The sequence below is a fragment of the Pantoea sp. BJ2 genome (genome assembly GCF_040255075.1).
In the GTDB taxonomy this organism is placed as follows: domain Bacteria; phylum Pseudomonadota; class Gammaproteobacteria; order Enterobacterales; family Enterobacteriaceae; genus Pantoea; species Pantoea leporis.
In genome coordinates this window covers 1555443-1670785 of the sequence record NZ_CP158292.1, presented here as the reverse complement: position 1 = coordinate 1670785, position 115343 = coordinate 1555443, and the positions used below count along the sequence as shown (strand labels likewise).

Below are 115343 nucleotides of genomic sequence, written 5' to 3'. Positions count from 1 at the left end.
TGGCGATCTCACTTCGCAGGTGCGCGAGCTGGAAACCGGTCAGCGCGAGAATCTTGATGACAATCCGCCGCAAGAGTTACGCAGTCTGGTGCGCAATCTTAACCTGCTGCTGACCAACGAACGTCAACGCTACACGCGCTATCGCACCACCTTGTCGGATGTCACCCATAGCCTGAAAACCCCGCTGGCAGTGCTGCAAAGTACGCTGCGATCGTTACGCAATGGTAAAGAGTTAACCATTGAACAGGCCGAACCGGTGATGCTGGAGCAGATCAGCCGCATCTCGCAGCAGATTGGTTATTACCTGCATCGCGCCAGCATGCAGGCCGATCACAATCCTCTGCAGCGCGATTTGCATTCGGTTTCGGCGCTGCTCGATAGCCTGTGCTCGGCACTGAATAAAGTCTATCAACGCAAGGGCGTGGCGATCACGTTGGATATCTCGCCGGAGCTGACCTTTATCGGCGATAAGAATGACTTTATGGAAGTGCTTGGCAACGTGCTGGATAACGCCTGCAAATATTGCCTCGAATTTATTGAAGTCACCGCACGACAAACCGACAACACCTTGCATCTGTTTATTGATGATGACGGCCCCGGCATTCCGGAAAGCAAACGCGATCTGATCTTCGTGCGCGGTCAACGTGCCGACACCTTGCGTCCCGGCCAGGGATTAGGTTTAGCCGTGGTGCGCGACATCCTCGAACAGTACGCCGGCCAGGTGATCGCCACCACCAGCCCGCTCGGCGGCGCGCGCATGGAAGTAATTTTCCAGCGCCAGGAAGTCGAGCATCACCGCGAGTAGAAAGGGACGCGGGCTGTTATACTTGCCATCATTCTTTGCAGCAAACGGACTCCTCATATGGACTATCAGCTCGATATCAACTGGCCCGACTTTATTCAACGCTACTGGCAGAAACGCCCGGTGGTGCTTAAACGTGGATTTAAAAACTTCGTCGATCCTATTTCTCCTGACGAGCTGGCCGGTCTGGCGATGGAAAATGAGGTCGATAGCCGTCTTGTCAGCCATAACGAGGGCAAATGGCAAGTCAGCCACGGCCCGTTTGAAAGCTACGATCATCTCGGTGAGAGCAACTGGTCGCTGCTGGTGCAGGCGGTCAACCATTGGCATGAACCTTCTGCCGCACTGATGCGTCCGTTCCGTTTTCTGCCCGACTGGCGTGTTGATGACCTGATGATCTCGTTTGCCGTGCCGGGCGGCGGCGTCGGTCCGCATTTCGATCAGTACGATGTGTTTATCATTCAGGGCACTGGCCGCCGTCGCTGGCGCGTGGGTGAAAAAGTGCCGTTGAAACAGCACTGCCCGCATCCGGACCTGCTGCAGGTTGAGCCTTTCGACGCCATCATCGATGAAGAGATGGAGCCCGGCGATATTCTCTATATTCCGCCAGGATTCCCGCACGAAGGCTATTCGCTGGAAAACGCCATCAACTATTCGGTCGGCTTCCGCGCACCGAACGGTCGCGAGCTGATCAGCGGTTTTGCCGATCACATGCTGGCCAACGAATTGGGCAGCTACCGCTACAGCGATCCCGATGTGCCATCGCGCGATTGCCCATCGCAAATTCTGCCGTCAGAACTGGAAGGCATCCGCAAAGTCATGATGGATGTGATTAACCAGCCGGAGCAGTTTAATCAGTGGTTTGGCGAGTTTATTTCTCAGTCGCGTCATGAGCTGGACGTCGCACCGCCAGAGCCGCCGTATCAACCGGACGAAATCTACGATGCATTGCAGCAAGGCGATGCGCTGACGCGGCTCGGCGGCCTGCGCGTATTGACCATTGGCGATGTGGTGTTTGTGAACGGTGAATCGATCACCAGCAGCCATCCGCATGTGCTGGCAGCATTGGCGCACAATCACGTGCTGACGCTGGAAGATTTCGGCGATGCGCTGGATGACCCTTCACTGCTGGCGCAGCTGGCGGCGTTGGTGAATAGCGGTTATTGGTTCTTCGGCGAGTAAGTTTCAATCTGTCTCGGGGTTTCTAAAACTCGGTGGGTGCTCGGTAGGTGCTCGCTGTCCCCCTCCTCAGTCCTCCCCCATAAATGGGGGAGGAAGATGCTGCAATATGTGAGTAGGGAGTTGGGAGTTGCATGTGGCAGCGTCTCCTTCCCCCATTTATGGGGGAAGGCCGGGATGGGGGACAACCCGCGCTAAGCAATCATCATCAGCCCTTCTTCTGCCCCGCCAGCTCAGCCAAACGCACAATCACATCCACCGACTGCGCCATCACATTGAGTGAGGCGAACTCGTGCTTGCCGTGATAGTTGTAGCCGCCTGTGAACAGGTTCGGGCATGGCAATCCTTTCCACGACAGCGCAGAGCCGTCGGTGCCGCCGCGAATCGGTTTGACGTTCGGTTCGATGCCGCAATCGCGCATCGCCTGCAGCGCCAACTCAATAATGTGCGGATGCGGTTCGACTTTCTCGCGCATGTTGCGATAGCTGTCGCTGATCTCCACTTTCACCGAACATTCGCTTTGCAGCCCTTTGCTGACGCGCTGACCAATCTCTTCCAGCAGCTGTTTACGCTGTTCATAGCTGTCGGCATCAAAATCGCGGATCAAATACATCAGCTCGGCATGTTCAACCGTGCCTTTGATGGTGTGCAGATGGAAGAAGCCTTCATAGCCGTCGGTATACTGCGGCTTCTCTTTGGCTGGCAGTTCCGCGTGGAAGCGCATCGCCAGATCCAACGCATTGACCATCACATTTTTAGCGCTGCCTGGATGCACGTTGTTGCCGGTGATTTTAACCATCGCGGTAGCGGCATTGAAGTTCTCGAACTCGAACTCGCCGAGATCGCTGCCATCAACGGTATACGCCCAATCGGCGGCAAAGCCTTCGACGTCGAAGTGCGACGCGCCGCGACCAATCTCTTCATCCGGTGTAAAGGCCACGCGAATCGCACCGTGTGGCGTATCCCCTTTTGCCAGACGCGCCATCGCGGTCATGATCTCGGCGATACCGGCTTTATCATCCGCGCCGAGCAGCGTTTTGCCATCGGTGGTGATCAGCGTATGACCGATCAGCTTATGCAGTACCGGGAACATCACCGGTGACAGAATTTCATCACCGTTGCCGAGCGCGATATCGCCACCGCGATAGTTTTCAATAATCTGCGGATTGACGTTTTTGGCGGTAAAATCCGGCGAGGTGTCCATATGCGAAATAAAGCCGATTACCGGCGTGGCCCAATCAACGTTAGCCGGTAAGGTGCCCATCACACAGCAGTGATCGCTCAGAGAGACATCAACAAAGCCCAGCGCGATAAGTTCTTCCTGTAATTGACGCGCCAGCGTCCACTGCCCTTCGCTGCTTGGCACCTGTCGTGCCTGAGGTTTTGACTGAGTTTCTACTGCAACATAACTGAGAAAACGCTCAAGTAATTGATCCATCTGTCATCCCTCTAAAGAACCTGCGTCATTATCATGGTGGCCAAATGGCACCATGTTGCGTCAAATCATTATCCTTCAGGTTAGCTCTCTCAACGTGACTTGCGTTGAAAATTCGCTCACTCGCGCCTGTCCGACTTATCCGTTACGCATACTCCGGCATTTTTCAGAGTTTTCAAGGTAAATCCGTGGCAAAACATGGCATTGACACATTTTTGCGGTATCATCGCGCCCTTCATCACAGCAAGCGGCCACCAGCGGCTATGCTGTAACCTGATTCACCATCAGACTGAGTGACTAAAATGACGCAAACACGCGCGCCTGCGCTGGTTACGCTTTCTGGCATCAGTAAAGCTTTTGATGGCAAAACCATCATCTCTGACTTTGACCTGACCATCCGTCACGGCGAGTTCATCACGCTGCTTGGCCCTTCCGGCTGCGGAAAAACCACCATTTTACGCCTGATTGCCGGGCTGGAAGCGGCCGATCGCGGTCATATCACTCTTGATGACAATGACATCACCGATCTGCCCGCCGAGCATCGCCACATTAACACCGTGTTTCAGAGCTACGCGCTGTTCCCGCACATGTCGGTGTTTGAGAACGTCGCCTTTGGCCTGCGCATGCAGAAAACCCCGGCGGCGGAGATCACCACGCGCGTTAACGATGCGCTGGCGATGGTGCAGCTGGAGAGTTTTGCCGATCGCCGTCCGCATCAGCTTTCGGGCGGTCAGCAGCAGCGCGTGGCGATTGCGCGCGCGGTGGTCAATCGCCCGAAAGTGCTGCTGCTGGACGAGTCGCTGTCGGCGCTGGATTACAAGCTGCGGCGCCAGATGCAAAACGAGCTCAAAGCGCTACAGCGTAAGCTTGGCATCACCTTTGTGTTTGTGACGCACGATCAGGAAGAGGCGCTGACCATGTCCGATCGTATCGTGGTAATGCGCGATGGCCGCATCGAACAGGACGGCACGCCACGCGAGATTTACGAAGAGCCCGCCAACCTGTTTGTGGCGCGCTTTATTGGCGAGATTAACGTGTTCGATGCCGAGGTGCTGAACAGCGAACATGCGCCTACAATCCGCGCGCGTGTGGAAGGCCTTGAATGCACGCTGCAATGTGATTTCCCGGTCAGCGTCGGCGATAAACTGCACGTGCTGCTGCGCCCGGAAGATCTGCGCGTTGAAGAGATCGATCACGACAGCCGCAGCGACAATCTGATCGGCTTCGTGCGCGAGCGCAACTATAAAGGCATGACGCTGGAGTCTACTGTTGAGCTGGAGAACGGCAAGCTGCTGACGGTGAGCGAGTTCTTCAACGAAGACGATCCCGATTTTGATCACTCGCTGAACCAGAAAATGGCCGTCAGCTGGGTCGCCAACTGGGAGGTGGTGTTGCCGTATGAAGTTGATGCGTAACCGCCTGCAGAAAGTCATTGTTGCCCTGATCGTCAGCTGGCTCACGCTGTTTGTGCTGCTGCCTAACCTGATGATTTTCGCCACCAGCTTCCTGACGCGCGATGATGCGCATTTTGTCAGTATGGCCTTCACCCTAAATAACTACACGCGGCTGCTCGATCCGCTCTACGCTGATGTGCTGCTGCACTCGCTGAATATGGCGTTGATCGCCACGCTGTGCTGCCTGCTGCTCGGTTATCCGTTTGCCTGGTGTCTGACGAAACTGCCGGCGCGCCTGCGTCCGCTGATGCTGTTCCTGCTGATTGTGCCGTTCTGGACCAACTCGCTGATCCGTATCTACGGTCTGAAAATCTTCCTCAGCACGCGCGGCTGGCTGAATGAATTTTTGCTGTGGCTTGGGGTGATCGATAAACCGTTTCGCATCATGTACACCTCGGAAGCGGTGATTCTGGGGCTGATCTACATTCTGCTGCCGTTTATGGTGCTGCCGCTCTACTCCAGCCTGGAAAAGCTGGATAAATCCTGCCTCGAAGCGGCGCGCGATCTTGGCGCGAACAAAGTGAAAACCTTTTTACGCATCATTCTGCCGCTCACCATGCCGGGCATTGTCGCTGGTTGCCTGCTGGTGTTTATCCCGGCGATGGGCTTGTTCTTTGTAGCGGATTTGCTGGGCGGCGCGAAAAACCTGTTAATTGGCAACGTGATCAAGAGCCAGTTCCTGAATATCCGTGACTGGCCGTTCGGTGCTGCCACCAGCATTGTGATGACGCTGCTGATGGGGCTGATGCTGCTGGCTTACTGGCGCGCAGCGCGTATGCTGAACAACAAGGTGGAACTGCAATGATGGCGCGCTGGTTACGTGGCGGCTTCATGGCCGTGATTTATGCCTGGTTTTATATCCCGATCATCATTCTGATCGTCAACTCCTTCAACCGTTCGCGTTTCGGCATTAACTGGCAGGGCTTCAGCACGCAGTGGTATCGCCTGCTGATGAATAACGACAGCCTGATTCAGGCGGCACAACATTCATTGCTGATGGGCGTGCTCTCTACCAGCTGCGCCACGATTATCGGCTCGCTGACCGCCGTCGCGCTCTATCGCTATCGCTTCCGTGGTAAACCGTTCGTCAGCGGCATGCTGTTTGTGGTGATGATGTCGCCGGATATCGTGATGGCGATTTCGCTGCTGGTGCTGTTTATGCTGCTGGGCATTTCGCTGGGCTTCTGGTCGCTGCTGTTCTCGCATATCACCTTCTGCCTGCCGTTTGTGGTGATCACCGTCTATTCGCGCCTGAAAGGGTTTGATGTGCGCATGCTGGAAGCCGCCAAAGATCTTGGTGCCAGCGAAGTCACCATTTTGCGCAAAATTCTGCTGCCGCTGGCGCTGCCGGCGGTCGCAGCGGGTTGGCTGCTGAGCTTTACGCTGTCGATGGACGATGTCGTGGTATCGTCGTTCGTCACCGGCCCGAGCTTCGAAATTTTGCCGTTAAAAATCTATTCGATGGTGAAAGTTGGCGTGTCACCGGAAGTGAACGCGCTGGCGACAATTTTGCTGCTGCTGTCGCTGCTGTTGGTGGCGCTCAGTCAGCTGTTGCTCCGTGATAAAACCAAATAGAGGATAATCGATGAAAAAGTGGTCTCACTGGCTGGCGGCTGGGGCGCTGGCATTGGGCATGCAGAGCGCGCAGGCGGACGCCGGCAAAACGCTCTACTTCTATAACTGGACCGAATACGTGCCGCCGGGACTGCTGGAGCAGTTCACCAAAGAGACCGGCATCAAGGTGATTTACTCCACCTACGAATCCAATGAAAGCATGTATGCCAAGCTGAAGACCTGGAAAGATGGCGCCTACGATTTGGTGGTGCCTTCAACCTACTTCGTCGCCAAAATGCGTAATGAAGGCATGCTGCAAAAGATCGATAAAACCCAGCTCAGCAACTTCAAAAACCTCGATCCTAACCTGCTCAACAAGCCGTTTGATCCTAACAATGATTACTCGATCCCCTATATCTGGGGCGCGACCGCCATTGGCATCAACACTGACGAAGTGGATGCCAAAAGCATTACCCGCTGGGCCGATTTGTGGAAGCCTGAGTATAAGCAAAGCCTGCTGCTGACCGACGATGCGCGTGAAGTATTCCAGATGGCGCTGCGTAAGCTGGGCTATTCGGGCAACACCCGCGATCCCAAGCAGATCGAAGCCGCTTATGGAGAGTTAAAAAAGCTGATGCCGAACGTGCTGGCGTTTAACTCCGATAATCCAGGAAATCCGTTTATGGAAGGCGAAGTGAACGTTGGGATGATCTGGAACGGTTCCGCCTACGTGGCGCGCCAGGCAGGCACGCCGCTGCAGATTATCTGGCCGCAGGAAGGCGGGATTTTCTGGATGGATAACCTGGCGATTCCGGCCAATGCGAAAAACCGTGAAGGCGCGCTGAAGCTGATTAACTTCCTGCTGCGTCCGGATGTGGCGGCACAGGTGGCGGAAACCATCGGCTATCCCACGCCAAACCTGGCAGCGAAGAAGTTACTGCCACAAGAAGTGGCCAGCGATCCTTCGCTTTATCCTGCTGAGGATGTGATCAAAAACGGCGAGTGGCAAAACGATGTCGGTGACGCCAGCGTGCAGTATGAGACGTTGTTCCAGAAGCTGAAGGCGGGACGTTAACTCTCTGCGGCTTCCCCTCGCTCTGCCCTCTCTCGCAAGCGGGAGAGGGTTCCGTCTAGCCCCTTCTCCCTCTGGGAGAAGGTTGGGATGAGGTAAAGCGCGCACAAATCTACTTATACAACCCACGCAAAAACGTATGCACAAACTCCGGCACCACTTCGCTTGCTAAGCCGTAATGACGCTCGGCAAACTCATTGCCGACCTGGCTCGGTTCCAGATTCAGCTCCACAGTATGCGCGCCCTGCAGTTTCGCTTCGTGGACAAAACCGGCGGCGGGATAGACATGGCCCGACGTGCCAATGGCGATAAACAGATTCGCCTGCTCAATCGCCTGATAAATCTCTTCCATCCCCAGCGGCATTTCGCCGAACCACACGATGTGCGGGCGCAGCATGGCCGGGAACTGGCAGCAGGTGCAGCGATCGTCCGCGGTTAAATCTTCGGTCCAGTCCAGCACTTGTCCACTGCTGACGCAGCGCACTTTCAACAGTTCACCGTGCATATGCAGCACGCGCTGGCTGCCGGCGCGTTCGTGCAGGTTATCGATATTCTGCGTCACCAGCAGGAAGTTATCGCCCAGCACCTGCTCCAGTTCCGCCAGCGCTTTGTGCGCGGCGTTAGGCTGAATTTCTGGCTGCTGCAGCTGTTGACGCCGCGCGTTGTAAAACGCCTGCACCAGCGCCGGATTGCGTTGAAAACCTTCCGGCGTGGCGACATCTTCTACGCGATGCTCTTCCCATAAGCCATCGGCGGCGCGGAAAGTGCGAATACCGGATTCGGCGGAGATCCCCGCGCCAGTCAGCACCACCACGCGCGGTTGCGGATGCGCGGCCAGTTCAGCTTTGCGATCGCGCTCGAAGATGCGCTGGCGAAAGCGCTGATGCACCTTGCGGCGGTTTTTTTTGTCGCGGGCGAGTCGTAGGCGGCGGCGCGGTATGCGCATAAAAGCTCCTTATCTGCGGCGTTTATTGCCGCGCATCGGGGATTTTTCGGGCTACTCTGCCCGATAATAGCAGCCGCACAGCGGCTGCGTTTTATCTTTACTGACCGCTGAGTACGCGGGCCGGATCGATACGGCTGGCGCGTCGTGCCGGATACCAGCTGGCAATCAGGCTCAGGACAATCGCGGTGGCCAGCACCGAAATCACATCAATCCAGTGCAGTTCGGACGGCAGGAAATCGATAAAGTAGATATCGCCCGCCAGCAGCTGATGCCCGGTCAGGTGCTCAAACACGCGCATCACCGGCGTGAGATTGAGCGCTACCAGCACGCCGACCACCACGCCGCTGACGCTGCCGAGCAGGCCCGCCAGCAAGCCGTACCAGATAAAGATGGCGCGGATCAAACCATCTTTGGCCCCCAGCGTGCGCAGTACCGCGATGTCGCTGCTCTTATCTTTCACCGCCATCACCAGCGTCGAGACGATGTTAAAGCAGGCCACGCCAATCACCAGCACCATGGCTAAATACATAATGGCGCGAATCATCTGGATGTCACGGTACATGTAGCCGTAAGTGCCAATCCAGCTCTTAATGTAGACGTAAGAGTGCGTCACTTTACCGGCGTCATGTATCAACTTCTGCGCCTGGAACGGGTCATTCATCTTCAGCGCAATACCGCTGACGCTGTCGCCCATATCCAGATATTTCTGCGCATCGGCCAGCGGCACCAGCGCCAGGCTGTGATCGAGCATGCCGCTCAGTTGCAGCACGCCGCTGACCTGCAGACGAATACGTTTTGGCTGCAGCAGCTTATTCTCGCCATCATTATTGGGGATCATGATGGTGATCCAGTCGCCCTGTTTCACATTGAGCGATTTAGCGATGCCGCCACCCAGAATGATTTGCTGTTTACCAGCCGCGAACTGCGACCATGCATCTCCGGCCACAAAGCTCGGCAAGGCGCTAAGACGCGCTTCCTGCTGCGGATCGACGCCTTTCACCTGCAGCGCCTGCAGCTTTGCGCCGCTCTCAATCAGCCCGGTGAAGTTGATATAGGGCGCTGCGGCGGCAATGCCGGCCACCTGCTCAATCGGCGCGATCATCGGTTGCCAGTTACGGAACGGCTGATTCACCGGCTCGATTTCACCGTGCGGTACCACCGCCAGAATGCGGTTATTCAGCTCACGCTCAAAGCCGTTCATGGCGCTCAGGCCGATGATCAGCACCGCCACGCCCAGCGCAATGCCGATGGTGGAGATGATGGAGATCAGCGAGACCATGCCACCACGCCGCCGACCGCGGCTAAAACGCAGCCCGAGCAGCAGGGATAATGACGAAGCCATCAGATCACTCCCAGCGTCAGTTGGTCGCTCAGCTCACCGTCGCGCATCTCCATCTGGCGGCTCAGGCGTTTCGCCAGCTGCAGATCGTGCGTCACTACCAGAAAAGCGGTGCCCTGTTTAACGTTCAGCTCGCCGAGCAGTTCAAAAATCGCGTCGGCGTTGCGCGCATCGAGGTTACCGGTAGGTTCATCGGCCATCACCAGCCGCGGACGATTCACCAGCGCGCGGGCAATCGCCACACGCTGACGTTCACCGCCCGACAGTTCAGAAGGCCGATGCGCAGCACGTTTTTCCAGCCCGACCGCCGCCAGCATTTCACGCGCGCGTGATTCCGCTTCCGCTTTGCCAATTTTGCCAATCAGCAGCGGCATCGCCACGTTCTCCAGCGCGCTAAAATCCGGCAGTAGATGGTGGAACTGATAGATAAAGCCCAGCTCACGGTTGCGCAGCTCGGCTTTCGCGGCCGACGACATCGCATTCAGCGATTTACCATCAAAAATCACATCGCCTGACGTCGGCGCATCCAGGCCGCCGAGCAGATGCAGTAAGGTACTTTTACCCGAACCGGAGCTGCCGACAATTGCCGTCAGTTCACCCGGCTGCAGGCTGAAAGCCACATTGCGCAGCACATCGGTCTGCACGCTGCCTTCCTGATAGCGTTTGCACAGGTCACGACACTGCAACAAAGGAGTATTACTCATAACGTAAAGCCTCAGCGGGTTGGACGGCGGCAGCGCGCCACGACGGATAAAGGGTAGAAAGCAGCGCGACGGCCATTGAGACCAGCGCAATGGTGATCACCTGCAACACGTTGATGTCGACCGGCAGCGCCGCACCATCAAGGAACAGACCAATCACCGGCATCAAATTATTCAGCTGGCTGGCAAGCAGCACGCCAAGCACGGTGCCCAGCAGCGCGCCAATAATGCCCGCGCTGGCGCCCTGCACCATAAACACCGCGACAATCTGGCGACGGGTTAAACCCAGCGTTTGCAAAATGGCCACTTCGCCCTGCTTCTCCATGATCAGCAGGCCCAGCGAGGTAATGATATTAAAAGCCGCCACCGCGATGATCAGGCTCAGCAGCAGCCCCATCATGTTTTTTTCCATGCGTACCGCCTGGAACAGATCGCCTTTGCGTTCGCGCCAGTCTTTCCACGTCAGGCCCTCCGGCAGTTTCTGCTGGCTGAGCGCATCAACGCTTAACGGCTTATCCAGCCACAAACGCCAGCCGGTGATGTTGCCGAGCGGATAGCGCATCACGCGTGACGCATCCTGCTGATTGACCAGAATTTGATAGCCATCCACTTCGCTGTTGGCGGCATAGGTGCCAGCCACAGTGAAAATACGCTGGCTCGGCAAACGTCCTACCGGCGTGAACTGGCTGACCGATGGCACCATCAGACGCAGCTGATCGCCGCGCTTCACGCCCAGCTGTGCAGCCAGCTGTTCACCGAGGATGACGTTGTACTGGCCCGGCTGCAGCACGCTTTGTTGGGTGTTGACGAGGAATGGCGTCAGCGGATCCTGTTCGTCGGGATTGATGCCGAGCATCACGCCGACCGAGACGTTACGCGCGCTTTGTAGCACCACATCGGCGGTGGTCAGCGGTGCGATGCGCTTAACGCCTTGCAGTTGGAGATTATCGGCGGGCAACGCCTTCGGACTGATGCTGCCTTTTTCGCTGGTGATCAGCGCCTGCGGCATCAGGCCGAGGATATTGCCTTCCAGCTCGCGCTCAAAGCCGTTCATCACCGATAACACGGTGACCAGCGCCAGCACGCCGAGCGTGATGCCGATAGTTGAGAGCCAGGAGACGAAGCGACCAAAGCGGTCTGAGGCACGTCCACGCATGTAGCGTAAACCGATGAATAACGCGACTGGTTGATACATGAGATCCGTCTTGGCAGTTGCCTGAAAATAAGTAGTGGGATGATAAAGGAGGCGTCCCCTTTATGAAACCTCTAACCCTCTGAGTCTGCGGCAAAGTTGTGTCAAAAACCGTCCCAGCCAACGCTTATGCATAAAATTGCGACAAATTAATGATGTTATTTGTACGTTTATTCGTCATTGGCTGGCGTAGACTTAAAGGTGAATTACCGTAGGCGACGAGGAGTACACCATGTTCAAGTTCCCCAAAAGCAGCATTGTTAAGCATAAATCGGGTGAAATTAAAGGCGAGATCGTCAACGTTTTTGAACAGGGAGATGCGCCAACCGGCTATTACGTGAAGTGGGACGACGGCAACCACAGCTACCATCTGGAGAAAGAGCTGTCCTGGGCCAATGTCGACCGCCCACGTATGCACTACACACAGCAATCGAGTAAGTAGCTCAACCGGCAAAAGTGTGAGAAATCGCACCACGACAGATGATCCTCAGGGCGGATTATGGAATGATGACGCCCTGTAATCCAAGGAGAGAATGTCGAGATCCCATGTCGGAACAGAGTCGTTATACCCTGCCAGTCAAAGCCGGCGACCATCGCCAGCTCGGCCAGCTCGTCGGCGCCGCGCAAGCGCTTGAGTGTGCCAGCATCACCGAACGCCACAGCGGTCCGGTGTTGATGATTACCCCGGATATGCAATCTGCCCTGCGTCTACAGGAGGAGATTCGCCAGTTCACCGATCTGCCGGTCACCCATCTCGCTGACTGGGAAACGCTGCCCTACGACAGCTTCTCGCCGCATCAGGACATCATCTCAGCTCGCCTCTCCACGCTGTATCAACTGCCCAACTTAACGCGCGGTATGCTGATTATGCCGGTCAACACGCTGATGCAGCGCGTATGTCCGCACAGCTTCCTGCACGGCCATGCGCTGGTGATGCAGCAAGGGCAAAAGCTGTCGCGCGATGCGCTGCGCGATCAGCTGGAGCAGGCCGGTTATCGCCACGTCGATCAGGTGATGGAGCATGGTGAATACGCCACGCGCGGTGCGCTGCTCGATCTGTTCCCGATGGGCAGCGACCAACCTTATCGCATCGACTTCTTTGACGATGAGATCGACAGCCTGCGCCTGTTTGATGTCGATACGCAGCGCACGCTGGAGGCGGTCAACGCCATCAACCTGTTGCCGGCGCATGAATTCCCCACGGATAAAGCCGCCATCGAGCTGTTCCGCAGCCGCTGGCGCGAAACCTTTGACGTACGGCGCGAGCCGGAGCACGTCTATCAGCAGGTGAGCAAAGGCACGCTGCCCGCCGGTATCGAATACTGGCAGCCGCTGTTCTTTGAGCAGGCGTTGCCGACGCTGTTCAGCTATCTGCCCGCCAATACGCTGCTGCTCAATAGCGGCGATTTGCTGGCCAGCGCCGAGCGCTTCTGGCTTGACGCCAACGCGCGCTTTGAGAATCGCCGTATCGATCCGATGCGCCCGCTGCTGGAGCCGGTCACGCTGTGGCTGCGTCCCGACACGCTGATGAGCGAACTGAAAGCCTGGCCGCGCATGCAGTTAAGCAGCGAGACGCTGCCGGAAAAAGCAGCGAATACCAATCTCGGTTATCAGCCGCTGCCGGAATTGACGGTGCAGGCGCAGGCCAAAGCGCCACTCGATCTGCTGCGTCAGTTCCTTGAACAATTCAGCGGTCAGGTGATTTTCTCGGTTGAGAGTGAAGGCCGCCGTGAAAGCCTGCAAGAGCTGTTGGCGCGCATTAAACTGCGTCCACAGGCTATCGATCACTTTGATCAGGCCGCCAATCAGCCGCTTAGCCTGATGATTGGCGCCAGCGAGCGCGGCTTTATCGATACGCAACGCCAGCTGGCGTTGATCTGCGAAAGCGATCTGCTTGGCGAGCGCGTCAGTCGTCGTCGCCAGGATAATCGCCGCACCATCAATCCTGATGTGCTGATCCGCAACCTCGCCGAGCTGCATCCCGGCCAGCCGGTGGTGCATCTGGAGCACGGCGTGGGGCGTTATATCGGCCTGACCACGCTGGAAGCCGGCGGCATCGTCGCTGAATATCTGATGCTCTCCTATGCGGGCGACGCCAAGCTGTACGTGCCGGTTTCATCACTGCATCTGATTAGCCGCTATGCTGGTGGCGCGGATGAAAACGCGCCGCTGCATAAACTTGGCAGCGATGCCTGGTCACGCGCGCGGCAGAAAGCCGCTGAGAAAGTGCGCGACGTGGCGGCGGAGCTGCTGGATATTTATGCTCAGCGCGCAGCCAAAACCGGCTTTGCCTTTAAGCACGACCGCGATCAGTATCAGCTGTTCTGCGAAGGCTTCCCGTTTGAAACCACGCCGGATCAAGGCCAGGCGATCAACGCGGTGCTGAGCGACATGTGTCAGCCGCTGGCGATGGATCGTCTGGTGTGCGGCGACGTCGGCTTTGGTAAAACCGAAGTGGCGATGCGCGCTGCGTTTCTGGCGGTTGAGAACGCCAAACAGGTCGCGGTGCTGGTGCCCACCACGCTGCTGGCGCAGCAGCATTACGACAACTTCCGCGATCGTTTCGCTAACTGGCCGGTGCGCATTGAAATGCTGTCGCGCTTCCGCACCGCCAAAGAGCAGAGTCAGGTGCTGAAACAGGCGCGCGAGGGCAAAGTCGATATTCTGATTGGCACGCATAAGCTGCTGTCGAACGACCTGAAGTGGCACGATCTCGGCCTGCTGATTGTCGATGAAGAGCACCGCTTTGGCGTGCGTCATAAAGAGCGGATCAAGGCGATGCGTGCCGATGTCGATATCCTGACGCTCACCGCCACGCCGATTCCGCGTACCCTGAATATGGCGATGAGCGGCATGCGCGATCTGTCGATTATTGCCACGCCACCGGCACGACGCATGGCGGTGAAAACCTTTGTGCGAGAGTACGACAGCCTGGTGGTGCGCGAGGCAATCCTGCGTGAAGTGCTGCGCGGCGGCCAGGTTTACTATCTCTACAATGACGTAGAGAACATCGAGAAAGCGGCGCAGCGATTGGCCGATCTGGTGCCGGAAGCGCGCATTGCCATTGGTCACGGTCAGATGCGCGAACGCGATCTGGAGCGGGTGATGAATGATTTCCACCATCAGCGCTTTAACGTGCTGGTGTGTACCACCATCATCGAAACCGGTATCGACGTACCCAGCGCCAACACCATTATCATCGAACGCGCCGACCACTTTGGTCTGGCGCAGCTGCATCAGCTGCGTGGCCGCGTGGGACGTTCGCACCATCAGGCCTATGCGTGGCTGCTGACGCCGCATCCAAAAGCGATGACCACTGATGCGCAAAAACGTCTGGAAGCTATCGCGTCGCTGGAAGATCTTGGCGCCGGTTTTGCGCTGGCAACCCACGATCTGGAGATCCGCGGCGCGGGTGAGCTGCTCGGCGAGGATCAGAGCGGCCAAATGGAAACCATCGGCTTCACGCTGTATATGGAGCTGCTGGAGAACGCGGTCGATGCGCTGAAGGCGGGCCGCGAGCCGTCGCTGGAAGATCTCACCAGCAATCAAACCGAAATTGAACTGCGTATGCCTGCCCTGCTGCCAGATGATTTTATCCCGGATGTGAATACTCGCTTGTCGCTCTACAAGCGCGTGGCCAGCGCCGCCGATGAGCAGGATCTGGCGGAACTGAAGGTTGAGATGATTGACCGCTTCGGCAAGCTGCCGGATGCAGCGCGTAATCTGCTGGATGTTGCCGGGCTGCGTTTAGTGGCGCGCGAGTTGGGGATTCGTAAGATTGAAGCCAGCGACAAAGGCGGATTTTTCGAGTTTGCGCCGCAGAATCAGGTTGATCCGGGCTGGCTGATTGGCCTGCTGCAGAAAGATCCTCAGCAATGGAAGCTGGATGGCCCAACGCGATTGAAGTTCACCCGCGATATGGCGGACCGGAAAATCCGTATGGAGTGGGTGCAGGGATTTGTTAGCGAGCTGGCGAAAAACCGGGTTTAGTGGATATCCGCACGGAATCGTAGCGGCGCGATTCATCGCGCGCCTTTGACTCCGTGCGCCATTGATGATGCGCAACAAATTGCGCCGCTACGAATCCGTGCGCGTTGAGGATCTCACACATAAAAAAAAGCGCCTTGCGGCGCTTTTTTCGTTACTGCTGCTGTGATGCATCTTTGCCCAATTAGGCCTGATTTGAATTCAGGATCAGCTGACCATTACGGTCGAGCGGAATGCGGGTACCAGGGTCGTTTTCCATGCGGATTTTGCCCTGCTGGTCGCCTATTTTATAGGTCACGTCATAACCCAGCATTTTTTCCTGTTTGTCATATACCGTTTTGCAACGCTGCTCGTTGGTGGTGTACGTGTCGCGATCCTGCAGCGCACCCTGCACCTGATTACCACCGTAACCGCCAGCTAACGCGCCCGCTACCGTAGCCACATCGCGTCCGCGTCCGCCACCAAACTGATGGCCCAACACGCCGCCGGCTACCGCGCCCAGCACCGAACCGGCAATGCGATTCTCATCCTGGACCGCACGACGATGGGTCAGCGTCACATTGCGACACTCCTGTCGCGGCTGCTTGATGCTCTCTTTAATCGGCGTCGCCGACAGAACTTGTGCAAACTGCGGGCCGCGATCGAAAACATCCATGCTGGCGACTGCGGCAACACCTAACGCTGCTGCCACGCCGATACCGATACCCGCTAACATTGATTTATTCACAGGAATATCCTCCTGAAGGTTGTTACCGCGCATTCCTGCCGCTACCCAATCCTGGGTAACCGAGGCATAACCGGCGTGCGCGCCGCGCCGTGTTTGTTGGTGATAAGTTTTACAGATGGACCGTAATTGCAACATCAGATTAATGGAGGAAACGCAGCGGAAACCCATCAGGGCCAGCTTTTAGGAGAGTTCTGAGAGCGGGTGAAATAGTGCCGTAACCTTAAGCTGAAAGTGCAGTTTTCAGCGGGTTACGGCAGCTGGTGTGGCGTAGGGCGGCATTCACCGTCCGAAAATTATTAGTGCAGCTTGAGGCGCGGACGCAGGACGCGGTTAAGACTGCCGACCAGCATCATAAGACCGGTCTTGAAGTATCCGTGGAGCGCAATCTGGTGCATACGATATAGAGAGATGTAGACAAAACGTGCAATGCGCCCTTCCACCATCATCGATCCGCGCATCAGGTTACCCATCAAGCTGCCGACGGTGCTGAAGCGCGACAGCGACACCAGCGAACCGTGATCTTTATAAACATAGGCTTTCAACGGTTTGTCTTTACGCTGTGCAAGGATGTTCTCCAGCGCGCGCGACGCCATTTGATGCGCTGACTGCGCGCGCGGCGGTACAAATCCGCCCCCCGGCAGCGCACAGGAGGCGCAATCACCAATGGCGTAGATGTCGTCATCCAGCGTGGTTTGCAGCGTCTCTTTTACCACCAGCTGATTGATGCGGTTGGTTTCCAGACCGCCAATCTCTTTCAGGAAGTCTGGCGCCTTGATACCGGCCGCCCACACCATCAGATCGGCATCAATGAATTCGCCGCCTTTGGTATTCAAGCCGTTTTCGGTGGCGCTGGTGACCATGGTTTGCGTCAACACGCGTACGCCAAGTTTGGTCAGCTCCTGATGCGCCGCCGCCGAGATACGCGGTGGCAGCGCCGGCAGAATGCGTTCACCGGCTTCCACCAGCGTGACGTTCAGCGAGCTGCTATCCAGACCTTTGTAGCCGTAGCTGTGCAACTGTTTCACCGCGTTATACAGCTCTGCAGAGAGTTCCACGCCGGTGGCGCCGCCGCCGACAATGGCGATGTTGACTTTTTCCAGGCTGCCTTCGCTGGCCGAGAAACGCAGGAACAGGTTGAGCATTTCGTTATGGAAACGACGCGCCTGATGCGGGTTGTCGAGAAAGATGCAGTGATCTTTTACGCCCGGCGTGCCGAAGTCATTTGAGGTGCTGCCAAGCGCGATGACCAGGCGATCGTAGGCCAGCTCACGCTGCGGCACTAACAGTGCGCCTTCCGCATCGCGGATTTCGGCCAGCTCAAGGGTTTTGTTTTCACGATTGATTTGCGTCAGCGATCCCAGCTGGAACTGGAAACCGTGATTACGCGCGTGCGCCAGATAGCTCAGCGCATCAATCCCTTCGTCCATCGAACCGGTTGCCACTTCATGCAGCAGCGGTTTCCACAGATGACTGTGGTTACGATCGACCAGGATGATCTCGGCTTTCTTCTTGCGTCCCAGCTTGTGACCGAGCTGCGTTGCCAGCTCTAAGCCGCCAGCACCACCGCCGATGATAACGATTTTTTCCATAGATGTAGTCAACAAGGACCCCCTCAAAGTTGTAAACCAATAGTTAATTAATGGTTAATAAAAACCTTAATAAACATAGGGTTGGCGACGTTAAATCGCGAGCTGAGGGCAGAATATCACGGCGTCAGAGACATCACATAAGAAAATTGATGTACATCAATCTTTCAGCTGCATTATCAGAATGTTACACATTTTATGCGCCGCATCACACGGCGCGCGGACGGTCAGGCGAGGAGTTTGAAGGCTTTGATGCGCTGCAAATGCGGCGCGATGTTCTTGAATTTGTGGCTGGCTGCGTCATCCCAGATAATTTCATAGAACGGCTGCAGGTACGTCGCGCTGCGCTGATTATCCAGCACTTCGTCCTGACGAGATAAAATCGCCAGACACTTTTCGCGGTTCTTTTCGCGGAAATCGTTGACGCACTTAGTGGCGATATCGAGATACTCTTCCGGGCGATCGATTTTGCCTTCCATGTTCTCAAACGGGAACAGATTTGGATTGAAGATCACCTGACGCATGCCGCACAGGAAGCCAATGCGTTCGGCCCAATAACCCCCCAGCCCAACCCCGCAAATCAGCGGATGCGCATCGTCGCCCTGTTGCAGCAGCTTGTCGCACTCTTTCAGCAGAAACTGCATGTCGTGTTTGGGATGGCGGGTGCTGTAGCTGACTAATCTGACGTCCGGGTCAATAAACTGCAGCTGCAGCACCTTTTCATGGTTGCCCGGACTGTTGGAATCAAAACCGTGCAGATAGATGATCATGATTATCCTCAGCGTGGAGTGAAATCCGGGCAGCGAAGCTTATCTGCCCGAGGCTTTGTGCGCCAGCCAGCGCTCTTGCAACGCGCTTAACTGACGCTGATTTTGCCGCCAGCGCTCGCTTGCCAGCAGGCTTTGACGGGTAAAACGCCCTTGATGGTATAACTGCGTCACGCGCTCTGCCCCGATCGGCGTCAAGTTATCCAGCACGCTCACCGCGCCCGCGCGTTGATTGCACACCAGGATCATATCGCAACCGGCATTCAGTGACTGCTGCGCGCGTTCGGCGTAGCTGCCCATCACCGCGGCACCTTCCATCGACAGGTCGTCGGAGAAAATCACGCCGTTAAAGCTGAGCTCCTCGCGCAATACGGTTTGCAGCCAATACGGCGAACCGCTGGCAGGCAACGGATCCACCTCAGTATAGATAACGTGCGCCGGCATCACCGCATCAAGAAGCTGCTCGTCGATCAACTGCTTAAAGATCGCCATGTCATGCTGACGCAGCGTGGCGGCATCGCGGTTGTCGCGCGGCGTCTCTTTATGCGAATCGGCACTGACCGCACCGTGACCGGGGAAGTGTTTGCCGGTGGTTTTCATGCCGGCTTCATGCATGCCATTGATAAAACGTCGTGCGACCTGCAGGGCGATGGCCGGATCTTCATGGAATGAACGATCGCCGATAGCCGCGCTGATGTGACCAATATCGAGCACCGGCGCGAAACTGATGTCGATGTCCATGGCGATCATTTCCGACGCCATCTGCCAGCCCGCCTGCTGCGCCAGTTCACCCGCGCTATTCAGATCGTGCAGCGCGGCGAAGGATTGCATCGCCGGCAGCTGCGTGAAGCCGTCGCGGAAACGCTGCACGCGACCGCCTTCCTGATCCACCGCTACCACCAGACGATTGCGTGAAGCGGCGCGAATCTGGCGCACCAGCTCTGCCAACTGCTCGACATCGTGGAAGTTGCGGGCAAACAGAATCAGTCCGCCCACCAGCGGATGCTGCAGAATTTCGCGTTCTTCGGCGTCCAGCTCATAGCTTTCGACGTCGAGCATCAGCGGTCCGGGTGTGTTCATGGTCATGATTAAAATCCTGAGTTAAAGGTCGTGCCAGCTAGCCTGCGCCAGCTGCAGTAAGGTGTCATCCTGGCTCTGCTCGGCACGCAGCTGATACCAGCTGGCCATCAACAGCTGCAGCCACGGTTGCCAGCGCTGCATCTGGCACGCCAGTGCTGGCTTATCCAGTTGCGCGCGCGCGGCGTAATCGGCAATCCACGCAGAACGCGTATCGCCATCAACCGCACACACCGCCGCCAGCTCCAGCGCCACGTCACCGTCGGCGGCATATTCCCAGTCGATTAGGCGTAAACCTTCCGGCGTGGCAATCAGGTTGCCGGCGTGGACATCCATATGCAGCGGCGCCAGGCGCAGCGGCTGCGGTTCGCCCTGTTGTAATAAGCGTTGCAGACGACGCTGCCAGCGCCAGTGACGCTGCCGGCAAAGCTGCCAATAGCGCTGTAGCAGCGGCGCTAAGCGTAAACGGTAGCCGGTGAGCGGCTGTTGATGCAGACGCTGCAGCAGCGCCACAATCGCCTGCCGCTGCGCGTTAAACTGCGCGGAAGTGAGCACCTCGCCCGGCATCCAGCTTTGCAGCAGCCAGGGATGGCGCCACGCCAGCGGCTGCGGCCCCAGCTGTGCATGCCGCAGTTGCTGCAGAATGCGGTATTCGCGCTGGCGATCGACAAACGGGATCGGCTGCGGCGGCGCACGTCTCGCCAGCAATTCGCCCTGCGGCATCTGCACGCGCACGCTTTGCCCGCTCAGTCCCGGCAGCGCGAAAAAATGACCGGCAGCTTGCGCCGTCGGCCATTGTTGCTGAAGCAGGTTTTGCAGCTGGGGATCAGGGTTGAGCAACACCGTTTCCTGACCAGATGATTTCACCGGTTTGTACCAGCATCAGCTGCATTTGCAGCGTCGGTGATTTCACATCGCCCTGCGCATTGCTGTAGAGCACATACTGCGCGTTAACGTTGCGCGCCAGGCCAATCGCTTTACTGCGCGAGTTGAGGCTGTCATCCGGCGACAAGCCCAGCGTTTGCTTGGCCTGCGCCAGCTGTTCTGGGGTGATCAGCGTGAACTTGCCGTTGTTGGCCAGCGCATTTTGAATCGCGTCGGTGGCTTTATCGGTTTGCAGCGCGCCATTAGTACTGTTCTTGATGCGATCCACCAGCAGCACGCTGCCCGGATTTACGCCTGAAGATTGCACCATCTTACCGACCAACGGCTGGACGCTGGCATCCCAGTTAATGGTTTTCAGCTTTGGTGGCTGCGGCACGGTTTGCGGCGGCGGCACTGGCTGCGGCGTAGGTTCAACCGGCTGAGTGGGCGTGGTCGGCTGCGTGGGTTCTACCGGTGCCGGCGTCTGTTGTTGCACCACACAACCGGTGAGCATTAGCGCAAATAACAACGCGCCCGAACGTTTTACACTGCGAATCACAGCTTACTCCTCAAAGATAAAGATAGAGACGCACCTTACTGGCGGTCGGATTGCCCATTTGTGAGGCCACTTCTACGCTGCCGTGTGCCGGAACGATTTGGCTTTGCGCCGGCTCTTCCGGCGTGATTTCCAATCCTTTGTCGTCGTACCAATAGAAACGATAGTGCACTTTCACTGGCGTTTCACGCTGGTTGTACAACATGCTCATGGCACGCTGCTGACCATCTTGTTCGGTCAACTTCGGATCATCGGTAATAATGCCCGCGGATAACACCGCCGATTCCATCACCAGCGACTGCGAGGTATTAATCATCGGCTTATCGCTGCTGCAACCTGCAAGGGTCAGCAACAGCAAGCCACTCAGCCATTGACGCATCACGTTGTCCGCCTGAGTTAGCTGGCCAGCATCGGGCCCAGCGGCTGACCGCCAACCAAATGCATATGGATGTGGTAAACCTCCTGACCGCCATGGCTGTTGCAGTTGATGATCAGACGATAGCCATCTTCGGCAATGCCTTCATCACGGGCAATTTTGGCGGCCACGGTGATCATCCGGCCCAGCGCCTGCTCGTGTGCGGGCTGCGCATCATTGGCGGTGGGAATCAATACGTTGGGGATGATCAAGATATGGGTAGGCGCTTTCGGCGCGATATCACGGAAGGCGGTGACCAGTTCGTCCTGATAAACCACGTCGGCGGGAATCTCGCGACGGATGATTTTACTGAAAATGGTTTCTTCAGCCATGGTGCATTTCCTTAAGCCTGAGTTCAGTCAGGCAGTATGCGTGAGGAATTCCATTTCTTTCAACCTCAGGACCACAATTCCTGCATTAAATGGCTGCCTTTAAGCCGTTTTCTCACTTCGCCACGCATTGTGCTGCAGCTCGCATTTCTAACCTCTCATTAACCACAAAAATGAAACGCTGTTTTATAAATTAGAGATATCACGCCTTTTTCTTTGTGATTTTGCCACTCACCTGCAGGTCATTGCGAAATCACGAAGGTTTGCCAGCTTAAGCCGCTCTACTTTCAATCCAATCCGCGCAAGTTGTACGGAGTGATGAGGGATGTGTTTACCGACTAATTCAAGGAGAACCTGCCATGCGCTCTCGTAAGATTGGCCTGGGCCATTATCTGGCCTATGGGTCCGGGGATTTCCTCGGTGCAGGCACCACGGCGCTAACCGCCGCCTGGCTGCTCTACTTTTACACCACCTTTTGTGGGCTCTCGCCGATTCAGGCGACCTTCATTTTCGCTGCCGCCCGCGTGCTGGATGCGGTGGTGAGCCCGCTAATGGGTTTCCTGACCGATAACTTTGGTTCGACCTGGCTCGGTAAGCGCTTTGGCCGCCGCAAATTTTTTATCCTGCTCGGTATTCCGTGCGTGTTCAGCTACAGCCTGATGTGGGTTGGCGACATGAGTTTTTGGTGGTATCTGCTGACTTATCTGCTGTTCGATATGGTCTACACCATGATTCTGGTGCCTTACGAAACGCTGGTGCCGGAGATGACCGATGATTTCAAACAGAAAACCCGCTTCTCTGGCGCGCGTATTGGCCTGGCGCAGCTGTCGGCCATTCTGGCAGCGTTCCTGCCGGGCATACTGATTGGCTGGTTTGGCAAAGAGAATCCGATCTCCTTCTTCTATGCCAGCCTGGTGTTCTCGGTGATTTGTGCGCTGGTGTTAACGTTGGTGTGGCTGTTTACCTGGGAACGCGATCCCGACGATTTCTCTGCCGAATCGCGCCGCGCCGAGCAGGAAAAATCACAGCTGACCTTGCTACAAAGCCTGAAGCGCCTCTACACCGAGCTGGCCTCAACGCTGCGCATTCGTATTTTCCGTCAGCATCTGGGCATGTATCTCGGCGGCTATATCGCGCAGGACGTGTTTAACGCGGTGTTCACCTGGTATGTGGTGTTTGTGCTGATGCAAAGCGCGCAGATCGCCTCCAACCTGATGGGCACCATGGCGGTGATGCAGTTTATTGCGGTGATGGCGATGATTCCGCTGTGTATCCGCCTTGGGCCTGCGCCCGCGTATCGTATGGTGGTGGTGCTGTTTGGGCTTAGCGCCCTCTCCTACGCCGGATTGTGGTACACCGGCATGAACGACAACTTCGCTCTGCTGGTACTGATTTCCGGTCTTGCCGGTCTTGGTCGCGGCGGCATCAACTATGTGCCGTGGAATACTTACACCTATATCGCTGACGTCGATGAAGTGATTACCGGCCAACGTCGCGAAGGCATTTTTGCCGGCATCATGACGCTGACGCGCAAAGCCTCGCAAGCGGGTGCGGTGATGTTCGTCGGTATCGTGTTGCAGCTGGCGGGCTTCTCTTCCGGCCAGGCCACGCAGGTGCCGGCTGTCGGCCATACCATTCTGGCGATCCTCAGCGTGGGCACGCTCTGTGTGCTGGCCTGCGGCTTCATTATTTCACTGCGCTTTAAACTCAATCTGCAAACCCACACCGTGCTGCGCGAAGAGACGTTGAAAATGCGCGAAGCCGGACGCGTGGTGCCAGAGCGTATTTCGCCACAGGCGCGTGACGTGGTCGAAATGCTGGCGGGCATGCCGTATGAAAATCTGTGGGGCAATAACAACGTCGGGTATCTCAACCGTCATAAGCCTGCCGCACCGCCGCTGCCGACGCAGCCACGATCTTTACCTTCTCTCTCTACCCTGATTAACGATAGGAATGAACCATGACTGTATTTCCTGTAAAGCACAGCGCGTTACTGCGCCAGCCTGAATATCTGTTGCCACGCACTGAGCTGGTGCAATTGATTCAGCGGCTAACCCATAATCTGGTGAATATTACCGATCACAGCGGCGAGTTTTTGCTGCGCCTCGATGATGGCCGCGTGATCGATACCAAAGGCTGGGCTGGTTGGGAGTGGACGCACGGCATCGGTCTGTACGGCATGCTGCACTACTATCAGCAAACCGGCGATCAAGCGACGCTGAAGATTATCGATGACTGGTTCAGCACGCGCCTGGCGGAAGGTACGCCAACCAAGAACGTCAATACCGTCTGCCCGTTCCTGACGCTGGCATATCGCTATGAAGAGACGCGCAATGCCGCGTGGCGACCGGTGCTGGAGCGTTGGGCTGAATGGGTGATGTATGAGATGCCACGCACCGAGCAAGGCGGCTTGCAGCACATCGTCTACAACAACGAAAACACCCAGCAGCTGTGGGATGACACCTTGATGATGAGCGTGATGGCGCTGGCGAAGATTGGCCAGCTGCTGGATCGTCCTGAGTTTGTCGAAGAAGCCAGTTATCAGTTCCTGATTCATACCCAATATTTGATGGATCGCCAAACCGGTTTGTGGTTCCACGGCTGGACGTTTGAGGGGCGGCACAATTTTGCCAATGCACGTTGGGCGCGCGGCAACAGCTGGCTGACTATCGTTATTCCTGATTTCCTCGAGATGATGAACTGGCCGGAACAGCACGCCACGCGGCGTTTCCTGCAGCAGGTGCTGGAGAGTCAGGTGAAGGCGCTGAGCGCCTGTCAGCATAGCAGCGGTTTGTGGCACACCTTGCTCGACGATCCCAACAGTTATCCGGAAGCCTCCGCCACCGCCGGTTTCGCCTATGGCATTCTTAAAGCGGTGCGCAAACATTATCTTTCGCCCGAATATTTGCCGCTGGTGGAGAAAGCGTTGCGCGGCGTGATCGGCAATATCGATGAGGATGGGGAATTGAAGCAGGTGTCGTTCGGAACAGCGATGGGCAGCGATCTCGAGTATTACCGCCAAATCCCGCTCACCTCAATGCCGTATGGTCAGGCCATGGCGCTGCTGTGTTTGACGGAGTATTTGCGGGTTTATTTATAGCAAAAAACCCTCGTCTGAGGGTTTAACTACTTACGCTGGAAGAGGCGTCAGATCGTAAAGTCGCCATAAACCGTCCCTGGGGCTCGGCCCGCGACATCCTTGTCGCGGGACGCTTTACTCCTCTGCCGCCTCTTCCTGCTCTCAACGCATGTGCGTGCTGTCAGAACAGACGATTACATGCTGCGGATATAATCATCCATTTCGGTTTTCAGGTTATCGGACTTGGTGCCGAAAATCGCCTGAACGCCTGAACCTGCTACCACCACACCACGTGCGCCGAGGCTTTTCAGTTCAGCCTGATCAACCTTGCCGACATCCGCCACGCTGACACGCAGACGCGTGATACAGGCATCAAGGTTAGTGATGTTCTCTTTACCACCAAACGCGGTAACCAGTTTACCCGCCATTTCGCTGCCGGTTGCGCTGCTCTGCTCCATCGCGGTCTCCTCACGGCCAGGGGTTTTCAGATTCAGTTTCACAATCAGGAAACGGAATACGGTGTAGTAAATCAGGCCGTAGATGATACCCACAATCGGGAACAACCAGATTTTGCTGCTGTTACCGCTCAACACGATAAAGTCGATCAAACCGTGTGAGAAGCTGGTGCCATCACGCATCCCCAGCAGAATACAGATTGGGAAGGCCAGACCTGCCAGAATCGCGTGGATCACATACAGAATCGGCGCCACGAACATGAAGGCAAACTCGATTGGCTCGGTGATACCGGTCAGGAACGAGGTCAGCGCGGCGGAGATCATAATACCGCCCACTTTGGCCCGGTTTTCTGGTTTAGCCGTATGCCAAATCGCAATCGCTGCCGCTGGCAAACCGTACATTTTGAACAGGAAGCCGCCAGACAATTTACCTGCGGTTGGGTCGCCTGCCATGTAACGTGGGATATCACCGTGGAATACCTGACCTGCGGCATTGGTGAACTCACCAATTTGCATCTGGAAAGGGACGTTCCAGATATGGTGCAGACCAAACGGCACCAGCGAACGCTCAATCAGACCGTACAGTCCAAAGGCGACGACTGGGTTTTGATAGGCTGCCCATTGTGAGAATTCCTGAATCGCCGTACCGATTGGCGGCCAAATGAATGACAGCACCACACCGGTGAAAATCGCCGCCAGACCGGAGATGATCGGCACAAAGCGCTTGCCGGCAAAAAAGCCGAGATACTCAGGCAGTTTGATGCGATAGAAGCGGTTAAACATATAGGCCGCGATGGAACCGGCGATGATTCCGCCGAGCACACCGGTATCTGCAAGATGCTTAGCCTCAATTTCTCCGGCAGGCATATGCAGCACCAGCGGTGCAACCACCGCCATGGTTTTCACCATGATGCCGTAGGCAACCACGGCCGCCAGCGCGGAAACGCCGTCGTTATTGGTAAAGCCAAGCGCCACACCGATCGCAAAGATCAGCGGCATATTGGCAAATACCGAACCACCCGCTTCGGCCATGACGTGGGAAACCACTTCCGGCAGCCAGCTGAAGTTTGCAGAACCAACACCTAACAAAATACCGGCAATCGGCAGAACCGATACCGGCAACATCAGCGATTTACCTACTTTCTGCAGGTTCGCAAATGCGTTCTTGAACATAGAAACTCCTGAGTATGAGTGCAATTTTTTGCGCAGTGCGCATGGCTTAGGGGGAGGATCCTTCGCCGGGGTGACGCTGAGCGTCTTTTGATTTATTACGAAGAGTAAAATAAATCGCTAATTGTTAAATTGACGGCCATCACATTTCGCTAAGGAGGCCCCTTTCCTTTCAGTCATTTCTTACTGACTTGCGCTAATAAACAGCAATAAATCACTGCCTGCGTCCCGTAAGACGCAGTGCAGTTGAATGATTTCTGATTAATTACAGCGTTTGAAATAAAGCGTTTAGCCGCCGAGACGACTCATCGGGATGTGGAACAGGCGGGAGAAATTTTCGGTGGTAGTAGCGGCGAGGGTTTCGATATCAACGCCTTTTAACACCGCCATGTAATCCGCCACATCACGCGTAAACGCTGGCTGATTCTCTTTACCACGGTGCGGTACCGGCGCCAGATACGGCGAATCGGTTTCCACCAGCATACGATCAAGCGGCACGTAGCGCGCCGCATCGCGGATCTGTTCGGCGTTGCGGAAAGTCAGAATGCCGGAGAAAGAGATATAAAAACCGAGATCGAGCAATTTGGCGGCGGTCTCTTTATCTTCGGTAAAACAGTGCAGCACGCCGCCGCACTTCTCTACCTGCTCTTCGCGCAGAATCGCCAGCGTGTCTTCACGCGCATCACGCGTGTGCACGATGATCGGTTTATTTAACGCAATGCCGGTACGAATGTGCTCACGAAACGAAGCTTGTTGCTGCGCTTTGGTTTCCTGCTGATAGAAATAGTCCAGCCCGGTTTCACCCAGCGCGACCACGCGATCCTCTGCGGCCAGACGGCGGAACTCTTCGACGTCGTACGGCGCTTCCTGATTAAGCGGATGGACGCCACAAGCCAGCGCGACGTTTTCACGATCGCCTACCAGCTGTTTGATTTTGTAGTAATCCGGCAAGGTGGTGGCAATCGCCAGCATAAACTTCACATCGCGCGCCGCCGCTTTGGCGATGACATCATCCAGATCGCGATGGTGCTTTTCATAATCGAGGCCATCCAGATGGCAGTGGGAATCGACAATAAACATAGAGCTCTCTTTTTGCTTAGCCGACCGTTGCCGGAGTCAGTGAACGTCCCCAGGCGAGTAAACGATCGGTCAACATTAATTCACGGTTGAGTGCGGCGACATGCAACAGCTGTTCGCGACACTGCATCCATTGCTGCGCGCTGCTGTTAAGCGCACTGCTGTTCATTCTTTGCGCCAACTGTGTGACCACATCCGGATGATCGCCGTTGCTCAGCCACTGACTTGCGCCCTGCTGCACTTTCATCGCATCCACCAGCAGTGAAATCAGCCAGCTGAGACGTACGGCCACATCTTCACTGTTTAGCGCGGGTAACAGCTGCAGCACATCGCCGTTGAGCGCTTTAATCAGCGTTTCACACAACGTTTCACGCGCCTGCCAGTACTCGGGCTGCAACAGCGTCAAGGCGGCGGCAGGTGCGCCATTACTCAAACGCAAGGCAGCGCGCAGCTTCTCTTCCGGCTGCGGTTGCTGTTTCTGCAGCCATTGCAGGCTATGCGCCTCTTCCGGCGGCGACAGATGCCACGTCATGCAGCGACTGCGCAGCGTAGCCAGCAGGCGTGAAGGTTCGCGCACGCTGAGGAAAAACCAGCAATTGGCCGGTGGCTCTTCTAGCGTTTTCAATAATGCGTTGGCGGCGGCTTCCGTGAGCTGCGCGGCATCGGGCAACCAAACGATTTTTGCACCACCTTGCTGGGCAAAGTGATACAGCTTTTCAGTGACGTCACGTACCGCATCAATACCAAGCGAGGTTTTCCCCTTTTCGGCTTCCAGGCGATACCAATCGGGATGCGTGTGCGCCTGCATTAACTGGCAGCCGTGGCAATGGCCGCAGCTTTTCAATCCTTCCGGCTGCAAACACATCAACCAACGGCTCACGCCCCAGATCAGCGCATCGTCACCCATACCTTCAATGGCTTGTACCAGCAAGGCGTGATGCGCCTGGCCGCTTTGATGGCGGGCGATAATTTGTCGATAAGGCTGATTCAGCCACGGATACCAATTCATGCGGATTGGCCTGCCAGCCAGCTACGCAAGGTGCTTTGAAGTGACAATGTCACGTCCGCAATGTTTTGCGTCGCATCAATGGTGAGGATCGAGGGATCCTGAGCGGCTAAGGCCAGATAGCGTTCACGCGTGCGCTCAAAGAACCGCAATGATTCCTGCTCGATACGATCCAACTCGCCGCGTGCGCGTGCGCGTTGCAGGCCAATTTCTGGCGTTACGTCGAGATAAAGCGTGAGGTCGGGACGGAAATCGCCCAGCACCGCATCGCGCAGCGTGGTCATCAGCTGCGCATCCAGACCACGTCCGCCGCCCTGATAGGCTTGGGAAGAGAGATCGTGACGATCGCCCACCACCCAGGCACCGCGTGCCAGCGCCGGTTTGATGACGTTCTCTACCAGCTGCACGCGTGCCGCGTACAGCATCAGCAGCTCGGCTTTATCGGTCACCTGCTCGCCATCTATGCCCTGCTTGACCAATATACGCAATTGTTCCGCCAGCGGCGTACCGCCGGGCTCGCGCGTGAAGACGACATCATTAATGCCGTGCTCATGCAGCACGGCAACCAGCGCATCGCGTGCGGTGGTTTTGCCTGCACCTTCCAGGCCTTCAATGACGATAAACTTACTTTTCATTTTTTTCCTTCATTGCCAGCCGGTAAACCTGCACCGCTTTATTGTGGCTGGCCAGATTGGTGGTAAAGGTGTGTCCACCTTTGCCATCCGCGACAAAATAGAGGTAGTTGGTTTTTTCCGGATGCGCAGCCGCTTCCAGTGAAGCACGGCCCGGCATCGCAATCGGTCCCGGCGGCAAACCGCTAATGGTATAAGTGTTGTAGTCGGTCGGCGTTTCCAGATTTTTACGCGTTAGCGTGCCGGTGTAGCTGTCGCCCATGCCGTAAATCACTGTGGGATCGGTCTGCAGCTTCATTCCGGTCCGCAGTCGATTGATGAACACTGACGCCACGCGCGCGCGCTCTTCGCTCACGCCGGTCTCTTTCTCAATGATCGACGCCATGGTGACCATGTCCTGCGCTTTCTTATAAGGCAGATTTTCCATACGTCCCTGCCAAATCTCATCAACCAACTTGTTCATGCGCGCGTGGGCACGCTCCAGCAGCGCCACATCGCTGGTATTGGCGGTATAGAGATAGGTATCCGGATAGAAACTGCCTTCCAGCTGGCTAACATCAAGCTTAAGCGCGGCGGCAACGGTGGCAAATTGATCGTCGCTCAGCGTGTGTTTCAGGTATGGCGCTTTGCGCAGCTCGGCTAACCACTCGGTAAGACGCGAACCTTCAATAAAACGCACCGGGAACTGCGCTTCTTTACCGCTGGCCAACAGTTGCAGTAGCTGGCGCACCGTCATGCCGGTTTCCAGGCGATAGGTACCGGCTTTGAAACGTGCCAGTTCCGGTTCCAGTTTCAGCAGCGGCCCAAACCAGATACTTTGCGGAATGATCTTCTGACTTTCCAGTTGCGCTTCCAGTACCACGCGACCGCTGCCAGCGGGCAAGGTGTAAATGGTTTCTTGCTGCAGTGTTAAGGGCGTATCAGCTAAACGTTCAATCTGCCAATAGCCAAAGGCGGCGGTGAGTCCTGCGACAATTACAACGCCTGCGAGAATTTTTTTCATTCGAGTCATGATGCTTCCATCGTCGGGCAACTGGCGCGCAGTTGCTGGTACAGCGAGCGTGCGGTAAATGAAACGTCGTCAATTTGTCGCACGGGTAAAACGGGCATCAGGGCGTTACATATCACCACTTCATCGGCGTTCAATACGTCGTCCCTGCTGCCATCAATCAACTGACAAGTCTGGCCATTTGCGGCCATCTGCGCCATCAGATAACGACGCATAATGCCATCCACGCCAGCCTGCTCAAGCTGCGGCGTAAAAACATTGTTGCCCTTACGCCAGAACAAATTGGCCGCACAGCATTCCACCACCGTCCCGCCAGTGTCAAGCACCAGCGCCTCGTCACCGCCCGTCTGGTCAAGATGCTGGCGAATCAGCACTTGCTCAAGGCGATTTAGGTGTTTTACGCCGGCCAGCAACGGATTGCGCGCCAGACGTATTGGGCTGGTGTGGAGCACAGCGCCCTGCTGTTGCAACGTGGCGTAATGCTGCGGCCACGGCGAGAGCGAAAGAATGCGCGTAGGTGAGTGGCAGCCTGCGCGGCTGTAACCGCGTCCGCCTGCGCCCGGCGTCACGATCACCTTCAGCACCGCCTGTGTGTGTCCCGCAGCGGCATTATGCATTTCTGTAGCGAGCTGAACTAAATCCGGCGCATCCATCATTAGCCTTGCACAGCCCTCTTTGAGCCGCTGCAGATGCGCATCCAGCATCACAACATGGCCGTTAATCACCGCGGCGGTGGTAAAGCAGCCATCACCAAATTGCACTGCGCGATCGCGTGCTGAAAGCTCGGTTTGCGGTATGCCGTTTATCCACATGCTGGCCGCCTTGATTAGCCCGGTAGAAAATATAAAAAAGGCCCGCATTGCGGGCCTCTGTATGGCTGAGGAGCGATTAAACCTTGCGGAAGATCAGCGAGCCGTTAGTGCCGCCAAATCCAAAGGAGTTACACAAGGTGTACTCCAGTCCGCTGACCTGGCGCGCCGTATGCGGCACGAAATCCAGATCGCAACCTTCGTCAGGATTGTCGAGGTTGATGGTCGGTGGAATCGCCTGGTCGCGCAGCGCCAGAATCGAATAAATCGCTTCTACTGCACCCGCCGCACCCAACAGGTGGCCAGTCATCGACTTGGTAGAGCTGACCATCACACTGTGAGCTGCCGCACCAAACACCGATTTCACCGCCTGCGCTTCCGCTTTGTCACCGGCTGGCGTCGAGGTGCCATGCGCGTTGACATAACCGATCTGCTCAGCGTTCAGCTGCGCGTCACGTAGCGCGTTAACCATCGCCGCGGCTGCACCTGAACCGTCTTCCGGAGGTGACGTCATGTGGTAAGCATCGCTGCTCATGCCGAAACCAATGATCTCAGCATAAATCTTCGCACCACGTTTCTTAGCGTGTTCGTACTCTTCCAGTACGACAATGCCAGCACCGTCACCCAACACGAAACCGTCACGATCTTTATCCCACGGACGGCTTGCCGCCTGAGGATTGTCATTACGCGTGGAGAGCGCACGAGCAGCACCAAAACCACCGACACCAAGTGGCGTACTGGCTTTCTCCGCACCACCGGCCAACATCACATCAGCATCGTTATACGCAATGATACGCGCTGCATGACCAATGTTGTGCACACCAGACGTACAGGCAGTTGCGATAGAGATGCTTGGACCTTTCAGGCCGTACATGATGGTGAGATGACCAGCAACCATGTTGACGATGGTTGAAGGCACGAAGAATGGGCTGATTTTGCGCGGTCCACCGTTGACCAGCGAGCTGTGGTTATCTTCGATTAAACCCAGTCCGCCAATACCAGAACCGATTGCCGCACCAATGCGACCAGCATTCTCATCGGTTACGACCAGACCGGAGTCTGCCATAGCCTGAATACCAGCAACGATGCCGTATTGGATGAAGTCATCCATCTTGCGCTGATCTTTGCGCGAGATGAAATCATCGCAATTAAAATCTCTTACTAAGCCCGCAAAACGCGTTGCGTAGGCACTAGTATCAAAATGGTCGATCAGGCTAATGCCGCTCTGACCGGCAAGGAGAGCACTCCAGGTAGACTCTACGGTATTGCCGACAGGAGACAACATGCCAAGACCAGTCACAACTACACGACGCTTAGACACGCACGTCCTCCAGGGAGGGAAAAAATAACGCTATGTGGGGCAAACATAAAACTCAGGCGGTCGAGGTGACCGCCTGAAGATATTCATTAACCTTGATGGCTAGTGATGTAGTCGATCGCTGCCTGAACGGTAGTGATTTTCTCAGCTTCTTCGTCTGGAATTTCAGTATCAAACTCTTCTTCCAGAGCCATTACCAGCTCAACGGTGTCAAGAGAATCTGCACCAAGGTCTTCAACGAAAGAAGCAGTGTTAATCACTTCGTCTTCTTTAACACCCAGCTGCTCAGCTACGATTTTCTTAACGCGTTGTTCGATATCGCTCATACTATTTAATTTCCTATCAAAACTCGCTTTCGCGATGGTTTTCGTAGTGTATAAAATGTTGAAAAAGATGCAACAAAATCCCGGCTGGTCGAACCACGATTTTGCGTTATTCTGCGGTGTTTACCGTAGATAAAGCAAATGTTTTCGTGATTATCAGACCATGTACATGCCGCCATTGACATGAAGCGTTTCACCCGTGATATAGGCTGCTTCGTCAGAGGCTAAGAATGCAACAGCATTGGCAATCTCCTGCGGGTCACCTAAACGACCTGCGGGAACTTCTGCCAAAATACCCGAACGTTGATCTTCGTTCAGTGCACGCGTCATGTCCGTCTCGATAAAGCCCGGAGCCACGACGTTTACAGTAATGCCACGTGACGCAATTTCTCGCGCCAGTGATTTGCTAAAGCCAATCAAACCTGCTTTTGCAGCCGCATAGTTTGCCTGACCCGCGTTACCCATGGTCCCAACTACAGAACCGATGGTAATGATACGGCCCACGCGTTTTTTCATCATGGCACGCATAACCGCCTTAGAAAGACGGAAGACAGATGTCAGGTTGGTATCAAGGATATCCGCCCACTCATCGTCTTTCATGCGCATCAACAGATTGTCACGCGTAATGCCTGCATTATTGACTAAAATGTCCACTTCGCCAAATTCGGCGCGAACTTGTTCGAGGACGCTCTCAATTGAGGCGGCATCAGTAACGTTCAGCAGCAGGCCTTTGCCCTTGTCGCCGAGGTAAGCACTGATTGCTTCCGCACCGCTTGCACTGGTGGCGGTTCCCACCACTTTGGCACCGCGCGCAGCCAGCGTTTCCGCAATGGCGCGACCAATTCCACGGCTTGCACCGGTAACCAGCGCTACTTTACCTTCAAAGCTCATGTTTTTCCTCTTATTCCTGGGTAAGTGCAGCGCTCAGTGAAGCAGAATCGTTCACCGCAGCGGCACTCAGGCTATCCACAATACGTTTGGTCAGACCGGTCAGAACTTTACCTGGACCGACTTCCAGCAGCTGCTCAACGCCCTGCGCAGCAATAAATTCGACCGATTCGGTCCAGCGCACGGGGCTATACAGCTGACGGACCAGCGCACTTCGAATCGCAGCACCTTCAGTTTCACACTTCACGTCGACGTTATTCACCACCGGCACCGAAGGCGCATTAAAGGTGATCGCTTCGAGCGCTACTGCCAGCTTATCGGCAGCAGGTTTCATCAACGCACAGTGCGATGGCACGCTGACTGGCAGCGGCAATGCACGTTTGGCACCGGCAGCTTTACAGGCTGCACCCGCACGTTCAACCGCTTCTTTGTTGCCCGCGATAACCACCTGGCCCGGCGAGTTGAAGTTAACCGGTGAAACCACCTGGCCTTGAGCGCTCTCTTCACAGGCTTTACGGATGGATGCATCATCCAGGCCGATAATCGCCTGCATAGCGCCAGTACCTTCCGGTACCGCTTCCTGCATCAGTTTGCCGCGCAGCTCAACCAATTTAATGGCGTCAGCGAAATTCAGCACACCGGCACAAACCAGCGCCGAGTATTCACCAAGGCTGTGACCGGCCATCATGCTTGGCTGCACCGCATTTTTGCTCTGCAATACGCGATAGATGGCAACAGAAGCCGCCAGCAGCGCAGGCTGTGTCTGCCAGGTTTTATTCAATTCTTCAGCTGGTCCCTGCTGGACCAGCTGCCATAAGTCATAACCCAGTGCGTCAGAAGCTTCACGGAAAGTGGCTTCAACCTGCGGGTTTTCAGCGGCCAGCTCGGCTAACATGCCGACGGTCTGCGATCCCTGTCCTGGGAAAACATAAGCAAATTGCGTCATCTTTCGTTCCTGTCAATCAAAAGCGAACCAGCGCAGAACCCCAGGTGAAACCGCCACCAAAGGCTTCCAGCAGAATCAGTTGTCCCGGCTTGATACGGCCATCGCGCACCGCTTCGTCAAGTGCACTTGGCACTGACGCGGCCGAGGTATTACCGTGACGATCCAGCGTGACCACAACTTTCTCCATGCCCATACCGAGCTTTTTGGCGGTTGCGCTAATAATGCGCAGATTCGCCTGATGCGGCACCAGCCAGTCGAGCATTTCACGATCAAGATTGTTGGCTTGCAGAGTTTCATCCACAATGTGCGCCAGTTCAGTCACGGCCACTTTGAAGACTTCATTCCCCGCCATCGTCAGATAAGCAGGCTCATCCTGATGGGCACGATCCTGATACGGCAGCGTCAGCAGTTTGCTGTAACGGCCGTCGGCGTGCAGATGGGTAGAAAGGATGCCTGGCTCTTCGCTTTGACTCAGCACCACCGCGCCCGCGCCATCACCAAACAGAATGATGGTGCCGCGATCGTTAGGATCGAGCGTACGTGCCAGCACGTCTGCACCGATCACCAGCGCATGTTTTACCGCACCATTTTTAATGTATTGATCGGCAACGCTCAGTGCATAGGTGAAGCCCGCACAAGCAGCGGCCAAATCGAAGGCAGCGCAATCGTTAATCTCCAGCATTTGCTGGATCATGCATGCTGAACTTGGGAAGGCATGGCTGGAAGAGGTGGTCGCCACAATGATCAGGCCAATTTCGCTCGCATTCACACCCGCCATTTCCAACGCGCGCTGTGCTGCGGTGAAGCCCATAGTAGCAACGGTTTCTTCCGGAGCGGCAATACGACGCTCACGGATGCCGGTACGGGTGACAATCCACTCGTCCGTCGTCTCGACCATTTTTTCCAGATCCGCATTGGAGCGAATCTGCTCAGGCAAATAGCTGCCCGTACCGATAATTTTGGTAAACATCTACGCTTTGTCACTCCTGGCTAATACAGTGTCAAGGCGCGCCGCAATCCTTTCAGGGACTTGCTTTCGCACCGTCTGCTCTGCCTGCTCTATCGCCACGGCAAATGCACGTTGATTCGCCGCACCGTGGCTTTTGATCACTGTCCCGCGCAATCCTAACAGACAAGCGCCATTGTACTGGTCGGGGTTGAGATGGCCGAAACGCTTCGCCAGACGCTTTTGAATCCAGCGTCCCAGCAATGTTAGCCACCAGGCCCGTTTTTTTCCTTCCTCTGACGATTTAATCAGAGAGAGGAACATTCTTACCACGCCTTCCATGGTCTTCAACGTGACGTTACCAACGAAGCCATCACAAACCAGCACATCCGTCTTGCCGGTGAGGAGATCGTTCCCCTCAAGATATCCAATATAGTTGATTTGCGGTGACGCTCGCAGCACCGCAGATGCGGCGCGGATTGTTTCCAATCCTTTGGTCTCTTCCTGACCAATATTCAGCAGCGCAACACGCGGCTGGGCGATCTCCAGCACTTCTTCAGCCATCACTGCGCCCATGATCGCAAACTGCACCAGCATGGCGCTGTCGGATTCAACGTTAGCGCCGAGATCCAGCACCACCGTTTTGCCATGCTGCTGATGCGGCAACACCGTCATCAACGCCGGACGCTCAATGCCATCCAGCGGTTTTAATAGCATTTTCGCCAGGCCCATCAGTGCGCCGGTATTTCCCGCACTGACACAGGCTTGTGCTTTCCCCTCTTTGACCAACTCTAACGCCACACGCATGGAACTGCCGCGGCTGTTACGAATCGCCTGAGAAGGTTTGGCATCACTTGCAATAACCGATTCGGCAGGAATAACCTGCACACGCCTCTGTAACGAGGAATCCGCTTTGGCAAGAAATGACGAGATGATGTCGGGATCGCCGACCAGAAGAAGAACCAGCTCCGAATGAGAGGCCAGTGCCTGCAAGGCTGCAGGCACTGTCACGCAAGGACCGAAGTCCCCGCCCATGGCATCAACTGCCAGGGTCAAACGTGTCAAGGTATCGCCTTGTGTAATCGCGAGGATTACTTGGTGATAACCTTGCGACCGCGGTAGTAACCATCCGCAGTGATATGGTGACGCAGATGAGTTTCGCCAGAAACTTTATCTACTGACAGAGCAGCAGTGGTCAGCGCATCGTGTGAACGACGCATACCACGCTTAGAACGGGTTGGTTTATTCTGTTGTACGGCCATGGACCTTACTCCTATTACTTACGCTTTAAACTGGCTAATACGGCAAAGGGATTTGGTTTTTCTGCCTCTGGAGGCAATTGACCAAATACCATGTCCGCGTCGGACACTTCACAGTGTTCAGAATCATGCACCGGAACCACGGGCAGCGCGAGGATGAGCTCATCTTCGATCACTGCCAGCAAGTCGATCTCACCAAAATCATTGACATCAACTGGCTCGTAGGCTTCCGGTAGTGCCTCGGCCTGTTCATCAGAAGAGACAGGACTGAAGCAATAGCTTACGTGAACATGACGTGGAAACGACTGGTTGCAGCGTTGACATGACAGAGTCACCTGCACTTCGGCTGTTCCTTGCAGAACGGCGAGGCGCTGGTTATCAACCGCAAACGACATATCGCATTCAACTTCACTGTCCACACTCACGACCGTTTCGGCCAAGCGCGCCACCAATTCAGGTGCATAAACGCCATGATAATCAAGGCGTTTTTGCGCGGCGCGGACCGGATCGAGCGTCAGGGGTAATTTTACCTTTTGCATAGGGCGCGCATATTAACTTTGTAACGTCATAGAGTCAAAGAAAAAGGCCGGTTTACGGCATCTTTCACCCGTTAGTCGCATCCAGTGCGGCGCATAGTTTAAAATGACTGTCATCTTTACGCTATCTATTCTGAAAAAAAATGACGACACCTTTGGTTTTAGCTTCTACCTCCCCTTTTCGTCAGGCGCTGCTAAGCAAACTGGGCCTGCCTTTTATTACCGCCGCTCCCGATTGCGACGAATCCCCGCTGCCGCATGAATCAGCCTCCGAGCTGGTGCAGCGGCTGGCATTAGCCAAAGCGCAGGCGCTGGCTGCACGTTACCCGGACCGCTGGATTATCGGTTCCGATCAGGTTTGTGTATTGAATGGCGAGATAACCGGTAAACCGCATACCGTGGAGCAGGCCTGCCAGCAACTCGCGGCCGCCAGCGGTAACGCCATCACCTTTTATACCGGCCTGGCGCTTCTGCAACCGCAGAGCGACACACAATCGGTTATTTGCGAACCCTTTACCGTGCATTTCCGCGAGTTGAGTGCCGAAGAGATTCGCGGCTACGTCGAAAAGGAACAACCGCTACAATGCGCCGGCAGTTTCAAAAGCGAAGGATTGGGGATTTGTTTATTTGACAGGCTAGAAGGTCGCGATCCTAATACCTTGATTGGCTTACCGCTGATCGCGCTAAATGAGATGTTAAGAGCGGTGGGCATCAACGCATTGTGTTGATGCCCCTACAATCAGTCTTTCTTCTGACGCAGCTGTGCAAGACAGTGTTTCAGTGCGCCATCCAGTGGCGCTTCTATGCGCAGCACTTCTCCGGTATTGGGATGGGTAAAGGTCAACGCAGCCGCATGCAGGAAAAGACGCGACAAGCCCGTCGAACCCAGCTGTGCATCAAAGTCGCGGTCGCCGTAACGATCGTCAAAAGCGATCGGATGGCCACCGTGCAGCGTATGCACACGAATCTGATGGGTACGGCCCGTCACCGGGCTGGCTTTCACTAAGGTCGCGAAACCAAAACGCTCTTCTACTTTAAAGCGCGTCTCGGAAGGTTTGCCCTCCGCACTCACGCGCACCACGCGTTCGCCGCTCTGCAAAATGTTCTTTAACAGCGGAGCCTGCACCACTTTCAGATGCGACGGCCAGTCACCGCGCACCAGCGCCAGGTAATCCTTCTGCATGCCCTTTTCGCGCAGTTGCTCATGCAGCGAGCGCAAAGCAGAACGCTTCTTCGCCACCAGCAGAATGCCAGAAGTATCACGATCCAGACGATGGACTAACTCAAGGAAACGCGCTTCCGGACGCAACGCACGCAGCCCTTCAATCACGCCAAAACTTAATCCGCTGCCACCGTGCACCGCAGTGCCCGACGGTTTATTCAGCACCATCAGGTAATCATCTTCATACAGAATGGCATTGGTGAGCGCCGCAACTTTATCCAGTTTCGGTGAAACCGTATTCTCTTCGCGTTCGGCAACCCGCACCGGCGGAATACGCAGCTCGTCGCCATCCTCCAGCTTATATTCCGGTTTCACGCGCTTTTTATTTACCCGTACTTCGCCTTTACGCAAAATGCGATAAATCATGCTTTTCGGCACGCCCTTGAGCTGGGTGCGCAAAAAGTTATCAATTCGTTGTCCGGCATTTTCAGCCGTGATGGCGACATACTGTACGCCGGGATTCTCTGTTTTCATGGCGGCGATTCTAATTAGTGTACCTGGATAGCGCCACCCCTTTTTCTGTGCTTAACTCTCTCTTTGTCGCGTATTGAAACGGTGAAAATGGCGACATTTTCAGCGATGCGATGATTAGCCCTGCAAATGAACAGGTTATGGATGAATAAACTTCTCAGCTTGGCAAAAGTCGCCTTGCTTAATGTGAGTTAGCAATGGAATAATGCAGGGGTTTCTGCCCTGGAAAGATTCAGGCAGGAAAAAGAGCGAAATAAGTCATTTTGCCGGATTTAACGGACACGCAGCAATGGCGTAAGACGTAATGTTAAATCAGGCACTTAGCGGGCTGCGGGTTGCGGCCTGGACGACAGACCAGGATGTGTGGATTTTTGAATACTCTGTAACATTTCCACCTTCAGGCGCTGGATTTCCTTATGAAAAACAGGCCACCGACAAGATTTGCGCCCCTTTAGCCGCCGACAACCGTGAGGTTGACGTCAGTGCATTAAGACACGGGGCCATCGGTTGATTCTCGTCCAGGGTAACGATGCCCGCAGCTAGATCACTCATGTGAGAATAACGAGTAAGTCACGATGAAAAGAATGTTAATTAACGCAACTCAGCAGGAGGAGTTGCGCGTTGCCCTGGTTGATGGACAACGTCTGTACGATCTGGATATTGAAAGTCCTGGACACGAACAGAAAAAAGCCAACATATACAAAGGTAAAATCACCCGCGTTGAACCCAGCCTTGAAGCTGCATTTGTCGATTATGGTGCAGAACGTCACGGTTTCCTCCCTCTGAAAGAAATTTCCCGCGAATACTTCCCCGCCAATTACAACGCACATGGTCGTCCGAATATCAAAGATGTGCTGCGTGAAGGCCAGGAAGTTATCGTTCAAATTGATAAAGAGGAACGCGGTAATAAAGGTGCAGCACTCACCACCTTTATTTCCCTGGCCGGTAGCTATCTGGTATTGATGCCGAACAACCCACGTGCCGGTGGTATTTCACGCCGCATTGAGGGCGACGACCGTACCGAATTAAAAGAAGCACTTTCCGCACTGGAACTTCCAGACGGCATGGGATTGATCGTCCGCACTGCGGGCGTGGGTAAATCTGCCGAATCACTGCAGTGGGATCTCAGCTTCCGTATGAAGCACTGGGAAGCCATTAAGAAAGCCGCAGACAGCCGCCCAGCGCCTTTCCTGATCCATCAGGAAAGCAACGTTATCGTGCGCGCCTTCCGCGACTATCTGCGTCAGGATATCGGTGAAATCCTTATCGATAATCCAAAAGTACTGGAACTGGCCCGTCAGCACATTGCTGCACTGGGTCGTCCGGACTTCAGCAGCAAAATCAAACTCTACACCGGTGAAATCCCGCTGTTCAGCCACTACCAAATCGAATCGCAGATTGAATCCGCCTTCCAGCGTGAAGTGCGTCTGCCATCAGGCGGATCGATTGTTATCGATAGCACCGAAGCCCTGACGGCGATTGATATCAACTCCGCACGCGCTACTCGCGGCGGTGATATCGAAGAAACCGCGTACAACACCAACCTGGAAGCGGCCGATGAGATTGCTCGCCAATTGCGTCTGCGCGATCTCGGCGGCCTGATTGTTATCGATTTCATCGACATGACGCCAGTGCGCCACCAGCGCGCGGTGGAAAATCGTCTGCGTGAAGCGGTACGTCAGGATCGTGCGCGTATTCAGATCAGCCACATTTCACGCTTCGGCTTGCTGGAGATGTCGCGTCAGCGTCTGAGCCCGTCACTGGGTGAATCCAGCCATCACGTCTGCCCACGCTGCAGCGGAACCGGCACCATCCGTGATAACGAATCGCTGTCGCTGTCTATTCTGCGTCTGATTGAAGAAGAAGCGCTGAAAGACAACACCAAAGAAGTGCATGCCATTGTTCCGGTTCAGGTCGCCTCTTACCTGCTGAACGAAAAGCGTGATGCCGTTAGCGCCATCGAAAAACGCCAGGGCGGTGTGCGTGCCATCATCGTGCCAAACGATCAGATGGAAACGCCACACTACTCGGTACTGCGTGTTCGTACTGGCGAAGAGACGCAAACGCTGAGCTATCACTTACCGAAACTGCACGAAGCGGAAATGGCGCTGCCTTCTGAAGAAGAGCACGCTGAGCGTCGTCGTCCGGAGCAGCCAGCACTGGCCGCCTTCGCGATGCCTGATGCGCCGCCTGCGCCGGTTGAAGTGGTGAAAGAGTCTCAGCCAGCAGCAGAAGTGAAAACCAAACCAGCAGTTGCTGCGCCTGCAGTAACCAACACGGGTTTCGTGGCTCGCCTGCTGAGTGGCTTGAAGAAACTGTTTGCCGGTGATGCGCCTGCTGCGGCGCCTGCTGAAACTAAGCAGGAAACCCCAGCCGTTGTTGCCGCTGAATCTGAAAACACCCAGCAGCGTGGCGAACGTCGTAACAATAACAACCGTCGCAACAACCGTCGCGAACGTACGCCGCGTAATGGCGAGAACGGTCAGGTGCGCGAAGGTCGTGAACCGCGCGAGCCGCGTGAAGCACGTGAGCCACGTGAAGCCCGCGAACCGCGTGATAATCAGGACAACCGTCGTAACAAGCGCCAGAACGAGCCGCGTGAAGCGCGTCCAGTGCTGAGCGATGAAGCGCTTGAGCAACGTGATGAGCAGCAGCAACAGCGCCGCGAACAGCGTGCCGATCGCCAGCGTCGTCGTCAGGAAGAAAAACGTGCTCAGCAGCAGGATCAGAAAGCCGCTGAACCGGTTGTTCAGGCGCCTGCGGTTGACGAAAACGTTGAGCACGAAGAAGAACGCGTTCAGGTCATGCCGCGTCGTAAGCAGCGTCAGCTGTCACAGCGCGTGCGTGTTGGCGAAACGCCTGACATCACTGTCGAAGCGCCGGTGGTTCATGATGCTGCCGTTGAAACTGCGCCGCGTGCTCAGTACAAAGAGCATCCTGAAGCCAGCAATGACGAGCAAGATGATAGCGATAACCGTGATAGCGCCAATATGCCGCGCCGTTCACGTCGTTCACCGCGTCATCTGCGCGTAAGCGGTCAGCGTCGTCGTCGCTATCGTGACGAGCGTTACCCAACGCAGTCTGCAATGCCGCTTGAATCTGCTGCTGCTTCACCAGAAATGGCGTCAGGCAAAGTGTGGATCTCTTACCCGGTTGCGCAAGCGCAGGAAGAGTACAGCACGCAAGATGCGATGCATGAAGTGTCGGATTACGGTTACCAGCAAACACCGGATGCCGAGACTCAACCCGCTGACGCTGTTGAACCGGCCGTTGAGCAGGTTGCCGCTGAAGAAGCCGTACATCAGGTTGAACCGCAGGCGCACACCGATGTGCCCGTGGTGAATACGGATGACGTCACGCCGATTGCCGCGCCCGTTAACGAAGAGCCATCAGTGATCTCTGCTGCTGACGAACAGGTTGCACAGGAAACCGCGGCTGAAGCGGAACCGGCTGCCGTGGCTGAAGAAGCGAAGCCTGAAGTAAGCGAAGTGGCTGCAGTTGCTGAACAGGCGCCGGTGGATGTATCGCCAGCCGTTGAAGCTCAGGTTGAAGACGTGCTGGCTGTGCCAGTCGCGGCTGAAGCCGAAGTCACGCCAGTCACTGAACCTCATGCGCCGGTTGCAGCACGTGATACCGCAGTAACCACGGTTGAGACGCGCTTCAAGCATCACGCAACTGCACCGATGACCAAAGCACCAGCTCCGGCGTGGGAACCAGAACCGGTTCGCAACAGCGACTGGGTCCGTCCAGCCTTTGGCTTCGAGGGCCGCGGCTCAGCCGGTGGTCACAGCGCGACGCATCAGGCAACCGCACCGGCAACCCGTCCGGAAAGCGCGTAAGCTCTGGCAAGTCAGTCAACATCAAACCCCGGCCAGTCCGGGGTTTTTTATTGCCTGCGGGCGGCATCTATGGCGACCGATTTACGCTAACGGACAACCATGACGCCATTTATGGCGACCTGAATAACGGGCAAAAAAAATCCCACACCCCCAAAGGGAGGTGGGAGAAGCTAAGCGCACCCGGTTAAAGTACGCTCAAAGGTTTAGGCTAATTAAGAATTGAGTTGGAACAGCGACATCTGCGACATATCGGTAAAGGTCTTATACGAAGCTTGCAGTGCCGTCTGTTGCATGGTGTAGCTGGAAATAGCCGCGGTGTAATCGACATCAACCAGGTCGCTCATTTGCGAACTAAGAATCAAATCTCGATCATCGCCTTGACCATCCAGCGTATCCAACTCGGCCATTTGAGTTCCAATTGCAGAACGCACCGTAAGCACATTATTTAATGAGTTACTTAATCCACGGTTCGTTTTATTCATCGCGTCGGTAAAAGACTGTGTAGTAGCAGCATCAGCATTCTCTTGCGGTATTTTCAGCGCGGCAATCGCACCATCAAGCATTGCAAAAAGACTTTTTTCACTCGGCGTTCCATCCGGTTCAGGTTTAGCATTGCTGGTGATGGCCATAAACACCGAGCTTCCCGTATCGCTCACAGACATAGTGCGGCTTTCATCAACTTTCTGAGTAATAGCTTCCGTCCCACCGACATACGTAACGCCACCAGCAGTATCAGAGAACGGCGCAACATCGGTTTTGTAACCAGCAAAAATGTAACGCCCGGAGCCGTCTTTACTGTTAGCCTGGTTCAGGATCTCATCACGAATTCCCTGCAACTGAGTGGCATACGACGCACGATCATCATCGCTGAGTGTGCCGGTGGATGCGGCAACAATAATTTCCTGCGCTTTGGTAATACTTGACGTCACGCTGGACAGTGAATTCTCCTCCAGCGACAAACTTTGATTTGCGAAGCTACGCGCCGTCGCATATTGGCTGCTTTTAGCCTGCGATTGTGACAACACGATGGAACGCGATGCTGCAATCGGATCGTCAGACGGGTTGCTAACACGACGTCCAGTAGAAAGCTGTGTTCCAACTTTTAACCAAGAAGATTGCGCATCGCTAATGCCGCGCACCTGCTGGTCGAAGATCATACTCGTGCTAAGTCTCATGGTTATGATTTCTCCAATTAGCCACGAATGCCCATCAAGGCATTAAAAATAGTATTTGCTGTTTGCAGAACCTGCGCATTCGCCATATAAAACTGCTGGTACCTGGTAAGGTTGGCATACTCTTCATCAAGGTTCACGCCGGACACTGACTGCTGACGGTCACTAAGCTGAGTAACCACATTCTTCTGCGTGGTACTGGCGGTTTCAAGGGTGCTAGTTTTATTACCTACTGTACTGACCAGGCTGGCGTAAGCTTGCGAGATCGTCGCATTACCGTTCACTAACTTTTCATCTTGCAAAGCCAGCAGTTTTTGCGCGTTTGTATTATCACTTTCACCGCTGGTTGCGCTGGATGCTGCAGCAATTTGCGACTCATCGGTGATCGCGACCGACATGCCCGCAATGACGTTCTGGACCGGTTTGACCAGGAAACTGTCTTTCGCGTTAGGCGCGGGTGAGGTGCTCACCGTCAGTTTCAGGCCATCAAAGTTGAGGGTGCCGTCGGTCGCATCTGGCGTAACGCTAAACTTCACGTTGTCAGACATGCGGGTCACCGACCAGTTGCTGCCATCATAACTTACGGTGTAGTTAGAGGCTTTCATCGCGCTGGTGTCTGACCATGCCGCCGTAACGGTAGCCGCTGAGGTATTTTTGCTGTTACCCACAACGGTTGGCGAACCGATATTAAAGAAGTTGCCCCCCTGGTCGCCGTTGCTGTCATAACCTTCGCTGTGCACAGTATTGAAGCTGGTGGTGAACGCTGCCGCTAACTGGCCGAGCTGATTTTGCGCGGTATCCAGATCCTGGGTGCGGAACGCCAGCAAACCGCCGAGTGAACCGGTGGTTAGCGTCTTCTCAGGGATCTCAACGTTACCTGCCTGCTTATCGACATAACCGACAGTGGTACGTGTTGAATCGCTGCTGGACGGCATCGCCACTAAGCTGGTGGAGTTTTTACCATTCACCAACGTCACACTGCCCATCGAGACAATATAGCTGCCGTCCTGCTGGGATACGTTCACGCCCACCACATTGTTCAGGCTATTCACCAGCTGATCGCGCTGATCCAGCAAATTGTTCGGCGCCGCGCCACCGCCGGTGGTCAGCTTGGCGATCTGGCTGTTCAGGTCGGCAATCTGGCTGGTGAAGGTGTTGATCTGATCGACGTTCGAGGCAATATCCGTGTTAACGCTATTTTGCATATTGTTGAGATATTGCGCGGTGGTCTGGAATTGGTTCACCAGGCCTTGGGCGTAGCTCAGCATTGACTGACGCGCCGACGGATCGTTGGCGTTACTCACCACGTTCTGCACGTTGGTGAAGAAGCTTTGGATTGAGGTCGACAAGCTGGTGGTCGACGTCGACAGCAGATCGTCAATGTTGGAAATTTGGTTGTATTGCGTGTTCACCGCGCTGTAGTTGGCGCTGGAGCCACGCAATTGCGCAGTAATGAACTCATCGTATTCACGCTGTACGCCGGAGAGCGTGACACCGTTGCCGTAATAGCTGTTGCCCTGCAAGGTGCTGTTCGACTGCGACAAAATCGCCGTCTGACGCGAATAGCCCGCTACCGTGTAATTACTGATGTTGTTACTGGTGGTGCTTAATGCAGCCTGTGCGGCGCTCAGCCCACTCATCGCTGAGTTAATTATGCTGGACATCTCGGTTCCTTAATTTCCCGTTAACCGGGCTGGCAGTCATCAGTGCGATTGCGCGGACGAGGACGCCCGCGGCATGTGATTGTTATCGGCGTGCTTAAGTGAAACTTGAGAGCAAAAATCAGAACAAATCGGTGATGTCGTTGCTGTACGCCTTCACCACTTTTTCGCCCATGTTTTTGAATTGCTGGATCATTCCCACCAGTTTCTGCGCATACTTTGGATCGGTGGCGTAACCGGCGGCCTGCAAGGCACGCGCGCCCTGCTCGGCACTCGGTGCGTTGGCAACGGCGGCATAACGAGGATTATTGGACAGCAGTTTGACGTAATCGCTGAGCGCTTCCATATAGGAACCATACACACGGAAACTGGCGCGCACTTTCTTCGCTGCCCCGCCTTCATATTCGGTGGTCATGATATCGGTGGTTTCGCCCTTCCAGTCGCCGCTCGCCTTGATGCCAAACACGTTGTAACTCGGCTTGCCGTCGCGCGTCAGAATCTGTCGCTGGCCCCAGCCGGATTCCAGTGCGGCCTGCGCCAGAATCAGGTGATGCGGAATACCGCTCTGCTGGCTGGCGACCTGCGCCGGCTGCGCCAGCTGCGCGATAAAGTCGTTGCTGTCGCTCGGCAAACTGCTGGGCGAGACCGGCAAACGCGGCACCGCTTTACGCACCATCTGCTCCAGCTGATTCGACGGCAGGTTGCTATAGATGAAGCTGTTATCCAGCTTCATCGGCACCGTACCGGCGGTTTCGTCCGGCTCCTGAGCGGGCTGCATCTGCTTAACGATGATATCGGCCATGCCGAGACCACGTTTGCCGATGTCCTGCGCAATCTGCTGATCGTACATCGAGGTGAAAAGCCGCGTCTGATCGTTGCTCAGCAGACCATCCTGCGGCAGCGCTGCACGCATGCTTTTCATCATCATCTGCACGAACATCCCTTCCACCTGTTTGGCCACCTGCATCGCCTTCCCTTTCGGGTCGGCGGCGGCTTCACGTTTCAGGTCGTTCAGCGAGCGGCTGTCGTACGCCGCATTCACCAGCGATTGCGTATCGTTCATCAGATAATTTCCAGTTTGGCGCGCAAGCAGCCTGCGCTTTCCATCGATTGCAAAATCGACATCAGCTCAATCGGTGACGCACCCAGCGCATTCAGTGCACGTACCACATTATTGAGGTTGGCGCTGGCGTTAACCCGTTGCAGCGCGCCGCCACTCTGACGCAGATCGATCTGGGTATTGTTGGTGGTCACAGTCTGCCCACCCGCCAACGGCGTATCCGGCTGACTGACGTTCTGCTGCTGATTGACGGTAACCGACAGATTGCCCTGCGCCACCGCACAGGTGTTCAGCGTCACTTCGCGGTTCATCACCACCGAACCGGTACGTGAGTTGATAATCACCTTGGCATCTTCGAGCGGCACCGCAACATCAAGGTTCTGAATTTCGGCCAGCAGACGCACCTGAGAACTGTTATTCGGCGAGACGCGAATCTGCACAGTACGGGCATCCAGCGGCTGCGCCGAACCAATCCCACGGCTGTTGATAGCGTCGGCAATGCGCTGCGCCATGCTGAAATCTTCATTATTCAGCTGCAGGTTAATGGTGTTCTGGCTACCAAAGTTGCTCTGCAGTTCACGCTCTACCGTGGCGCCGCCGGTAATGCGACCTCCATTCAGTTGGTTAACCTGCACGCTGCTGCCACCGGCTGAAGCGCCGGCACCGCCGACCAGAATGTTACCCTGCGCCAGCGCATAAACCTGGTTATCGACGCCTTTCATCGGCGTCATCAGCAGCGTACCGCCGCGCAAACTCTTGGCGTTACCCAGCGAAGAAACCACCACATCAACGGTTTGCCCCTGACGCGCAAAGGTTGGCAGCTTAGCGGTCACCATCACGGCCGCCACGTTTTTCAGCTGCATATTGGTGCCAGCCGGCACAGTAATGCCGAGCTGGGAGAGCATGTTGCTCACGGTTTGGGTGGTGAACGGCGTTTGGGTGGTCTGGTCACCGGTACCATCAAGGCCCACCACCAAACCGTAACCGATCAGCTGGTTGTCGCGCACGCCCTGCACGGAGGTCAGATCGCGGATGCGGTCAGCATGCGCCAGTAAGCTGAAACCGAGCAGCATGCCAAGGCTCAGGCGGAGCAGAGTCGTCATATTCATTGTTACTACCTCTTACATCGGCGAGACGTTCAGGAAGAAACGCTGGAACCAGCCCATCGTCTGCGCTTCATTGATATAACCATTTCCGACGTACTCAATACGTGCATCGGCCACCTGCGTTGACAGCACCGCGTTGCTGGCGCTGATGGTGCGTGGGTTAACCACGCCCGAGAACCGGATAAATTCGGTGCCCTGGTTAATTTCGATCTGTTTCTCACCCACCACGCGCAGGTTGCCGTTCGACAACACCTGATTGACGGTGACGGTGATGGTGCCCGTAAAGGTGTTGTTGGCCGTCGCGCCACCTTTACCGGCGAAGTCATTTTTGCCATTGGCATCCAGCGTGGCTTTTTCGCCACCGGCACCCACCAGACCGCTCAGGCCGGTTGGTACACCCGTCACACCAAAACTGTTGCTGCCATCGCGGCTGGCATTGGCCGAAGAACTTTTGCTGGCGCTGACGTTTTCCTGCAAGGTGATCGTCAATGTATCGCCAATGTTGCGTGGACGACGATCCTCAAACAGCGGCTGATAGCCGTAGTTCAGCGGTGCGACGCCCTGAAAAATGGAACCGTTCACCACCGGCGGTGCGGATGGCGTCGGCTCTGCCGTAGTCGATCCCTGTACCAGTGGTGTGCGCGGAACCAGCGCACAACCGTTAAGCGTGAGTAGCAGCGTGGCTACCAACCAATGACCAGGCTTGAGAATCACTTGCTTCGCCACTTTTTGACCTTCTTCATGTTGCTTAATCAGGCCAGCAGAGCTGGCCCAACGACACCAGCATTACAGCTGGGTTAACTTCGCCAGCATCTGATCGGAGGTGCTGATCGCTTTACTGTTGATCTCGTAGGCACGCTGCGTCTGAATCATGGTGACCAGCTCTTCCGCCACGTTGACGTTCGAGGTTTCGACATAACCCTGATACAGCAGACCCGCGCCGTTCTGGCCTGCCGTACTCTGCGTCGCCGCACCGGATGCCTGCGTCTCCTGATAGAGGTTTTCACCCTGGCTGTTCAGACCCGCATCGTTCATAAAGGTGCTCAGCGTCAGCTGACCGACCTGCGCCGGGTTGGTCTGGCCCTGCTGCGTCACGCTCACCACGCCATCGCGCGAGATCGTGATGCTGGTGGCGTTGGCCGGAATGGTGATGCCTGGCTGTACCGGATAACCGGCGTTAGTCACCAGCTGACCGTTCTGGTCAACCTGGAATGAACCATCACGGGTATACGCCGAGGTGCCGTCCGGCATCTGCACTTCGAAATAACCCTGGCCGTTGATCGCCACGTCTTTCGAGTTGCTGGTCTGCGACAGGTTACCCTGCTGATGCAGACGTTCAGTGGTGACAGGACGCACACCGGTACCGATCTGCAAACCAGACGGCAGCGTGGTTTGCTCTGACGACTGCGTGCCCGGCTGACGCAGGGTTTGGTACATCAAATCTTCGAATACCGCGCGCGAACGTTTAAAGCCGTTGGTGCTTACGTTCGCGAGGTTGTTGGAGATGACGTCCATGTTGGTTTGCTGAGCGTCAAGACCGGTTTTGGCGATCCATAAAGAACGAATCATGGTGTTTTCCTTACGCCTTAGCTGCTCATGTTGAGCAAGCTGTTAGCTTTTTGTTCGTTTTCATCGACGTTGGAGATCACTTTCATCTGCATCTCAAAACGTCGGGCGTTGGCGATCATATCGACCATGGTTTCCACCGGCTTGACGTTACTGCCCTCCAGCACGCCGGGCATCACCGTCATGGTGGCATCATTTGCCAGCGCAGCGCCGCGCGTCGCCTGGGTTTGCTGATTAGGACGGAACATGCCGTCATCACCGCGCTGCATCTCTTTACCGGTGGCGCGCACCAGCTTCAGACGACCAATCTGCACCGTGGCATTGGGTGCATCACCGGCGTTACGCGAGGTGATGGTCCCGTCTGCCGCGATGGTCAATTCAGCGCCTTGCGGGATGGCGATCGGACCCCCATCGCCCATTACGGGATTGCCCTGAATAGTCAAAATACCGGTCGCGCTGATCTGCATGTTGCCGTTGCGGGTATAAGCTTCGGTACCGTCAGCGGCACGCACCGCCAACCAGCCGTCCTGCGCGACCCCCACATCCAGCGTGCGGCCGGTGTTGTCCATCGAGCCCGGTGACATATCGGCGCCCGGCGTGGAAGCGGCAACCAGCGTACGCGTCGGCAGCGACCAGCCGCTGACCGGCACCGCGCGCAACGCGTTGAGCTGAGCACGAAAGCCCGGCGTTGAGGCGTTGGCGAGGTTGCTGGCCGTTACCGACTGCTGATCCAACGTCTGACTGGCCGCGCCCATGGCGGTATATATTGCGTGATCCATAAAGCAATCCCGTTAGCGAATTAACGTAAGTTAACCAGGGTGTTAAGAATCTGGTCCTGAGTTTTGATGGTCTGGCTGTTGGCCTGATAGTTACGCTGCGCAACGATCATGTTCACCAGCTCTTTGCTCATATCGACGTTGGACGCTTCCAGCGCACCTGAAGTCAGGTTGCCGTAAGTACCGGTGCCTGCCAGACCAGTGGCGGCCTGACCTGATGAGCTGGTGGCAGACCAGACGTTGTCACCTTCAGACTTCAGACCTTCCGGGTTAGAGAAACTCGACAAGACAATTTGTCCCAGAAGTTGGGTTTTCTGGTTGGAGTAAGTGCCGGTAATGGTGCCGTCATCATTGATGGTGTAGCTGGTCAGATCGCCAGGCTGATAACCGTCTTGCGTTGGGTTACCAAAAGTGGTCGCACCGGTGTTTTGCTGCAGGCTACCCAACATGCTCAGGCTGATGTTCATGCCATTCGCCCCGTTGGTGCCGTCCACAACCAGGTTTGCCAGGGAAGCGCTGGTGTCAGCAACACCCGCTGCAGTGATTTTCCCCACCTGCGTCAGTTTACCGTTAGCATCAAATTGCATCTGATAACCCAGGTTGTCACCGCCCAAAGTATTACCAACTTCATTACCGGTGGTGGAGTCAACCATATGCACGGTCCAGGTGTTATCCGCCGTTTTGATGTAGTACATGTCTAACTGGTGATCGTTACCCTGCGTGTCATACACCGTCATGGTGGTTTTCGCGTTGTAGCTATCAACGTTGGACTTATCAAACGGAGTGACCGTCGGGGTGGTGCTGGTGGAGTTCAGGTTGGCAACCTGGGTAGCTGTTGTTGTTGCACGTGCCCCCATCTGCGTGGTTGGAATACTCAGCGCCACTGGGTTGGCACCGGTCTGAATGGTTGGCGGTGTGCCGCTGGCCGGATAGCCGGTGACATTCAGACCCTGGGTGTTCACCAGGTTACGGTTGGCATCCAGCGTGAACTGGCCGTTACGGGAATAGAACACGCCGCCGCTGGCGTCGGTCATGCGGAAGAAACCGTTGCCGCTCAGTGCCACATCCAGTCCACGACTGGTTGACGTTGTACTTCCATCACCAAAGTCCTGAATGACGGCGGCAACTTTGGTACCCAAACCCACGTTAGAGCCGGCAAACATATCGGCAAAAGCAATGGTGCTGGATTTAAAACCGGCTGTGGCGGAGTTGGCGATGTTGTTACCAATCACATCCAGATTGCTGGAGGCAGCATTGAGGCCGCTCACCGCTTGTGAAAAAGACATGTAATCTCTCCTGCTAAAAGGTTAATCAGAGAATCTGACGAATTTCATCGAGGGTTGCGGAGCCCATGGTGCCGAGATCCAGTTTTGTGGTGCCATCAGTGGTGCTGACGCCATTGACGTAGGCATAGTTCAGCGGCTGCGCCACCAGTTGCGTGCTGCCATTGCTGGCGGCCAGCGAAACAGAATATTTGCCATCCGCGGCGGTAGAACCGTCATCCAGCTTGCCGTCCCACGAGAAGGTGTGGACGCCAGAGCTCAGTTTGCCGAGGTCAATGGTGCGGACCGTGGCGCCGTTACTGTCTTTAATCGTGACACTGGTGGCCGTGGACGCTGTCGCCAGCTCAATGCCAAACGGCGTAGTCGTACCGCTGCCCACCAATACCTGCGAACCATTGACCATCACACCGTGACCAATCAGCGTTGAACTCTGCAGCGACTGGCTGGTAGTGATCTGGCCGGAGATGGATCCCAGCGTGGTATTCAGCTTTTCAATACCGCTCAGGGTGTTGATCTGTGCCAACTGCGTGGTGAGCTGGCTGTTATCCATAGGATTAGTGGGATCCTGGTTTTTCAGCTGCGCCACCAGCATGTTCAGGAACTGATTCTGCAGGTCGGCGGAAGAGTTACCGCTCGAAGCGCTACTGGAGGTCAGTACCGTTGGGTCCAGACTGTCTTTAATTCCTACTGCTACGCTCATATTCGTTCTCCGTTACTGACCGATAGTGAGAGTTTTCATCATCATTGACTTCACCGTGTTCAGCACTTCAACGTTGGCCTGGTAGCTGCGCGACGCGGACATGGTGTTAACGGTTTCGGACACCACATCAACGTTTGGCATCTTGACGTAGCCCTTCTGATCCGCCAGCGGATTGCCCGGGTCGTACACCAGTTTTGCCGGGGTAGGATCGTTCACCACGCCAGCGACCTTCACGCCGCCGGTGGCTGCACCTTGTGCGGCGTCGGTCTGGAAAATCACCTGCTTCGCCACGTAAGGCTGGCCATCTGGGCCGGTCACGCTGTCGGCGTTGGCCAGGTTACTGGCGCTGACGTTGAGGCGCTGTGATTGCGCTGTCATCGCAGAACCGGCGATATCAAAGATATTCAGCAATGCCATGCTTATTGCCCCTGCAGAACGCTCATCATGCCTTTGATCTGGCTACTGATGAGGGTGAGATCGGTTTGGTATTTCAGGCTGTTATCAGCAAACTGCGTACGTTCGCGATCCATATCCACGGTGTTGCCATCCGCGGCGGGTTGATCGGGAATGCGGTACAGCAGATCCAGTGACGGCTGAGAGTTGGTTTGCGCTTCAATGTGGCGTGAGGACGTCACATTCAGCGCCAGACTGCTGCCTTCGGCGCGACCGTTTTGCATCACCTTGCTCAGCTGGCTGGCAAAGTCGATATCCCGCGCCTGGTAGCCCGGGGTATCGGCGTTGGCAATGTTTGACGCCAGGATTTCCTGACGCTGAGCACGTAGGTTTAACGCTTCAGTACCAAATCGCAGCGCGGCATCGAGTTTGTCGAGCATGCTTCCTCCGCGAATGAGAATTTCGAGCTGACAGCTTAAGTGGACAAATGCAAGGGTGATCGTCTGAATAGCAGCAAAAATGACGGCTATTTTTGACATTGATTTTTTTGCGCGAGGCGTAGACTCAGTGCCATCTTCTCGTCAGGAGGCGTTATGCGCAGATATTCCACCTTGCTAGCCACACTTTTGCTGGCACTGGCGCTACCCAGTTCTGCTGCGGACCTTACCGCGCAGTTAACCCAATTTTTTAAAGCGCGCGACCCGCAACATGCCGCAGGCATGACGGTGGTGGTACGTACGCCACAGGCGCAGTGGCCAAACTGCGAAACCCCTGAACTGCAGCTGCCGGGCAATAGCCGTCAGTGGGGCAACATCAGCATCGCCGCCAACTGCGATCAAAATCGTCGTTTCCTGCAGGTTCAGGTGCAGGTCACCGGGCAATATCTGGTGGCGAGCCGTCAGGTGGCGCGCGGCAGCAATCTCAGCCCGACGGACGTGCGTCTGGCAACCGGACGCCTGGATGAACTGCCAGCACGCGCATTGATGGACAGCAGCGGCGTCGTCGATGCGGTCGCGCTACGCGATATCCCGCCAGGACAGCCAGTCACCGCCACCATGGTGCGTCAGCCGTGGCGCGTGAAAGCCGGTCAAAATGTGATGGTAGTCGCCAGTGGAAACGGGTTTAATGCCAGCAGCGAAGGACGTGCGCTGAACAACGCCAGCGCGGCACAAATGGTGCGCGTAAGGATGGGAAATGGTCAGGTTGTCAGTGGTCGCGTCGACGCGGATGGGAATATTCTGATATCGCTATAAAGCGTTAAAGAACCCTGTTGTTCTGCCGATAGAGATATCAACAAAGACATTACCCTATGCTGACTCAGTTGGCTGACCCCCAACTGACCTTACAGGAGCCTTACCATGAGCATCGACAGAACGCAGCCTACGAATCCGGTTAGCACTGTTCAAACACGCGACAATAACGATAACAGCAGCAAAGTGCGTCAGAGCGCGACGCCCGCAGCCAGCACCACCAGCGAAAGCGGTGCGGAAGTGAAGTTGAGTACCGCGCAGGCGCAACTGATGCAGCCTGGCAGCAAAGATATTAATACAGCGCGCGTTGAGCAGCTGAAGACGGCCATTCGTAATGGCGAATTGAAAATGGATACCGGTAAGATCGCCGACGCGCTGATCGCCGATACCAAGGCGTATTTAGAGGGTAACTAATCCCAATGGACCATCTGCTGATCACCTTAGACAAAATGCAGGACGTGCTGACATCCCTTGCGGTGGTAATGGATGAGGAACAACAGCAACTTTCTGCCGGCCAGATCAATGGCAACCTGCTGCAGCGTATTTCTGAAGATAAAAGCGCGCTGCTGACGACGTTGAATTATCTGGACGAGATGCGCCGCACCACCGAGAAAACGCTCGGCACGCAGGCGCCCTATGGTGATCACAGCGATCGCGAAAGCCGCTGGATGCGTATTCAGCAGCACACGCGCCGCTTGCGCGATGCCAATACGCATAACGGGATTTTGTTGCAGCATCAAATCGGCTACACCAATGAAGCATTGGCGGTGTTGCGGCCCCACCAAACCCAGGCGTTTTACGGCCCGGATGGTTTGGGTAAAGGTCAGGCGACGCTAAGTCGTAAAGGGTAGAAAATGTGGGTTTGAAGAGGCTGCTATCTTTTGGGATGGCGGCCTTTTTGTTGTGCTTTTAAGCACAGCGCACCAGTGATAAGCAGCAGACGGAAGTTTGTTTTGGGCAGGCATCCGCAGCGCTGAACGGAGAAAGGAAGCCAGGATTTGCCCGCAGGACGCGGGCGAAAGGCTCAGCCGGGACAAGGAAGTCCCGTCTGAGCCGGTCCGTCAGGCTGACGTACGCAGTGAAGGTACCGCGAAGCGACGCGAGGACCGCCGGACCAAAACAAACTTCCGTCTGCGTGGGAGCATAATTTTATACCAGCGTGCGGCGCGCGAAGTCGCGCGGACGGAAGCCGAGCAGACCAAGCATCACAAAGTATGCGCCGCCGCCAATGGCGCAAACCGCCGCCAGACGAATCAGGCGCCACCACATCTGCCCCTCTTCCCAAGCCGGCATCACCTGCAGAATGCCAAACAGTGCTGCGGCCATTACCACTACGGCAATCAGCAAACGGGTCAGGAAACTGAACCAGCCAGGCTGCGGCTGGAAGATATCCTGCTTACGCAGTTGCCAGTACAGCAGCGCCGCATTCAGGCAAGCGGCCAGACCGATCGACAGCGACAAACCGGCATGTTTGAGCGGGCCGATAAACGCCAGGTTCATCAGCTGCGTCACAATCAGTGTCACGATGGCAATTTTCACCGGAGTTTTAATGTCCTGACGAGAATAGAAGCCGGGTGCCAGCACTTTCACCACGATCAGCCCCATCAAACCCACTGAATAGGCAATCAGCGCGCGCTGCGTCATCAGGGCATCAAACGCGGTGAACTTGCCGTACTGGAACAGCGCGACCGTCAGCGGCCCGGACAAAATGCCCAACGCCACCGCGCTCGGCAGCGCCAGCAGGAAGCAGAGGCGCAGGCCCCAATCCATCAACCGTGAATACTCTTCCTGATTGCCGCTGGCAAAACTCTTTGCCAGCGAGGGCAGCAAAATGGTGCCCAGCGCCACGCCCAGCACGCCGGAAGGAAACTCCATCAGGCGATCGGCGTAATACATCCACGAAACCGAACCGGAAACCAAAAAGGAGGCGAAAATGGTGTTGATGATCAGTGAAATCTGGCTCACCGACACGCCGAGGATCGCCGGCCCCATTTGACGCATTACGCGCCACACGCCCGCATCGCGCAGATTCAGACGCGGTAAAACCAGCATGCCAATCTTCTTCAGATGCGGCAACTGATAGAACAGCTGCAACACGCCGCCGACCACCACGGCCCACGCCAGCGCCATCACCGGCGGATTAAAATGCGGCGCAGCGAAGACAGCAAAACCAATCATGCTGATGTTCAGCAGCGTCGGCGCAAACGCCGGCACGGAAAACCGGTTCCAGGTATTGAGGATCGCGCCCGCCAGCGAGGCCAGCGAGATCAGTAGAATATAGGGAAAGGTGACGCGCAGCAGTGCGCTGGTTAAGGCAAATTTATCGGCGGTATCGGCAAAGCCTGGCGCCGTCACCACAATCACCCAGGGCGCAGCGATCATCCCTAACACGGTCACCGCCGCCAGCACCAGCGTCAGTAATCCGGAGACGTAAGCGACAAACACGCGCGTGGCATCTTCACCCTGCTTGCTTTTATATTCCGCGAGGATCGGCACGAACGCCTGAGAAAACGCGCCTTCAGCGAAGATACGGCGCAGCAGGTTCGGCAATTTGAAGGCAACAAAGAAGGCATCGGTTGCCATTCCGGCGCCGAAAACGCGCGCCACAATGGCATCGCGGGCAAAGCCCAGTACGCGGGAAAACAAGGTCATCGAACTGACCGCAGCCAGCGATTTCAACAAATTCATATTGAGTGGCGCATCCTGAAAAGTGTCGGAGAAATGAGCGACTTAGCGCGGACATCCCGTGATGTCCGGCGATAGTCTACTGCCACGGCGGGAAATGACCAGCATTGAGTGTTACAAGGAATTATTCACGTTCGGCATCGCGCCACAATTTTTCCACCAGACGCTGCGCCGCCAGCGCCTGTTCGCCACTGGTTTCAGGCATCGTCTGATTTTCAACACACTGGATGAAATGGTGCGCTGCGCCGCTGAAACCGCGCTGAGTAAGGTGGCTTTGCCACGCGGGCGGCACATCACGCACCATGCCGCCGCGGTTTTCTTGCTGCCAGTCGCGCATCTCGTTAATTTCGATGTAATCACCGTCGCAGATGGCGCTGACGACTTCGCGTTGGGTCCCGGCGCGACGATGCATGCTGGTGGTGATTTGCAGCGATCCGGCGGAGAAATGGTGTTCGGCGTACAGCATCGCGCCATCGTCATTGGTCTCGATATGCCCTAACTCGCGCGTCAGGCTGCCGCCCGCCAGCCACAGCGCGGTGTCCACCACGTGCAGATAATCGTCCAGCAGGGTAAAACGCAAATCCTGTGGACCCACGCTATCCGCGCGGTGCTTCTCAATACGCAGTGAGGCGGCGCGTGGCATGTCACTTTTCAGCTGCTGATAACGCGGCGCAAAGCGGCGGTTAAATGCCACCATCAGCTTGCGCTTCTGCTTGTCCGCCAGCGCCACCAGCGCTTCGGCCTGTTGCAGCGTTTCGGCTAACGGTTTATCGACGCACACATCTTTGCCCGCCAGCAGCAGCGCTTTAACCACTTCGTAATGGCTGGCGGTGCTGCTGTGAACAAACACCGCATCACTGGCGGCGGCCAGCGCATCCAGTTGACTAAAATAAGGTATGCGATAGCTATCGCAGATCGGTTGCGCCTTTGCCTGATTGGGCGAAAACGCACCCGCTAATTGCCAGCCGCTGGCTTGCGATAACACCGGCAGCCACGCTTTCTGCGCGATACCGCCCAATCCTACAATGCCAATACGCAGCGTCATATTAGTGCTCCTTTTGCAGCAGCTGTTGCAGTTGCGACTGCAACTCAGCAACCGTTTCTTCAAGTTGCGCGACACGCGCGGTTAAATCGCCGTTGTCATTGACGGTTTCTGCGCTGGCCGCGTCTTCCACTACTTCGCCACCGAAAAGATGCATATAGCGGCTTTCACGTTTGCCCGGTTCGCGCGCCAGTCGCACCACCATTGGGCCATCCTCGCGCGTGCTTAAACTATTAAGCGTCTGCTCGACTTCATTCATATCGCTGAATTCATGCAGACGACCGCTGCGGGTGCGCAATTCGCCCGGCGTCTGAGCGCCGCGCAGGAACAGCAGCGTCAGCACGGCGACTTCAGCGCTATTCAACTGCAGATTGCCGAAAGCGGAATTGCAGAAGCGCTGTTCATACTTGCTGACGCGTTGACCGGAGCCGTTATTGGCGGTCACCAGATGCTTTTTCACCAGCTCATCAAGCTGCGCTTGCACCTCCATCTCGCTGAGATTGAGCACCGGTTCGCGGTTGGATTTCTGATTACAGGCGGTGACAACGCCATTAAGGGAGAGCGGATATTGATCCGGCGTGGTGACCTGCTTCTCCAGCAGGCATCCAATCACGCGCAATGCCTGCGCGGATAAGGCCATTTTCATTGAGGTGATCCTTTATTATTGTCCACGACGATCCGGGGTCCACTCCCGGCAGGTCAACGCGGTGAGTACATGATCCTGCCAGCGCCCATCGATCAACAAGTAATCTTTGGCGTAACCCTCTTTTTCAAATCCAAGACGCGCCAGCAGATCGCCACTGCGCTGATTGTGCGGCATATAATTAGCCATAATGCGGTGAATACGTTGCTGGCGTTGCATATAGCGAAGGGTGGTAGTGAGCGCTTCAAACATCAGCCCCTGACCTTGCCACTTCTCGCCCAGTGAATAGCCGAGATAGCAGGCGTGAAACGATCCGCGCAGCACGTTGCTGTAATTCGCCACACCACGCACTTCGGTCTCTTCCGGGTCCATCAGCACAAAATAGTAGGCTGAGCCCTGTTTATGCATGTCGGCGATCAGTCCGAGGCGCGCTTGCCAGCCCGAAGGATAACAATGGCTCTCGTCGCGCACCGGTTCCCACGGCTTGAGAAACGCACGATTTTCAGCGTAATAATCCGCTAATCGCCAGGCATCGCGTTCGTGTACTAAACGCACCACTAAGCGATCGGTAGTGAGGCGCACGCGTGGGCCAGCAGAACGATAGCCAAACATCATGACTCCTGAAATCCATAACTTAAGAAAGATGTACGCCAGCGGCGATACTCCTCACTATAACCGTCACCCCGCTTGCGGTAAAACCCTTGAACGCGTTCCTCAGGATTCATCCTGATTTAGGATTAATATTTCTGCGGATTCGATGAAAAAATATCATCCTGAGAAAGCTGTTTTTCGCCGCTGAGCAGGCGGAAAATAGACCAATTGGTCTCTTATCTCCTCTCATTTGCTCAGGAATTAGCATGTCTCGGGTTGCGCGGGCACGACGCCTCGGTAAAACATTTCTTTTAGTGGATAACATGCTGGTTGTGATGGGCTTTTTCGTGGTGTTTCCCCTCATTTCCATCCATTTTGTCGAACAGCTGGGCTGGGCCGCGTTGATGGTCGGTATTGCGCTTGGCTTGCGCCAGTTCGTCCAGCAGGGATTCGGCATCTTCGGCGGTGCGATTGCCGACCGTTTTGGCGCGCGTCCGCTGATCGTCACCGGCATGCTGATGCGCGCGGCGGGTTTTGCCTGCATGGCGCTGGCGCATGAACCCTGGCTGCTGTGGTTTGCCTGTTTGCTTTCCGGTCTTGGCGGCACGCTGTTTGACCCGCCACGCAGCGCGCTGGTGATGAAACTGGTACGCGCACGCGATCGCGGCCGCTTCTTCTCCCTGCTAATGATGCAGGACAGCGCCGGTGCGGTGCTGGGTGCGCTGATTGGTAGCTGGCTGCTGGCGTGGGATTTCCGTCTGGTGTGCTGGGTTGGCGCGGCGGTGTTTGTCACTGCTGCGCTGTTTAACGCCGTTTGGTTACCGGCGTGGCGCATCTCAACCGAACGCATTGCGATGCGTGAAGGGATGCAACGCGTCTGGCAGGACAAGCGTTTTCGCCTGTACGTGCTGACTTTGACCGGCTACTACATTCTCGCCGTGCAGGTGATGTTGATGTTGCCGGTGATGGTGAATCAGGTAGCCGGGGCGCCTGCTGCGGTGAAGTGGATGTACGCGATTGAAGCGCTGCTGTCATTAAGCCTGCTCTATCCGCTGGCGCGCTGGAGCGAAAAACGCTTCCGCCTCGAAACGCGTTTGATGGCCGGCTTGTTCCTGATGACGTTCAGCCTGCTGCCGGTTGGCATGACCGATTCGCTGCCGTCGCTGTTTATGCTGATCGCCCTCTTTTATCTGGGCTCAATCATCGCGGAACCGGCGCGAGAAACGCTCAGCGCTTCGCTGGCCAGTTCACGTGCGCGCGGCAGCTATATGGGCTTCAGCCGACTCGGCCTCGCGATTGGCGGTTTGATCGGCTACTCCGGTGGCGGCTGGATGTTCGATATGGGCCAGCAATGGGCGCTGCCGGAACTGCCGTGGATGCTGCTGAGCAGCGTTGGCATGATCACCCTTTTGGCGCTTTGGTGGCAGTTCCAGCCGCGTTCGGTGGCACCAGCGATTTTCAGCAGCTAATTTGCCCCTGCCACAGATCTCTTCCATACTTCCCGCACGTCCGGAAAAAAGGGTGGCTTCCGTCACCCTTAGAACCACAGGAGAAACGGGATGAAACTCTACATCTACGATCACTGCCCTTTCTGCGTCAAAGCACGCATGATTTTCGGCTTAAAAAATCTGCCGTTAGAACTCATCGTTATGCTAAATGACGACGAGCAAACGCCGAAAAAATTGATCGGCCAGAAAATGGCGCCGATTCTGCAACAGGCCGACGGCAGCGCTGTACCGGAAAGTATGGATATTGTGCGCCTGGTAGATAAATACGATCACCAACCGCTGCTCAATGGCAAAAGCAATCCTGCGATCAGCGACTGGCTGCGCCACGTGAATGGCTACGTCAATAAGCTGCTGCTGCCGCGCATCGCCGATGCCTCCTTCGCCGAATTCGCTACGCCGGAAGCGCGTAGCTACTTCAGCGAGAAGAAGCAGGCCAGCGTGGGCGATTTCAGCGAGTTGCGTAAACACGCGCCGGGCTTAATCAAAAACATCAGCGACGATCTGCGTCAGCTCGACAAGCTGATCGTCAAACCCAATGCGGTAAATGGCGAACTGTCGGAAGATGATATTCATCTTTTCCCGCTGCTGCGCTCCTTAACGCTGGTCAACGGCATTGAATGGCCAAGCCGCGTTGCCGATTATCGCGACAACATGGCGAAACAAACCCAGGTTAATCTGCTCTCCTCCATCGCCGCATAATCTTCATACCTGAGAGGCGCTGCGGCGCTTCTCATCTCTCTCCTGGTGACACATGCCGCTGATTCAGGCAGGCTATCGCTGTTTTGCCGTTTCGATCAGGATGAGGACAATATGAAAAAGGCGCTTACCGGGCTTTTCGCTCTGCTTTTTGCCGTGCTACTCAGCGGCTGTAACCAATTGACGCAATACACCATCAGCGAACAGGAAGTGAATCAGGCGCTGCAAAAGCGCAATAACTTCGAAAAAGATATCGGCGTTTCCGGGCTGGTGAATGCGCACATTGTGCTGAGCGATCTCAACAGCCAGATTGGCCGTGAAGAACCCGGCAAAATAACGCTCTCGGGTAAAGCCAATATCAATGTCAGCTCGCTGTTTGGTCCGCAGCAGGCCGAAATGCTGCTGAAGATGAAGGCGCAGCCGGTTTACAACGCACAGGAAGGCGCGATTTATCTGCATGACATGGAGATTGTCGATGCGCAGGTGCAGCCAGAGAAAATGGCGTCGATTATGAAAACCCTCACGCCGTATCTCAATGAGTCGCTGAAGCGCTACTTTAATGAGAGACCTGCTTATGTGCTGAGTGCAGACCGCAGCAAAGGCGAAGCGCTGGCGAAGAAACTTGCTAAAGGAATTGAAGTGAAACCGGGCCAATTGGTGATTCCGTTTACAGATTAATCCGCGCAACCGCACCTTCCGGTGCGGTTTTTGTTTGTCACAATAAAATCCCGTGCAAACGGTTGCCCACATCCTTATGATTACTCCCCGGCCTAAACGTGCCTCTCGTTTTCTTCTCAGCCGGAGTCTTTTTGAATGACAGCCCAACCTCAGCACATTACCATCCGCCGCCCTGACGACTGGCACATCCATCTGCGCGATGGCGCGATGCTTAACGCCGTACTGCCTTATACCAGCGCAGTAAATGGTCGTGCGATTGTCATGCCAAACCTGGTTCCACCGGTTATCAGCGTGGCCGCTGCCGTGGCGTATCGCGAGCGCATCATGGCTGCGTTACCTGCTGAGCATGCTTTTACTCCGCTGATGACCTGCTATCTCACCGATTCACTTGATCCCGATGAGATCGAGCGCGGCTTCCGTGACGGCACTTTTACCGCCGCCAAGCTCTATCCTGCGCACGCCACCACCAACTCCAGCCACGGCGTGACCAACATCGCCGCCATCGCTAAGGTGCTGGATCGCATGCAGCAGATCGGCATGCCAATGCTGGTGCACGGCGAAGTGACCGATTCTCACATCGATATTTTTGATCGCGAAGCGCGCTTTATTGAAACCGTGTTGGAACCGCTGCGTAAACAGTTCCCGGCGCTGAAAGTGGTGATGGAGCACATCACCACGAAAGAAGCGGCGGAGTATCTGGCAGCCGGTAATGATCTGCTGGGCGCCACCATTACGCCACAGCACCTGATGTTCAACCGTAACCACATGCTGGTGGGCGGGGTGCGTCCGCATCTTTACTGCCTGCCGATTCTGAAGCGCAATATCCATCAGGAAGCGCTGCGCAAGCTGGTTGCCAGCGGGAATCGTCGCGTATTCCTCGGTACCGATACCGCGCCACATCTGCGTCACCTCAAGGAAGCCAGCTGTGGCTGCGCCGGCGTGTTTAATGCGCCGACCTCATTGCCGGCGTACGCCACCGTGTTTGAGGAGCTGAATGCGCTGGAACATTTCGAAGCCTTCTGCTCGGAGAACGGCGCGAACTTCTACGGTCTGCCGCTGAATGAAGGCACGCTGACGCTGGTGCGAGAATCCTGGCAGGTTGAAGAGAGCATTGCGCTGGCAGATGACACGCTGGTGCCTTTCCTTGCTGGTGAAACGCTGAACTGGCGCATCAAAGAATAATGATCTGCTGCTTGCCTTCGGGAAATTTATACTGTACAAATAAACAGTATATTATCCCGGAGGCTTCTATGCGTGTTGAAATTACCGTAGCAAAAACTTCGCCCCTTCCTGCGGGTGCACTGGATGCACTCAGCGTCGAACTGGTTCGTCGCATTACTCAGGATTTCCCCGACGACGATCATCACGTCAAAGTGCGTTATGCCGGCGGCAACCAACTCAGCGTGTTTGGTGGCTGTAAAGAGTCACGCGAACGCATCAGCGAACTGTTACAAGAAACCTGGGAAAGCGCTGACGACTGGTTTAATAACGATTAACTGCCACTGTGCCGTTTTTGCCGGGTATCGCTATCCGGCTTTTTTTGTTTTTATTTCCCTCTCGCCAGAAAAACTTCCTGCATCTAGACTCATGTTAAACGATCCCCTATTCTTGCCTCGTCATGCTTACAGGAGGTGTTTTACATGACTACTGAAAAACCAGAAGAGGCGATGACCTTCGGAGAATTGCTGGCATTTATTGCTGAGCAACAGCGCCGCTTAACCGTATTAGAAAATGCGTTTGCCACCTTGACCTTCTGTCTCGACGATCGCGCCAATCAGTTGCTGGTCCACAACCTGACGCTGGAAGCGCAAAACCAGAACCATGACGAGCAGTTACAGCAGCATTTTACCCGGCTGGCGGAAGAGATTCAGAAACGTCACGGCCTGCTGCCGGTCGAGCCACACTCATAAACGTGCCCCCTTTTTCGGCCTAAAGTTTTCCCTTATAAAAGCCGATAACTTCGTCAGTGTTGCCAGTAATAATTCCATTAAAATGCCTGACGCTGCGGGCATTTTATTATTCGATTAAACGGCAATGTTAACCGCGTTTATTTTTACTCTGTTTAGGTTCGTCATACCTTTTAACTATTGTACCCGCTATTTCATGTTATAATTGTTTCGCTAGTGCACGATACAGCCGCATTGAACCTCAAGAAGCACTTCGTTTAACGAGTAATACGGAGGTTATAATGGACAGAAATAAAGACGTCATCCAGACTCATCCGTTGGTAGGATGGGACATCAGCACCGTAGACAGTTATGACGCCATGATGATTCGCCTGCACTCGCTCTCCTCGCAGGGGCAGAAAGAAGAAGAAGCTGACGTGGGTCCGACCTACTGGCTGACTACCGACGTAGCCAGACAGTTCATCTCTCTACTCGAAGCTGGCATTGCAAAAATAGAGTCTACCGAGCAGTACCTACGCGACAATCAAAAGCATTAATTTCTACTATCGCGTGAAAGGGCACCCAACAGGGTGCCTTTTTCATGGGCGCTCTCTTTTGATATGCTGTTGAAAAATTTAACCGTTTTGCTGGAGTGATGTCGTTATGGTTTATGATCTGATTGTGGTGGGAAGCGGTTCGGTCGGCGCAGCAGCCGGTTTTTACGCCACGCAGGCTGGCTTATCGGTGCTGATGATTGATAGCGCCCATCCGCCGCACAGCCAGGGCACACATCATGGGGAAACCCGCCTGATTCGCCATGCGTATGGTGAAGGTGAACGCTACGTGCCGCTGGTGCTACGCGCACAGACACTCTGGGATGAGCTGGAACGCCAGAGCGGCGAGCGCATCATGCATCGCAGCGGCATCCTCAACTTAGCGCCCATCACCTCCTCCTTTATTCAAAATGTTATCGATAGCGCGAAAGCGTGGCAGCTGGATGTGAAAATCCTGCAAGCCGATGAAGTGCGCGCGCGCTGGCCGCAGTTCACAGTGCCGGATGGCTACATCGGCGTGTACGAACCCAACTCCGGCTTCCTCAAATGTGAGCAAGCGGTGCGCAGCTGGGTGCAGCTGGCGGAACAGGCCGGTTGCGCGCAGCTGTTTAACTGTCCGGTGACAGAGATAGGTCGTGACGGCGATCTGCAGCAAGTCACCACCAGCGATGGCATTTTCCGCGCGCGTAAACTGTTGGTCAGCGCCGGTACCTGGGTGAGCCAGTTGGTCGCCGATCTGCCGGTTGCGCCCGTGCGCAAAGTTTTCGCCTGGTATCAGGCAGATGGTCGCTACAGCGAGAACAATAAATTCCCCGGCTTTACCGTGGAGATGAGCGATGGCAGCCACTTTTACGGCTTCCCGGCGGATAACAACGCGCTGAAAGTGGGACGTCACGATGGCGGACAGCTGATGCAAACGCCGGCCGATCGCAAACCTTTTGGCAGCATCGCGGTAGACGGCAACGAATCTTTTAGCTTCCTGCGTAAATTCCTGCCGGGCGTGGGCGTCTGTTTGCATGGCGAAGCCTGCAGCTACGACAATACGCCGGACGAAGATTTCATTATCGATACGCTGCCGGGCGAACCTAATCGTCTGATCATCACCGGCTTAAGCGGACACGGTTTCAAATTCGCCAGCGTGCTGGGTGAACTTGCCAGTGAATTTGCGCAGAACAAACCGTTCTCTTTCGATATTGCGCCTTTCTCGCTCGCGCGATTTAACTAAACCATACTTGCCGGTACTAATCCTGTGCCGGCGAAATTGACACAAACTGACATTTAATTACCTATATCAACATTCAGCGCAGCGCTATGCCGCATTTGGTGTAGTGAATATGCAATACTTCGCAATAAGCCCCGCCTTTTAAGCTATCCCTTCAATTATTCTGACTGAGTTTTAATTAAATCCTCATTTATTCCGAAGATGATTCTCAACTTTATAGAAAAGTAAGGTTAATTGATCTTTCATTGCAAAATGTAGATGCTCATTACCACTTATTTCATTCCAGGTGATTTTAATGTGGCGTAATTCCACACAGCATTTCGGCGCTGTCTCGATTTTATTGCATTGGCTTATGGCGCTGGTTATTTACGGCATGTTCGCGCTGGGTTTGTGGATGGTCGGATTGGGCTATTACGATGGCTGGTATCACGATGCGCCCGAAATTCATAAAGGCATCGGCATTCTGCTGTTCGCTGCGCTGCTGCTGCGCCTCGGCTGGCGTTTTATTTCACCGCCGCCCAAACCGTTGGCGAGTTATTCGCCCGCCGTACGACGCAGCGCTACCGCCGCGCACTGGCTGTTATACGGCTTACTGTTGGTGCTGCTGTTCACCGGTTATCTCATCTCCACCGCCGATGGCAAACCGATCTCCGTATTTGGCTGGTTCGCGGTTCCTGCCCTGTTCAGCGGCGCCGCGCAACAAGCGGATCTGGCGGGTGACATTCATCTTTGGCTGGCGTGGGGTTTGGTGCTGATCTCAGCACTGCACGCGCTGGCAGCCCTGAAACACCATTTTATCGACCGTGATGTGACACTGAAAAGGATGTTGGGTTACCGCATCCCGTTAATCTCTGAAAAGGAAAAGTAACATGCTAAAGAAGACATTATTGGCAGTAGCAGCGGCCGGATTATTGAGCGCCAGCCTGACGGCCAGCGCGGCTGATTACAAATTTGATAAGGAAGGCCAGCACGCGTTTGTGCAGTTCCGCATTCAGCACCTGGGCTACAGCTGGTTGTACGGCACCTTTAAAGACTTTGATGGCAGCTTCACTTTTGATGAAGCCAATCCTGCGGCAGATAAAGTCAACGTGACCATCAACACCAACAGCCTCGATACCAACCATGCTGAGCGTGATAAACACCTGCGCAGCGCGGATTTCCTCAACACCGGTAAGTTCCCGCAGGCAACCTTTGCTTCTACCGCCGTGAAGAAAGAGGGTAAAGATTACAAGATCACCGGTGACCTGACGCTGAATGGCGTGACCAAGCCCGTCACGCTGGATGCAAAATTGATCGGTGAAGGCAAAGATCCATGGGGCGGCTACCGTGCAGGATTTGAAGCCAGCGGTGAGATCGTGCTGAAAGAGTTCAACATCAGCAAAGATCTTGGCCCGGCATCGCAGAAAGCTGAACTGATTATTTCGGTGGAAGGCGTGCGTAAGTAAACGAAGTACAGCTTGAAGTCCGCAGACCTCAGGCTGTTTTACGCTTATTTTTTATCTGGCGCCGGAATCGCCATCGTCATGTTCAGCAAACCACGTGATTTGTTGAACACTTTGTTGCCATTTTCACGGCCCGCACGGCGTGCGCGCTGCTCCTCTGGCGACAACGTTGACTCTTCCATGCAGATTGGGCTGCAGCAGTTGTTGTACTTTTCAGCGCAGCTTGGGCACTGAATAAACAGCAAATGACAGCCATCATTGATGCAGTTGGTGTGGCTATCGCAAGGCGTGCCGCACTGATGACAGCTGGAAAGAATATCGTCGGAAATACGCTCGCCCATGCGTTCGTCAAAGACAAAATTTTTGCCCTTGAAACGCACCGGTAAGCCCTGTTCACGCGCCCGGCGGGTGTATTCAATAATCCCGCCTTCGATGTGATAAACATCTTTGAAGCCGTTGTGTTTCATCCAGGCGCTGGCCTTTTCACAACGAATGCCGCCGGTACAGTACATGACAATTTTTTTGTCTTTCTGATCCTGCAGCATATCAACGGCCATCGGCAGTTGATCGCGGAAGGTATCGGCCGGCACTTCCATGGCGTTATCGAAGCGCCCCACTTCATATTCGTAGTGGTTACGCATATCCACAAACAGCGCATCCGGATCGTCGAGCATCGCATTAACGTCCGCGGCTTTCAGGTAAGCACCCACATCGCTGGCATCAAAGCTGTTGTCTTCAATCCCATCCGCTACAATGCGTTCACGCACTTTCAGGCGCAGCACCCAAAAAGATTTACCGTCATCATCCAGCGCAATGTTCATGCGCAAGTTATTTAGCGCCGCATCAAAGGCATACAAAGCGGCCTTCATCTTTTCGTAGCGGCTGGCGGGCACACTGATTTGTGCGTTGATGCCTTCGTGCGCAACATAGACGCGACCAAACACCTTGAGTTTGGTTAACTCAACGTAGAGGGCATCACGGAAGGCTTTAGGATCGGCAATCTGGAAGTATTTATAAAAAGAGACTGTGGTACGTGGTTCGGTTTCCGCCAACATACGTTCCTTCAGCTCTTTATTGGAAACAAGGTTATGTAACACTGGCATGGTGTTCGTCCTGTTAGCAATCAGAGAAATTTAGCGCGCGTATGATACCCGAATTCTGCCTGATACAAAAATTTTGGTTTGATAAGCCTGCCGGCTGAAATTACACACGCATTTGTGCGCCACAATTGCGTTTTCGTGCGCATCCCTGCTGTAGGAAAGCCGTCCTCGGTCTATGCTTGATTTCAGCCAGAATGAAAAAATGGCATAATGACAAAAAATTACAGAAACCGGACTCTCTGGCATAAGACGCAGGATACTGACATTTCCATGACTCAACTTCCCCAACTCACCCGTGAACTCTTCTATCCACGCTATTGGCTGACCTGGCTCGGCATTGGCTTTCTTTATCTGCTGGTGCTGTTGCCCTATCCGGTACTGCATGCAATTGGCTGCGGATTGGGTCGCGTTGCCATGCGCTTTATGAAGCGGCGCGTTGAAGTGGCGCAGCGTAATCTTGAAGTGTGCTTCCCCACTATGCCGACCAATGAACGTGACGCGATGGTAAAGCACAACTTCGAATCGGTTGGCATGGGGCTGATTGAAACCGGGATGGCGTGGTTCTGGCCGGACTGGCGTATTCGTAAATGGGTCACCACCAGCGGGCTGGAGCACGTGACTAACGCGCTGGCAGAGAAGCGCGGCATATTATTAATTGGTATGCACTTTCTGACTCTGGAGTTGGGAGCGCGGGTATTTGGTATGCACAACCCAGGCATTGGCGTGTATCGTCCCAACGACAACAAGTTGATCGACTGGCTGCAAACCTGGGGCCGGATGCGCTCCAATAAAAGCATGCTGGACCGCAAAGATCTGAAAGGCATGATTCGCGCCATGAAGAACAACGACATTATCTGGTATGCACCGGATCATGATTATGGCCCGCGCAGCAGCGTGTTTGCGCCATTCTTCGCGGTTCAGGATGCGGCGACCACCACCGGCACCCATATGCTGATTCGTCTGGCAAACCCAAGCGTGGTGCCGTTCCTGGCGCGACGTCTGCCGAACGCGCGCGGCTATGAGCTGAAAATGATGCCAGATATCCGCGACAAATTTACGCTGGAATCTGAACTTGATACCGCTGTGGTGATGAATAAAGTGGTGGAAGAGACGGTGCTGCTGGCTCCAGAGCAATACATGTGGCTGCATCGCCGCTTTAAAACGCGTCCGCAAGGCGAACCATCGGTTTATTAATATTAGTCGGGGCACCCTGTGTGCTCCGCTGTTTATATGCACTAATTTGCCTTTTGGTGCGATCACATGCGGTAATTTATTAGTGAGCCGTGCCAGCCTGAACTTAGGCTGATAGTTGGCTTAGCGCCGCATTTAATCAGACATCACTTTTCTTCAGCACGCAATGTTGACGTAAAATTAACCTTTCCTTGCGCCATAGCAGCAAAATTCTGCGTTGATGCATGATTCCCGGAATTGTCAGTCATTAATATTTATTCACCAAAGTTTAGCGTTTCGGACCTGATTTCTACGACTTCCAGGGCTATTCCTATTTAATATTGCTAAATCCTTCGGCATCACTTATCAATGAAGTAAAATTAACTTACTAAACAAGGTATTGTCTGATTAAAAAACCCCATATTCCTTTTTATTAAAATAATCGCTTCGCTTATAACTTTATGGAATTGGTTCGTAAAATCGAATCCAGTTAATTTCGATTGCAGTACTTAGCTTCATCCGTTCACTTTTAAAAAATATAAAAAGATTACACACAGCAAATATATCTCAGGACAATATAATATGAATAAAGGCATCTACTACTACGTGACGATCAGTACCGATCAGGAAGGTTATCATCTTCTGCATCGGAAAGAGTGCAAACGCTTACCCGTAAAGGAGGACATGGTATTTATTGGCACTCTATATAATTTAAATCAGGCATTATCAACCGCGCGTATTAATTTTAAAAAGGTTAAGCCCTGTATTAAATGTTGTATTCGTTACTCTGCTCCAATTATTCACGAATCAGTACGCCCGGTATTGCATTTCCCGCAGAAAATAGCCTGACCGGTTGGGCGGTTGAATTTCACGCAACCGCCCAACTGATATTTCCTCTCCGCCCTGCACTTCACGATTTTTCGTCTATCCTTCTGTGAAATCCCTTTTTTACAGACATGGAGTTGATGATGAGCCTGTTTACCACCCTTGAAGAAGCCATTGAAGCCGCTCGTGAAGAGTTCCTCGCCAGCCAACCAGAGATTGCTGAAGAAGATGCCAGTGTAAGCCAGTTCGCCCTGCAGAAGTATGTGATGCAGGATGGCGACATTATGTGGCAGGCCGAATTTTTCGCGGAAGAGGACGGTCTGGGTGAATGCCTGCCGATCTCCAGCGGAGACGCCGCACAAGCCATCTTTGATGGCGATTTTGATGAAGTCGAACTGCGTCAGGAGTGGCAGGCGGAAAATACGCTGCACGAATGGGATGACGGCGAGTTCCAGCTGGAACCACCGCGTGACCTTGAAGAGGGCGAAGCGGCGGCACAAGAGTGGGAAGACGACAACAGCCCTTCTGACAACCTGTAATAACGTTTATTCGTACGGACCGTGACTGGCATCGACGGGCAGTAACAGCGTGTCCATCACCAGCGACAGCGGCAAATCGATAATGGTTAGCACGCGCCACGGTCCGTCACGAACGTCCCACTGCACGCCGGGATAATATTGGTTGCCGTGACCTTGTCCGGGAAAGGTGCGGCTGATGATACTGCCACAACCGGTAAGCAGAAGAATGGCGGCGCTGAGCGCGGTTATTTTCAGGAAATAATTCACAACATTTACTCACAATGAACTGGCGTTAGTTTAACCATCTCGCAGGGACGATGACCACTCCTTAACACGTAAAGATTGCGTCATATTTCTGGCGAAAAAAAAGCGGCATTTCTGCCGCTTTCTACTTTCTCATCCTCAGCGCTGTGGCAGCGCCTCTGGATTGAGCTTCAGCTTCTGATAGCTTTCCACCCACTGATGATATTTGTCCGCGCTTTCCCACAGGCGTGAGTGCACACGAGCCAGCACCACCGGATCGCTAATCAGCTGCAAACGCTGCTCGCGATTCAGTTTTTCTGGCGCATCGCTCAGTGCCTGATCGACACGACGGTCACGCGCATGATCCAGTAAATCGCTCTGCTTATGACGCGATGTTGCCATCGCCGTCGCCAGCGCGTTAAACGCCGGGTTAAACAGTGCATGCATAAAGCCATTTTTCAGCGCGCGTTGACGATTGATCTGCAGATAGTGATCGGTATCAACCAGCTCTTTAGGCGGCTCATACTCTTCCGGGATCAGGAACAGTTTGGCGTTCTTACTCTTCTGCCCTACCGTTGCACGGCTCGACATCACCGACACAAACGGCGACAGGATCAGTGAGACGACGATCGGCGACAGCCACCACAGGAAGTTCAGATCGAGGAAGCCCATACCGCCCGCCCACACCAGACCCAACAGCATCTGTGAACCATGACGACGGAAAGCTTCGCTCCACGGCGTCGCATCATCATCACGCTGCGGCGAGTTCCACACCACTTCCCAGCCAAGGAACGCGCTGACCACAAACACGGTGTGGAACAGCATGCGCACCGGCGCCAGCAGCACTGAGAACAGCATCTCCAGAATCAGCGAGAAGAACAAGCGGATGGCGCCACCATAAGGTTTCGCTCCCTTGAACCAAATCAGCACCACGCTCAACAGTTTCGGCAGGAACAGCAGCACCAGCGTAGTTGAGAACAAGGCTATCGCCAAGTCGGGACGCCACTGCGGCCACACCGGGAACAGCTGGCGTGGTTGCAGGAAGTAGGTCGGTTCCATCAGCGTGTGCACCACCTGCAAGGCAGTAGAAAGCGCGAGGAACATGAACCACAACGGCGCAGAGAGATAGGACATTACGCCCGTCAGGAACACTGCACGGTGAACCGGATGCATCCCTTTTACCAGGAACAAACGGAAGTTCATCAGGTTACCGTGGCACCAGCGACGGTCACGCTTCAGCTCATCCAGCAGGTTCGGCGGCAGTTCTTCATAGGAGCCTGGCAAATCGTAGGCGATCCACACACCCCAACCGGCACGACGCATCAGCGCGGCTTCAACGAAGTCATGCGACAGGATCGAACCCGCGAAGGAACCTTCACCCGGCAGCGGTGCCAGCGCACAGTGCTCGATAAACGGTTGCACACGAATGATGGCGTTATGGCCCCAATAGTGTGATTCACCCAACTGCCAGAAGTGCAATCCAGCGGTGAACAGCGGACCGTACACACGGGTAGCAAATTGCTGGCAACGCGCATACAGCGTATCCATGCCTGACGCTTTCGGCGAAGACTGGATAATACCGGCGTTCGGGTTAGCATCCATCATGCGCACTAAACCGGTAAGACACTCACCGCTCATTACGCTGTCGGCGTCCAGCACCACCATGTAGCTGTAGTTGCTGCCCCAGCGACGGCAGAAGTCATCGATGTTGCCGCTTTTACGCTTCACACGACGGCGACGACGACGATAGAAAATCTTGCCGGCGCCACCGACATCACGCACCAGCTCCATCCAGGCTTTTTGCTCGGCGATGGCAATATCGGCATCGTAGCTGTCGCTCAGAATGTAGACGTCGAAGTGTTCGGCATTGCCAGTTCGTTTGACCGATTCCCAGGTCGCACGCAGGCCAGCAAACACGCGTTCTACATCTTCATTACAGATCGGCATGATCAGCGCAGTACGGTGTTCCGGATTCAGCGGCTCATCGCCGGTTGTCGAATACGAAATACTGTATTTATCGCGACCGATCAGCAGCTGCAGGAAGCCCATCAGCGCAGTCCAGAAACCGGCAGAAACCCAGCAGAACAGGATGGCGAACAGGAACAGAATCCCAGTCTGCAGGATGTACGGCAGGATCAGCTCAACCGACTGCAGCCAGTTCTGGTTGAACATCTCGATAGGATCGATCAGCGTCCAGCCCTGATACGGCAGAATGGTTTTCATGTACCAGGTTGCCACCACGGTCTGCAGAATCGTCAGAATCAGCAGTACGTAACGACGCATGGAGCCAACGTGGCGCCACTTGTCCTCGTTTTTCTGCTCTTCAACGGTGGCATAGCGTGGAGTGGATTTCTGGCCGCGCAGGGAATCCCAGGCGCGCGCAATCGGGTTGGTGCGCCAGATCTCCGGGAACATCAGCGAACGCTTCACTTTCGGCATCGCCTTCAGTGTGGTGCGATCAAGATAATCCTTGCTGAGCTGCTGACCATCCGCCAGTGAGTCCGGCCAGGCCATTTGCACACGGGATGACACCGATTTCAGCGGCGCATCATCCGGGCGCTCGCTGGCGGCGTTATCTTGCCCCAGCGACGTATGAATAGCGTGGAACGCCTGCGCATTTTGCAGCGAATCGCTGAGACGGGCGCGCCCTGCCGCATCAAGCGGCAGAGCCTCCACGTAAGATTGAGGTAGAAATATCGATTTATTCATTGGCAGGTAGCTGATAGCTCCAGGTTTCCGTCAATGTCTTGTCGCCGCTCACCAGCGCCGCACGCATCTCAGTCGGCTGCTTGTTATCTTTCACTCGCAGACGCAACACCAGACGCCAGCCTTTGGTCACCGGGTTGTAGCGCACACTCTGCTCAACCACGTCAGCGTTGTTACCCACGCTCACCTGCGGCGCCACTTGCGTATCTTCCGGCAGCTTGCTCATCGCTTTGCCAACGAAATCCACGGTGAAGGCGATAGAACCATCCGGCTGACGCACCAGATTCGACTGCTTCACATCACCGGCAGAGCGCAGCGTGTCTTTTACCCAGGCGATGTCGTCTGAGTGCAGCTGATTCTCGTCACGGGTGAAGTGCAGACGATACTGGAAGTTCATCTCTTTGCCCGGCTCTGGCAGTTTTTCCGGCGTCCAGAACGCAACGATGTTGTCGTTGGTTTCATCGGCAGTTGGAATCTCTACCAGTTCAACGCGGCCTTTACCCCAATCACCCTGCGGCTCAACCCAGCCACTAGGGCGCAGGTCGTAGCGATCGTCGAGATCCTGAAAACGGCTGAAATCACGCGTGCGCTGCAGCAGACCAAAACCTTTCGGGTTCTCAACGGTAAAAGTGCTAACCGCCAGATGTTTCGGGTTATTTAGCGGACGCCAAATCCACTCACCGTTACCGGCATGAATCGAAAGACCATTCGAATCGTGCAGCTCTGAACGGAAGTTGGTCACCGGTGAAGGCTGGTTTGCACCAAACAGGAACATACTGGTCAGTGGCGCAACGCCCAGTTTGCCGACGTTATCACGCAGATAAACTTTGGATTGCACATCAACCGTCGATTCTTTGCCCGGTTTGATGATGAAACGATAGGCACCGGACGCGCGTAGCGAATCCAGCAGCGCATAGATCACCAGCTGTTTGTCCTGCGGTTTTGGACGCTCAATCCAGAACTCTTTAAAGCGCGGGAACTCTTCGCCCGACGGCAAGGCGGTATCAATCGCCAGTCCACGTGCCGAAAGACCGTACACCTGGCCCTCGCCAATCACACGGAAATAGCTGGCGCCGAGGAAGCTGGTGATCTCGTCGTCTTTGCCTTTTTTATTTAGAGGATACAACACCTTAAACCCAGCAAAGCCGAGGTTTTTGACTGCATCAGCATCGTGTTTTACGTTGCCGAAATTGAAGTAGTCAGGGTTATATTTAATTTCACGTACTGAAGACGCCGTCACTTCGTTGATTTTCACCGGCGTATCGAAATACATGCCCTGATGATAGAACTCAAGCTTAAACGGCGTGCGCAGTTTGCCCCAATAAGCTTTGTCGTGGTTAAACTGGATCTGCTGATAGTCAGCAAACTTCATTTCACGAAACTGAGAGGGTAAATTGCTTTTTGGCGCTTCGAAACTTTTCCCTGCCAACGCCTTGGCTTGTTTTGCAACATCATCAATGTTAAACGCCCAACTATTGTTGGCATACATAGCCAGCAGAACTGCCGCGCCTACCCAGCGCATCTTTACCAGTCCCACTTTATTATTCACATTATTCAGCACATCCCCCCCTTTCGTGTGCTTAGATCAAACCCGATTATCTTAAAGGATTATTCGGTTTTCCGACAGCGTATGTAATAGATTGTTCCGCTGATTTGTAAGCTGAAAATGTGCTTTTAGGATAATTAAACCCCGCAAAATCACATACAGATTCACCTGATAGTATACCCTGTTTACAGCCGGTAGAATTTTCCTTCGGCATAATCCGGTTTCAGGGCGAAACCGGCAAGTAAACTGACTATTGGAAGATTATGAGTTCAGCTAAACCCGAACGTGAATATTTCCTCGATTCGATTCGCGCGTATTTAATGTTATTAGGCGTGCCTTTTCACGTCTCCCTGATTTACTCCACGCAGAAATGGGCCGTGAACAGCCATGACGCCTCAATGTGGTTGACGGTGCTGAACGACTTTATTCACGCCTTCCGCATGCAGGTATTCTTTGTTATTTCAGGCTATTTTTCCTACATGCTCTACTTACGCTACCAGCCGCAGCGCTGGTTGAAAGTGCGTCTGGAGCGTGTCGGCATCCCGATGTTGACTGCCGTGCCGCTGATTACCTTGCCGCAGTTTTTCATCACCAAAAATCTCACCGATAAAATCGGCGACTGGAACAGTTTCTCGCTGTACGACAAGTACAACACGCTGGCGTGGGAGCTGATATCTCATCTGTGGTTTTTATTGGTACTGGTGATTCTGACGACGTTCGGTATGGTGGCGTTTCGCTGGTTGAATAAGCAGCAGCGCAGCATCGATTATCAGCAAATTGGCTGGGGTAAATTGACGCTTGCACTACTGACTTATGCCTTAATTTGGTGTGCGTTCCGCCGCGTGCTGTTTTATTTCGTTCCGGCCGTGTTTGCCGATGGCCTGTTCAGCATTGCCGTGATGCAAACGCTGATGTTCCTGCCGTTCTTTATGCTGGGTGCGTTGAGCTGGAAGCATCAGGCGCTGAAAGCGTTGTTTGTGCGCTTTAATCCGGTGATGTGCTTTGGCGCTATCGCGGTATTCATCGCCTATAGCCTGAATCAGCGTTACAGCAGCGGTGAAGGTTGGCTGTATGAAATCGATATGATCATTTCGACGCTGATGGGATTGTGCATGCTAAACGTCTGTTTTAGCTTAGGCCATAAGCTGCTGAACAGCCATTCGCCGCGCATCATGTATCTGGTGAATGCCTCGCTGTTTATCTATCTGGTACACCATCCGCTGACCATTTTGTACGGCATCTACATCACGCCGCACATCGGCAACAACACGCTCGGCTTCTTCGTCGGCTTACTGATGGTATTTGGCGTGGCGTTTACGCTGTATGAAATCCATCTGCGCATTCCGCTGCTGCGCTTCCTGTTCTCCGGTAAGCCGCAACGCAAATGAAAAAAGGGCCCGCTAAGCTGGCCCTTTTTATCTAAAGCAACCACTCAACCGGCAAGCGCCACACCAGTCGCACCAGCAAGCGCTGCAGCAGCGTGCATTGCGGTTCATGTTTGTGCACCACTTCGCCCTGCTCGTTAGCAAACTCGACCCAATTGACGCGTCCCCACTTATCCAGACGTAGCGTCCAGGCGCGATCGCGCATCCCGGCAATAAAGCGCTGATGCGTTTGCTGCGCCAGGGCTTCACTCTCAATCACCAACCCCATTTCGGTGTTCAGCATGGCGGAACGCGGATCGAAATTGAACGAGCCGATAAATACTTTGCGATTGTCCACGGTGAAGGTTTTGGCATGCAAACTGGAACCTGAATTACCGGTGATACCACGATCGTGTGGCGCGGTTTGCGGATTGTCCTGCGGCTTAAGTTCATACAGCGCGATGCCGTGGCGCAGCAGTTTTTTGCGCCAGCGCGCATAACCGGCGTGCACCACCGTGACGTCATTGGCCGCCAGCGAATTGGTAAGGATGGCAATCTTCACCCCGCGCCGCTTCAATGCCAGCAGCTGCGCCACGCCAGATCGCGTCGGGACAAAATAGGCCGAGATAATATCGAACTGCTGCTGCGGCGTGCCGATGACCTCTAGCATGCGCTGCGGCAGTAAACTGCGGCGTTTTGCTTTGCCGAGCCCTTTACGCGGATCATCACTCAGCAGCCGCGATTCCGCCCACGTCATCTCCAGCTCGCCCTGCTCCATCTGGCTGATAAACGAGGAGTGCTCCAACCGTGCCAGATAGCGCTCCACCGCTTCACTCTGCTGCCACTCTTGTGGCAAGCGCACTGCCTGATGCGCATCGCCGCTCACATCAACCACTTTGCGCAGCGGCGATACCGCTTTACTGCGCCAGTAGCGTTCGAAATCCTGCGTCACTTCGTCGACCACCGGACCAATCGCCAGGACATCGAGATCGGTAAACAGTGGTTCATCGCCGGTGCCAAAATATTCGTCGCCGATATTGCGCCCGCCCACCAGCGTCGCCGCGCCATCCACTGTCAGGCTCTTATTGTGCATACGTCGATTGAGGCGGGAAAAATCGGTGAGATAACCGAGCGCGCGCAGCGTGCGGAACGAGAACGGATTAAACAGGCGCACCGCGATATTGGCGTGGCGATCGAGTTCCGCCAGCGTCTCATCCAAACCCGGTGTGTTATTGTCATCCAGCAGCAATCGCACTTTCACCCCGCGCTCGGCGGCGTCCAGCAGCGCGCTGAACAGCAAGCGGCCGGACATGTCGTTGTGCCAAATGTAGTACTGCACATCAATGGTGTACTGCGCCATGCTCATCAACTGATAGCGCGCAGCAAAAGCGTCCAATCCATCGTTAAGCGGATGAATGCCGCTCATGCCCGGATGTCGTGCGCAACGCGCCTCAACACTCGGTTTCAGCCGGTTGCCCGAATGTTCCTCAGGCGGCAAAGAGGTTGCTGCTTCACTCATAGTGAATCCCTGAAAGCTGTGGACCTATTATTGTTGGTATCAATGCGCGAAGAAGCAATCGGAGGCTTCCTTTTCTGCCCAATGGCGCACCGTCAATTTAGTCTAGACTTAGCCAGGCGTTCTGCATTCTGCATCCGGCGCTCAATGTGAGGAGAGGATTATGACTCAGCAATCCCTGCGCCATCACCCTCAGCTGTTCCGCAGTTTCTTTCAGGGCAGTTTTCCCTGTTCAACCGCCCGGCGCGCAGGCGGACGTCGGCTCGATATGGTGATCAGTAGCGGCCACGACATGCTGCTGGAGAAAGATTATGCCGCACTGGCGCAGGAAGGTTTGCACACCGCGCGCGATGGCGCTCGCTGGCATCTGATTGAAGCCGTGCCCAACGAATATGACTGGCGCACCTTTCTGCCGATGGTGCACGCTGCGGCGCGTCACGATATGCAGATTATCTGGGAGCTGGCGCACTTTGGCTATCCCGATCACTTAGATATCTGGAAAGCCAGCTTTATCGATCACTTTGAACGCTTCGCCCGCGCCATGGCGCAACTGATGCGCGATGAAGGCATCGAAAAGCCCTTTTTCACGCCGATCAATCAGATCTCATTCTGGTCGTGGGCTGGCGCGGATGTTTCATGGCTCGATCCCTACGCCAGCGATCGCGGTCGTGAGCTGAAGCGCCAATTAGTGCGCGCCTCGCTGGCGGCGATGCACGCCATTCGCGAGGTTTATCCCGATGCCCGCTTTGTGCTGACCGATCCGCTGGTGCAGGTGGCGACCGATCCCGATAATCCCGACAGCAAACCTTATGCCGACGCGCAGCATCAGGCGCAGTTTGAAGCCTGGGATTGGATTGGCGGACGCGATGCGCCGGAACTGGGTGGCCGCGCGGATTTCCTCGATATTCTGGGTCTCAATTACTATCCCGACAATCACTGGTTTTTCTCAGGCGAAACCATTCCGTTCGACCATCCGACGCGCCAACCGCTGCACCGTTTGTTAATGCAGTGCTGGCAACGTTATCAGCGCCCGATGATTCTGGCCGAAACCGGAGCCGAAGGTGATGCGCGAGCGCCCTGGCTGCGGCAGATCAGTGAAGAAGCGCGTCTGGCGCTGGATCACGGCGTGGCGCTGGAAGGGATTTCGCTCTATCCGGTGGTGGAGTATCCGGCGTGGGCCGACGATCGGCGTTCACCGGGCGCGCTGTTTGGCCTCGGCGATCCCAATGGCAATCGTACCCTGCATGAGGCGCTGGCGCTGGAGTTGCGCAGTCAACAGATTAAGTGGCAGAACTGGCAGACAAAAAGCTAAGACTGTTGCGTAGTGGCGGGTTTTTGCGGGCAGGTTTGCACATCGAGTGAAGGATCCGCGGGGTGACGCACGTCGGTGAGCCAGGTCATGGTGAAGAGAAACACCACGCCAATTAAACAGGCGGAGAGCAGGCCAATTATGGCGATCAGTTTGTCATCGCTGGCTTCCATCGACATCTCCTTGCAGGCTTCCTTTTCCCGGTGCTGACCTTAACTCATCCACAGCGTAATCATCAGGACGAAGATTATAAGCGTAACCGAAGTGACTGCAAGCACCACAATGGCGAAGAGCGCGTCGTCGAGCGGCTGCCGATAAGGTTCGTCGTGGTCGTCTGGTGGTGCAGGTGAACTCATGATGACTCAAAAATAAAGGCGAGTTTTCGCGCAGGATTGCCGCACAGAGTGTAATGCAATGCGCCCTAAGTTACAGGAAAATTTCTGGCGGAGAAATAATGGGGCGCAGGCGCGCCCCATTCGAGAGCAGATTAGAAATCGTAGCTGAGTGAAACCTTCACCGTGCGTGGTTCACCCTGCGACAAATAGGTGCCGCTGTCATCAACATTGGCCCAATATTTCTCATTGGTGACGTTATCCACGCCCACGCGCCACACCATATCGTTCTGGTTAACCTTCATGCGGTAACGCAGACCCAAATCCAGCGTGGTGTAATCATCCAGCTTCATGTTGTTTGCCAGGTCGGCATATTGTGAACCGGTGTAGTTCAGCAATGCTGTGGCGGTCAAACCGTCCACCGGCTTGATGTCATACTCCGCACCCAGCGCCGCAGTGAAGCGCGGTACGCCGATGGCGTTTTTGCCATCCTGATCGCTGTCACCGGTTTTGGTCATATCCGGATCGATCCAGGTGGCGCTGCTGTTAAGACGCAGGCCCAGCACCGGCTCACCGAATACGTTCAACTCCACGCCACGGTTGCGCTGCTCGCCATTCAGCTGGTAGACCGAATTGTTCAGCACGCCAACCGGCTGTTTGATTTCAAACAGCGCCAGCGATCCGCCGACGCGACCAAAGTCCGCTTTGACACCCACTTCGTTCTGCTTAGCATGTACGATGCCGGTCACGCTACCGTAGTTGGTGGCGGTAAACGGCGCGGCGGTGCCCGGCGTCAGCGATTCAGTATGGTTGGCATACAGCGAAATATTTTGCGTGGCTTTATACAGCAAACCGTATGCCGGCAACCAACGGCTGCTGTCGAAACGTGTCGCGGTATCTTCAACGCCGTCATAACCGTAGTTACGCACCACCACTTTTTGATGACGCGCGCCGACGGTTGCCAGCAAGGTGTCATCAAAGAAGCCCAGCGTATCGCTCAGCAGGTAGCCTTGCGAACGTGAACGGTAAGTGGTCAGCGGATCGCTGAACTTAGCGCCACCGGCGAACACGCTATCCGGTTCAGCCACATCCTGCGGGTGATAAATATTTACGTTGGCATCGTTGCCCGACGACATGCGATAGCTGTTTTTCGCATTCGTGGTCATCGCCGAATAACCGAAATTCACTTTATGCGTCACCGGACCGGTGGTGAAATCACCACGCAGGCCAACCATGCCGCTCATGTTGTCCTGCACGCGATTGGTGCGGAAGCGGCCAATGGTGGCGTTGCCGGCGCTGTCGAGGATCTTCGGAATGCCGTAGTTGCCCACTTCATGTGTGTGCTGCGCGCCGAGGCCCGCATAGGCGGTCCACTGATCGGTCAGATCGTATTCGGCTTTCGCCAGACCAAACTCCGACTCGATATCGCTGAACACCCACTTCTGGCTGTAGTTTTTCGCGTTGGACGGCACATCAGGAATGAAATCGATGCCGCTGATGTTGACGCCGTTACGCGCATCGTGGAAGGTCTTTTTCTGGTAGCCAACGTCGAGCGACGTACGCAGACGATCGCCACGATAATCCAGGCCGAGTGACGCAGCGGTGGTGCGTTTTTTCTCGCCATCCACCTCGGTGCCGCCTTCGCGGTTAACCGCATTCAGACGCACGCCAAACTGATTATCGTCGCCAAAACGACGACCAATATCGGCGGTGCCGCCCACCTGGGAACCGGACGTGTAATCCACCCCGATGCGCGTCAGCGGCGTATCATCAGCGTGCTTCGGCTCTAGGTTAATCATGCCGCCGACGCCGCTCTCCGCCGAACCGTTCAGCAAGGCGTTAGCCCCTTTGAAGATCTCCACGCGATCAATCAGTGAGGCATCCATCACCTGACGCGGCACGATACCCGCCAAACCGCCGTAGGTCATGGCATCGCCGTCCAGCTTGAAGCCACGAATGCGATAGCTCTCGGCAAAGTTGCCGTAGCCTTTCAGATTCTGCACGCCAGCATCGTTGCGCACCACGTCACCGATGGTTTGCGCCTGCTGATCCTGAATCATTTTCGAGGTAAAACCGATGACATTAAACGGCACGTCCATGGCGTTCTGCTCACCCAGCATGCCGAGACGGCCGCCGTGTGCAACCTGACCATCAAGGAAAGCCGGTACCAGATCATTTCCGCCTGGTTTGAAATCGGTTTGCGGTGTCGCGGTCACGGTCAGCGTCTGCTGCTCGTTTTTCGCGTCAGTGGAGGTTGTGGTGTTGGTGGTAGCAGCCATCACTGGCAAACAACCGGCGCTGACCATTACGGCCAACAGCGTCGGTTTCAGTCCGGGATTGAAAGGCATAGCGCGCATGGGATCCCCTAATGCAAACGAAGTGATAATCATTATTATTGCGGTTTGCGATTATGCGCAGTCGTTGCCCGAAAGCAAGAAAAATCCCACTTTTTGCGTTCATATCATCGAGGAGTGGTGCGATAGGTACCCTGCCCGGTCTTGTAGGGTCGCCATTCATTCATGGCGACCAATGCTTATCACTGAAGAAAGGGTTTTGCTTTGACTAGGTAGCGGGCTCTGACACATCTGCTGCGTCACGGGCCGTCCTCGCGCCGCTAGCGCGGTGCCTTCGGCTTCCACGTCGTGCCAACGGACCGTTCGCGGATCGGCCTTCCCTGGCCGACCCCGAACTGCCTCACGCATCCATGCGTGAGGCTCCTGGCCCAACGTAAAAGCCTCAGCGCTGCGAATAGCCCTTTTGCCGCAGCAGACGCGCCAGCGCCTCTGGCAACTGTGCCCTTTTCAACAACATGTACCGAAGCATCCGGCATGCGTTCGTCGCGGACTTAACTAACAAGCGCCATTCATGGCGACCTGCTATCAGCCTTCGCGCCAGCGTTTAAACACCAGCGAAGTGTTAATCCCGCCAAAGGCGAAGTTATTGGATTGGATGTAATCTGTCTCAATCTGGCGCGCTTCACCGATGATGTAATCAAGTTCACCGCATTCAGCGGCCGGTTGTGACAAATTCAACGTCGGCGCAAACCAGCCTTCACGCATCATCTCAATGCTCATCCAGGCTTCCAGCGCCCCGCACGCGCCCAGCGTATGGCCAAAGTAGCTTTTCAGCGAAGAGATTGGCGTGCTGTTGCCATAAATCGCTGCGGTGGCCTGACTCTCGGCGATATCGCCGCGATCGGTGGCGGTGCCGTGGGCATTGATATAGCCAATCTGCTCCGCCGTGACACCGGCGGTTTTCAGCGCGCGCTCGATACAAATCTGCATGGTTTCACGCTGCGGCTGGGTGATATGCGCGGCATCGCAGTTGGTGTGGAAACCCACCAGCTCGGCATAAATGGTGGCTCCGCGCGCCTGCGCATGTTCAAGCGATTCGAGGATCAAGGTGCCTGCACCTTCGCCAATCACTAATCCGTCGCGCTGCTGGTCGAACGGCGCGGGCGACGTGTGCGGCGCGTCGTTACGCTGGCTGGTGGCGAACAGCGTGTCAAACACCGCCGCTTCGGATGGACACAGCTCTTCCGCCCCACCCGCCACCATCACGGTTTGATAACCGTGACGAATCGCTTCCCAGGCATAGCCGATCGCCTGGCTGCCCGACGTACAGGCGCTGGACGTCGGGATTACCCGGCCGCGCAGGCCAAAGAACAGGCCCGCGTTAACGGCGGTGGTGTGCGGCATCATCTGCACGTAAGTGGTGCCGGTAATGTTGTTGGTGTGCTTTTCCGTCAGCATAGTGGCAAATTCACTCACCGGTCCGGTGCTGCCAGTTGAGGAGCCATAAGCAATGCCGGTTTCACCGCTGGTCAGCACCGGATGATCGATCAAACCGGCCTGCTCCAGCGCGAGTTCGGTGGCGCGCGTCGCCATCAGTGAGACGCGCCCCATCGAACGAATGCGTTTGCGCGTGTAATGCGCTGGCGGCGTAAAGTCGTCCACCGGCGCGCCGAGCAGCGTGTGCAAGCCGTCGTACACTTGCCATTCCGGCATATGGCGCACCGCATTTTTGCCCTGTTTGATCCGCTCAGCCACCGCGCTCCAACGCTCACCAAAAGCGCTTACGCCGCCCATGCCGGTTACCACTACGCGCTGAATCACAGCATACCTCCATTGATTGAAATCACCTGACGCGTGACGTAGCCCGCGATGTCCGACATTAAGTAGCTGGCCAGTCCGGCGACTTCATCCGCCGCGCCCATGCGCTTCATCGGGATCAGCTTCATCGCCTCGTCAATCACCAGCGGCTCAAGATCGGTCATACCGGTATCAATCAAGCCGGGTGCGATGCAGTTAACGGTAATTTTGCGTTTCGCCAGCTCAATCGCCAGCGCTTTGGTGGCACCGATAATACCGGCTTTGGCCGCGCTGTAGTTGACCTGGCCGCGATTGCCCATGATCCCCGAAACCGAGGAGAGCGTAATAATGCGTCCGCCCTTGCGCAGGCCAATCATCGGCATCACGCACGGATGAATCACGTTGTAGAAGCTGTCGAGATTGGTGTGGATCACGCTGTCCCACTCGTCATCGGTCAGCGCCGGGAACGCCGCATCGCGCGTGATGCCCGCATTGCTCACCACGCCGTAGTAGGCGCCGTGTGCGGCAATATCCTGTTCCAGTGCGCTGCGTGTGGCATCGCGCTGCGCCACGTCAAACTGCAAGGTGCGCCCACATCCGCCCGCCGCCTCAATCTCAGCCAGCGTCTGCGCGGCACCGGCGCTGTCGCGGTGATAATGCACCACTATCTCAAAGCCATCCTGCGCCAGACGCAGTGCGATGGCGCGGCCAATACCTTTACTTGCGCCGGTCACTAAAACGCTGCGTGTCATGGCTGAACTCCTTGTTGCAATTGAATTAACTCGTGTTCATTGGGCTGATAGGTATTGAGCCGCCCGCTGGCGATGATCGCCTCGCCGCAGCGGATCTCCCCTTCAAAGCTGCCCAATCGGTCGTCACGCATCAGCAGACGCATTTCAACGCGCAGCGTGCTGTTGGCGGCGAAAGCGGTGCGGCTGGCACGATAACCGCGTCCGCCAAGCAGCATGCCGGGACGAATCTCATCGCCGCTGCGCTGACGCGCATGAAAGCCCGACCAGACGCCAACGGTCTGCGCCATGATTTCCACGCCGTACCACGCCGGTAAATCGCCCTGTGCGGTGAGAAAAGGGGCCAGCACGCCTGTCGCGTTGATACTGACTTCGCAGATCACGCTGTCGTCGCTAACCTGGATGACGCGATCCAGCAGCAGCATCGGTGCACGATGCGGCAAATAAGCATCTACCGGCAGAAAATCACTCATAAGGCTTTCCTACAATCAGGCAGGTATTGTTCCCGCCAAAAGCAAACGAATTTGAGGCAATCACCGGGCGCGCCAAAGGCTGCGGCGTGGTGATCAAACCGCACGCCGGCAGCGAAGTATCGTGTGCCGCCAGCGAGAAATCCTGCGGCGGCAGCGGCAGCTGCTGCTGCAGAATCAGTGCGGCTAAAGCCGCTTCGGTGGCGCCCGCCGCGCCCAGCGTGTGGCCGGTCAGGTGTTTGGTTGAGCTACACGGCACGCGATCGCCAAACAGGCGGTGAATCACCGCAGATTCCACCTGATCGTTCAGCGGCGTGGCGGTACCGTGCAGGTTGATGTAACCAACATCCTGCGGCTGTAAACCCGCTTGTTGCAGCGCCATCAGCATAGCGCGCTCGGCGCCGACGCCTTCAGGATGCGGTGCCGACATGTGCCACGCGTCCGACGATTCACCGCAGCCGAGCAGCGCCAGCGGCTGCTTTTCGCGCGTCAGCAGCAGCAGCGCGGCAGCTTCACCAATCGAAATGCCGTCGCGATCGGCGCTAAACGGCGCGCAGTGACGTTCAGAGAGTGAATCCAGGCTGGCGAAACCGTTAATCGGCATACGACTTAGCGAATCCGCGCCGCCCACCAGCGCCACGTCCGCTAAACCAGCATCAATCAAACGTTGGCCGCTGATTATGGCGCGCGCACTGGATGAGCAGGCAGTCGAAATGGTGTAAGCCGGACCGTCCAGCGCTAAAAAATGCGCCAGGAAGCGTGATGGATCGCCAAGCTCCTGCATGCGGTAATCGTAGCCCGACAAGGCGTCATCCACCTGACGATCGCCTTCATCAACGCCGGAGGTGCTGGTGCCAAGCACAATCGCCACGCGATCGCGCCCATATTGCGCGATGGCCGCATCCACTACCGGGCGTATCTGCGCCAGCGCGGCCAGCAGCAGCTGATTGTTGCGGGTGTTATGCGCCGCCAGCGCGGCAGGAATCAGCGGCAATGCGCCCTGCACTTCGCCCAGCCAGCAGCGTTTGCCGTCTTGCAGCCAGCCGTCGCGCGGTTGCATGCCGGGCGCGTGGCCCGCTTGTAGCTGCGCGGCGATGTGCGCCAGGTCGTTGCCCAGCGCATTCACCATGCCAAAGGCGGAGATGTAGATCATGATGACGCATCCAGATGTTGGATTTGAATCTGATAGCCAAAAGCGCGTTGATCGATGCTGATCGGCTCACGCAACTCGCCGCGCTGCAGATAGCGAATCAGCGTTACCACCTTGCCAGAGGGATCGCGCAGCTCGCGGCGATCGTCGATGTCGGTCAGCGTCCAGCCGCGCGGCAGCTGCGGCTGCCATGCGCTGATCGGCCAGTGGCTTAGCATCACATCCGCCAGCACCTGACTGGCGGGCGGCATTTCCGGCAGCGCCATCATCTGCTGCGTGTGAATGCCGTTTTTATCATAGGTAACGCGGAACAGGCGAATGCCAAGCGATGACAAACCGGCGAGGCTCAGCTGCTGTGAATCCGCGCTCAGCAGCACCAGCAGCGACTGGGTTTTGCCTTTGGCGTGGCCGGTCAGCAACTGCTGCTGCTGAAACGCGGGCGAGATGCCCGGCGCCGGCAGCGTGACGCGCACGCCCGGTTTCAGCCACGCGGTTGGCCGGTTGAGGTCGCTCTGATGCTGCGCGCAGCCGCTTACCAGCAGGCTCAACAGCAGCAAAATGCCCATTTTCATCGTTGCTTCCTTTTTCCCGGAGCCAGCGCCAACGGCGCCAGCAAGAATGCACAAAAAATCCCGCTGCACAGCACGGTGCCAAAACCGCTGATGGCGGCGGTGCTGCTGAACACCAGCATGCCGAGCGTTAACAGTGTGGTCATCATCGCCAGCGTCACCGCCAGCATGGAGGTTAACGGCGTGCCGCGCGGATTGCTGAAGAACAGCGTGTAGTTGATGCCGATGCCCAGCACCAGAATCAGCGCCAGCAAGGCAAACAGATTGAGGCTCGCGCCAATCCAGCCCAAGGTCGCCAGCGCCGCCGCCAGCGACAGCCACGACGGCAGCGCGCTGCGCATCCCGGCTTTCACACCCAGCCGCAGCATGTAGCTGGCGGTAATCAGCAATAACGCCAGCGCCAGCAATCCGCTCAGCAGCGTGCGCCAGAAGCGGAACAGATCATCATAGCTGGCCTTGCGGTCGACCCAACTGACGCCCGACTGCTGGGATGCCAGCTGCTGCAACGCAGCGCTGTTTTTAACGCCGCCGATCGGCACCAGCACGCTGCTGCGTCCGTCCGGCAGCGACAGCCACAGCAGCCGCCAGCCTTCACTCAGCGGGCTCGCCAGCCAGTCGGCGGCGGTCACCGGCATGGCGCTGAGATTAGCATTCGCTACAGTAATGCCCGCCTGCTTCAATCGATCCAGAATGGTGGGTGCAGCCTGCTGTAGCAGCGCTACATCCTGCTGCTGCTGCGCCAGCGAACTGAGCGGCAGCACGCGATAACTTTTGAACCAGCCTTGCTGCTGCGCCTGTTGCAGCTTGGGTGCCAGCGCGCTCAGCCGTTGCAGTGCTTGCTGTTCATCATCGCCCCACACCACAAACCAGGTTTGATCGGCCTGCTGACCGGTGAGTTGCGCCAGCTGACGATCCTGCGCTAACAGTTGCGCCGGGGCGCTTTGCAGATGGGCAATATCATCATCGACCTTGAGTTGTAGCATGCCGCTCAGCGCATAGATCGCCACCAGCGCCGGTAAGCCGCGCTTCAGCCCGTTATTGCGCCGCCACGCGGCCAGCCAGCGCGCCAGCCATACCATCGCCGGAATCGGCCGCACCGGTAAACCGCGTACCAGCCACGGATAAAAACAGATCACCGTCAGGCAGGAAGCACTTAATCCGCTGGCGGCAAATACCGCCAGCTGGCGCAAGCCGGGGAACGGTGCCAGCAGCATCAACAGCCAGGCAATCGCCGTGGTGCCGAGCGCCAGCAGCAGCGTGCCGCGCACCTTATGCAAACTTTGCCACGGCGTGGCTTGCTCGCCGTGCACCATGCGTTCCGTCAGATAGTAGAGCGTATAATCGGCCGAAATACCGACAATGCTGAGGCTCATCACTAAGGTGGTGAGATGCAGCTCACCAAAACAGAGCAGCGTCAGCACCGTGCCCGCCATCGCGCCCATCGCCACCGACAATGCACAGAGCGCCAGCGGCCGTAATGAACGGAACACCAGCCACACCAGCAGCAGCAACCCCGCTAACGTTGCGCTGCCGAGGGTTTCGACATCATGCTGCGCGCGCTGGCTGGCATTGTCGCTAAACAGCACCGTGCCACGCGTCAGCAGTTGCGCATCCGGCCAGCGGGTTTTCAGCTGTTGCTCCAGCTGATTGAGCGCAGTCACCAGCTGGTGGCTCTCTTTGATACTGAAAGCATTGCTCGCCAGCTCGCCGTGCATGAAATACCAGCGGCGCTGCTGCGCATCCTTGACCGTCAGCCAGCCGTTATGCAGCAGCATTTTGTTGGCGTTCTGCTGCATCGCAAGTTGCGCGCCGCGCACCAGCAGCAGCGGATCGTGGCCGATCTCTTGGCTGCCGACGCCCGCGAAGGCCGAGAACAGCTGCGCCAGAATCCAGTCGGCCTGCGCGTCACCACCGTTCTGCAGGCGCGCGCGCGTGGCCGCATCGATCAAGCCGTTGCGATGCTGAAACGCATAGGCACCCCAGCGCTGCATCTGATCATCATCCAGTTCGCCGCTCACCTGTTTCAGCATCGGCAAGGCTTGCAGCTGCGCTTGCCACCAGGCCGCAACCGCATCGCCGTCGTGATCGTTGGCACTTACCAGCCACACCAGCTGACGATCGAGGCGCTGCATAAAGCCGTGCTGGATCTCCGCTGGCGCCTGGCCGAGGTTTTGCTGCGGCAATAACGCCAGCACGCTGCTATTCAGCTGGCTGCGCGGCAGCAAAACCGCCAGCGCCACCGCTAACGTCAGGCACACCGCCAGCCACAGCAGCGCAACGGTTTTTTCACTGCGCTGGGGCAAAACGGGCTCGCTCTTCATCGGTTAACTGTTTCGGTTCGGTGCGGGTAGCGCTAAGGGTGATCTCGGTTTTATCGCCCTGCTTATCATCCAGCGTGATGCGATTGAGAAACGCCTCGCCTTGCAGATCGATACGGTTAAAGATCTTATTCAGCGGCGCGGCTTTCGGCGTCAAACCAAGTTGCCAGCGGTTGTTGCCCAGATCGTGGAAATCGAGCGCAAAATTCTCACGCAGCACCTTTTCATCTGCCTGGAATAGCGCGCGTAACAAATGGTTGAACTGGAACATCTGCGGATTGCTGTCGGCGGTGATCACCTGCGGCGGCTGGCCGCTCATGCTCTGCACCATGCGCTTATCATCAAGGATCAGCATCAGTGGGAACGGCGTGGCTTGCTGCCACCACAAACCCTGCTGCTGGGCGATCAGCAGCTGACCGCGTGACACCAGCGGCTGCGCCATCCCGGCAATGGTGCGCACCTGAACAAAATTGGCGCGGATCACCGGTTGGCTGGCAAAGCGCTGTTGCAACTGCTCGAGCGTGACCGCGCTGGCGTTGGCGCAGATCACCAGCAGCAGCAGACAAAGGGTTCTGATCACGGTTTCACTCCCAGGCGTTCAAACAGAATATCGGGCGAGACAAAACACATCTCTTGAGTCGCTGCATTGACCGCCACCTGCAGCGTGTGGGCTTTGGTGGTCACCTGCCCCGCCGCGTTGCGGATCACATAATCAATGCGTAAACGGTTTTCGTATTCGCTGATACTGGCGATGACGCGCACCACCTCTTCGCAGCGCAGCGGCTGGCGGTATTTCACATGGGTATCGACCACCGGCCAGACGTAGCCGCTGGCGGCCATTTCGCCGTAGCTGTAATTGACGCTGCGCAGCAAGGCTTCGCGCGCCACTTCAAAAAAGCGGAAATAGTTGCCGTGCCACACCACGCCCATCGGATCGCAGTCGTGAAACGACACGGTAATGTCCACCTCAGCGCGGTAGTTGCTTTCACTCATCGCGGCTTTTCTCCTCGGGCAACGTCCAGAAATTGTAAAAGTTAAACCAGTCCAGCGGCGCCATCAGCGCGTGCTGTTGTAACCGTTCGGCGTAGCGATCGACGGTGGCCTGTAACGCCTGCTGGCGCTGGACGCGCGGCAGCGAGAGCGGATCGGCAAAGGCTTCGCAGTGCACCCGCAATCGCCCCTGTTCGCGCAGGGCGAACATCAGCAGCACTGGACAGCGCAACGCCGCCGCCAGCACAAACGGTCCCTGGGGAAACGGTGCAGGATGGCCCATAAATTCACTCCACACCACGCGACGCTCGCCGCCGCGCTGGCGATGCACGGCGGTACGATCGCCAACAATCGCCACCCATTCACCGGCATCAAGTTTTTGCTGCAGCAGAATGGCGGTGTCCGGACCGATATCGGTGACCGGCAGCAGATTGACGCCCGCCTGCGGTGCAATGCTCTCCAGCACCTCGCGGAAGCGTTGCGCATTGTCAGTAAACACCAGCGCATTAATCACCAATCCGCTGACCTGTTTGGCCATCGCGCGGCAGGCTTCGATATCACCGAGATGCGAGGCCAGAATCAGATGGCCTTTGCCCTCGGCGGCGCGAATGGTGGCTTCCGCACCTGGCGCGAAATCAATGTCGCGCCCCCATTGCAGATCACCGCGCCAGCTAGCGACTTTATCCAGCATGCTGTAGCCGAAACGCAAAAAGTGACGATAGCTGCTGAGCGGCGCAGGCAGCGCGATGTTCTGCCGCTGCGCCATCGCCCGTACTCGCGTCAGCCACTGCTGCGAGGCGGCGCGCGCTGTGCGTCCGGTTAGCCAGTAAACCGCCACCACCGGCCACAGCAGCAAGATAAAAGGCAAGCGTCCGGCGCGGCGATAGAGCCACAGCATAAAGCGCAAACCGCTCTGCCCGCGTCGTTCCGGCGTTGCAGACCAGTGTTGCGCATCACTACGCTGACGCAGTAACTGCGGGATGCGTGGCAACATGCCGAAGAACAGCCGCGTGTGCATCCATGAGATGCGCAGGTTGTCCCGCAGCGCATCAAAGTGCGATACGCCGCTGGCCGGATAGGTCACGCGCGTGGTGATAAAACGGCTCGGCGTGCCCTGCCAATAGAGGCGCACCATGATTTCGGTGTCGAAATCCATGCGCTGACCAATCGGACGGCGATCGCACAACGCCAGCGATGGCGCGAGCGGATAGACGCGGAAGCCGCACATGCTGTCTTTCAGCGAGAACGACAGCGTTTCCACCCACACCCAGAAATGGGTGATGTAGCGGCCGTAGAGGCGCGATGTGGGAATCGAGGCGTCGTAAAGCGGCTGACCGGAGATCAGACAGTGCGGGTAACGCTGCGCTTCGGCCAGCATACGCGGCGTGTCTTCCACCTGATGCTGGCCATCGGCATCCAGTTGCAGCGCGTGGCTGTAACCCGCCGCCGCCGCCGCGCGCATCCCGGCAATCACCGCCGCGCCTTTGCCCTGATTGTGGGGTAGCGTCAGTACCCGCAACTGCGGTGCCTCAAGCGCCGCAATCTGCTGTTTGGTGGTGGCATCGCTGCCGTCATCCACCAGAATCACTGGCAAGTTGAACGATGCCAGCCGCGCCAGCACCGACGCCAGCATCGCGCCGTGGTTATAGCAGGGAATCAGCACACAAGGCGTGAAGTGAGAACTCAACACAGGCGGATCTTCCCGCTGCTGGCCACCGTCGCCACATCGCCGTTGATCAGGCTGTAGCTGAAACTGAGCAGCGATTTTTCTGCCTGCCACTGCAGCTGTAAAGCCAGTTCGGCATCCGGCGGCACCGGCTGCTGGAACTTGATATTGTCAATCGCGGCGAAAGATTTACCGATGGCTAAACGCGTCAGGCCGTAATGCAGCGCCCAGTCGAGCTGCGCCACGCCGGGCAGAATTGGCAGCGTCGGGAAATGGCCGCGAAACCAAAAGAGATCGGCAACAACGTGCAGGCGCAATATCAGTGCATCGCCCTGCTGTTCGGCATGCAGTTCAACCGGCAGCATCAAATAACTCCTCAATTTGTGGCCAGGCGCGTTTACTTTGTGCGGTGACAGGAATCGACGTCACCACGCGCCAATAGCGCGGAATCGCCACCGGCTCCAGCCAGGGTTGCAGGGCGCGTTTCCACTCAATTTTTAGCTGATGCAGCGTCGCCGCATCCAGCATCTCAGGCAGCGCCAGCACCACGCCAATCGCGTGACGACCGTGACGCTGAATCGCCAGCGCGGCGGCATCTTCCACGCCGGGCAACGCCAGCAGGCGGCGTTCAATTTCACTCAGCGATACGCGTTTATCTTCGATCTTCACCACGCGATCCTGACGTCCCGCCAGCTGAAACTGGCCGGACGGCTGCTGCACGATACGATCGTCGAGCGCGCAACCGGCGTCGGTTTCCAGCAAGGCGGAAAATACCCGCCAGCGTCCGGCGTCCTGCTCACGCAGGGTAATCTGCGGAAAACAGTGCCACAGCGCGTTCTCCTCACGTGCAGAGCGCCAGCCAATCACGCCGGTTTCGGTGCTGCCATAAATTTCATCAACCGTGCAACTCAGTGCCTGTTGCGCATGCTGCGCCGCCGTCCACGGCAACGCGCCACCGGCGGACACGATCAGTTCGCAGCGCGGCCCGGCCAATGCCGGATCGAGACGCCGCAGAAACGCTGGGCTGCTGATAAACGCGTAGCGACGATCGGGTGAATGATCGGCCAGCTGTTCACTGTAGAAAATTTGCTGCGCGGCGAAGGGTAAACCCAACGCCATCGGCAGCACGATGCGAAAACTCAGGCCATACAGATGTTGATGGCTGACGGAGGCAATCACATGGCAATCACGTAAGCGTGCGCCCCACAAGCTGGAGAGCCAGCGGGCTTCAAGATCCAGCGCGCGCAGCGATTTCACTACGCGACGCGGCGTGCCGGTCGAACCAGAGGTGAACAACACCAGCGTGGCGTCGGCGGCGATTGGCGGTAACGCACCGCTCGCCAGTGCGTCGTCCCAGCGCAGTTGCGGCAGCGCGACTGCCAGCGGCATATCACTGATCACGCCATCCAGGCTGTCGGCCATCTCTTCCAGCTGGGCCGCGCGACAGTGTCCGGGGATCACCGGCGTTTTACCGGCGTGCCACAGCGCCAGCAGCGCGGCGGTAAACGCATAGCTGTTATCAAAGCACAGCGCCCAATATTGGCCGGGCTGGTTTTGCAGCCGATCGGCCAGCGCCCGTACCTGCTGACGCAAGGTATGCAGCGTATGTTGCTGTTGGCCGTGCCAGGCCACCATGCGATCCGGCGCGCTGAACCAGTCGCGGAGGCTATGTAAGTTCATGCCTGTTTCCTTATGCGCTGACGCAGCAGCCATTCGCCGCCCATCAGCGTGCCCATCAACAGATAGCTGATGCACCCATTCCAGAGTGTCCAAAGCGTGACATCATTGAGCAGGCAGGTGAGCAGCGCCACGCTGCCGTTGAAGATGAAAAAGCCGCACCACACTTGCGTCACGCGGCGGGTATAACGCACCGCGCGCGGTGGCAGATCCGGTTCGCGCAGCCGTGCCAGCCGCTCTACCAGCGGCATGGGGCTCCACAGCGACGCGCCAAACAGCAGCAGCATCGATGCATTGACCACCAGCGGATACCACAGCAGCAGATGTTGCGATCGCAGCAGCAGGCTGGCGAGGCATAACGCGCTGCCCACCAGCGCCAGCAGTAGCATCACACGCGCCATCGGCCCGGCGGCGCGGCGCAGCGTCCAGACGCGCAGCACAAACAGCAGCGCCAGCAGGCCCGTCACGCCGCGCCACTGTGGCTGGGTGAGGGTTAACCACACCAGAAACGGCCACGCCAGCAGCGCCGCTCCGTTTAGCAGCCGCAGCAGCATGCGATCAGGCTTCGTCGCGCATCAGTTGATCGACGGCATCCACCACATCCTGCACGGTACGCACCGCGCGGAAGGTTTCCGGTTTGATCTTACGGCCAGTACGCTTTTGCAGATGCACCACCATATCGACCGCATCGATGCTATCCAGCTCGAGGTCTTCATACAGGCGGGCGTCCGGACGAATATCATCCGGCTCAATTTCAAACAGCGAGGTGAGCAGCGAAGCCACTTCCTGGTAAATTTCGTTTTTGTTCATCATGTTGACTGCTCTCAGGCTTGCTGTTGTTCAACAAACGCGGCCAGTGTAGCCACGGAAAAAAAGTGCGCGCGCAGCGTTTCACTCTCGGCGGAGAGCTGTACGCCGAAGCGATTTTTCACCGCCAGTCCCAGCTCCAGCGCATCGATTGAATCGAGGCCCAGCCCCTCGCCAAACAGCGGTGCGTCGGTTTCGATGTCGTCAGGGCTGATATCTTCCAGATTCAGCGTGTCGATAATCATCTGTTTGATGTCGTTAATCAGTACTTGCATAACTTAGTTGGTCTCTTCAGGCACCAGCGCCTGTTGCAGATGACGCGTCAGACGACGTGCGGCCAGCGGCTGCGAATCCTCTTCGGCCTCACTAAAGGCGTGGCTGGCAATACGCGATTGTACGCGTACAGTAAAAATCGGTTTAACCAGCGGAATCTGATACCAGCGGCTTTGCTTATCGAGCATGCGCTCGGTGCAGCTGATGTGCACCACACGCAAATCGCAGCCCGCGCGCACCGCAATGTTGGCGGCACCGCGCTGCAGCTTCAGCGGCTCGCCATAACGTGTGCGCGTGCCTTCCGGGAAAATCAGAATGGTATCGCCGCGCGCCAGTCGCTGCTGGCTGTCTGGCAGCAGCGTATCGGCTTCGCTGTTAATCAGGTAATCGGCGGCGCGAATCACGCCACGGAAGAAAATGTTGTGCTGCAGCTCGGCTTTCACCAGGCAATCCATCTCCGGCAGCACCGACGCGATCATCACGTAATCGATCAGTGACGGATGGTTGGCGACGATCAGGCAGCCGCGATCCTGACGCAGCTGTTCTGCGCCGATGATTTGGTAATCGTAAACCCCGACAAAGCGGCAGAAACGCAGGAAGCAGCGGAAGCTCCAGGCGATGCTGCTGCGGGCGATATGGCGACGGCGCAGGCCATCGCGCTGCACCAGCAACAGCAGATTGAACCAAATCAGCGACAGTAGCAGGCCGCCCACGCTGAACAGCGTGAAGCTGACGGCGGTCATCACCAGCCGCCAGTAATAGTTGAAACCGGGACGCGCCTCGGTTAGCGAATTATCCACCATGCAGACGCTCCCAGTGCCACTGATGGCGCTCGCCGGCCACGCTAAAACGTGGCGTGTTGTGCAGCATCGCCGCCAGAAACTGCAGACTTTGCGGCAGAGGGTTGTGCAGCTCAGCGGGTTTGCCGGCCTGTGCTTCGCAACGCCATGCCTCGCCCGCGCGTAGCAGCAGCGCTACCGCGTACGGCGCATTAAAGCGATCGATTTCCGGCAGCCACGGACGGTAGTAATCCGGCACCACGCCGTCAAAATCCACCAGCAGCACCTGCGCATAACCCGCCTGATACAGCGCCGCCACTTCTATCAATCCTTGCTGGAAGCTATCAATACCGGCCGAAACCGAGGATGAAACCAACGGCTGACGCGCGGCGATGGTCAAACTGCCCACCGCTGAGTTGTGAACCGACATGGCGAAATCGGTGGGCGACAGCGCTTGCTGTTCCGCCAGCGCGGTGAGGATGCGCAGATTGCGCTCCAGTTCGCCGTGGCGACTGGTGAAGACGATGGCGTCCACGCTGTGCCGCGCCAATAATGCCAGCCCGCACTCAACCGCAGCACGGCTGCCGGCACTGAGACGACGCGCGGTCATCATCGGCAAAAATTGGGGTTTCGCGATAGGTTGCGTGGCATCTAACGCCGGTGCCTGTTGCGCCCAACGTTGCCACTCTTCTGCGGTGCTGTTGCCCGGCGCGATGGCGTGCCAGTCAACAAGGGAGTAAGCGAGTTTCATACCTGTATTCTTTCTTCAGCCTCAGGGATGGTCCGGTTTTCGCTGCGCGGCATCCCTTCCTTGCTCTCTATACCCGTCATCCCATGCGGATGTCGCCGATTAACAAGGCGGGCACGTGGCCCGCCTGTTTCTATTTCGGCAGCGTTACGGCTAACTTTACAACATTATGTCAGCAATCACGCTTCGCGCTTATTTAACGGCTTCGACCGCCAGTCGCGTCTGGATGCCCTGGCTCAGGTTCTGAATCCAGCGGTTATAGTTGCGGTGAATCTGACCGCTGCCTGCTTTCAGATTCTGGCTGCTGACATACTGAATTTGATAACTGTTCGCGGTGTAGTTCACGCGAATATCCGCGGTATGTCCGCGCTCGGCCAGGTGACCATTCATCACGCCCGGACCCGCTGGCGTCATCACCCAATGGTTAGCGGCGCCCGCCTGGACGATAGCTTGCTTCATTTGCTCATCCGAGTAGCTCTGACCCACGGTCTGGCTAACATTCTGGATCGGCGCGGTACGCGGCGCACAGCCCGTTAACAGGACCGCAGTAACTAACAACGCAAAACCGATTTTTTTATTCATCATTTCCTTTTCTTCCCCTGTCTTTGCATGCCGCTTAAGTGAGCGACCGCGCTGGTAAACTTACCAACACTGTTCCGTTCAGACTGTGTAAAGCGGGCGGATAATAACATTATTTGTAAAGACAAGTAAAAAGAAGCATGAATGACTTTAGAATCGTTTACTGCCGATTTAAAACCAGACGCAGGCCGTTTTACGGCGGAATTTCTACCGAAAAATGGCCTTGCGACATGATGTTTAACCCTGCCAGCCGCCGCCGAGCGAACGATATAGATCGATTTGCGCTAACAGCAGCGTATTTTTTACTGACACGATATTCAGCTGAGTGCTGAACAGCGTGCGCTGGGCGTCCAGCTCATCCAGATAAGAGGCGTAACCATTTTGGTAACGGTTGTGGGCAATGCGATACGCTTCCGCCACATAACTCTCCTGTTTCTGCAACTCCGCCAGCTGCTCCTCGCTACGGCGAATGGCATCCAGCGCGTTATCCACGTCGGAGAAGGCGTTACGCACCACTTTTTCATAACCGTACAGCGCCTGATTACGCGTCGCCATCGCCACATCCACCTGAGCAGTTAGCGCTTCGCGATTTAACAGCGGAGCCAGAATGCTGCCGCCAATGCTCCACAGACGGAACGGATTATCCAGCAGCTGATGCAGTTCGCTGCTTTGCAAGGTGCCGCTGGCGGTGAGATTGAGCGACGGCAACAGTTTGGCCTGGGTTGACGCCAGTGACGCGTCGGCGGCCAGCAGCTGGCGCTGCGCCTGCACAATATCGGGACGGCGATTCAGCAGCTGCGACGGCAGCAGCGATGGCAAGATTTGCGGCTTGATGTGGTCGAACTGGCTGCTGCGCGCGATTTGGCGCGGGTTCATGCCCACCAGCACGCTAAGCGCGTTCTCCTGCTGCTCGATCTGATGCTGCAACTGCGGGATCTGCGCTTTGGCGGTTTGATATTCCGAGGCGGCCTGCATCCATTCAAGGCGCGAGGTGTAGCCGGTTTCAAACTGGCGCTGCGCCAGGTTGAGCGAGTTTTTGCGCGTCGCCAGCGTTGCCTGGGTTACGCGCAGCTGTTCATCCAGCGCACACAAGCTGAGGTAGCCCGATGCCACCGAACTGGCGACGGTGAGCTCAGCGGCAGAAGCGGCAGCACGCTGCGCATCCAGCGAAGCTTCTGCGGCGCGAATGCTGTTGCTGCGGCTGCCCCATAAATCCACCTCGTAGTTGGCCTGCAGCAATCCCTGAAATACCGCGTTTTCATACGGCTGACCGGTGGCCGCCGACAGCGCACGCTGATGCGTAGCCGCCACGCCCGCCGACAGCGTTGGGAAATTATCGCCCTGCGCGGCACGCAACTCGGCACGGTATTGATCCACGCGCGAACGCGCGGTGAGGACATCGCTGTTGTGCTGCAACGCCTGCGTGACAAGGCGATTGAGATTGGCATCGCCGAAGTTCTGCCACCATTGCGCCTCCGGCAGCGCATGCGGGCCCACCTGCTGACGCCAGCTCTCAGGAATCGGCAACGATGAGGGCGCTTTTTCCACTTGCGTTGCACAGCCGCTCACCATCAATGCCACACAGGTGGCTAACAATAAGCGCCTCATGGCGCATCCTTGTGCGGCTCTGCGGCGGTATCAATGCTTACTTCCACTGACATGCCCGGACGCAGTGCTTGCAGATCGTCATTCAAAATTTTGATGCGCACCGGAATGCGCTGGGCAATTTTCACAAAGTTGCCGGTGGCGTTATCCGGCGAGATAGCACTGAATTCGGAACCGGCGGCAGGCGAAATAAACTCGACGCGGCCATCGTAGTGCTTACCGTCCAGCGCATCGACGCGGATATTCACCGGTAAACCGGGACGCACGCGCGCCAATTGAGTTTCCTTGAAATTCGCGATGATCCATTTGTTTTCTGGCACCACCGAGGTCAAACGCGTGCCGGCGGTCACATAGCTGCCTTTGCGCACCGACAGCTGACCGAGCTGGCCGCTGTCTGGCGCGATGATGAGCGTATTCGCCAGGTCGATATTTGCCAACTCCAGCGCCGCCTGCGCACTGGCAACATCGCCTTGCAGTGACGCGCGATTCACCACCACGGTTTGCAGATTCTGTTGTGAAACGGCCACCTGCGCATCCGCCTGACGCAACTGCGCCTGCGCCTGGGCATTTGCCGCGCGGGCGGCGTCGCGCTCACGTACCGACAGCGAGCCATCAGCCGCCAGATTCTCGACGCGCTTGAGATCGAGGCTGCTTTTCAGCGCCTGCGCTTTGGCATTTTCCAGCGCCGCTTTATTGCTGAGAATATTGGCTTCGGCACTTTTACGTTGCTGCTGGTTGTTGTTCTGCGCGGCGATTTTCATATCCAGCTGCGCCTGCGCCTGATGCACGCGCTGACGATAGATACGATCGTCGATGGTCATCAGCAGTTGGCCTTTGGTCACTGGCTGCAAATCCACCACGTTCACTTCAGTCAGATAGCCATTCACCTGCGGGCTGATAAAGGTTACCTGGCCACGCACGTAGGCGTTTTCCGTGGACTGAACGGTGCTGGTGAACGGCCACAGCTGCCAGGCATAGAGGATCACCAGCACGCCGACGATGACAATGCCGCTGCCAGCGGCAATAGAAAGAATGCGTCGGCGGTTGGTGCGCTCGCGCTCCGCCGCCTGAATGTCGTCCTGTTGGCTCATGAATTCTCCGTCGGGGTTACTGGTTGTGCCGCATTCATTTTAGTCTGACGCCAGTTGATATAGCGTAAGCGCGTCAGGCGATACAGCACCCAGATTAAGGTGATGAAAGCCAGCGCGGCGGTAAGAAGATAAGTATCGTTATAGGCCAGCACGTTGGCTTGCAGCGTCGCCACCGTTTGCAGCTGGCTGCTGCTTTGCGCGCTGAGCAGCACGCTATCCGGCAACTGGCTGCTAAACAGCGAGCTGTACTGGCTAAGGCGTTCGGTCACGTTGGGATCCAGCTGCGACAGCTGATCGCCCAGCAGGCTGGAGTGGTATTTTTCGCGCCACGTCTGGAACGTGCCGAGAATGGCCGCGCCAATAAGGCCGCCTAAGTTCTGGCTCATGCCGAACAGCACCGAGAAGCTGACCAGGTTTTTCGGTTGCGTCACCACGCCGCCAATCCCCAGCAGCATGGCAGGCCCGAGGAAGAAGGCGCTGCCGAAACCGAGCAGAAACTGGCTAAAGTAGAGATTGTGGGCACGCGTCAGCGGGTTGGATTGCGCATCCATCAGCGAGGCGACGATCATCACCACCAGCGACACGACAATTGGCCAGCTCAGATGCGTAGGTTTGATGGTTAATGCGCTGGCGATCATGCCGCAAATCACCCCGGCAATGATCGCTAACGCCAGACCGTGCATCTGATCGTTGAGTAAGCCGAGTTGCTGCAGGAAACCGACCGCGCCGGTGTTTTGCTCGGCCAGCAGAATACGCATCATGATCATCACAATGCCCAGCCGCACAATCGTGCCGTTGCTGAGCCAGCGGGTATTCAGCAACGGATTCTTACGATTGTGCTCGACGACAATCGCCGCCACGATCAACACCAACGCCAGCGCCAATGCCACACCGAGCCACGGCGTGCTGAACCACCATTCGATGCGGCCCAGCGACAGCACCGCGCACAGCAGCGCCATGCCCGGCGCCATCAACATGAAGGTGAGGAAATCCATCTTTTCAAAGGCTTTGATGCGGTCGCCGGGCGGCAGTTTCACCACCAGCACGCAGCCCAGCGAGATCATCGCCAGACCGAGTTCAAACAGGTATAAACCGCGCCACTCTTGCAGCTGCAGCAGTTCGGTGGAGAACAATCGTGCCAGCGGAATCGCCAGCTGCGATGCGGTGATGCCAATCACCAGGGCTTTAAGCCGATGCTTCGCCGGCCAGGCCTGAATCTGGTAATAGATGCCGAGCGAACTGAGCGCCGCGCCGACCATGCCGTGCGCGGTGCGGACAATGATCGCCGAGCTGAGATCGTTAGCCAGCAGGTGGAAAAATGCCACGATCACATACAGCACCAGAAACGCTTCGGTGAACAGCCGCAGACCAAACTGCTGGCGGAACTTCACCAGCAGCAGGTTGATGGAGATGTTGCCCATCACATATACCGCGGGCAGCCAGGCGATCTCATTGCTGTAGGCGCCGAAGGTGCCTTGCAGATTGGTAAGGTTGGCAGAGACCAGCGCGTTACTCAGCGCGCCGGTAATCGAAATCAATAAGCCAATGATGCCAAACGCGATGCGCTTCGAAGGCGAATGCAGCGGCGTTGAGGGCGAGCCCGGCAGCATCGGCTTCTCATGCGGCAGCCATTCGCGCGGAGCATAAGGATTACGTTTTGCCACGGTTAAACGCTTCCCAGACGCGCGAGCAGCTGTTGCAGCACCTGTTCCGTTATCGCCAGCGATGCAGGATCGATATCCGCCAGCAACTGTGCACGTAGCGCATCGGCCTGCGTTTTCACTTCGGCAAAGGCCACGCTGCCCTGCTCCGTCAGAATCAGCAGGCGTTTGCGGCGATCTTCCGGCGGCTGCACGCGCGCCAATAGCTGCTGCTTCACCAGACGATCCACCAGCGGCACGACGCTGGCCTCTTCCAGACCAAGCAACTGCGCCAGCGCTTTTTGCGTTGGCGGCTCGGCGGCGGTGGCAACGCTGGCAATTGCCATCCAGCTGCTCATGCTCAGTCCGCTCTCTTTGAGGCGACGATCGACAGCCAAACGCCACGCGTGCGCGGTGAGATGCAGCAAACGAGAAAAGGGTTGGGGATAGTCGCTCAAAACGTAGTGGCCTAATGGTTAGGTATCTAACTAAACGGGAGCGTTATTATAAGGTAAGCCGCTCGCCAATGAAAATTTTGCTTACACCTGCAAACGTAGTTGGCAGGACAAAAAATCTCCAGCTTTCTTTATCAGTTGTACAACTCACCGAAAATTTGGCGGTTTGGGCTTATTCTTGTATAGCTTTTAGAAAACATTACAAATCATAAGTAACTGTTAAATAAGGGCTAGCACAAATTGCTTAAAATCCAGGTTGTACAAGTTGTGCTGGATTGTATAAGTTTACGTCCCGTGAGCCAGGAGATGGCTCCGTAACGAATGATGCACTTTGCGTCGCCTCTGAAGGTGTTGTGGATTTCCACCTTCAGAGGTGTCTTTTTGCGTTGGTTGATGAGTTGGGTGTTGCGCGCCTGTCCGCGTGCAAATTTTTTCATCATGGAGCTGAAGGCACATTGCCATCAGGCCGATCTTAAGGGCTTCACATATGCAAAACGCCGCACACAGTAGCGCTGCCATCGCTGACTATTTCAAACTGGCCGGTAACAGCGACAGCAGTGAAATGGAAGTTTTCGGGCAGATCATCGCCGAAATCCTGCAAGCCGGTATGCCGGTTTCTAATAAAGCGATTATTGCTTCGCTGATTAACCGTCTTGAGATGGAAAGCGATGTGATTCAGCTGGATATTTATCGCCATCTGCTTGAATTGGTTGTGAATAAAACACCTGACGATCTCGCGGTCTAAAGCCGGATTCCAGGGATGGAATCACCCTCACCTGACCCAACGCGCTAGCGTCTCACCTTATTGCCCGGTAACATCCCTTCTCGGAAAATCCTAACTGGTTACTGCCGTACCGCGACGGTATGCGCACAATAATAAAAGAGCCTGCACAATTTATGAGTCAACCAACTGAGCGCACCACTGCGGTGGAGAGCGATATCACTGTGGGGCGCGTTTTACGTTCGCCTGCCCTGCTAACCCGCGAGTGTCTGGCCGGCATTATTACCGCGCTGGCGCTGATCCCGGAAGTTATCTCCTTCTCCGTGATTGCCGGTGTCGATCCTAAAGTCAGCCTTGTGGCCTCGGTGGTGCTGTGCCTGACGCTGTCGATTCTGGGCGGTCGTCCGGCGATGGTCACCGCAGCGGCCGGTTCGGTGGCGCTGGTGATCGGCCCAATGGTGCATGCGCACGGCGTTGAATACATCCTGCCGGCGGTGATTATGGGCGGCATTATCCAGATTATCTTTGGGCTCGCTGGGTTGTCGCGCATGATGCGCTATATCCCGCGTTCGGTGATGATCGGCTTCGTTAACGCCCTCGGCATCCTGATCTTTTTTGCGCAGGTCCCGCACGTTTGGGGACAATCCGAGTTGGTGTGGGTGCTGTTCGCCGTTACGCTCGCCATCGTGCTGCTGCTACCAAAAGTGCTGAAAAGCGTCCCTTCACCGCTGGTGGCGATTGTGGTGGTGACGGCGGTGGCGTTGCTGCTTGGCTATCGCGTACCGAACGTGGGCGATGAAGGGCCAATGACCGCCGGTCTGCCAGGCTTCACGACGCTGCTGGTCCCAATCAATCTGCACACGCTGCAAATCATCTGGCCCACCGCCTTGAGCATCGCCTTTGTGGGTTTGATGGAATCATTGCTGACCGCCAAACTGGTGGATGACATCACCGATACGCCTTCCGCTAAACGCCGCGAATCCTGGGCGCTGGGCGTCGGCAATATTCTTGCGGGCTTCTATGGCGGCATCGCCGGTTGCGCGATGATTGGCCAAACCATCGTTAACGTCGAGCTGGGCAAAGCACGTACGCGTGTTTCGACGGTCGCGGCGGGTATCGTGCTGCTGTTATTAGTGACCGGACTGAGCCAGATTATGGCGCAGATCCCGATGGTAGTACTGGCGGGCATTATGATGGTGGTAGCGGTGAAAACCGTGAACTGGCACAGCCTTCAGCCGGCAACGCTGAAACGCATGCCGTGGTCGGAAACCTTTGTAATGGTGCTGACGGTGGCGGTCACCGTGTGGACCGGTAACCTGGCGATTGGCGTGCTGGTTGGTGTGATTCTGGCGATGATGCTGTTCGCACGCCGCATCGCTCACGTCATTCACGCTGAACGCCAGCTGAGCGAGGATGGCCAACAGGTCAATTACACCGTGCGCGGCCCGCTGTTCTTTGGTAGCAGCAATGATTTGTTTGAACACTTCAATTACGGCCACGATCCAAAAACTGTCACCATCGATTTGACGCATGCGCAGATTTGGGACGCTTCCAGCGTGGCGGCCCTTGATGCTATCGAATATCGCTATCAGCGCCATGGAGCGAACGTCACCTTTATCGGGCTGGATAACCGCAGCAGCGATTTCCGCGAGCGGCTGAGTGGCAATCTGGGATAGAAATATTAGGATTGAGACGAAAAACGCCGGAAATCCGGCGTTTTTTATGGTTACTGCCGCGCTTCGCTTGCGAAATTTGCTGTCACTGACTTTGCTTAGCTCATGGTCAATCCTTTGATCTCTTTGGGATTGGTTACTCAATCGCTTAATTATAAGGAGCAGCAGATGAACGTTTTAGCAAAAGCAGCATTGGTGACGTTAACCTTGGTATCGCTGGCGGGTTGTATGCACAAGAGTGATGCGGTCGGCAACGATGGGCGCCCACATGCGCCAAGTAACCAACCGGTGCCGGGTGCCAGCGAAGGTGCAGGTCCGGTGGGACAACCGCAATCGTAATGACTTGCCCGGCTTAGCCGGGTTTTTTATTGGCGATGAGGTAAGGACAAAAACAAAAAAACCGCCCTTGGGCGGTTACGACATTACTGCATATTGCTTTGATTTTATTTGGTTTTTCACAGCTTGAAATATGGTGCCCGGGGCGGGACTTGAACCCGCACAGCCATAAGCCGAGGGATTTTAAATCCCTTGTGTCTACCGATTTCACCACCCGGGCAGGGTATAAATTGGAGGCGCGTCCCGGAGTCGAACCGAGGTAGACGGATTTGCAATCCGTTGCATGGCCACTCTGCCAACGCGCCTTTAATCTGATATGTAATTCGTTGAATACGAACCACTAAATTTGGAGCGGGAAACGAGACTCGAACTCGCGACCCCGACCTTGGCAAGGTCGTGCTCTACCAACTGAGCTATTCCCGCATAATCTTCGTCTTTCAATTTGTTGCTGCGTTAGCTTCCTTAACTCACACAGGTCACTTACTGAAGTAAGCTCTCTGTGATTCGTTCAGTTGCTGCCTTGCTACAAATTGAAATACTCGATTCTGTATTTCTTCATCGAACTTGCTGATTTTGTTCAGCTTCTTGCAGGCTTGCTGCCGTTCGATGCGATGCATTCTACTTATCTGACGCAGTGAGTCAACAGAATTATCCACACACTGCGTCCGTTTGCTGCTTTTTAAATCGCATCGATCAGCTATCGAGCAAATCGCCGCGCGCTGCGCTTAAATACTGGAACATTGACCAGAACGTCAGCACGGCTGCGATGTACAGTGCGACCACACCCACGCCAACCACCGTGGCTTCTGGACGCCACAGCAGGGCAAACAGCGAGAACATCTGCGCGGTGGTTTTCACCTTGCCGATCCACGACACTGCCACGCTGCTGCGTTTGCCGATCTCCGCCATCCACTCACGCAGCGCAGAGATAATGATTTCACGCGCGATCATCGTTGCCGCAGGCAGCGTAATCCACCACGCGTGGAAATGCTCCGCCACCAGCACCAGCGCAATCGCCACCAGCACTTTATCCGCAACCGGATCGAGGAACGCGCCAAAACGCGTGGTCTGCTTCCAGCGACGCGCTAAAAAACCATCAAACCAGTCAGTAACCGCAGCAATCACAAAGATCAGTGCAGTAGCAAAGGGAGCCCATTGAAATGGCAGATAAAACGCCAGGACAAAAAAGGGAATAAGTACGACTCGAAACAGGGTAAGACACGTCGGAATGTTAAATTGCATATGCCAGTAACTGTCTGGTGTGAGTAGGGTTTCATGTATGTTGCTACATTGCCCCCCCTCTTTCAACGTTAGTGTTTCAGTGAGTAGTAGATTTTTTCCGCCAGCGCGGTGGAAATTCCCGGCACTTTAGCAATCTCGTCGACGCTGGCATTCATCAGCGGTTGCAGGCCACCCATATACTTGAGCAGCTGCTGGCGCCGTTTGGGCCCCACGCCTTCAATACTTTCCAACGCGCTGGTGTTCTTCACTTTGGCGCGTTTTTTCCGATGACCTGAAATCGCATGATTGTGAGAGTCATCACGAATATGCTGAATCACATGCAGCGCAGGCGAGTCCGGCGGTAAGGAAACGCCCTCACCTTCCGCTTCAAAGAACAGCGTTTCCAGCCCGGCTTTACGATCGCTACCCTTCGCCACGCCGAGTAAAATCGGACGATCTTTATCCCAGGGTACATTCAGCTCGGCAAAAACCTGTTTCGCCTGCGCTAACTGACCTTTACCGCCGTCGATGATGATCACGTCGGGGATTTTGTCCTCTTCCAGCGCTTTGCCGTAACGACGGCGCAGCACCTGATTCATCGCCGCGTAATCATCGCCCGGCGTGATGCCCTCAATGTTGTAGCGACGGTAATCCGAACGCAGCGGACCATCACGGTTGAACACCACGCACGACGCAATGGTCTGCTCGCCCATGGTGTGGCTGATGTCGAAGCACTCCATGCGATGAATGGTGTCGAGCTCAAGGAACGTCGCCAGCGCCGCCAGACGCTGCTGAATGGTCGAATGCTGCGACAGCTTGGTAGTCAGTGCCGTTGCCGCATTGGTGCGCGCCAGTTTCAGGTAGCGTGCACGGTCACCACGCGGCTTACTTTGAATATTCACTTTACGTCCCGCCAGCGCGCTCAGCGATTCCGCCAGCAGCTCACGTTCCGGTAGCGTAAAGTCCAGCAGAATTTCCGCCGGCAAAGTGCGCGCTTCACTGCCTTGCAGATAGAACTGCCCGACAAAGGTTTGTACCACTTCGGTCAGTTCGGTATCGGCAGGTACTTTCGGGAAGTAGCTGCGGCTGCCGAGCACTTTGCCCTGACGGATAAACAGCACGTGCAAGCAAGCCATGCCAGCATCAAAGGCCACGCCCATCACATCCAGGTCTTCACCCTGATTGGAGACAAATTGCCGCTCGGTTACGCGTCTTACCGCTTGAATCTGGTCGCGTAAAATCCCGGCCTCTTCAAAACGCAGTTCCTCACTGGCATTTTCCATGCGCTTGACCAGCTGATTAATCACCTGATCATCTTTCCCCGCGAGGAACAAACGCACGTAATCGGTTTGCTGCGCATACTCCTCTTCGCTAACCAAGCCGGAAACGCAGGGTCCAAGGCAGCGGCCAATTTGATACTGCAAACACGGGCGCGAGCGGTTGCGATACACGCTGTTTTCACACTGGCGAATCGGGAATACCTTTTGCAGCAGCGCGAGGGTTTCACGTACCGCATAGCCGTTCGGAAACGGGCCAAAGTATTCGCCTTTGGCGTGCTTCGCGCCACGGTGCATCGCCAGACGCGGATGGCTATCGCCACTGAGGAAAATGTAAGGATAGGATTTGTCATCGCGCAGCAGCACGTTATAGCGCGGCTGGTAGAGCTTGATGTAGTTATGCTCCAGCAGCAGCGCTTCCGTTTCGGTGTGCGTCACGGTGACGTCGATGTTCTGGATGTTGCTGACCAGCACTTCAGTTTTGCGACTGCCCACCTGCGTACGGAAGTAGCTGGTCAGGCGCTTTTTAAGGTCTTTGGCTTTACCAACATAGATCACCGTACCGGCCGCATCGTACATACGGTAGACGCCGGGTTGGCTGGTCACGGTGCTGAGAAAGGCTTTGGAATCGAAAACGTCACTCACTACTGATTAATGGCTCCGCATTGAACAGGCCATGTCGAATGGCCAAATGCGTTAACTCGACGTCGCCACTGATATTCAACTTGCTGAACATGCGATAGCGGTAACTGTTAACGGTTTTCGGGCTGAGACTGAGTTGTTCGGAAATTTCCGTCACTTTCTGCCCGCGTGTGATCATCAGCATAATCTGCAATTCCCTTTCCGACAAACAGCTGAAGGGGGATTCGGCTTTTTGCGGTTCGATCTGGCTAAGTGCCATTTGCTGAGCAATATCCGAAGCGATATAGCGTTGCCCTGAATGCACCGAGCGAATCGCACTCACCACTTCCTGCGGCGCGGCGCCTTTACTGAGATAACCCGCTGCGCCCGCCTGCATCACCTTCGCCGGCAGTGGATTTTCGGTATGAATGGTGAGCATGATGATGCGGATATCCGGGTTAAAGCGCACAATTTTGCGTGTCGCTTCCAGGCCGCCAATACCGGGCATGTTCATGTCCATCAGCACTACGTCAACCGGATTGCTGCGGCACCATTTCACGGCGTCTTCACCGCACGCCGCTTCACCCGCAATAACGAGTCCTTTCATATCTTCCAGAATGCGGCGAATACCGGCGCGTACCAGTTCATGGTCATCAACAAGAAGCAGGCTGATCAACGGGACGTACTCCGCAGGTTAAGAAAGGGAAATATATTTCAGAACGGTCATCTTACCGGTTTTCAGGTGGAAAAAACATCTACAGTCACAGATAAATCTCAAATGAACTGATGTAAATCAATAACATTTCTTTGATGCAGCTTTTACTGCACAGGGCAATAACATGCAAAATGAGATAAGTTAAATTGTCATTAATATCATTAAGTTATAATTTATAGCTCGATTTTATTGTCGCATTCCGATCGCCTGGTAAATAACAGCTAAACGCCAATTCTGGTTGCTGACAAATAGCGCAATGCGCAATTAAAAAGCGGTCTGACTTTTACCGCTTCGCTTCATTAAAATTCATCTGAAAACCCTATGATATACTCTCTTTCTTACGCACAGGAAGAATGTGTCAACATTGAGTAATACCCCCAAGGAGTCAATTATGAGTGATGAAGATTTCGCAACTTCACGAGACACGCAGGCGCTGGCCGACGAAGTCGCCTGTCTGAAAATGATGGTGACGCTGATTCTGAAAGGAATGGGTCAAGCCGATGCCGGTAAGGTGATCATCAACATGGAGCGTTATGTGCAAGCTTCGTTAGGCGATAAGCCGCAGGCGGAAGTGTTTAATAATACAATTCGTCAAATCAAAACCGCTTACCGTCAATAAGCGATGTGCCCCGCGCGAAATGCGCGGGGTATTTAGCTGTGTGATTGCCAGTTTACTGAAACACCCAGCGACGGCAGCACCTCTTCCGGGCTAAAGCGTCGTGTACCCCGATATTTCTCCGCCAGCGCCGGTTGATCAACCGGAATGCGAATGGCAAACAGATTGTCTTCAGATTGGATCAAGCCCGGTGAGAGCGGCTCGTAGACTACCTGATGCTGTTCGAACATCTTCTCAAGCATTGGCGTCGCCGAACTGATCAAATACTCCATGCCGCTCAGTTCTGCTAATTGCACCGAGTGCCACAAAATACTCAGCGGTAGCTCCGCGTCCACCTCAAGGCGCGCCGAGAAGCGCGACATTTCCCATACCTTTTCCTGATCGAAAGGCAGAACAAAACCTTCCGGCACCTCAGGTTCATGCCACGGCAACAGACGTGCGCAGCCGCAAATACCCTGACGAGCGTTCCAGGCAATCAACCAGGTGACATCCGAACGATCAAAACGATCGTACTCTTGCCCTGGCGTACTCAATCGCGGTGGAATCGACCACCCTTCGCCGCGCGCAAACACGCTATAGCGATACGTTCCCAGTTCTGCCAACAGTGAGGACGGCATATCCTTAAGCTGTGTTTGAATTACTTTCATCATGCGCCTCTGACATCCCCATGTATGCAATGATTTCTTTGAGCCAGCCTGGCAACGTTGCGCGCAGGGTAGACAACTGACACGGGAGAAGGAACTACTAAAATTAGTAGTTGCTTTTTCGCTATATCAGGCCAACCGCAGCGGCATAACAGGCAATCTGCGTTTTATTGGAAACATTAAAACGCTTTTGCATATTCTTTTGGTGAAAATTCACCGTATGTTCAGATATGGCTAAAATAAGTGAAATTTCCGCCGACGTTTTTCCTTCCGCCGTCCATTTTAAGATTTCTAATTCACGCTGACTAAAATCGTTAGATAAAACGACCATAGAATCGTCATTCAAACGCTCCAACACGCGCAAACTCAGTTCCGCCAGAAGATGCAGTTTCACCTCAAGCTCTATGCGCAAGTGTTGGGTCTTACTGTGAAGTGTCGATGCAATAGATAATATACCAATGGTACGATTTGGTGCCATTGCTGAGCAGGAAAAGCCGCTCATTAATCCCGCAGCGTTGGCTTCTGCCCACAAATTACCCGCACCGGTAAATAAATCGCGCGTCCATTCAACACCCCGTCCCGGCCGCTGACAGAGTAATAGCACCGGATCGACCTTATAATAGTTCTCGCTTTCGTAGCGTTTTACCCAGCCTTCCGGGTATGTACTGAACAAAAACAAGCGCGGCCGGGTAAAGGGCACCGGATGCTGAACCAAAAAAGCGAAGTAATCGAAACCCAGCTTTTCAATCTGCTGTTGCAACAGGGATTTCAATTGCGTCACTTGCGTTAGCGCCAGAAATTCATTTTCCATTTCGCCTCGCCAGACGAAATAATTATCGGTCGTCATTATTGCCTTAGCGCTGTTTCACGCTTTTACATTCTGAAATTAGTTCGTGTTAACGCAAAAAATAAATTAGCCAGACAAAAAATATTGATTGAAAAAGGAGCAAATTTGCCAGCAGCTAGCATAACTCTTCTACTGTCAATGCGTTAACGTAATGGAGATGTGTAAGTTCACGTTAATTGTTAACAGCTTCACAACTTTAATTCCTCAGCAGATTAGAATAGGATTTTTCTGAAGTAGTTTCAATCATCCAGTTGATTGAAAATGATCGTTAGATTGATAAATTTTTAGCATCGTCATTAACTAAAATTATTGATGCAAAAAGCAGATTGTTTTGCTGTGAAAAGGGTTTGTACGGTGAATGAGTTTTGACTTAATGTTAATCCCACCTATTTCTGCGGTTAAGATAATACATTAGGTAATGATGTGATTTCTCTCACGCTGATTAACGGCTACGCTTAATGCTAGCGGAGTGAAAAGATGCATTGGAAGACAGTGCTGCAGTAAGGCTTAGGCGCATTGTCGCATGTAGGTGGGAAACTTAGCGGAACTGACTATGTTGAACCAGTTTGCATTACCTTTCCTTGTTCTGGGCGTCTGCACTGCCCTGATGATTTTAAAAGATCTTTTTCGCCATCCACATCCGGTGGCGGTGATGAATATCATTTGGCCATTAACCGGTTTGTATATGCCTTTTATTGGCTGGATCGTCTGGTGGTACTTAGGCCGTAAACCATCACAACAGCAAAAACTTGCGCTGTTGGTTTCACAAAAAATACGCAGTAACGCCAGCTGGCAAACTATATTTATTTCCACGTCATTATCCGCAGCGGCTTGTATATTCGGCGATATAATGACAATCCCGATAGTCACTTTACTAAAACAATTTGCCATTAATCCGACGATGGGCATGCAGGCGCTTATTTGCGTTATCGCTTCATTGTTTATGGGATTACTTTTTCAATTTCTGGCGATTCGCCAACGTGAAAAACATTCATTTGGCAGCGCATTATTATTGGCGTTAAAAACCGAAATTTTCCCCCTGCTTATTTTTCAATTAGGTATTTTTATCTTTATGGCGTTGGCCCTAAAGTTTGTGCTGAACGAGCAGGTCAACCCGCTGGTGGCGGCATTCTGGTTTATGCTGCAATTGGCCATAATGACTGGCTTTATTTTCTCCTGGCCGGCTAATCATTTCCTGATAAAACGTGGGCTTAATCCTGCGGTATAGCTAACGGCAGTAACCCGAACCGCGCATGCCAAGATGAAAATGGCTGGCATGCGCGGCGTTATAATCGGGCCCCAGCGCATTACCGAACGTCGCACAGCCGTTACGCCACAGCGCATGCAGTCCAGCCGCCGCATCCTCTGGCTGTTGCCAGTTTTTTCCTACCTGCAACCAACGCCCATTTGCCAGCTGAAATCCGGTAATATCCCAGGCATCGGCGCTGGCGTGCTCACTCAAACGCCCTTCCTGACGATGATAAATATTGCGACAGGCGTAGCTGCCAACATGGGCAATGCGTTTCAGCGGACTGTTGAAACCGGCCTGACGCAATGCGCTGTCGCTGTTAATCACAAACATGGTGCTGGCCACCGCCATCGGACAGCTGGCGAGAAAACTGCTGCTCAGCGTGACGTCACCGTAGCCGCTGATACGTAGCGGCTGCTCAATCAGGCAATTCCCTTGCATTGGCGGCACGGCACGAAACTGCACCAGCCGCTGTTCACTGGCTTGCCGCATCACCGCCAGACAGGCAGCCGGATCGCCACTCAGCTTTTTTAGCTTGTAACGCGTCATCCAACCGGGCGGATCGGTAACGTTGAGCGGTGTAAAGGGGTTCCACTGAGGCGGCAGATGCGTTTTCAACCACGGCAAACTAAACCAGCCGCATACAGCCAGCAACGCGACGGCGAACAGAGCGCGCACAATGCCTCACTTTTCCTGATGAAATGAACTAACAAGTGTAGAAGTCATGTGCGCGGAAAGTGACGTAAATCGCTTAATTGTTGAAGATTTACGCAAAATGACTGCGCTTTAAACTCTGTAAATAATTACTGACAGAGCAAAGCACGCAAAAGGTCACAAAGGGGGAAAAACCATTACCGAAACGGGTTGGCTTTCCACTATCTTATGCCACTTGCCTGGACAAAGGCTCATAACGAATGCCCTAAATAATGTGAGCCGCAGGAAGGCGGCAAGAGTGTGAATCATGGGGAGCTTAATTTAGTCAGTTCCTGGGGTGAACACGCGTAGCCAACGCATCTGCGGCTTAAAGTATGACGGGCAAAACAGCCAATAGAGCTGACACAACATCTCGACAGGAAAGAAAAATTTATGGTTGATCAATCAAAAGAGGCGCTCGCTACGGCCGAACAGCCGGATAAACTCCAGCGTAACCTGCATAATCGTCACATTCAGTTAATTGCTATCGGTGGCGCCATCGGCACGGGGTTGTTTATGGGCTCGGGTAAAACCATCAGCCTCGCGGGCCCGTCGATCATTTTCGTCTACATGATCATTGGCTTTATGCTGTTCTTCGTCATGCGCGCCATGGGCGAACTGCTGTTGTCCAACCTCGAATACAAATCCTTTAGCGATTTCGCTGCCGATTTACTCGGTCCGTGGGCGGGCTATTTTACCGGCTGGACGTACTGGTTCTGTTGGGTGGTGACCGGCATTGCCGACGTGGTGGCCATCAGCGCCTATTTCCAGCTGTGGTTCCCGGACTTCTCCATCTGGATGAGCGCCCTGCTGTGCGTCTTTGTCTTCCTGGCTTTGAACATCGCTACGGTGAAGCTGTTTGGTGAGATGGAGTTTTGGTTCGCGATTATCAAAATCGTCGCCATTGTGGCGCTGATCATCACCGGCATTGTGCTGGTGAGCATGCATTATCCGTCGCCGAACGGTGGCACCGCGTCCCTGAGCAACATCTGGGATCACGGCGGCATGTTCCCGAAAGGCTTGAGCGGCTTCTTTGCCGGCTTCCAGATTGCGGTTTTCGCCTTTGTCGGCATTGAGCTGGTCGGCACCGCGGCAGCAGAAACCAAAGATCCGCACAAAGTTCTGCCGCGTGCAATTAACGCCATTCCGCTGCGCATTATTATGTTTTACGTGCTGGCGCTGATGGTGATCATGGCGGTGACGCCGTGGAATCAGGTGCTGGCGAATCGTAGTCCGTTCGTTGAGATGTTTGTGCTGATCGGCTTGCCTGCCGCCGCCAGCATCGTCAACTTCGTGGTGCTGACCTCCGCCGCCTCGTCCGCCAATAGCGGTATTTTCTCCACCAGCCGCATGTTGTTCGGCCTGGCGGAACAAGGCGTAGCGCATAAAGCCTTTGGTCGCCTCTCGGCGCGTGCGGTGCCAACCACTGGCCTGTTCTTCTCCTGCCTGTGTCTGCTGGCGGGTGTGGCGCTAATCTACCTGATTCCGGATGTGATGACGGTGTTCACCATGGTCACCACGGTGTCGGCGATTCTATTTATGTTCGTCTGGACCATCATCCTGTGCAGCTATCTGGCGTATCGTAAGCAGCATCCACAGCGTCATGCTGAATCGAAGTTCAAAATGCCGCTGGGCAAGTTTATGTGCTGGGTATGCATGGCGTTCTTCGCCTTTGTGCTGGTGCTGCTGACGCTGCAGGAAGATACCCGTCAGGCGCTGATGGTCACGCCGCTGTGGTTTGTGATGCTGACCATGGGCTGGTTGTTACGTCGTCGTAAAGCCTGATTTATCACGGCTACGTTAAGGCTGCCTTTTGAAAGAAAGTGCAGCCTTTTTCTTTTTTGACAGAAAGCGCACCTCATCAGCAAACGCGCTTCACCACGAAGTCACAATCTCTCCCGCAGCTTACGCCACGCCTCACCCAATGCAGGACGCACCGAAGGTTCACGCTGCGGTGCTAGCTCCGGCGACTGCGGCGATCCCAGATTGAAGGTAAAGGTGTAATCCGGCTCTTCCCCCATCCGCAAATCACTGATCAACGTGCGATCGCCCTCCTGCTTCATTGCGTAAAACCCATGACTAAACCACGCTACACGCTCGGCGTGCCATTGCCCTTTGAACGGCGCAAACAGCGCGGGTTGACGATCGTGCCAGCTTATCTGCAGCGAACGCCCCGGTGACAACAGCGACCAATAGGCTTCGCCATAACGCTCTGGCGTCATGATCACCGTGCGCCATACCAGCGTATTAAACGCGGTCGGCGTCACCAGCAGTTGCTCCGGCTGCACTGATTGCTGCGCCAGCACTTGCTCAACGTGCTGCGTCGCCATGCTCTGTGCCACCATGCTCCAGCCGAGGTAGAGCGTACTCACCAATAATCCCGCCTGATTCCAGCGCAAGCCCACAGCATCGCGTCGCCACAGGGCGACGAGCAGCGCAATCAGCAACGGCAAGGTGTACAACGGATCGATGATGTACATGCTGCCAATGGCATAAGGGAAATCGGTGAGCGGCAGGCCCAGCTGCGTACCGTAAACGGTGGTGAGATCCAGCAGCGGATGCGTCACCAGCGCCAGCCACATCGCCAGCGTCCAGCCGCGCCAGTGCGCGCGACTGCGTGTCGCACCGGCCACCAGCCAGCCGAGCAGCGGTGCAATTAAGGTGAGGATTATCAGCGCATGACTTTCGGTGCGATGCAGCGTCATATTGCGGATGGCATCGCCGTGATCGATAAACACGTCGAGATCCGGCAAGGTGCCCGCCACCGCGCCCACCAGCGCCGCTTGCCACAGCGGGACGCGCTTGCCCATCACCGCAACGGTGACCGCCGCGCCTAACGTCAGTTGTGATAACGAATCCATGCACTCTCCTTGAAAACGCGGGATCAGCGCACGCGGATCCCTTCAATTATCATGCGCTGCACGTTTTCCAGCGTCTGTTCAAAAAACGCCGCATCGTTCAACGTCTGGCCGGTAATCGCTTCCACCTGTGAGGCGAAATCCGCATAGTGCTGCGTAGTCGCCCATAGCAGGAAAAACAGGTGCTGCGGCTGCACACCCGCCAACCGACCTTCGGCGATCCACTGTTCGATAATCGCCGCTTTCTCATCCACCAGCGCTTTTAAATCACCGGCCAGTTCACCTTTCAGCAGCGGCGCGCCCTGCAACATCTCAAGGCAGAACAACCGTGAAGCTTGCGGATGATCGCGCGAGACTTCCAGCTTAAGGCGAATGTATTGACGTATCGCGGTCAGAGGATCGTGATCGTGCTGCAGCGCGCGCAGCGGCGCCAGCCACACATCAAGAATTTCTTTTAAAACCGCCACATACAGCACTTCTTTCGACGGATAGTAATACAGCAAATTGGTTTTGGAGACGTCAGCGCGCTCCGCCACTTTATCCAGGCTGGTGCCGTGAATACCGTATTGCGAGAAGAAGGTTAACGCCGCTTCCAGAATGGCTGCCCGCTTTGCGGCGACCGCTCGCGAACGGCGTCCCGGTTTTTTTTCATCGCTTTTCACACTGTTACCTCTTCCGTCCTGCGTCAACGCATCATAACAAAGG

At 55.5% G+C, this 115343-nt stretch carries 116 protein-coding genes and 3 tRNA genes (1 of these 119 only partly in view); 37 read left to right on the top strand and 82 right to left on the bottom strand.

The genetic code is table 11. From position 1 onward, the window contains the following. Positions 1-805: the 3' portion of a two-component system sensor histidine kinase PhoQ gene (gene phoQ / locus AAF463_RS07665; protein ID WP_101760810.1), read on the top strand. It extends 656 nt beyond the left edge of the window; the window shows 805 of its 1461 coding nt (coding positions 657-1461); its start codon lies off the left edge, out of view; it ends in the stop codon at positions 803-805. 57 nt (positions 806-862) lie between these two features. Continuing rightward, positions 863-1984 (top strand): cupin domain-containing protein, encoded by a 1122-nt coding sequence (locus AAF463_RS07660; protein ID WP_210080504.1) that lies wholly within the window; start codon positions 863-865, stop codon positions 1982-1984. Between the two features lie 205 nt (positions 1985-2189). Here the strand turns inward: AAF463_RS07660 and pepT are convergent, their stop codons facing one another. Then, positions 2190-3419 (bottom strand): peptidase T, encoded by a 1230-nt coding sequence (pepT, locus tag AAF463_RS07655; RefSeq protein WP_101760812.1) that lies wholly within the window; start codon positions 3417-3419, stop codon positions 2190-2192. A 299-nt stretch (positions 3420-3718) separates the two neighbouring features. Between pepT and potA the strand changes: the two genes are divergently transcribed. From potA to potD, 4 genes are read left to right on the top strand one after another with little or no spacing between them, the layout of a single operon-like run. Beyond that, the gene (gene potA, locus AAF463_RS07650; RefSeq protein ID WP_350261805.1) at positions 3719-4831 is read left to right on the top strand and encodes a spermidine/putrescine ABC transporter ATP-binding protein PotA; all 1113 of its coding nucleotides are present in this window, start codon (positions 3719-3721) and stop codon (positions 4829-4831) included. Beyond that, positions 4815-5675, top strand: a complete 861-nt coding sequence (gene potB / locus AAF463_RS07645) for a spermidine/putrescine ABC transporter permease PotB (RefSeq protein WP_277974746.1) — start codon at positions 4815-4817, stop codon at positions 5673-5675. Before potA ends, potB begins: the two co-directional genes overlap by 17 nt. Then, the gene (potC, locus tag AAF463_RS07640) at positions 5672-6445 is read left to right on the top strand and encodes a spermidine/putrescine ABC transporter permease PotC (protein ID WP_350261804.1); all 774 of its coding nucleotides are present in this window, start codon (positions 5672-5674) and stop codon (positions 6443-6445) included. The genes potB and potC overlap by 4 nt, the downstream gene beginning before the upstream one ends. A gap of 10 nt (positions 6446-6455) precedes the next feature. After that, positions 6456-7499, top strand: a complete 1044-nt coding sequence (potD, locus tag AAF463_RS07635; protein ID WP_350261803.1) for a spermidine/putrescine ABC transporter substrate-binding protein PotD — start codon at positions 6456-6458, stop codon at positions 7497-7499. Positions 7500-7608: 109 nt separating this feature from the next. Here the strand turns inward: potD and cobB are convergent, their stop codons facing one another. From cobB to lolC, 4 genes are all read right to left on the bottom strand, one after another. After that, complete coding sequence (gene cobB / locus AAF463_RS07630; protein WP_101760816.1) at positions 7609-8442, bottom strand: Sir2 family NAD+-dependent deacetylase; 834 nt, start codon at positions 8440-8442, stop codon at positions 7609-7611. Between the two features lie 97 nt (positions 8443-8539). Further along, on the bottom strand, positions 8540-9784 hold the full coding sequence (gene lolE, locus AAF463_RS07625) for a lipoprotein-releasing ABC transporter permease subunit LolE (protein WP_101760817.1): 1245 nt from the start codon (positions 9782-9784) through the stop codon (positions 8540-8542). Further along, entirely contained in the window at positions 9784-10485 is a 702-nt protein-coding gene (gene lolD, locus AAF463_RS07620) for a lipoprotein-releasing ABC transporter ATP-binding protein LolD (protein WP_008103026.1), read from the bottom strand. The genes lolE and lolD overlap by 1 nt, the downstream gene beginning before the upstream one ends. Beyond that, the gene (gene lolC, locus AAF463_RS07615) at positions 10478-11677 is read right to left on the bottom strand and encodes a lipoprotein-releasing ABC transporter permease subunit LolC (protein WP_101760818.1); all 1200 of its coding nucleotides are present in this window, start codon (positions 11675-11677) and stop codon (positions 10478-10480) included. Before lolC ends, lolD begins: the two co-directional genes overlap by 8 nt. Positions 11678-11906: 229 nt before the next feature. Here lolC and AAF463_RS07610 point away from each other — a divergent pair, with 229 nt between their 5' ends. Both AAF463_RS07610 and mfd read left to right on the top strand, forming a co-directional pair. After that, positions 11907-12116 (top strand): hypothetical protein, encoded by a 210-nt coding sequence (locus tag AAF463_RS07610; RefSeq protein WP_008103029.1) that lies wholly within the window; start codon positions 11907-11909, stop codon positions 12114-12116. A 104-nt stretch (positions 12117-12220) separates the two neighbouring features. Beyond that, positions 12221-15664 (top strand): transcription-repair coupling factor, encoded by a 3444-nt coding sequence (gene mfd, locus AAF463_RS07605; RefSeq protein ID WP_350261802.1) that lies wholly within the window; start codon positions 12221-12223, stop codon positions 15662-15664. Positions 15665-15845: 181 nt separating this feature from the next. Here mfd and AAF463_RS07600 read toward each other — a convergent pair whose 3' ends face one another. The 8 genes from AAF463_RS07600 to hinT form a co-directional block, all read right to left on the bottom strand. Further along, the gene (locus tag AAF463_RS07600; RefSeq protein ID WP_007885735.1) at positions 15846-16388 is read right to left on the bottom strand and encodes a glycine zipper 2TM domain-containing protein; all 543 of its coding nucleotides are present in this window, start codon (positions 16386-16388) and stop codon (positions 15846-15848) included. Positions 16389-16684: 296 nt separating this feature from the next. After that, entirely contained in the window at positions 16685-17989 is a 1305-nt protein-coding gene (locus AAF463_RS07595; protein ID WP_085982480.1) for an NAD(P)/FAD-dependent oxidoreductase, read from the bottom strand. A 212-nt stretch (positions 17990-18201) separates the two neighbouring features. Next, positions 18202-18744 carry an alpha/beta hydrolase YcfP gene (gene ycfP / locus AAF463_RS07590; RefSeq protein WP_350261801.1) on the bottom strand — a complete coding sequence of 181 codons (543 nt, stop codon included), beginning with the start codon at positions 18742-18744 and terminating at the stop codon, positions 18202-18204. 39 nt (positions 18745-18783) lie between these two features. Continuing rightward, positions 18784-19827 (bottom strand): beta-N-acetylhexosaminidase, encoded by a 1044-nt coding sequence (gene nagZ, locus AAF463_RS07585; protein ID WP_110865936.1) that lies wholly within the window; start codon positions 19825-19827, stop codon positions 18784-18786. 15 nt (positions 19828-19842) lie between these two features. After that, positions 19843-20658 (bottom strand): thiamine kinase, encoded by an 816-nt coding sequence (thiK, locus tag AAF463_RS07580; protein ID WP_217547549.1) that lies wholly within the window; start codon positions 20656-20658, stop codon positions 19843-19845. Next, positions 20645-21241, bottom strand: coding sequence for a penicillin-binding protein activator LpoB (gene lpoB / locus AAF463_RS07575; protein WP_101760823.1), 597 nt, complete (start codon positions 21239-21241; stop codon positions 20645-20647). The genes thiK and lpoB overlap by 14 nt, the downstream gene beginning before the upstream one ends. A gap of 10 nt (positions 21242-21251) precedes the next feature. Next, entirely contained in the window at positions 21252-21617 is a 366-nt protein-coding gene (locus AAF463_RS07570; protein WP_110865934.1) for a YcfL family protein, read from the bottom strand. A gap of 17 nt (positions 21618-21634) precedes the next feature. Next, entirely contained in the window at positions 21635-21985 is a 351-nt protein-coding gene (hinT, locus tag AAF463_RS07565) for a purine nucleoside phosphoramidase (RefSeq protein WP_101760825.1), read from the bottom strand. 356 nt (positions 21986-22341) lie between these two features. Here hinT and AAF463_RS07560 point away from each other — a divergent pair, with 356 nt between their 5' ends. Both AAF463_RS07560 and AAF463_RS07555 read left to right on the top strand, forming a co-directional pair. Continuing rightward, positions 22342-23946: an MFS transporter gene (locus tag AAF463_RS07560; protein WP_350261800.1), complete on the top strand. Its 1605-nt coding sequence runs from the start codon at positions 22342-22344 to the stop codon at positions 23944-23946. Continuing rightward, entirely contained in the window at positions 23943-25082 is a 1140-nt protein-coding gene (locus AAF463_RS07555; protein WP_350261799.1) for a glycoside hydrolase family 88 protein, read from the top strand. Before AAF463_RS07560 ends, AAF463_RS07555 begins: the two co-directional genes overlap by 4 nt. Before the next feature lie 173 nt (positions 25083-25255). Here the strand turns inward: AAF463_RS07555 and ptsG are convergent, their stop codons facing one another. From ptsG to yceD, 14 genes are all read right to left on the bottom strand, one after another. Then, positions 25256-26689, bottom strand: coding sequence for a PTS glucose transporter subunit IIBC (gene ptsG, locus AAF463_RS07550; protein ID WP_101760828.1), 1434 nt, complete (start codon positions 26687-26689; stop codon positions 25256-25258). A 285-nt stretch (positions 26690-26974) separates the two neighbouring features. Next, complete coding sequence (locus AAF463_RS07545; RefSeq protein ID WP_101760829.1) at positions 26975-27766, bottom strand: metal-dependent hydrolase; 792 nt, start codon at positions 27764-27766, stop codon at positions 26975-26977. 16 nt (positions 27767-27782) lie between these two features. Further along, positions 27783-28772 carry a DNA polymerase III subunit delta' gene (gene holB / locus AAF463_RS07540; protein ID WP_350261798.1) on the bottom strand — a complete coding sequence of 330 codons (990 nt, stop codon included), beginning with the start codon at positions 28770-28772 and terminating at the stop codon, positions 27783-27785. Continuing rightward, a complete protein-coding gene (gene tmk / locus AAF463_RS07535) occupies positions 28769-29404 on the bottom strand; it encodes a dTMP kinase (protein WP_350261797.1) in 636 nt (211 codons plus the stop codon). The genes holB and tmk overlap by 4 nt, the downstream gene beginning before the upstream one ends. Next, positions 29394-30413 carry an endolytic transglycosylase MltG gene (gene mltG, locus AAF463_RS07530; protein ID WP_101760832.1) on the bottom strand — a complete coding sequence of 340 codons (1020 nt, stop codon included), beginning with the start codon at positions 30411-30413 and terminating at the stop codon, positions 29394-29396. Before mltG ends, tmk begins: the two co-directional genes overlap by 11 nt. Continuing rightward, entirely contained in the window at positions 30410-31222 is an 813-nt protein-coding gene (gene pabC / locus AAF463_RS07525) for an aminodeoxychorismate lyase (protein WP_217546971.1), read from the bottom strand. Before pabC ends, mltG begins: the two co-directional genes overlap by 4 nt. Positions 31223-31298: 76 nt before the next feature. Next, a complete protein-coding gene (fabF, locus tag AAF463_RS07520) occupies positions 31299-32540 on the bottom strand; it encodes a beta-ketoacyl-ACP synthase II (protein WP_101760834.1) in 1242 nt (413 codons plus the stop codon). 86 nt (positions 32541-32626) lie between these two features. Then, a complete protein-coding gene (acpP, locus tag AAF463_RS07515) occupies positions 32627-32863 on the bottom strand; it encodes an acyl carrier protein (RefSeq protein WP_101760835.1) in 237 nt (78 codons plus the stop codon). 153 nt (positions 32864-33016) lie between these two features. After that, complete coding sequence (fabG, locus tag AAF463_RS07510) at positions 33017-33751, bottom strand: 3-oxoacyl-ACP reductase FabG (protein WP_007885776.1); 735 nt, start codon at positions 33749-33751, stop codon at positions 33017-33019. Positions 33752-33761: 10 nt separating this feature from the next. Beyond that, a complete protein-coding gene (fabD, locus tag AAF463_RS07505; RefSeq protein ID WP_350261796.1) occupies positions 33762-34694 on the bottom strand; it encodes an ACP S-malonyltransferase in 933 nt (310 codons plus the stop codon). 16 nt (positions 34695-34710) lie between these two features. Further along, positions 34711-35664, bottom strand: a complete 954-nt coding sequence (locus AAF463_RS07500) for a beta-ketoacyl-ACP synthase III (protein ID WP_110865925.1) — start codon at positions 35662-35664, stop codon at positions 34711-34713. Next, positions 35665-36705, bottom strand: a complete 1041-nt coding sequence (gene plsX / locus AAF463_RS07495; RefSeq protein WP_008103068.1) for a phosphate acyltransferase PlsX — start codon at positions 36703-36705, stop codon at positions 35665-35667. Between the two features lie 26 nt (positions 36706-36731). Further along, entirely contained in the window at positions 36732-36902 is a 171-nt protein-coding gene (gene rpmF / locus AAF463_RS07490) for a 50S ribosomal protein L32 (protein WP_007885783.1), read from the bottom strand. A gap of 14 nt (positions 36903-36916) precedes the next feature. Next, on the bottom strand, positions 36917-37438 hold the full coding sequence (gene yceD / locus AAF463_RS07485) for a 23S rRNA accumulation protein YceD (RefSeq protein WP_007885785.1): 522 nt from the start codon (positions 37436-37438) through the stop codon (positions 36917-36919). Positions 37439-37578: 140 nt separating this feature from the next. Here yceD and AAF463_RS07480 point away from each other — a divergent pair, with 140 nt between their 5' ends. Beyond that, positions 37579-38163: a nucleoside triphosphate pyrophosphatase gene (locus tag AAF463_RS07480; protein WP_271459927.1), complete on the top strand. Its 585-nt coding sequence runs from the start codon at positions 37579-37581 to the stop codon at positions 38161-38163. Between the two features lie 11 nt (positions 38164-38174). On the opposite strand, the gene rluC is transcribed toward AAF463_RS07480, so the two are convergent. Then, on the bottom strand, positions 38175-39131 hold the full coding sequence (rluC, locus tag AAF463_RS07475) for a 23S rRNA pseudouridine(955/2504/2580) synthase RluC (protein WP_271459928.1): 957 nt from the start codon (positions 39129-39131) through the stop codon (positions 38175-38177). Positions 39132-39432: 301 nt separating this feature from the next. Here rluC and AAF463_RS07470 point away from each other — a divergent pair, with 301 nt between their 5' ends. Both AAF463_RS07470 and rne read left to right on the top strand, forming a co-directional pair. Next, positions 39433-39639, top strand: a complete 207-nt coding sequence (locus AAF463_RS07470) for a hypothetical protein (RefSeq protein ID WP_101760841.1) — start codon at positions 39433-39435, stop codon at positions 39637-39639. A gap of 64 nt (positions 39640-39703) precedes the next feature. Then, on the top strand, positions 39704-42967 hold the full coding sequence (gene rne, locus AAF463_RS07465) for a ribonuclease E (RefSeq protein WP_350261795.1): 3264 nt from the start codon (positions 39704-39706) through the stop codon (positions 42965-42967). Between the two features lie 212 nt (positions 42968-43179). Here rne and flgL read toward each other — a convergent pair whose 3' ends face one another. The 11 genes from flgL to flgB form a co-directional block, all read right to left on the bottom strand. Next, positions 43180-44142, bottom strand: coding sequence for a flagellar hook-associated protein FlgL (gene flgL, locus AAF463_RS07460; RefSeq protein WP_101760843.1), 963 nt, complete (start codon positions 44140-44142; stop codon positions 43180-43182). Between the two features lie 17 nt (positions 44143-44159). Continuing rightward, a complete protein-coding gene (gene flgK / locus AAF463_RS07455; protein WP_101760844.1) occupies positions 44160-45803 on the bottom strand; it encodes a flagellar hook-associated protein FlgK in 1644 nt (547 codons plus the stop codon). A gap of 118 nt (positions 45804-45921) precedes the next feature. Beyond that, a complete protein-coding gene (gene flgJ, locus AAF463_RS07450; RefSeq protein WP_192413667.1) occupies positions 45922-46863 on the bottom strand; it encodes a flagellar assembly peptidoglycan hydrolase FlgJ in 942 nt (313 codons plus the stop codon). Then, complete coding sequence (locus tag AAF463_RS07445) at positions 46863-47969, bottom strand: flagellar basal body P-ring protein FlgI (protein ID WP_101760846.1); 1107 nt, start codon at positions 47967-47969, stop codon at positions 46863-46865. The genes flgJ and AAF463_RS07445 overlap by 1 nt, the downstream gene beginning before the upstream one ends. Positions 47970-47981: 12 nt before the next feature. Beyond that, positions 47982-48692, bottom strand: a complete 711-nt coding sequence (locus AAF463_RS07440; protein ID WP_097094260.1) for a flagellar basal body L-ring protein FlgH — start codon at positions 48690-48692, stop codon at positions 47982-47984. A gap of 60 nt (positions 48693-48752) precedes the next feature. Continuing rightward, a complete protein-coding gene (gene flgG / locus AAF463_RS07435; RefSeq protein WP_350261794.1) occupies positions 48753-49535 on the bottom strand; it encodes a flagellar basal-body rod protein FlgG in 783 nt (260 codons plus the stop codon). A 17-nt stretch (positions 49536-49552) separates the two neighbouring features. Further along, a complete protein-coding gene (locus AAF463_RS07430; RefSeq protein WP_101760847.1) occupies positions 49553-50311 on the bottom strand; it encodes a flagellar basal body rod protein FlgF in 759 nt (252 codons plus the stop codon). A 20-nt stretch (positions 50312-50331) separates the two neighbouring features. Beyond that, positions 50332-51594, bottom strand: coding sequence for a flagellar hook protein FlgE (gene flgE / locus AAF463_RS07425; RefSeq protein WP_101760848.1), 1263 nt, complete (start codon positions 51592-51594; stop codon positions 50332-50334). 25 nt (positions 51595-51619) lie between these two features. Further along, positions 51620-52291 carry a flagellar hook assembly protein FlgD gene (gene flgD, locus AAF463_RS07420; RefSeq protein WP_110865917.1) on the bottom strand — a complete coding sequence of 224 codons (672 nt, stop codon included), beginning with the start codon at positions 52289-52291 and terminating at the stop codon, positions 51620-51622. 12 nt (positions 52292-52303) lie between these two features. Beyond that, positions 52304-52708 carry a flagellar basal body rod protein FlgC gene (flgC, locus tag AAF463_RS07415; RefSeq protein ID WP_064740862.1) on the bottom strand — a complete coding sequence of 135 codons (405 nt, stop codon included), beginning with the start codon at positions 52706-52708 and terminating at the stop codon, positions 52304-52306. 2 nt (positions 52709-52710) lie between these two features. After that, on the bottom strand, positions 52711-53124 hold the full coding sequence (flgB, locus tag AAF463_RS07410) for a flagellar basal body rod protein FlgB (RefSeq protein WP_008103091.1): 414 nt from the start codon (positions 53122-53124) through the stop codon (positions 52711-52713). Between the two features lie 153 nt (positions 53125-53277). On the opposite strand from flgB, the gene flgA reads away from it, so the two are divergent. From flgA to flgN, 3 genes are all read left to right on the top strand, one after another. Continuing rightward, positions 53278-53937, top strand: coding sequence for a flagellar basal body P-ring formation chaperone FlgA (gene flgA, locus AAF463_RS07405; RefSeq protein ID WP_280172681.1), 660 nt, complete (start codon positions 53278-53280; stop codon positions 53935-53937). 105 nt (positions 53938-54042) lie between these two features. After that, the gene (gene flgM / locus AAF463_RS07400) at positions 54043-54348 is read left to right on the top strand and encodes a flagellar biosynthesis anti-sigma factor FlgM (protein WP_101760851.1); all 306 of its coding nucleotides are present in this window, start codon (positions 54043-54045) and stop codon (positions 54346-54348) included. A gap of 5 nt (positions 54349-54353) precedes the next feature. Continuing rightward, entirely contained in the window at positions 54354-54785 is a 432-nt protein-coding gene (gene flgN, locus AAF463_RS07395) for a flagellar export chaperone FlgN (protein WP_101760852.1), read from the top strand. A 298-nt stretch (positions 54786-55083) separates the two neighbouring features. Here the strand turns inward: flgN and murJ are convergent, their stop codons facing one another. The 4 genes from murJ to rimJ form a co-directional block, all read right to left on the bottom strand. Next, complete coding sequence (murJ, locus tag AAF463_RS07390; RefSeq protein WP_350261793.1) at positions 55084-56622, bottom strand: murein biosynthesis integral membrane protein MurJ; 1539 nt, start codon at positions 56620-56622, stop codon at positions 55084-55086. A 121-nt stretch (positions 56623-56743) separates the two neighbouring features. Further along, positions 56744-57664 carry a Gfo/Idh/MocA family oxidoreductase gene (locus tag AAF463_RS07385; RefSeq protein WP_222233251.1) on the bottom strand — a complete coding sequence of 307 codons (921 nt, stop codon included), beginning with the start codon at positions 57662-57664 and terminating at the stop codon, positions 56744-56746. Between the two features lies 1 nt (position 57665). Further along, the gene (locus AAF463_RS07380) at positions 57666-58307 is read right to left on the bottom strand and encodes a DUF480 domain-containing protein (RefSeq protein ID WP_350261792.1); all 642 of its coding nucleotides are present in this window, start codon (positions 58305-58307) and stop codon (positions 57666-57668) included. A 15-nt stretch (positions 58308-58322) separates the two neighbouring features. Next, positions 58323-58916, bottom strand: coding sequence for a ribosomal protein S5-alanine N-acetyltransferase (gene rimJ, locus AAF463_RS07375; RefSeq protein WP_101760856.1), 594 nt, complete (start codon positions 58914-58916; stop codon positions 58323-58325). A 245-nt stretch (positions 58917-59161) separates the two neighbouring features. Here rimJ and mdtH point away from each other — a divergent pair, with 245 nt between their 5' ends. The 10 genes from mdtH to AAF463_RS07325 all read left to right on the top strand — a co-directional run bounded on the left by mdtH (position 59162) and on the right by AAF463_RS07325 (position 66884). Further along, positions 59162-60364, top strand: a complete 1203-nt coding sequence (gene mdtH, locus AAF463_RS07370; protein WP_101760857.1) for a multidrug efflux MFS transporter MdtH — start codon at positions 59162-59164, stop codon at positions 60362-60364. 90 nt (positions 60365-60454) lie between these two features. Then, positions 60455-61102 carry a glutaredoxin 2 gene (gene grxB, locus AAF463_RS07365; RefSeq protein WP_101760858.1) on the top strand — a complete coding sequence of 216 codons (648 nt, stop codon included), beginning with the start codon at positions 60455-60457 and terminating at the stop codon, positions 61100-61102. A gap of 111 nt (positions 61103-61213) precedes the next feature. Further along, positions 61214-61777: a lipoprotein gene (locus AAF463_RS07360; RefSeq protein WP_101760859.1), complete on the top strand. Its 564-nt coding sequence runs from the start codon at positions 61214-61216 to the stop codon at positions 61775-61777. Between the two features lie 135 nt (positions 61778-61912). Next, complete coding sequence (gene pyrC, locus AAF463_RS07355; protein WP_101760860.1) at positions 61913-62959, top strand: dihydroorotase; 1047 nt, start codon at positions 61913-61915, stop codon at positions 62957-62959. A gap of 68 nt (positions 62960-63027) precedes the next feature. Continuing rightward, positions 63028-63273: a DNA damage-inducible protein I gene (gene dinI / locus AAF463_RS07350; RefSeq protein ID WP_101760861.1), complete on the top strand. Its 246-nt coding sequence runs from the start codon at positions 63028-63030 to the stop codon at positions 63271-63273. 144 nt (positions 63274-63417) lie between these two features. Continuing rightward, on the top strand, positions 63418-63687 hold the full coding sequence (locus AAF463_RS07345; protein WP_101760862.1) for a hypothetical protein: 270 nt from the start codon (positions 63418-63420) through the stop codon (positions 63685-63687). Positions 63688-63965: 278 nt separating this feature from the next. Further along, on the top strand, positions 63966-64220 hold the full coding sequence (bssS, locus tag AAF463_RS07340) for a biofilm formation regulator BssS (RefSeq protein WP_008103119.1): 255 nt from the start codon (positions 63966-63968) through the stop codon (positions 64218-64220). 106 nt (positions 64221-64326) lie between these two features. Beyond that, positions 64327-65442 carry an N-methyl-L-tryptophan oxidase gene (gene solA / locus AAF463_RS07335; protein ID WP_192234320.1) on the top strand — a complete coding sequence of 372 codons (1116 nt, stop codon included), beginning with the start codon at positions 64327-64329 and terminating at the stop codon, positions 65440-65442. Between the two features lie 292 nt (positions 65443-65734). Then, a complete protein-coding gene (locus tag AAF463_RS07330; protein ID WP_110865908.1) occupies positions 65735-66307 on the top strand; it encodes a cytochrome b in 573 nt (190 codons plus the stop codon). 1 nt (position 66308) lies between these two features. Continuing rightward, positions 66309-66884 carry a YceI family protein gene (locus AAF463_RS07325; RefSeq protein ID WP_101760864.1) on the top strand — a complete coding sequence of 192 codons (576 nt, stop codon included), beginning with the start codon at positions 66309-66311 and terminating at the stop codon, positions 66882-66884. Positions 66885-66928: 44 nt separating this feature from the next. On the opposite strand, the gene AAF463_RS07320 is transcribed toward AAF463_RS07325, so the two are convergent. After that, entirely contained in the window at positions 66929-67984 is a 1056-nt protein-coding gene (locus tag AAF463_RS07320; protein ID WP_101760865.1) for a rhodanese-related sulfurtransferase, read from the bottom strand. A 267-nt stretch (positions 67985-68251) separates the two neighbouring features. On the opposite strand from AAF463_RS07320, the gene AAF463_RS07315 reads away from it, so the two are divergent. The 3 genes from AAF463_RS07315 (at position 68252) to AAF463_RS07305 (ending at position 70515) form a co-directional block, all read left to right on the top strand. Next, positions 68252-69175 (top strand): Kdo(2)-lipid IV(A) acyltransferase, encoded by a 924-nt coding sequence (locus AAF463_RS07315; protein WP_101760866.1) that lies wholly within the window; start codon positions 68252-68254, stop codon positions 69173-69175. 558 nt (positions 69176-69733) lie between these two features. Then, a complete protein-coding gene (locus tag AAF463_RS07310) occupies positions 69734-70000 on the top strand; it encodes a hypothetical protein (protein WP_008103132.1) in 267 nt (88 codons plus the stop codon). 119 nt (positions 70001-70119) lie between these two features. Then, positions 70120-70515 carry a MysB family protein gene (locus AAF463_RS07305; RefSeq protein WP_350261981.1) on the top strand — a complete coding sequence of 132 codons (396 nt, stop codon included), beginning with the start codon at positions 70120-70122 and terminating at the stop codon, positions 70513-70515. Between the two features lie 6 nt (positions 70516-70521). Here the strand turns inward: AAF463_RS07305 and AAF463_RS07300 are convergent, their stop codons facing one another. From AAF463_RS07300 to AAF463_RS07290, 3 genes are all read right to left on the bottom strand, one after another. Beyond that, positions 70522-70761: a YceK/YidQ family lipoprotein gene (locus AAF463_RS07300; protein WP_110865906.1), complete on the bottom strand. Its 240-nt coding sequence runs from the start codon at positions 70759-70761 to the stop codon at positions 70522-70524. 135 nt (positions 70762-70896) lie between these two features. Then, positions 70897-73446, bottom strand: a complete 2550-nt coding sequence (mdoH, locus tag AAF463_RS07295; protein ID WP_101760869.1) for a glucans biosynthesis glucosyltransferase MdoH — start codon at positions 73444-73446, stop codon at positions 70897-70899. After that, a complete protein-coding gene (locus AAF463_RS07290; RefSeq protein WP_350261980.1) occupies positions 73439-74974 on the bottom strand; it encodes a glucan biosynthesis protein G in 1536 nt (511 codons plus the stop codon). Before AAF463_RS07290 ends, mdoH begins: the two co-directional genes overlap by 8 nt. A gap of 278 nt (positions 74975-75252) precedes the next feature. Between AAF463_RS07290 and mdoC the strand changes: the two genes are divergently transcribed. Beyond that, positions 75253-76377, top strand: coding sequence for a glucans biosynthesis protein MdoC (mdoC, locus tag AAF463_RS07285; protein WP_350261791.1), 1125 nt, complete (start codon positions 75253-75255; stop codon positions 76375-76377). A gap of 31 nt (positions 76378-76408) precedes the next feature. Here the strand turns inward: mdoC and AAF463_RS07280 are convergent, their stop codons facing one another. After that, entirely contained in the window at positions 76409-77872 is a 1464-nt protein-coding gene (locus AAF463_RS07280) for a phospholipase D family protein (protein ID WP_350261790.1), read from the bottom strand. Between the two features lie 160 nt (positions 77873-78032). On the opposite strand from AAF463_RS07280, the gene AAF463_RS07275 reads away from it, so the two are divergent. Continuing rightward, complete coding sequence (locus AAF463_RS07275) at positions 78033-79181, top strand: beta-glucosidase (RefSeq protein ID WP_309835211.1); 1149 nt, start codon at positions 78033-78035, stop codon at positions 79179-79181. On the opposite strand, the gene AAF463_RS07270 is transcribed toward AAF463_RS07275, so the two are convergent. The 23 genes from AAF463_RS07270 to AAF463_RS07160 all read right to left on the bottom strand — a co-directional run bounded on the left by AAF463_RS07270 (position 79178) and on the right by AAF463_RS07160 (position 101170). Further along, the gene (locus tag AAF463_RS07270; RefSeq protein ID WP_350261789.1) at positions 79178-79351 is read right to left on the bottom strand and encodes a hypothetical protein; all 174 of its coding nucleotides are present in this window, start codon (positions 79349-79351) and stop codon (positions 79178-79180) included. The genes AAF463_RS07275 and AAF463_RS07270 overlap by 4 nt on opposite strands. Positions 79352-79665: 314 nt before the next feature. Beyond that, entirely contained in the window at positions 79666-81867 is a 2202-nt protein-coding gene (locus tag AAF463_RS07265) for a TonB-dependent siderophore receptor (RefSeq protein WP_350261788.1), read from the bottom strand. 522 nt (positions 81868-82389) lie between these two features. Further along, positions 82390-83625, bottom strand: coding sequence for a beta-ketoacyl-ACP synthase (locus AAF463_RS07260; RefSeq protein WP_271459940.1), 1236 nt, complete (start codon positions 83623-83625; stop codon positions 82390-82392). Continuing rightward, complete coding sequence (locus AAF463_RS07255) at positions 83622-84353, bottom strand: 3-ketoacyl-ACP reductase FabG2 (protein WP_192234328.1); 732 nt, start codon at positions 84351-84353, stop codon at positions 83622-83624. The genes AAF463_RS07260 and AAF463_RS07255 overlap by 4 nt, the downstream gene beginning before the upstream one ends. Beyond that, positions 84350-84823, bottom strand: coding sequence for a hotdog family protein (locus tag AAF463_RS07250; RefSeq protein ID WP_350261787.1), 474 nt, complete (start codon positions 84821-84823; stop codon positions 84350-84352). Before AAF463_RS07250 ends, AAF463_RS07255 begins: the two co-directional genes overlap by 4 nt. Further along, positions 84816-85973: a beta-ketoacyl-[acyl-carrier-protein] synthase family protein gene (locus AAF463_RS07245; RefSeq protein WP_350261786.1), complete on the bottom strand. Its 1158-nt coding sequence runs from the start codon at positions 85971-85973 to the stop codon at positions 84816-84818. The genes AAF463_RS07250 and AAF463_RS07245 overlap by 8 nt, the downstream gene beginning before the upstream one ends. Continuing rightward, positions 85970-86542 (bottom strand): DUF3261 domain-containing protein, encoded by a 573-nt coding sequence (locus AAF463_RS07240; protein ID WP_176970802.1) that lies wholly within the window; start codon positions 86540-86542, stop codon positions 85970-85972. Before AAF463_RS07240 ends, AAF463_RS07245 begins: the two co-directional genes overlap by 4 nt. Continuing rightward, a complete protein-coding gene (locus AAF463_RS07235) occupies positions 86539-88860 on the bottom strand; it encodes an MMPL family transporter (protein ID WP_336767419.1) in 2322 nt (773 codons plus the stop codon). The genes AAF463_RS07240 and AAF463_RS07235 overlap by 4 nt, the downstream gene beginning before the upstream one ends. Beyond that, on the bottom strand, positions 88826-89437 hold the full coding sequence (locus tag AAF463_RS07230) for an outer membrane lipoprotein carrier protein LolA (RefSeq protein ID WP_101760880.1): 612 nt from the start codon (positions 89435-89437) through the stop codon (positions 88826-88828). The genes AAF463_RS07235 and AAF463_RS07230 overlap by 35 nt, the downstream gene beginning before the upstream one ends. Next, positions 89434-89850, bottom strand: coding sequence for a thioesterase family protein (locus tag AAF463_RS07225; RefSeq protein WP_222181781.1), 417 nt, complete (start codon positions 89848-89850; stop codon positions 89434-89436). Before AAF463_RS07225 ends, AAF463_RS07230 begins: the two co-directional genes overlap by 4 nt. After that, positions 89843-91537 carry a glycosyltransferase gene (locus AAF463_RS07220; RefSeq protein ID WP_350261785.1) on the bottom strand — a complete coding sequence of 565 codons (1695 nt, stop codon included), beginning with the start codon at positions 91535-91537 and terminating at the stop codon, positions 89843-89845. The genes AAF463_RS07225 and AAF463_RS07220 overlap by 8 nt, the downstream gene beginning before the upstream one ends. Continuing rightward, the gene (locus AAF463_RS07215; RefSeq protein ID WP_137385540.1) at positions 91531-91878 is read right to left on the bottom strand and encodes a beta-hydroxyacyl-ACP dehydratase; all 348 of its coding nucleotides are present in this window, start codon (positions 91876-91878) and stop codon (positions 91531-91533) included. The genes AAF463_RS07220 and AAF463_RS07215 overlap by 7 nt, the downstream gene beginning before the upstream one ends. Then, a complete protein-coding gene (locus AAF463_RS07210) occupies positions 91865-93193 on the bottom strand; it encodes an AMP-binding protein (protein WP_350261784.1) in 1329 nt (442 codons plus the stop codon). The genes AAF463_RS07215 and AAF463_RS07210 overlap by 14 nt, the downstream gene beginning before the upstream one ends. Continuing rightward, entirely contained in the window at positions 93190-93744 is a 555-nt protein-coding gene (locus tag AAF463_RS07205; protein WP_110865893.1) for a hypothetical protein, read from the bottom strand. The genes AAF463_RS07210 and AAF463_RS07205 overlap by 4 nt, the downstream gene beginning before the upstream one ends. Positions 93745-93748: 4 nt before the next feature. Next, a complete protein-coding gene (locus tag AAF463_RS07200) occupies positions 93749-94003 on the bottom strand; it encodes an acyl carrier protein (RefSeq protein WP_101760886.1) in 255 nt (84 codons plus the stop codon). Between the two features lie 11 nt (positions 94004-94014). Continuing rightward, on the bottom strand, positions 94015-94272 hold the full coding sequence (locus tag AAF463_RS07195) for a phosphopantetheine-binding protein (RefSeq protein WP_007887282.1): 258 nt from the start codon (positions 94270-94272) through the stop codon (positions 94015-94017). A 3-nt stretch (positions 94273-94275) separates the two neighbouring features. After that, a complete protein-coding gene (locus AAF463_RS07190) occupies positions 94276-95073 on the bottom strand; it encodes a 1-acyl-sn-glycerol-3-phosphate acyltransferase (RefSeq protein ID WP_110865892.1) in 798 nt (265 codons plus the stop codon). Next, on the bottom strand, positions 95063-95800 hold the full coding sequence (locus AAF463_RS07185; protein ID WP_350261783.1) for a beta-ketoacyl synthase chain length factor: 738 nt from the start codon (positions 95798-95800) through the stop codon (positions 95063-95065). Before AAF463_RS07185 ends, AAF463_RS07190 begins: the two co-directional genes overlap by 11 nt. Positions 95801-95989: 189 nt before the next feature. Beyond that, a complete protein-coding gene (locus AAF463_RS07180) occupies positions 95990-96379 on the bottom strand; it encodes a hypothetical protein (protein ID WP_350261979.1) in 390 nt (129 codons plus the stop codon). Positions 96380-96613: 234 nt separating this feature from the next. Beyond that, positions 96614-97984 (bottom strand): efflux transporter outer membrane subunit, encoded by a 1371-nt coding sequence (locus tag AAF463_RS07175; protein WP_350261782.1) that lies wholly within the window; start codon positions 97982-97984, stop codon positions 96614-96616. Further along, positions 97981-99072 carry an HlyD family secretion protein gene (locus tag AAF463_RS07170; RefSeq protein WP_350261781.1) on the bottom strand — a complete coding sequence of 364 codons (1092 nt, stop codon included), beginning with the start codon at positions 99070-99072 and terminating at the stop codon, positions 97981-97983. The genes AAF463_RS07175 and AAF463_RS07170 overlap by 4 nt, the downstream gene beginning before the upstream one ends. Then, complete coding sequence (locus AAF463_RS07165) at positions 99069-100736, bottom strand: MFS transporter (RefSeq protein ID WP_350261780.1); 1668 nt, start codon at positions 100734-100736, stop codon at positions 99069-99071. Before AAF463_RS07165 ends, AAF463_RS07170 begins: the two co-directional genes overlap by 4 nt. 2 nt (positions 100737-100738) lie before the next feature. Continuing rightward, the gene (locus tag AAF463_RS07160) at positions 100739-101170 is read right to left on the bottom strand and encodes a MarR family transcriptional regulator (RefSeq protein ID WP_101760893.1); all 432 of its coding nucleotides are present in this window, start codon (positions 101168-101170) and stop codon (positions 100739-100741) included. A gap of 484 nt (positions 101171-101654) precedes the next feature. Between AAF463_RS07160 and AAF463_RS07155 the strand changes: the two genes are divergently transcribed. From AAF463_RS07155 to AAF463_RS07145, 3 genes are all read left to right on the top strand, one after another. Further along, positions 101655-101912, top strand: coding sequence for a biofilm/acid-resistance regulator YmgB/AriR (locus AAF463_RS07155; protein ID WP_101760894.1), 258 nt, complete (start codon positions 101655-101657; stop codon positions 101910-101912). Between the two features lie 152 nt (positions 101913-102064). Then, positions 102065-103564 (top strand): SulP family inorganic anion transporter, encoded by a 1500-nt coding sequence (locus tag AAF463_RS07150; RefSeq protein WP_217547017.1) that lies wholly within the window; start codon positions 102065-102067, stop codon positions 103562-103564. A gap of 165 nt (positions 103565-103729) precedes the next feature. Then, entirely contained in the window at positions 103730-103900 is a 171-nt protein-coding gene (locus tag AAF463_RS07145; protein ID WP_167391169.1) for a hypothetical protein, read from the top strand. A gap of 131 nt (positions 103901-104031) precedes the next feature. Here the strand turns inward: AAF463_RS07145 and AAF463_RS07140 are convergent. The 6 genes from AAF463_RS07140 to uvrY form a co-directional block, all read right to left on the bottom strand. Then, positions 104032-104117: transfer RNA gene (locus AAF463_RS07140), tRNA-Leu, on the bottom strand. 11 nt (positions 104118-104128) lie between these two features. After that, a tRNA-Cys gene (locus AAF463_RS07135) sits at positions 104129-104202 on the bottom strand. A 42-nt stretch (positions 104203-104244) separates the two neighbouring features. Further along, a tRNA-Gly gene (locus AAF463_RS07130) sits at positions 104245-104320 on the bottom strand. A 270-nt stretch (positions 104321-104590) separates the two neighbouring features. Continuing rightward, positions 104591-105139, bottom strand: a complete 549-nt coding sequence (pgsA, locus tag AAF463_RS07125) for a CDP-diacylglycerol--glycerol-3-phosphate 3-phosphatidyltransferase (protein WP_008102316.1) — start codon at positions 105137-105139, stop codon at positions 104591-104593. Positions 105140-105207: 68 nt separating this feature from the next. Next, a complete protein-coding gene (gene uvrC, locus AAF463_RS07120; protein ID WP_110865886.1) occupies positions 105208-107040 on the bottom strand; it encodes an excinuclease ABC subunit UvrC in 1833 nt (610 codons plus the stop codon). Then, positions 107033-107692, bottom strand: a complete 660-nt coding sequence (uvrY, locus tag AAF463_RS07115) for a UvrY/SirA/GacA family response regulator transcription factor (protein WP_008102320.1) — start codon at positions 107690-107692, stop codon at positions 107033-107035. Before uvrY ends, uvrC begins: the two co-directional genes overlap by 8 nt. Before the next feature lie 430 nt (positions 107693-108122). Here uvrY and AAF463_RS07110 point away from each other — a divergent pair, with 430 nt between their 5' ends. Next, the gene (locus tag AAF463_RS07110) at positions 108123-108350 is read left to right on the top strand and encodes a DUF2594 family protein (RefSeq protein WP_007887303.1); all 228 of its coding nucleotides are present in this window, start codon (positions 108123-108125) and stop codon (positions 108348-108350) included. Between the two features lie 32 nt (positions 108351-108382). Here AAF463_RS07110 and AAF463_RS07105 read toward each other — a convergent pair whose 3' ends face one another. Both AAF463_RS07105 and sdiA read right to left on the bottom strand, forming a co-directional pair. Further along, positions 108383-108994 (bottom strand): acyl-homoserine-lactone synthase, encoded by a 612-nt coding sequence (locus AAF463_RS07105; protein ID WP_008102322.1) that lies wholly within the window; start codon positions 108992-108994, stop codon positions 108383-108385. A gap of 121 nt (positions 108995-109115) precedes the next feature. After that, positions 109116-109838 (bottom strand): transcriptional regulator SdiA, encoded by a 723-nt coding sequence (gene sdiA / locus AAF463_RS07100; protein WP_101760898.1) that lies wholly within the window; start codon positions 109836-109838, stop codon positions 109116-109118. A 553-nt stretch (positions 109839-110391) separates the two neighbouring features. Between sdiA and AAF463_RS07095 the strand changes: the two genes are divergently transcribed. Further along, positions 110392-111066, top strand: a complete 675-nt coding sequence (locus tag AAF463_RS07095; RefSeq protein WP_350261779.1) for a DUF4396 domain-containing protein — start codon at positions 110392-110394, stop codon at positions 111064-111066. Here the strand turns inward: AAF463_RS07095 and AAF463_RS07090 are convergent, their stop codons facing one another. Further along, positions 111067-111765, bottom strand: a complete 699-nt coding sequence (locus tag AAF463_RS07090) for an extensin family protein (protein WP_350261778.1) — start codon at positions 111763-111765, stop codon at positions 111067-111069. Positions 111766-112173: 408 nt separating this feature from the next. Between AAF463_RS07090 and cycA the strand changes: the two genes are divergently transcribed. Continuing rightward, positions 112174-113565, top strand: coding sequence for a D-serine/D-alanine/glycine transporter (gene cycA / locus AAF463_RS07085; RefSeq protein ID WP_101760901.1), 1392 nt, complete (start codon positions 112174-112176; stop codon positions 113563-113565). A gap of 101 nt (positions 113566-113666) precedes the next feature. On the opposite strand, the gene AAF463_RS07080 is transcribed toward cycA, so the two are convergent. Both AAF463_RS07080 and rutR read right to left on the bottom strand, forming a co-directional pair. Continuing rightward, a complete protein-coding gene (locus tag AAF463_RS07080; protein ID WP_350261777.1) occupies positions 113667-114641 on the bottom strand; it encodes a metal-dependent hydrolase in 975 nt (324 codons plus the stop codon). Positions 114642-114664: 23 nt separating this feature from the next. Next, the gene (gene rutR, locus AAF463_RS07075; protein ID WP_110865882.1) at positions 114665-115300 is read right to left on the bottom strand and encodes an HTH-type transcriptional regulator RutR; all 636 of its coding nucleotides are present in this window, start codon (positions 115298-115300) and stop codon (positions 114665-114667) included. Positions 115301-115343: the final 43 nt, after the last annotated feature.

Excerpts from the sequence above, each read along its gene's own strand:
- AAF463_RS07570 (WP_110865934.1), bottom strand. The coding sequence starts at position 21,617 with ATGCGTCAATGGCTGAGTGGCTTGCTGTTGCTGACCCTTGCAGGTTGC.
- AAF463_RS07660 (WP_210080504.1), top strand. The coding sequence starts at position 863 with ATGGACTATCAGCTCGATATCAACTGGCCCGACTTTATTCAACGCTAC.
- nagZ (WP_110865936.1), bottom strand. The coding sequence starts at position 19,827 with ATGACCATGAACACACCCGGACCGCTGATGCTCGACGTCGAAAGCTAT.
- flgD (WP_110865917.1), bottom strand. The coding sequence starts at position 52,291 with ATGAGCGTAGCAGTAGGAATTAAAGACAGTCTGGACCCAACGGTACTG.
- mfd (WP_350261802.1), top strand. The coding sequence starts at position 12,221 with ATGTCGGAACAGAGTCGTTATACCCTGCCAGTCAAAGCCGGCGACCAT.
- pgsA (WP_008102316.1), bottom strand. The coding sequence starts at position 105,139 with ATGCAATTTAACATTCCGACGTGTCTTACCCTGTTTCGAGTCGTACTT.
- AAF463_RS07200 (WP_101760886.1), bottom strand. The coding sequence starts at position 94,003 with ATGATGAACAAAAACGAAATTTACCAGGAAGTGGCTTCGCTGCTCACC.
- AAF463_RS07180 (WP_350261979.1), bottom strand. The coding sequence starts at position 96,379 with ATGAATAAAAAAATCGGTTTTGCGTTGTTAGTTACTGCGGTCCTGTTA.
- flgA (WP_280172681.1), top strand. The coding sequence starts at position 53,278 with ATGCGCAGATATTCCACCTTGCTAGCCACACTTTTGCTGGCACTGGCG.
- AAF463_RS07315 (WP_101760866.1), top strand. The coding sequence starts at position 68,252 with ATGACTCAACTTCCCCAACTCACCCGTGAACTCTTCTATCCACGCTAT.
- AAF463_RS07545 (WP_101760829.1), bottom strand. The coding sequence starts at position 27,766 with ATGTTTATTGTCGATTCCCACTGCCATCTGGATGGCCTCGATTATGAA.
- dinI (WP_101760861.1), top strand. The coding sequence starts at position 63,028 with ATGCGTGTTGAAATTACCGTAGCAAAAACTTCGCCCCTTCCTGCGGGT.
- ycfP (WP_350261801.1), bottom strand. The coding sequence starts at position 18,744 with ATGATCATCTATCTGCACGGTTTTGATTCCAACAGTCCGGGCAACCAT.
- AAF463_RS07110 (WP_007887303.1), top strand. The coding sequence starts at position 108,123 with ATGAGTGATGAAGATTTCGCAACTTCACGAGACACGCAGGCGCTGGCC.
- AAF463_RS07250 (WP_350261787.1), bottom strand. The coding sequence starts at position 84,823 with ATGAGTGATTTTCTGCCGGTAGATGCTTATTTGCCGCATCGTGCACCG.
- AAF463_RS07145 (WP_167391169.1), top strand. The coding sequence starts at position 103,730 with ATGAACGTTTTAGCAAAAGCAGCATTGGTGACGTTAACCTTGGTATCG.
- AAF463_RS07325 (WP_101760864.1), top strand. The coding sequence starts at position 66,309 with ATGCTAAAGAAGACATTATTGGCAGTAGCAGCGGCCGGATTATTGAGC.
- acpP (WP_101760835.1), bottom strand. The coding sequence starts at position 32,863 with ATGAGCGATATCGAACAACGCGTTAAGAAAATCGTAGCTGAGCAGCTG.
- AAF463_RS07555 (WP_350261799.1), top strand. The coding sequence starts at position 23,943 with ATGACTGTATTTCCTGTAAAGCACAGCGCGTTACTGCGCCAGCCTGAA.
- rne (WP_350261795.1), top strand. The coding sequence starts at position 39,704 with ATGAAAAGAATGTTAATTAACGCAACTCAGCAGGAGGAGTTGCGCGTT.
- flgK (WP_101760844.1), bottom strand. The coding sequence starts at position 45,803 with ATGTCCAGCATAATTAACTCAGCGATGAGTGGGCTGAGCGCCGCACAG.
- tmk (WP_350261797.1), bottom strand. The coding sequence starts at position 29,404 with ATGAAAAGTAAGTTTATCGTCATTGAAGGCCTGGAAGGTGCAGGCAAA.
- pyrC (WP_101760860.1), top strand. The coding sequence starts at position 61,913 with ATGACAGCCCAACCTCAGCACATTACCATCCGCCGCCCTGACGACTGG.
- AAF463_RS07245 (WP_350261786.1), bottom strand. The coding sequence starts at position 85,973 with ATGATCTACATCTCCGCCTTTGGCATGGTGAATGCGCTGGGCAACGAC.
- AAF463_RS07305 (WP_350261981.1), top strand. The coding sequence starts at position 70,120 with ATGAGCCTGTTTACCACCCTTGAAGAAGCCATTGAAGCCGCTCGTGAA.
- fabD (WP_350261796.1), bottom strand. The coding sequence starts at position 34,694 with ATGACGCAATTTGCTTATGTTTTCCCAGGACAGGGATCGCAGACCGTC.
- mltG (WP_101760832.1), bottom strand. The coding sequence starts at position 30,413 with ATGACTCGAATGAAAAAAATTCTCGCAGGCGTTGTAATTGTCGCAGGA.
- flgM (WP_101760851.1), top strand. The coding sequence starts at position 54,043 with ATGAGCATCGACAGAACGCAGCCTACGAATCCGGTTAGCACTGTTCAA.
- AAF463_RS07500 (WP_110865925.1), bottom strand. The coding sequence starts at position 35,664 with ATGTTTACCAAAATTATCGGTACGGGCAGCTATTTGCCTGAGCAGATT.
- grxB (WP_101760858.1), top strand. The coding sequence starts at position 60,455 with ATGAAACTCTACATCTACGATCACTGCCCTTTCTGCGTCAAAGCACGC.
- AAF463_RS07320 (WP_101760865.1), bottom strand. The coding sequence starts at position 67,984 with ATGCCAGTGTTACATAACCTTGTTTCCAATAAAGAGCTGAAGGAACGT.
- flgG (WP_350261794.1), bottom strand. The coding sequence starts at position 49,535 with ATGATTCGTTCTTTATGGATCGCCAAAACCGGTCTTGACGCTCAGCAA.
- rpmF (WP_007885783.1), bottom strand. The coding sequence starts at position 36,902 with ATGGCCGTACAACAGAATAAACCAACCCGTTCTAAGCGTGGTATGCGT.
- AAF463_RS07430 (WP_101760847.1), bottom strand. The coding sequence starts at position 50,311 with ATGGATCACGCAATATATACCGCCATGGGCGCGGCCAGTCAGACGTTG.
- potA (WP_350261805.1), top strand. The coding sequence starts at position 3,719 with ATGACGCAAACACGCGCGCCTGCGCTGGTTACGCTTTCTGGCATCAGT.
- lolC (WP_101760818.1), bottom strand. The coding sequence starts at position 11,677 with ATGTATCAACCAGTCGCGTTATTCATCGGTTTACGCTACATGCGTGGA.
- AAF463_RS07280 (WP_350261790.1), bottom strand. The coding sequence starts at position 77,872 with ATGAGTGAAGCAGCAACCTCTTTGCCGCCTGAGGAACATTCGGGCAAC.
- AAF463_RS07170 (WP_350261781.1), bottom strand. The coding sequence starts at position 99,072 with ATGAGCCAACAGGACGACATTCAGGCGGCGGAGCGCGAGCGCACCAAC.
- AAF463_RS07330 (WP_110865908.1), top strand. The coding sequence starts at position 65,735 with ATGTGGCGTAATTCCACACAGCATTTCGGCGCTGTCTCGATTTTATTG.
- AAF463_RS07235 (WP_336767419.1), bottom strand. The coding sequence starts at position 88,860 with ATGAAGAGCGAGCCCGTTTTGCCCCAGCGCAGTGAAAAAACCGTTGCG.
- mdoC (WP_350261791.1), top strand. The coding sequence starts at position 75,253 with ATGAGTTCAGCTAAACCCGAACGTGAATATTTCCTCGATTCGATTCGC.
- flgJ (WP_192413667.1), bottom strand. The coding sequence starts at position 46,863 with ATGAACGATACGCAATCGCTGGTGAATGCGGCGTACGACAGCCGCTCG.
- AAF463_RS07560 (WP_350261800.1), top strand. The coding sequence starts at position 22,342 with ATGCGCTCTCGTAAGATTGGCCTGGGCCATTATCTGGCCTATGGGTCC.
- bssS (WP_008103119.1), top strand. The coding sequence starts at position 63,966 with ATGGACAGAAATAAAGACGTCATCCAGACTCATCCGTTGGTAGGATGG.
- lolD (WP_008103026.1), bottom strand. The coding sequence starts at position 10,485 with ATGAGTAATACTCCTTTGTTGCAGTGTCGTGACCTGTGCAAACGCTAT.
- mdoH (WP_101760869.1), bottom strand. The coding sequence starts at position 73,446 with ATGAATAAATCGATATTTCTACCTCAATCTTACGTGGAGGCTCTGCCG.
- AAF463_RS07215 (WP_137385540.1), bottom strand. The coding sequence starts at position 91,878 with ATGCTGCCGGTTGAACTGCATGCCGAACAGCAGGGCGATGCACTGATA.
- potB (WP_277974746.1), top strand. The coding sequence starts at position 4,815 with ATGAAGTTGATGCGTAACCGCCTGCAGAAAGTCATTGTTGCCCTGATC.
- AAF463_RS07265 (WP_350261788.1), bottom strand. The coding sequence starts at position 81,867 with ATGCGCGCTATGCCTTTCAATCCCGGACTGAAACCGACGCTGTTGGCC.
- AAF463_RS07255 (WP_192234328.1), bottom strand. The coding sequence starts at position 84,353 with ATGACACGCAGCGTTTTAGTGACCGGCGCAAGTAAAGGTATTGGCCGC.
- cycA (WP_101760901.1), top strand. The coding sequence starts at position 112,174 with ATGGTTGATCAATCAAAAGAGGCGCTCGCTACGGCCGAACAGCCGGAT.
- potD (WP_350261803.1), top strand. The coding sequence starts at position 6,456 with ATGAAAAAGTGGTCTCACTGGCTGGCGGCTGGGGCGCTGGCATTGGGC.
- AAF463_RS07155 (WP_101760894.1), top strand. The coding sequence starts at position 101,655 with ATGCAAAACGCCGCACACAGTAGCGCTGCCATCGCTGACTATTTCAAA.
- rimJ (WP_101760856.1), bottom strand. The coding sequence starts at position 58,916 with ATGTTTGGCTATCGTTCTGCTGGCCCACGCGTGCGCCTCACTACCGAT.
- flgC (WP_064740862.1), bottom strand. The coding sequence starts at position 52,708 with ATGGCATTGCTGAATATCTTTGATATCGCCGGTTCTGCGATGACAGCG.
- AAF463_RS07470 (WP_101760841.1), top strand. The coding sequence starts at position 39,433 with ATGTTAAATCAGGCACTTAGCGGGCTGCGGGTTGCGGCCTGGACGACA.
- fabG (WP_007885776.1), bottom strand. The coding sequence starts at position 33,751 with ATGAGCTTTGAAGGTAAAGTAGCGCTGGTTACCGGTGCAAGCCGTGGA.
- flgB (WP_008103091.1), bottom strand. The coding sequence starts at position 53,124 with ATGCTCGACAAACTCGATGCCGCGCTGCGATTTGGTACTGAAGCGTTA.
- flgE (WP_101760848.1), bottom strand. The coding sequence starts at position 51,594 with ATGTCTTTTTCACAAGCGGTGAGCGGCCTCAATGCTGCCTCCAGCAAT.
- AAF463_RS07095 (WP_350261779.1), top strand. The coding sequence starts at position 110,392 with ATGTTGAACCAGTTTGCATTACCTTTCCTTGTTCTGGGCGTCTGCACT.
- lolE (WP_101760817.1), bottom strand. The coding sequence starts at position 9,784 with ATGGCTTCGTCATTATCCCTGCTGCTCGGGCTGCGTTTTAGCCGCGGT.
- AAF463_RS07240 (WP_176970802.1), bottom strand. The coding sequence starts at position 86,542 with ATGAAAATGGGCATTTTGCTGCTGTTGAGCCTGCTGGTAAGCGGCTGC.
- pepT (WP_101760812.1), bottom strand. The coding sequence starts at position 3,419 with ATGGATCAATTACTTGAGCGTTTTCTCAGTTATGTTGCAGTAGAAACT.
- AAF463_RS07345 (WP_101760862.1), top strand. The coding sequence starts at position 63,418 with ATGACTACTGAAAAACCAGAAGAGGCGATGACCTTCGGAGAATTGCTG.
- murJ (WP_350261793.1), bottom strand. The coding sequence starts at position 56,622 with ATGAATTTGTTGAAATCGCTGGCTGCGGTCAGTTCGATGACCTTGTTT.
- AAF463_RS07185 (WP_350261783.1), bottom strand. The coding sequence starts at position 95,800 with ATGAAACTCGCTTACTCCCTTGTTGACTGGCACGCCATCGCGCCGGGC.
- AAF463_RS07275 (WP_309835211.1), top strand. The coding sequence starts at position 78,033 with ATGACTCAGCAATCCCTGCGCCATCACCCTCAGCTGTTCCGCAGTTTC.
- AAF463_RS07225 (WP_222181781.1), bottom strand. The coding sequence starts at position 89,850 with ATGAGTGAAAGCAACTACCGCGCTGAGGTGGACATTACCGTGTCGTTT.
- hinT (WP_101760825.1), bottom strand. The coding sequence starts at position 21,985 with ATGGCTGAAGAAACCATTTTCAGTAAAATCATCCGTCGCGAGATTCCC.
- AAF463_RS07380 (WP_350261792.1), bottom strand. The coding sequence starts at position 58,307 with ATGAAAATGGCCTTATCCGCGCAGGCATTGCGCGTGATTGGATGCCTG.
- yceD (WP_007885785.1), bottom strand. The coding sequence starts at position 37,438 with ATGCAAAAGGTAAAATTACCCCTGACGCTCGATCCGGTCCGCGCCGCG.
- rluC (WP_271459928.1), bottom strand. The coding sequence starts at position 39,131 with ATGAAAACAGAGAATCCCGGCGTACAGTATGTCGCCATCACGGCTGAA.
- ptsG (WP_101760828.1), bottom strand. The coding sequence starts at position 26,689 with ATGTTCAAGAACGCATTTGCGAACCTGCAGAAAGTAGGTAAATCGCTG.
- AAF463_RS07385 (WP_222233251.1), bottom strand. The coding sequence starts at position 57,664 with ATGACGCTGCGTATTGGCATTGTAGGATTGGGCGGTATCGCGCAGAAA.
- pabC (WP_217546971.1), bottom strand. The coding sequence starts at position 31,222 with ATGTGGATAAACGGCATACCGCAAACCGAGCTTTCAGCACGCGATCGC.
- AAF463_RS07105 (WP_008102322.1), bottom strand. The coding sequence starts at position 108,994 with ATGAAAGTAATTCAAACACAGCTTAAGGATATGCCGTCCTCACTGTTG.
- AAF463_RS07080 (WP_350261777.1), bottom strand. The coding sequence starts at position 114,641 with ATGGATTCGTTATCACAACTGACGTTAGGCGCGGCGGTCACCGTTGCG.
- AAF463_RS07175 (WP_350261782.1), bottom strand. The coding sequence starts at position 97,984 with ATGAGGCGCTTATTGTTAGCCACCTGTGTGGCATTGATGGTGAGCGGC.
- AAF463_RS07210 (WP_350261784.1), bottom strand. The coding sequence starts at position 93,193 with ATGAACTTACATAGCCTCCGCGACTGGTTCAGCGCGCCGGATCGCATG.
- AAF463_RS07190 (WP_110865892.1), bottom strand. The coding sequence starts at position 95,073 with ATGGTGGATAATTCGCTAACCGAGGCGCGTCCCGGTTTCAACTATTAC.
- AAF463_RS07205 (WP_110865893.1), bottom strand. The coding sequence starts at position 93,744 with ATGCTGCTGCGGCTGCTAAACGGAGCGGCGCTGCTGGCGTGGCCGTTT.
- AAF463_RS07310 (WP_008103132.1), top strand. The coding sequence starts at position 69,734 with ATGAATAAAGGCATCTACTACTACGTGACGATCAGTACCGATCAGGAA.
- AAF463_RS07270 (WP_350261789.1), bottom strand. The coding sequence starts at position 79,351 with ATGGAAGCCAGCGATGACAAACTGATCGCCATAATTGGCCTGCTCTCC.
- holB (WP_350261798.1), bottom strand. The coding sequence starts at position 28,772 with ATGAATTGGTATCCGTGGCTGAATCAGCCTTATCGACAAATTATCGCC.
- sdiA (WP_101760898.1), bottom strand. The coding sequence starts at position 109,838 with ATGACGACCGATAATTATTTCGTCTGGCGAGGCGAAATGGAAAATGAA.
- AAF463_RS07195 (WP_007887282.1), bottom strand. The coding sequence starts at position 94,272 with ATGCAAGTACTGATTAACGACATCAAACAGATGATTATCGACACGCTG.
- AAF463_RS07150 (WP_217547017.1), top strand. The coding sequence starts at position 102,065 with ATGAGTCAACCAACTGAGCGCACCACTGCGGTGGAGAGCGATATCACT.
- AAF463_RS07610 (WP_008103029.1), top strand. The coding sequence starts at position 11,907 with ATGTTCAAGTTCCCCAAAAGCAGCATTGTTAAGCATAAATCGGGTGAA.
- flgN (WP_101760852.1), top strand. The coding sequence starts at position 54,354 with ATGGACCATCTGCTGATCACCTTAGACAAAATGCAGGACGTGCTGACA.
- AAF463_RS07445 (WP_101760846.1), bottom strand. The coding sequence starts at position 47,969 with ATGAATATGACGACTCTGCTCCGCCTGAGCCTTGGCATGCTGCTCGGT.
- solA (WP_192234320.1), top strand. The coding sequence starts at position 64,327 with ATGGTTTATGATCTGATTGTGGTGGGAAGCGGTTCGGTCGGCGCAGCA.
- flgL (WP_101760843.1), bottom strand. The coding sequence starts at position 44,142 with ATGAGACTTAGCACGAGTATGATCTTCGACCAGCAGGTGCGCGGCATT.
- AAF463_RS07480 (WP_271459927.1), top strand. The coding sequence starts at position 37,579 with ATGACGACACCTTTGGTTTTAGCTTCTACCTCCCCTTTTCGTCAGGCG.
- mdtH (WP_101760857.1), top strand. The coding sequence starts at position 59,162 with ATGTCTCGGGTTGCGCGGGCACGACGCCTCGGTAAAACATTTCTTTTA.
- AAF463_RS07360 (WP_101760859.1), top strand. The coding sequence starts at position 61,214 with ATGAAAAAGGCGCTTACCGGGCTTTTCGCTCTGCTTTTTGCCGTGCTA.
- potC (WP_350261804.1), top strand. The coding sequence starts at position 5,672 with ATGATGGCGCGCTGGTTACGTGGCGGCTTCATGGCCGTGATTTATGCC.
- cobB (WP_101760816.1), bottom strand. The coding sequence starts at position 8,442 with ATGCGCATACCGCGCCGCCGCCTACGACTCGCCCGCGACAAAAAAAAC.